This window comes from Ralstonia sp. 110700041-2, from assembly GCF_056280165.1.
In genome coordinates, this window is sequence record NZ_JBSFAI010000013.1 from 1 (window position 1) to 111,591 (window position 111,591).

Below are 111,591 nucleotides of genomic sequence, written 5' to 3' on the forward strand. Positions count from 1 at the left end.
GGCTATCTGTGAATCTCGACTTCTTCATCTGCAGAACTCCCTCTTAACGAGAAAATTCTACTTCTCCCAGCGGTGGATTTCAGGGGGTATTACCGATGCGCTTCATGCGTATCCACTACGTATAGGCACCGACTCGTTACGAGTGTGGATCTATGGTCCGACATCAGAATCCGGCTCCAGTTGTCTGAGGATTCCCGGTAGGGGAGAGAGGGGAGTCGGCCATGGCGACAGCGCCGCCGGACGTCTATACGGCAGATAGTTCTCGCCAAACCAGCCTGCCAGTAACGCCTGATTGGATTCGCTCAATCGCACTTTGGGCAACCACGTTGGCAGTAACTGTACGACGATGTGTCCGACGCACCGATCTTCGACGGTGCGCCTGTCTGCAGCATAGACCGCTCGAATCACGGCGAACTCCGCCGGCGCGGTTTCCCGATAGTGCCGCCCGTAGTCCGGATTCAGAATCTGATCCGCCCACCACCGTGCCTTGTCGCGCAGAATGGCAAGCGCGCGCTGTTGAATACGTTCGGTGCGTGCAAATACTACGACGCGGCGCAACGCAGTGCCGTCCTCAAGCGTTGCACCGATGCGCTCGGCGAGTGCCGATAGCGCTGCGCCACGTTCTTCGCCTCGCCGGCTGCGATCGATCTCAAACCACGTCGTCCCATCGGCCTCTCTGGCAAGAGCATCGGGGCGAAGGACCTGTGTGCGGTTGGAGATTTCCACTTTCAGGAATCCCTGCAACAGCGCCTTGGAGCGACCGCGATTGAGCATCTGGAGCGCTTCGGACTCGCTGTAAGCTGCGAGCCCACGCGCTTCGCAGGCGAGCACGAGCGTGCTCATCCATAAACGGTGCTCCGGATTCGTCATATCGCTCACACGCCGGATGGAGGGCGAGGCATTGAACCCCTGGTCCTGTAACCAGCGCGCACCCGCTGTAGTCAGCCCGTAGACGTGTTGATGTCGATCCGTTCGGTACCGCCGCACTAGCCCGGCTTTACTCATCCCCCGCATGGCACGCTGGGCGGCAGTCAGGGCAGCCTTGTAGGGGCGTTCAGGACAGCAGCCGATCGCAATGTCAATGGCTCGGACTACGCGAAATCGATCCAGGATTAGTAGCGCGCGCACCCAAAAAACACGTTGCAGAAGCGCCGGCCGGATCTTGCTGGTGATGCCTCTGCTGGCAATTTTGCGTTTAGGGGGCGGTGGGGTCGCACCGGTTGGTGCCGAAGGCGGTCTCACTGGTTTGCCCGTTGCGGCATCCACGGATGCAAGCACTGGCAACGGTGGAGCGTATGCGGTGGCCCCACGAGGAGGCGATGCCTGTATCGCCGAGGTACGTTCGCTGGCATCCTGTGATGCGCGAGCCGGTGTCTTTGGGTGTGCTGTCATGATGTCTCTCCGGTGGCTATCGTTTTCAACACCACGCGTACCCCCGGGTGCCGTCCGGCGTGCGTGTGGCGTTTCTTCGTATAGCGACGCAGCGGTTCAGTCTTCCAATAGGGTGAACGCCACGCACGCCGGCAACGCGTTTGGTGCCCGCAAGGTCCGGACGCCCGGCTGGGCGAGGGCAGGGGGCAACTGTGCTTTCCCCTCGTCCAGCCTCGCGCGCTGGGGAGCGCGCGTCGCCCACGTATTCGTCGCGACGTACACCAAGGGGTAACGGGCTCCCGGCCCGGCTGCGCCGGTGCGAAACCCCGCCGCCGTCCACGGATCTCCTCTCAATGCCACCCTGTTACCGTGGACGTCGGCATGCAACCGTTCTGCCGGCGTGCCGTACCGGCCTGGCTGCCCCACGCTGCGAGATCAACTCTGCCGCCGACGCAGCGCGGGGACCCCGCGCCAGACGCTGCGTACGCTGCCGCGCACGCATCTGCTCTCGATGTCGGCACGCGCTGGGCCGGCGGCGGGGTTTCGCCCCGCCTTGCCGAGCCCGGTCGCGAGCAACTCTGCTCCCACAGCTGTTCCCCGATGCCAAACGTGACCCGAAGACGCGGCAATACGTGCAGGCAGTGAACGCGGCTGGACGCCGCGCCGTCCGTCCGCTGCGGCCATCGGGAGCGCGAGTTCGGTTCCGTCGGGCCGGGCCTGCAGAAAGCTGTACGAGGCGAGGGTGAGGGTACTGCCGGGGTACGGTCGGCGTGACCCCAAGATGCGCCTATGGGTATCCCGTTGCTACACACATTGTTACTAACGGTCGGAGACCCGCATGCACGCAAAACGCAGAAACCACCGCATTCAGCTCTATCGCAGCATCTATGTGCGCAAGGGGCAGCAAGGGAATACCCACGGCTATGCTGAGCAGCAATTTGTTGGCAGCCTGCCTGCGAATGCGACCAGGCTCCCCGCCGAGCTTGCTACCAAACTTTCTGATGACGAGAAACAGTACGTCGAGCGGGTCTGCCTGCAGCCAGCGCGCGACCGGCTAAGGGCAGAGCAGGATGCACAGGCAGCCCACGCTCGCGATCCCAACTGGCGACTCGAGCAGGCAGCAGACCTTTTGCGTGCAGCGAGTCAATTGATGACACCGCAGGAAAGCCTGCTAAAGGAGCAGGGGAAGGAAGCTATCGCGCGGATCAACGCACTGATGCAGTCAAATGCGTTGCTTGCCTGCAAAGCGGGTTCGGCAAGCGATCCGCTTCAGGTCGCTCTGCAGGCCGTACAGAGCGCTGCACGCGCGCTACGTGATGGTGCCTATGGCCAGGCGCCGGCGGAGAACGTGCGGGCAACGCAGCCCTATCAGCTGTGGACGCAGATCAAGGTCGCCGTGGACGGAAGCTCTGGCGGCAGCCTGTTGCGAGCTTTGCAGGAGAGAGGGTTTGCGAAGACAAAGCGAGGATAACCGGCCGCTATAGTCAGAGGCAACCCGGCTCCTCCCGAAATTGCCCGACAGGAACTCGCACCCACGTAGGATGAGGTGCTGCCGCCAAGATATGCTCGATTTCGCCCTCACCAGCGCGGCGCCGTCCGCTTGCAAGATCTACTTTAGTAACGCTTAGCCTGCGAAACCAGCGGTCATCCCGGCGATGGCGGCACCGGCGCCAATCCATGCAACGGCATGGTCCCCGGAGCCCGGGCGCCTGGCCGTGCACCAAGCGCGCGAGGCCGGACGGCCGCGTGATTCACCCCTCCTCTTCTGACCACGTCAAAAACGGGCACGATCGAAGGTTAGTCTTCCTGGGCTTGGCAAAACTCGGGGAAACCAGCGTAGTGTAGGGCGAGGGCCGGATCTGGTTGCTCCCCTCGTAGCAAGTAGCCAGTAGGCTTGATGTAGCTATAGATCGAACGCTTGGGATCCTCGTGCCAACCTATATTGAAGGCGCACAACTTGGGGAAGAATTGCAGCTCGCTGTACGGTAGATGGTTGTGGATCCAGTGCGCCAGAGCACGCCAGTCGGCGCCAGCTTCATAGCGGGTGGTGAACCACGGCACGACTACACAGGCCATCGCCCCATGCCTACCCGCTTCGTCCGGCATATCCCATATATGGCCTGCGAAGTTGCTCTTATTCGAGCCGCAGTTGTGCCCCTTCTCATTCCCCAGCGCGTTGACTGTGGGGGACCTGTAGGCCGATCGTATAGCGATGCGGCCGAAGGTAGCCTGCATGGGTTCAAGTAGGTCCTCGCACAGTCGTTTTCCGTTCTTGATGGCGAGGCCTGGATCCTCGGGGATGTTGGGCACGCCGTAGAAGTTGCTGATCTCGCTGTAGAGGAAATCGCGCATGTAGAAGGACCGGGATAGCCGAACGCGACCAAGGTCTTCGAGGGCCTGGACGGACTTAGGTGCTCTCATGCTGACTCCTGGAAGGCGGTAGCCCATAAGTGTGGGGATGGGGTGCTGCGACGTCTTGGGGGGGCTGGCCTTACTCCCTGATCCGGCATTCTCTACTTAGCGACCGCTTGGCGTAAAGGTTCCCTCCACGCAGGTTTTCTGGAGACAGGAACTGCATTGATGCAGCTGAACGCGCACGTCGTTGCCGCAGACGCCGATCCGTTGCTTCAATTGGCCGATATCGCTGCTTACGTATGCAGCCATACAGCGACTCTGGACAGCGAGAACGGATTTTGGCGAGAACAGTTAGCCCGCGTAGTTCACTGGTACAAGGTCGGGTAAGGCGTCTATGCTGATGCGATGGCTGGATGAACAACCATTCGCCGGAAGGCGACTACACGCAGCGCCTGCCTTACTTGAGATCGGGGGACCAGTATGGGCAAAAATCAGGAAGCTATTCAGCGACTGCTTAGCCAAGCTGGATACCAAGTCTCTAAGGGTCGAACCCCCTGGCGCCCGTCAAGCGTGCGAGGCACTGGGCCGGCCAAGGTTTGGCCGGAGATTGATCACGTGTACAGGCTACTCGGCGGCATCCTCACCGAATGTCCTTTGCGAGTCGGGGCTTGGGATGTCGAGGTGGGCGATGTGGTCATCGAGCTGGACGAGGAGCAGCATTTCAATCGGTATCGCTCGATCACCCTTCAGTCAGCCATCTATAGCGAGCTATCGACCTTTCCCCTGGACGAGTACCTGACGTACTGCGAGCGGTATGAGCCCAAATGCTTATCGAAAGCAGACAACCGTAACTACTGGGCCACCTCGTCCACGGATAATCAGTTTGGCCTTTCCTCCGCTCCTGGCGACTTGGATCCACCTGGATCGTCACGCTGGAAGCAGCGCGCGTTTTATGACTTCCTCAAAGATCTCGCGCCCGGGCTCATCGGCACACGAATGGCAAGGGTTTCCGTCTGGGATACGGTGGATGCTAGCGGGGGGAGCGTTCAGTTGCATGAAATACTAGACGCTCCATCTGCGCACAATGCGCTGGCGTCGATCGTAGCCCTTATCGAGGCTAGGGCGGGCGCTCGCTTGGACCGGCGGTGATCGATCTGCCTTTGTGCCGATGGTTACCCTTTCCCTTGCACCTAGAGCATCGACCGAGTTCCCTTACATTGACGGGCGGTGCGTGTAATGTGGCTGCAGCTTATCGTTCAGGATCGCATCTGAGGCATCTAGATTGCGTGGGTCGGGGTTCAGCCACGCATCGATGTGCTCCTGCTTTATAGGGATCGGACAGCGATCGTGGCCGGCTTCGGAGATCTCTGGTGGCGGATCGTCGGTGATGATGGCGAACGACAGCAGGTCCTTTTCGCCAGGCTTGGTCCACCGAGACCACAGGCACGCGACAAGCAAGGTCTGAGGTGGCTCCGGCCGGAATTCGAGCACAACGTTCTTTCCATCTGGTCTGGTCACGTTCTCATAGAATGCGTCGACCAAGACTAGGCCGTGCGTGTGGCCGTATTGGCCTTTCCAGAAGCCGCGCAAATTGCCCCGCCGCGCGTTGTACGTGCCTGGAAATTCGGTGTCATAGAACGCAGGCTTGCCGGCAGGCCGGCATTGATAGCGCATGGGCTTGACGACGCGCCGGCCGTTTTCCATCACCATCACTGGGGCATACCAGCCGGGGAAGATGCGCGCGTCGCGTGGCATGAGCTCGGTGCTCTTCAGCTCTTCGAGCTTGCCTTTGATCGCCGCGATCTTGTTGGTGGCGATGCGCAGATCTTCTGTGGCCTTCTTTGTCGTCCTCACTGCGAGCGCTTGCCGGGCCTTCTCCAAACGCTCGGTTTGCTTCGTCAATTCTTGCAGCAGCTCGATCTCATCGGCGGCCATGCGCGCCCGTATCACCTCGGCAATCTTGCGCTCCTCGTCGGTCTCAGGTGATTCGAGGAAGGGTGCGGTCATAGCCTTGGGGACGCGCATCTTCGGGTTGGCGAAATACTCGACCACCATCCGCGTGAAATCGTCCAACGACATGACCGCGCCGTACTCGTGAACGAACCGCCTGTAGTCGGCCTCGATTTGGGCGGAATAGCACATGGTCGGCTCCCGAGTGTTGGGGCCATGATAGATCAGCGCTGGTAGCGAGACACCCGCATACACGGCATAGAGCAATGCTGGTGTGCCACCGCACGCTCAATTCCAGGCTGGTAACCTCACGTCGTGATGAGAGATGGACTCTCATCTTCTCCTCGTCCGCAGTCAAGATGGCTGCGCTTTTTTTTTCCTTTCATCGATTGAACGTCTGCAATGGCTTGCAGACGCACAAGTGTGCTCGCGCGAGTTTTTTGTGGAAGTGCAGAGGAGTGCCCTCCTCGCACTAGATAACGCAGTCGCTTGATTTGGATACGCGTCTGATGCAATTCCTGCAAGCCACCATTCGACGCGCGACGAAGCGCTCGATTCACCCGCCTGGACGCCGCTGCAATACTGGCGGGCGCAAACTTTCCGAGCGTCTCGCTGGTCTCTGGCTGCCCCTGCGTTGCCTTGCCAATCGCTTCGCTAAATTCAGCCATCAGCTTCTCAGGCCCGATGCCTTCGAAGGTATTCTGGTGCCCAGTGCTCGACGATTGCGATCTCAGGCGTAGCCAGCCGAGAGAGCATCGACAGGGCCTGTGCTTCGGCATGCAAAGGAGATGACGCGAGGGAATTGGCCATCGTCGGTGCCCATGCCCCAATGGGTTACCTCTTCGCGGCACCGCGAGAGGTGCCCAGCGTCGCTGTCAGCTCTTTCACTTGCTCACGCAACGCCTCGGCCTCCCCCTCGAGCTTGCCAATATCCACGGCGCGCAGCATCACTTCATGGCGCGCTGCCTCAAGCTCTACGCGAACTCCGTTGAGTGCTCGGTGTAATTCCGGCAATTGGCGGGCGAGCACGGTCGCCTCCACAAGTTCCTGCTCATTTTTTCGCAATGCAGCGTCTTGATCGGCAAGCTGACGCGCTTGATTGGCTTCGACCGCCTCGAGTCGCTCGACGATCTCCTGTGCCTCGGCTAACTCTGCGGCCATACGGGTAGCTTCCTGCCCCGCTTGCTCCTTGACGCGTCGCACTTCCTCGCGGGCGATCGCTATTGCTTCAATCCACAGCGCACGAATGAATCCTTCCGCCCTGGCGGTGAGCGTTGTGGGGGTATCAGGCGCTGCTGCGGCGTCCCTGGCGCGGGCCTCTTCCCACGTTTTGAGATAGCGGTGGACGGTCGTAAACGAGCCCCCTGTGCGCTCTTGTACTTTGATTGTGGTGGGTGCGGTCCCTGCGCTGTGCAGGGCGTCAGCAGCTTCGTGGACTGCCATTTCGGTAACAATGCGTTTGGACATAGTAGGCTTCTTGTGGTTGTAGGCCACGCCCCATGATTACCGTCATTACGGTAACAACCGTAATCGCGATGCGGGCGTGGAGTACACGTGTAGGTCGACGCTTTAAACAGTCGCAACCACTGGCGCTTCCGGCTCGCGCTACGCCATAAGGGCAGACCGCTCACGCTGAGACGCCAATCGGCTTTGGGTCGGATGCCCGCTTCGTTCAAAGCGTCGCAGTGACGACCAGCGCGGGCCTTAGAGGCAGAACGTGCTGGCGCACAGTCGTGGCCAGGCCGCTCGCACTTTAGGCAATGAAACATACGGGCGGTCTAGCGCCTCGCCGCACTCTGCGTCCTCCACGGACTGTGTGGGCAGGCGCCAGAGGCCGCGATCGAGTTTGACGCGCTCGTAGAGAAGCGCCCATCGACCGCTCAGTGTCTCTGGTGCCTGATTGGCTGTTTGTACGAAGAGGTCGGCAGCGGCGAGAGACCAAGGTGCGAGCGCTGAGAGTCCTTCGTCGAGCATCACGGGATCTTCTGCTAGCGCATAGCCGACCCGCTCCTCAAACCATTCCTGCAGTGTGAGCCCAGCTTGCTGGGCCCCCGATAGCGCGGCCACGCAGACCGCTGGCGAGAGATGCAACACCGTGCGTACACCAAGGGAAATTTCAGGGGAGGTCGTCTGCATGTCGGGTTCTCCTAAGGTTTGCGACCCGCTCAGGTTCCCCCGTACAGATCTAAAACGCACGCACTCCTTGTTACGTAACAGATGACGGGTGGCTATACGTGTCGGGCCCACAACATTACGGGTGCCTAAGGAGGCCATCTTGAGAAACCCTCGCGTCGACGTGATCGACGTAGTTCGGGCATGCGTGGCGCTGCAACAGCAGCGGCGTCGATTGAGTGTGCGAAACGTCCGGCTGGAGCTCGACGCTGGCAGCTACAGCACAATCGACCGACACCTGCGCTGGCTCGCGTTACGTGATCCGCACGGGAGATCGGAGCAGCACTGATTCACACGGCCCAAGCGCGAGCTTCGGGCCGTTTTTCTGCGCAAAGACCATTCCGCCAGGGGGCGTATAAAACGCGGTGCTATTCGTCTATGAGCTCCGCTGATAGCGGGGCTCTTGGACGGGGGAGAGGGGTAGACCACCGCGACCGTTCCAATCGCGCCAAGCGGGCAGTTATGGGCGCACCCTGGGTGCTACAGCTAGAGGGGAACTGGCACGTGACGAATGCGTGTTAATAGTCTGGCTGTGCGTGAGCGGATCGTCCCGACTCACGTGCTCGATGGTGCGACGCTGGCTCCGGCATGGCATAGACACTCGGGCGAAGCACGAATCGCAGCGACGCTGCGGCTTGGGGATGCTTCGCCCTTCAAGCGCTCTGCTTCACCAACAAAGCATAAGAACTTCTTTCTGAAGAGAGTTTTGAACTGAGCTCGCTAGCTGATATGGTCCCGCGCCACGTGCGAGATGCGGGTGGGCTCTCACGCGCGCGCGACTGCATAGCCCAAATCTGCGGGGTTCTTGAGCTAGTCGAGGGTGTACAACGACGGCGGCTAAGACGCGTTGAAGGGATCTGGCAAAAGTGATGGTATTGCGACCTCAAGTTTGCATTGCCTTGTCATGGTGGCGTGCGGTTGCCACGCTTCGAGGGTAGCGCCTTCGCCGCGCGGCTAACCTGGGAGAAGTCGGCTTTGCGTTGTTGATACTCAGTCCAGGTCGGGAAGGTCGGCGGCAGACGATGCAGGCCATCGAGTTGGGTAACCGCCTCCAGTAAAGGCGTGGCTGGGTACCAGCGCGCACCATAGTAGGTTTCACCGGCGTTTTTGGCTCGATGGTCTCCTTCTGTGTGGCCGACCAGATTGTCTCGCACCTCTTTTTGGATACCGGCTTCCCGGGCCTCGTCAATCACGGTATGCCGGAAGGAATAGGTCACCAGTTGCTGGTCCATGATGCCGAGCGTCGTCCGCAGGTAGTCGCCGAGCGCGGTCAGCGCATAACGCGCTCGGTTTTCCGGAGTTCTCGACGAGACCTGCATCGGCAGCAGCCACTGTCCTCGGGGAACGCTGTGCACGTATTCCGCAAAACCGAGATCGAGCAGGATCTTCGGTATCGGGAAGCGTCGCATGCTGACGCCGGTTTTGAGCGGGCGTATGACACCGTCAACGCCGTGCACGTCGGAAAAGATGTAAATCCAGCTGGCTCCGTTGTGTCCGGCCAGTTGCGCAGCAACTTCGTCATCGGCGAGGACAATGTCATCCGGCATCAGGTGGGCGATCTCGAGCGGGCGCGCCCCCGTGAATCGCAGCAACAGCGGAAACCAGTAGGCCACGGCGGGGGCAAGCCGCTTATCAAAACCGGGCCCATCGAACAAGGGTCCCGTGAAGTATCGATCAAGGTCCGCTTGCGTGAACGGGGCCCGCTTATCTTTGTTGCTCTTTGTCTGCTCGGCCTTGGTGCCGCGCAACTGTAAGCCGCCGAGTCGGAAGGCGAACGGATTCGTACTCACCCAGCCGTGGTCCGTGGCAACACCGAACAAGGTGCCCAGCGCGCTGCGATATTTCTTCAACGTGGTACGTTGAACGCCGCGTTCCTTGGCGATGTGTTCCAACCAGGCCCTTCCAACGCCTTTCCGGGCGGCGACCGCCGCAAGCGATGCCTGTGCTAACGGGACCTGCAGGGCGAACTGAGCGAAGCTCTCAGCGTAGGCGCGATACTCGTTGACGGTTTTTTCGCCGCCGCTACGCGTGCGCTGGTTGGCCCATGTGTCGAACGCCTTCAACAGGGTGTGAGTTTTGTCCTGGGCGGCCTCGTCCTCAATCGGCTCGCTTGGCTTAGGCGGGGTCGGGATATACGCGGTCCCGGCGAGGCGGTCGAGGCTCGCCCGGAGGGCTTTTAGTTCTGCGCCAAGCAGGCGCAAGAAAAAATCCTTACGTTCCGGGCAATCCGGGTGTAGCCGGACTGCCATCGCCTCTTCCAAGTTGCCTTCCATTTCCTCAATCCACCAGTCGGGTGGACTGAGTCGCCGCAGGCTTGCCTGCAGGGCGGCTTGGCGCTCTTTCAGGTCGTTCTCATGCGCGTCCAGTTCATCGTCGTCCAGGTCGCGCGCTGCGTCGTCATGCGCATCGAGCGCGCAGTGCTCCCAACTGGCGACGAAATGGTCCAACAACTTCCGCTCACGCAAGGTGAGGGTCTTGTAGGTGACCGGCGGTTGATAGTTTGCGTCCAGTGGGGCGCCGCTCTGAAGCGCCTGGTCTTCAAGCTGCGTGCGCAGCGTCGCCCATTCGTGGAGCATGGCGGGGTAGCGTTGCAGCGCTTCCTGGTATGTCGGACCAAGCGCGCGCTTGAATTCCCTCTGCTTGGCGAAGGGGCGCAGCCGCTTGGGAATGGAGACTCGGAGCAGCCAGCCGTTGCGGTCTTTGGTCTGGTGCAGATAGGGGAGTTTGGCCACGTCTTTTTCCATCGGAAGATGGTAAAAGCGCGGGGGGTCTTTGTACCAGCGCTTTGTACCAGATTGAACCGTTGAACAAAGCGGGAAACCCAGCCTATTTCCGGAAACGCCTTGCGAATCAAGGGTTTGCTGGTGCTCTGGGCAAACAAAAAGCCGCTGAACCTTGCGGAACAGCGGCTTCTGTTGCAACTGGTGGCGAATCAGGGACTCGAACCCCGGACCTGCGGATTATGATTCCGTCGCTCTAACCGACTGAGCTAATTCGCCGAAGAAGCGGGATTCTACCGTCTTCGGCGAATATGTCAACCCCCTGCGTCAGTCGTTGCGATAAATATCCACATCCTTGGTCTCGCGCACGAACAGCACACCGATCACAAAGGTGATGGCCGCGATCCAGATCGGGTACCACAAACCGTGATAGATATTGCCGTTCTGGGCCACGAGGGCGAACGAGATGGTCGGCAGCAGGCCGCCGAACCAGCCGTTGCCGATGTGATACGGCAGCGACATCGACGAGTACCGGATGCGCGTCGGGAACATCTCCACCAGCATCGCCGCGATCGGGCCGTAGACCATGGTCACGTAGATCACCAGGATCACCAGGATCACCAGCACCATGATCGTGTTCATCTGGGCGGGATCGGCCTTGGCCGGGTAGTTGGCCGCCTTGAGCGACTCGCTCACCTGCTTCTTGAAGTCGGCGATCTTGGCCTTGCTGTCGGCGTCGAAGTTCTGGCCGTCTGCCGTGCGCGTGGCGTTGAGCGAGCTGATCTGCTTACCCGCGATCGACACCGAGGCCACCGTGCCGGCCGGGCCTTCGACCGTCTCGTAGCTGGCCGACGCCTGCGCCAGCGTGCGCTTGGCAATGTCACACGACGAGCGGAAGTCCACCTCGCGGGCGATCGGGCTGCCCTGGAACGAGCACTCCTTCGGATCGACCGTGATGGTGATCTGCGCGGTCTGCTGGGCGCGCTCCAGCGCCGGGTTGGCGTAGTGCGTGAGCGCCTTGAACAGCGGGAAGTAGGTCAGCACCGCCAGCAGGCAGCCGGCCATGATGATCTTCTTGCGACCGATGCGGTCCGAGAGCGAGCCGAAGAACACGAAGAACGGCGTACCGATGGCAAGCGCTACCGCAATCAGCACGTTGGCCGTGAATGCGTCGACCTTCAGCACCTGCGTGAGGAAGAACAGTGCGTAGAACTGGCCCGTGTACCACACCACAGCCTGGCCGGCGGTCAGGCCGAGCAGCGCCAGGATGACGATCTTCAGGTTGCGCCATTGGCCGAATGCTTCTGTCAACGGGGCCTTGGAGGTCTTGCCTTCGGCCTTCATCTTCTGGAATGCGGGCGATTCGCTCATCGACAGGCGGATGTACACCGACGTGGCGAGCAGCAGGATCGAGACCAGGAACGGGATGCGCCAGCCCCAGTCGTCGAACGCCTTGCCGGTCAGTTCGCGCACGGCCAGGATGACGACCAGCGAGAGGAACAGGCCCAACGTAGCCGTCGTCTGGATCCACGATGTGTAGGCACCGCGGCGGCCGTGCGGGGCGTGCTCGGCGACATACGTGGCGGCGCCGCCGTACTCACCGCCCAGTGCCAGACCTTGCAGCATGCGCAGCGCGATCAGGATGACCGGCGCAGCAACGCCAATCGTGCCGTACGACGGAAGCAGGCCGACGATGAACGTCGACGTACCCATGATGACGATGGTGACCAGGAACGTGTACTTGCGCCCGATCATGTCGCCCAGACGGCCGAACACCAGCGCGCCGAACGGGCGCACCAGGAAGCCGGCGGCAAAGGCCAGCAGGGCAAAGATGAAACCCGCCGTGGGGTCCAGGCCCGAGAAGAACTGCTTGGCGATGATGGCCGCCAACGAGCCGTAAAGATAAAAGTCGTACCACTCGAACACCGTCCCCAGCGACGAGGCAAAGATGACCTTCTTCTCCTCCCTCGTCATGGGCGCGGGCTGCACACGCCCGACGGGCGCGTTCGGTGCACTCTGCACGGTTGCCATGTTGTCTCCTGTTTTTTTTCGTAGGTCGTCCCGCTGGGCACCGACATGACAACGCAAACGCTTTTCGCCCGCGGAAGTGTCACCGATTGTGGAAGCCGAAACTTACGGCGTTCTGACGGGCATGTGCCTTCCGATGCACGCGATTGGCGGTGACGATTTCAACGAAATCAAGCCCTTGGGTGCGCGCGGCGCATTGATCCGGCCGTTGCCGGCTGCGTGCGCTGCATCATCCAACCGCCCGTTTGTATATGCAGTGCCAGACGGCATGCGCACCTTCTGCGAATGTGCATACGCACAAGAGGCAGGCGGTTACCGACGTCGTTTTGGGCGATGGCTGTCGCTTCACGGCCGATTTGCCGCTGGATGTCGCGCACCGTTTCTTACGTTGTTGTGCGGCGCTAGGGAAAACCACTATCGCAGTAAACCGCCGCGGACCGCCTGAGTAAGAGTTCAGTCAGTTTCGCTATCCAGAATCGCCGCACACATTCCAAGAGCAAACCAGGAGACAGGCGATGCAGGATGGATTGGTAGGAAAAATCGAAGCGCATCCGAAATATGCGCAGCTCAAACAGAGACGCAACAGGCTCGGCCTCGTTCTGACAGTGCTGATGCTGGCCGTGTACTACGGCTACATCGCGCTGATCGCCTTCGATAAGGCATTTCTCGCCAAGCCCGTGGGTACAGGCGTGATGAGCGTGGGCATGCCCGTCGGTATGGCGGTCATCATCTTCACCGTCGTCATTACCGGCATCTACGTGCGCCGCGCCAACAGCGAATACGATCAACTGACGCAGGACATCCTGAAGGACGTCGCCAAATGAAGAAGATGCTTTCGATCCTGCTGGTGGCGCTACTGGCCGCTGGCGCCTGCGGGGCGGCTCTGGCTGCCGGCGGCGATGTCGGACAGACCGCCAAGCAGGAAACCAACACCACGGCCATCGTTCTGTTTGCTCTGTTCGTGGCCGGCACGCTGTGGATCACGAAGTGGGCGGCCAAGCGTACGCGCTCCGCGGCCGATTTCTACACGGCGGGCGGCGGCATCACGGGCTTCCAGAATGGCCTGGCCATTTCGGGCGACTACATGTCGGCAGCGTCCTTCCTCGGTATTTCCGCGGCCGTGATGACCTCCGGCTACGACGGCCTGATCTACTCCATCGGCTTTCTGGTCGGCTGGCCGATCATCACGTTCCTGATGGCCGAGCGGCTGCGCAACCTTGGCAAGTTCACCTTTGCAGACGTGGCAGGCTACCGGTTCGAGCAAGGCCCGATCCGCAGCTTTGCCGCGGTTGGCACACTGGTGGTGGTGGCGTTCTATCTGATCGCTCAGATGGTGGGTGCAGGCCAGCTCATCAAACTGCTGTTCGGGCTGGATTACTGGATCGCGGTGGTCATTGTCGGCGCGTTGATGATGGTCTACGTGCTGTTCGGCGGCATGACCGCAACCACCTGGGTGCAGATCATCAAGGCGTGCATGCTGCTGGCCGGCGTGACGTTCATGGCCATCATGGTGCTGGCGCAGTACGGTTTCAGTCTGGAGGCGTTGTTCGCCAAGGCTGTGCAGGTCAAGACCGCCATTGCAGCCAATGCCGGCAAATCGCCCGATGAGGCCGCCAAGATCGGTCTGTCGGTGATGGCGCCGGGTGGCTTCATCAAGGACCCGATCTCGGCCATCTCGTTCGGCATGGCGCTGATGTTCGGCACCGCCGGTCTGCCGCACATCCTGATGCGTTTCTTCACGGTCCCGGATGCCAAGGAGGCGCGCAAATCGGTCTTCTGGGCGACCACCTGGATCGGCTACTTCTACATCCTGATCTTCATCATCGGCTTTGGTGCGATCACGCTGGTGTTGACGAACCCCGAACTGTCCGACGTGGCCAAGGGTGTCATCAAGGGCGGCGCGGGCACGGCCAACATGGCTGCGGTGCTGGTGGCCAAGACGGTGGGCGGCGATGTGTTCTACGGCTTCATCTCGGCCGTGGCGTTTGCCACGATTCTGGCGGTGGTGGCAGGGCTCACGCTGTCGGGTGCATCGGCGGTGTCGCATGATCTTTACGCCACGGTCTTCAAGCACGGCAAGGCCAACAGCGCCGACGAGCTGAAGGTCTCGCGCATCACCACGCTGGTGCTGGGCGTGATCGCTGTGCTGCTGGGCATCGCTTTCGAGAAGCAGAACATCGCGTTCATGGTGTCGCTGGCGTTTGCGGTGGCGGCATCGGCCAACTTTCCGGTGTTGTTCCTCTCGATGCTGTGGAAGGGCTGTACCACGCGTGGTGCGGTTATCGGCGGGTTCCTGGGGCTGATCTCGTCGGTGGGTCTGACGATCGTTTCGCCGTCGGTGTGGGAGGCCACGCTCGGCTATCCGAAGGGCTCGGCGTGGTTCCCGTACACGTCGCCCGCGCTGTTCTCGATGACGATCGGCTTCGTGGGCGTGTGGCTGTTCTCGGTGCTGGACAGCAGCGTTCGCGCCAAGAACGAGAAGGCGTCGTTCGCCGCGCAGCAGGTTCGCTCGGAAACGGGCCTCGGTGCGGCTGGCGCATCGGGCCACTGATCGGCCACTGGCCACGCTGACTGGAGGCGGGTGACGCATTGCATCGCCCGCCTTCAAGGCAACCATGCCCAGCGCTTTCAACTTCGCCGTCTGGCCATTCGATTGCCTCAACCAGGACGAACAGCGCCTGGTGCGCGATGCCGTCGACATCGGCTATTACCCGCAAGGGCAGAGCATCCTCGATACGGGTGCCGCTCCGCAGCACCTGTTCTTGATCATCAAGGGCCACGTCGCCCAGTACGACGGCGAGGAGCTGATCGCCAGCTATGGCCCCGATGACTGTTTTGACGGCCGGGCGCTGGTGGCCGGCAAAGCCAGCAGCCGCTTCGTCGCTGCTGAAGAAGTGGTGGCTTATCAGGTGGCACGTCAGGCGGTGCGCGACCTTATTGCCGCCAACGCCACCTTCGGTGCGCTGCTTTTTTCCGATCTCGGCAGCAAGCTCAGCGCCATTGCTCAGCGGCAGAGCATGGAGACGATGCAGTCGCTGGCTGTCTCGCACGTGAGCGATGCCTTCATCCGGCCTGCCCATTTCGTTGATGCCGGCACAGACGTAGTCTCCGTGGTGAAGCTGTTTCAGGCACAGAACACCTCGAATGTGCTCGTGCGCGATGGCACCGCCAGCCCGCCGCGCGTGGGCATCTTCACACGCAGTTCGTTGCAGCGCGCCGTCCTGCAAGGCACTCCGCTGGATCGTCTGCCGGTTGGGCAGATGAGCCAATTCTCGCTCATCACCGTACCAGCCTCTGCGCAGATCGGCGACGCATTGACGCTGATGCTGCGCCATCGCGTTCATCGGCTGGTCGTCACGCGCGGAGATGAGATTCTCGGTTTGCTCGAATCACTGGATGTGTTCAGCTTTCTGGCCAACCACTCGTATCTGCTGACAGTGCAGATCAACCTGGCGCAGGACTTGGACGCGCTCGCCCAGGTGGCAGCGCAGATTACGCGGATGGTCGCGTTGCTCACGCGTGGCGGCTCGCGCATTGACCACGTCGCCAGTCTCGTGCGCGAAATCAACGCGTGCCTGTTTGAACGCGCCTGGCAGATGATTGCGCCCCCCGAACTCGTTGAAAACAGTTGCCTGTTCGTCATGGGCAGCGAAGGGCGCGGCGAGCAACTGCTCAAGACCGATCAGGACAACGCGCTGGTACTGCGCGATGGTTACGTGCCACCCCCCGACCTGCAGCGCATCGTCACGCGCTTCTCCGATGCGCTCGCCGCATTCGGCTACCCGCCTTGCCCCGGCGGCATCATGCTCAGCCGGCCCGAGTGGTGCATGACCGCGAGCGACTTCGCGCGGCGCATTCGCGAATGGCTGATCCTGCCGAGCCCCGAGGGCTTGATGCATCTGGCCATCTTCTTCGATGCCCATGCGGTGTGCGGCGATGCCGCCTTGCTCAAGCAACTGCGGCGGACGTTGCTGGAGCTGACGATCGACAATGACGCCGTACTCGGCCGCTTCGCCGCAGCCGTTGAAGCCTTCAGTGCCGCGCCGGGCTGGCGCGATCGCCTGCTCGGGTTTGGCGATCCCGACCCGGTGCTCGACGTGAAGAAGGAGGGCATCTTCCCGATTGTCCACGGCGTGCGCAGCCTCGCGCTCGCCCACCACATACTCGACGAGACCGGCACCGTGCCGCGCCTTAATGCACTGGTGCGCGCCGAGGCTCTGGACGCCCACATGGCTGCCGAGTTGAGCGAGAGCCTGCACTTCCTGATGACGCTGCGGCTCAAGGCCGGGTTGGCGGAGATCGATGCGCATCAACCGGTGTCGTGTGACGTGCATCTGTCGCGCTTGTCGTCGCTGGAGCGAGATCTGCTCAAGGATGCACTGAGCGCGGTCAAGCGGTTCAAGGCGTTGCTGCGGCAGCGCTGGCGGACCGAGTGGATGTGATCATGGGCGGGTGGTCATGAGCGGGAGGCTCTCCGACTGGCTGCGGGCACTGCAAAGGCGGCGCCTGCTGCGCAGGTTGCGCGATCCGGCGTTCCGCTTCCTGTTTGAGGTACCGCCCCCGGACGAGTGGGTCGCACTTGATTGCGAGACCACCGGCCTGGACGTACGCACGGACGAGATCATCTCCATCGGTGCCGTCCGTATTGTCGGTAACCGTATCCTGACCAGCCAGCGCCTTGAGTTGCTGATCAGACCGCACGGGGAGATGCGCCCGGAAAGCATCTGCGTGCATCGTCTGCGCAATCGCGACCTGGACAGCGGTGTATCGATCGAGCAGGCGGTTCATACATTGCTGCACTTCATCGGCAGTAGGCCGCTGGTCGGCTATTACCTTGAGTTCGATGTGGCGATGCTCAATCGGGTGGTAGTGCCCATGCTTGGCATCGGCTTGCCGCAGCCCAAGATTGAAGTGTCCGCCTTGTACTACGACCATCAGTTCGCCCTGCTGCCGCCATATCGGCAGCAGGGCGATCCCGATCTGGACCTGCGCTTCGCCACCGTCATGAAGGAACTGGACTTGCCGACGTGGGACGCGCACGACGCGCTCAACGACGCGGTGATGGCCGCGTTGGCCTTTGTGAAGCTGCGCCATCTGGGTGCAGCGTAACGTCCAGGTCAGATGGACGGCGGCAGGTGGGATGACTCCGACGCATCGCGCTGCGCCGCTTCGTCGTGTTGTGCGGCTGCATCTGCAGCACGGTTCGTGCGCCACGCATACAGCACGGTAATCAGCACATAGACGATGGGCGCCCCCTGCGCGCCGACCCAATAGGCGAAGGTCCAGTCCGAGTTGAAGAAGTGCTGCGACAGGTCGCGCGCAAAGAACGCGACCACGAACGTCACCACAAACCACACCGCGAGCAGTGCCGCGATCCAGCGCATATTGGCGATCCACCGCCGGCGCGCGGGCGTTCCGGGCGTGATGCTCATGCGTTGGGTTCCTCGCTCGGCGAGCAGCGGTGCAGCGTGATGCGAAAGCGCGCCCCCGCCAGCCGCGGCGACACTTGATACACGTTGTCGAGCACCTCGATGTCCCCGCCGTGCTGCTGCACGATCTCGCGCACGATGGCCAGGCCCAGCCCGCTGCCCTCGGCCTGCGTGCCGAGGATGCGGTAGAAGCGCTGCATCACGCGTTCGCGCTCGGCCACGGGGATGCCGGGGCCGGTGTCATCCACGTCGATGAAGACGAACGGCTCGAACGGTGCGGTGGTCACGCGCACGGTGACATGTCCGCCGTCGGGTGTGTAGCTGATCGCGTTGTCGAGCAGGTTGTTGAGCATCTCGGCGAGCATCGTCGCATTGCCCGAAATCGTGACGGGCGGCCCCGGCTCCTCGAAGCCGAGGTCGATCTGCTTGGCCCACGCCTTGGGCAGCCAGTCGGCCACCACTCGGCGCGACAGCGCGCAGATATCCAGCGGCACCATACCGTCGGTGGCGCCCATGTTTTCCATGCGTGCCAGCGAAAGCAACTGCTTGACGAGGTGCGCGGTGCGATCCGAGCTGTCGGCGATATGTGCGAGCGTGCGGCGCAGCTTGTCGGGCGACTGCTCGCGCTGTGCCAGCTCTGCCTGCATGCGCAGGCCGGCCAGCGGCGTCTTCATCTGATGCGCGGCATCCGCGATGAAGCGCTTTTGCGTGTGCACCGATTGCTCCAGCCGCCCGAGCAGATCATTGAACGATGCCACCAGCGGCGTCAGCTCCTGCGGCGCCGCGCCTTCGTCGATGGGGCTGGTGTCGCCCGGGTTGCGAGCGCGGATGCGTTCCTGAATCGCATTGAGCGGCGCCAGCCCGCGCGTGAGGCCAAACCACACCAGGATCACCGCCAACGGCAGGATCACAAACTGCGGCAGGATCACGCCCTTGATGATTTCGTTGGCGAGTTGTGCGCGCTTGTCGAGCGTCTCCGCCACTTGCACCAGCGCGGGTTTGCCGCCGGAGCCCGGCCGCTGCACGAAGGTATACGCAACACGGATCTCCGCGCCATGGATGTGGTCGTCGCGCAGTTGCACGAGGCCGCCGGCGTTGGCGTCTTCTTCGGGCGGCAGCGGGAGGTCGCGGTCCCCGGAGACAAACTCGCCGTTGGTGCCGAGCACCTGGTAGTAGATGTTGTCGGTTTCGTCCGCACGCAGGATTTCGCGCGCCGAGATCGGCAGTTGCAGCGTCACGCGCCCATTCACCTCGCGCAGTTGCTGGCTGAGCACGATCGCGCTCGATTCCAGTGCGCGGTCATATGGCGCATTCGCAATCGACTTGGCGACCAGGTACGTCACCGCAATGCTCATCGGCCACAGCAACAGCAGCGGCGCAAGCATCCAGTCCAGAATTTCGCCGAAGAGGGATCGGGCGGCGGGCCGCGTGGCGTCGTCTTCGAGGTGGGGGAGGGTGTCGGCGAGGTCGCCGCCGCCATCGCGGCCATCGCGGCCGTCGGCTCCGGGCACCGCGTCGGTGCGTTCGCGCAGCGATGCGCGATGCCGACGCCACGGCCAGGCCAGCCGATCACCCATGGGCAGCGGTGGCGGTGGTGGTTGGGGTGGCCGTGCGTTCCAGGCAATAGCCCAGCCCGCGCACGGTGGCGATGCGGATGCCTTCCACTTCGATCTTCTTGCGCAGGCGGTGGATGTAGACCTCGATGGCGTTGTTGCTGACTTCTTCGCCCCAGCCGCACAGATGGTCGACCAGTTGCTCTTTCGACACCAGGCGGCCCACGCGCGCCAGCAGAATCTCCAGCAGCCCGATCTCGCGTGCCGACAGTTCCACCACCTGATCGTGGATATAGGCAATGCGCCCGACCTGGTCGAATGCCAGCGGCCCATGGCGCACGAGCGTGGCGCCGCCGCCCGTGCCGCGCCGCACCAGCGCACGCACGCGCGCTTCCAGCTCGGACAGCGCGAACGGTTTGGCCATGTAATCGTCGGCGCCAAGATCCAGGCCCTTGACGCGTTCTTCCACGCTGTCGGCGGCGGTCAGGATCAGCACCGGCAGCATGGCCCCGCGCGAGCGCAGGCGCTTGAGGACCTCCAGCCCCGACATACGCGGCAGTCCCACGTCGAGGATCAGCAGGTCATAGGTCTGGGCCGTTTGCGCGGACAGCGCCGCGTCGGCAGTCGCCCCATCGGAGGCTTGGTCGACGGCGTAGCCCGCCTGGCGCAGCGAGCGTGTGAGCCCGTCAGCCAGCGTGGCGTCGTCTTCGGCAATCAGGATGCGCATGCGTGTCTCCCCGCGATGCCGGGCAAGATATCTTGCCCATCCCGCCCGCTACATTGTTTTCGCGCGACATCTGTTCTGGAGACTTGTCAAAACCACTGGTTTTTTATACAGTACTCCGAATTCGCGGTGCTGTAGTCTTGGCGGCGCTAAAGTCATGGAATGGGTCGCGTCGGGGCAATCACCCATCGGCCCGTTGTTGCAGGCAACCGCTGGAATCGCAAGCCCTTGCGGCCCATTTATACACCAATTTGCACGAAGGACGACCATGGAAGACGGTAAGAAGGCAGCCACGATGAGCGCAGAAAAGCAGAAGGCGCTGGCTGCCGCGCTCGCGCAGATCGAAAAGCAGTTCGGCAAGGGCTCCATCATGAAGATGGGCGACGCCGAGGTCGAGCCGGTCCAGGTCGTGTCGACGGGTTCGCTGGGGCTGGATGTGGCGCTGGGCGTTGGTGGCCTGCCGCGCGGCCGTGTGATTGAAATCTACGGTCCGGAATCGTCGGGCAAGACCACGCTGACACTGCAAGTGGTTGCCGAGATGCAGAAGCTGGGCGGCACTTGCGCCTTCATCGACGCAGAACATGCGCTTGACGTCACTTATGCCGATAAGATTGGCGTAAGTGTCCCGGACCTGCTGATCTCCCAGCCGGACACGGGTGAACAGGCTTTGGAAATTGCCGACGCGCTGGTGCGCTCGGGCTCGGTTGATCTGATCGTCATCGACTCGGTGGCCGCTCTGGTACCGAAGGCTGAAATTGAAGGCGAAATGGGCGATGCGTTGCCCGGCCTGCAGGCCCGTCTGATGAGCCAGGCGCTGCGCAAGCTGACCGGCACCATCAAGAAGACCAATTGCATGGTCATCTTCATCAACCAGATCCGCATGAAGATCGGCGTGATGTTTGGTTCGCCGGAAACCACCACGGGCGGTAACGCGCTCAAGTTCTACGCTTCGGTGCGTCTGGACATCCGCCGTATCGGCTCAATCAAGCGGGGCGACGACGTGGTCGGCAACGAAACCAAGGTCAAGGTCGTCAAGAACAAGGTGGCGCCGCCGTTCCGCGAAGCCATCTTCGACATCCTCTACGGTCAGGGCGTATCGCGCGAGGGCGAGATCATCGACCTGGGCGTGGAAGCCAAGGTGGTCGAGAAGTCTGGCGCCTGGTACAGCTACGGCGGCGAACGCATCGGCCAGGGCCGCGACAACTGCCGCGAATACCTGCGCGAGAACCCCGACCTTGCCCGTGAGATCGAGAACAAGGTCCGCGAGCAACTGGGCGTGACGCCGATGGGCGCCGTCGCAGTGGCCGAGGAAGTCGGAGAAGAGTAATTGGGTTGGCCGTCGGCGCAGATCGATGGCTCTATCGAGCTTCATACGCCTGCCGTTCCCCAACGGTGGGCGTTTTTCTTTGGAACCGGCTTCTTGAACGTCAAATCCGCATGCCGTTGCCACGTCAACCGTTATCGCTGAAGGCACGTGCGCTGGGCTATCTGTCTCGGCGCGAGCACAGCCGCGTCGAATTGCGCCGTAAGTTGGTCCCGCACGCCGAGTCCGCCGAGGAGGTCGACGCGCTGCTGGATTGGCTGGAGGGCGAAAACTGGCTCTCCAACACGCGTTTTGCCGAAAGCATGGTGCACCGCCGCGCGGGCCGCTACGGTACAGCGCGCTTGATGCAGGAGTTGAAAACGCATCAGCTCGGCGAAGAGACGCTGGGCGAGGTCAAGGCGCAACTGCAAAGCACGGAAGCAGTCCGGGCGAAAGCCCTGTGGGAAAAACGCTTCGGCCGCCCACCGGCCGACCTGGCCGAACGGGCCAAGCAGGTGCGATACATGATGGCGCGCGGATTCTCCCGTTCCGTAGTGTCGCGCATCATCGCAGGGGCGGATGAGCTGCTGGAAGATGGCGACATGTCGGACTGAACATCGACGATCTCGCAACAATTCAGGCGGACAATCCTCTTGTGTGCAGATTACGTGGGTTGCACCTCATGCGATCGTTGCAACCACTTTCACACTGCATTGCAGCACGCGACCAGTCCGGTCGTGACGACGTGTTAAAATCCTGGCCTTTGATATCGCCCTCAATTTCGGTTGCAGGGCGGTAGTGTTCGTGTGTGGCGGCTGATGCGCTGCCGCATACGTCCCGTAGGCGATGCACGCGATCTGCGTGCGCCGCCTCCATCGGTCCTATCGGTCTGTCTGGTCCATGCCTCTGTCTGCTCCCCTCCCGCGCGCCATGCGCCACCGCCGTGCCATCACGGTCGAGGCCTATTTGCGGGAAGACGGCCTGTGGGACATTGAAGCGCGCCTGACCGACATCAAACCTCGCGATATCCCCCTGGCCAGCGGTGGCGTGCGCCCTGAAGGCGAGCCGCTGCATGACCTGTGGCTGCGCGTGACCATCGATACCCGCATGAACGTCGTGGATGCCGAAGCGTGTTCCGACTGGGTGCCGTATCCCACCCATTGCGACACGATTGGCCCGGCCTACCGAAAGCTCATCGGCCTGAACCTGATGAAGGGTTTTCGAAAGGCCTCGCGTGAGAGACTTGGCGGCGTGGCGGGCTGTACGCACCTGACCGAGCTCTGTGGTGTGCTGCCGACCGCTGCCATCCAGGCCTTCGCGGGCGACGTCTTCCCGGTGCGCGATAACTCCAATGACTTGCGACCGATCGAGCCCGGCGAAAAGCCGCCGTACCAACTCCACGGCTGCCATGCCTTGCATCTTGAGGGCGAGGTGGTCCGCAAGCATTACCCGCGCTGGTTTGCATACCAGCCCGAAGCCAAGATCCAACCGCCACCCACCGAGCTGTCGCCTGAGCCCTCGTCCTGAAGGGCACCGCGCTGTTCGCGTTTTCAATACTCATCACACTCACTCTGCCTAGCAAAGGAAACACGCATGAATATCCATGAGTACCAAGGCAAGGAAATCCTGCGCAAATACAATGTGCCGGTTCCGCGCGGCATTCCGGCCTTCTCGGTCGACGAGGCCATCAAGGCTGCTGAAACCCTGGGCGGCCCGGTGTGGGTCGTGAAGGCGCAGATTCATGCGGGTGGCCGTGGCAAGGGCGGCGGCGTGAAGGTTGCCAAGAGCATCGAGCAGGTCAAGGAATACGCCAGCAGCATCCTGGGCATGACGCTGGTGACGCACCAGACCGGTCCGGAAGGCAAGCTGGTCAAGCGCCTGCTGATTGAAGAAGGCGCGGACATCAAGAAGGAACTGTACGTGTCGCTGGTGGTGGACCGTGTGTCGCAGCAAGTGGCGCTGATGGCCTCGAGCGAAGGCGGCATGGACATCGAAGAAGTCGCCGAATCGCACCCGGAAAAGATCCACACGCTGCTGATCGATCCGCAAGCCGGTCTGCAAGACGCCCAGGCTGACGATATCGCCCGCAAGATCGGCGTGCCGGATGCTTCGATCGCGCAAGCCCGCCAAGCCCTGCAGGGCCTGTACAAGGCGTTCTGGGAAACCGACGCTTCGCAAGCTGAAATCAACCCGCTGATCCTGACCGGCGACGGCAAGGTCATCGCGCTGGACGCCAAGTTCAACTTCGACTCGAACGCACTGTTCCGTCACCCGGAAATCGTCGCCTACCGCGATCTGGATGAAGAAGATCCGGCGGAAATCGAAGCCTCGAAGTTCGACCTGGCCTACATCTCGCTTGACGGCAACATCGGCTGCCTCGTGAACGGCGCCGGCCTGGCCATGGCGACGATGGACACCATCAAGCTGTTCGGCGGCGAGCCGGCCAACTTCCTCGACGTGGGCGGCGGTGCCACCACCGAGAAGGTGACCGAAGCCTTCAAGCTGATGCTGAAGAACCCGGACGTGAAGGCCATCCTGGTTAACATCTTCGGCGGCATCATGCGTTGCGACGTGATCGCCGAAGGCGTGATCGCGGCGGCGAAGGCTGTGTCGCTGTCGGTACCGCTGGTCGTGCGCATGAAGGGCACCAACGAGGACCTCGGCAAGAAGATGCTGGCTGACTCGGGTCTGCCCATCATCGCCGCAGACACGATGGCAGAGGCCGCCGAGAAGGTCGTGGCCGCAGCCGCCGGCAAGTAAGCCGCCCGCTGACCCAACCATACGCGAACGCGGGCGGCGCCTCGAAGTACCCAACCGTACGACGGCGCGGCTCGCTGCAACCAAGGATTACAGCATGTCGATTCTGATCAACAAAGATACCAAGGTCATTACCCAGGGGATCACCGGCAAGACCGGCCAGTTCCACACCCGCGGCTGCCGCGACTACGCCAACGGCAAGAACTGCTTCGTCGCCGGCGTGAACCCGAAGAAGGCCGGCGAAGATTTCGAAGGCATTCCCATCTACGCGACCGTCAAGGACGCCAAGGCGCAGACCGGCGCGACCGTGTCGGTGATCTACGTGCCGCCCGCAGGCGCCGCTGACGCCATCTGGGAAGCTGTCGAAGCCGAACTGGACCTGGTGGTTTGCATCACTGAAGGCATCCCCGTGCGCGACATGATGATGGTCAAGGACAAGATGCGTAAGGCCGGCAGCAAGACGCTGCTGCTGGGCCCGAACTGCCCGGGCCTGATCACGCCGGACGAAATCAAGATCGGCATCATGCCGGGCCACATCCACCGCAAGGGCCGCATCGGCGTGGTGTCGCGCTCGGGCACGCTGACGTACGAAGCCGTGGGTCAGCTCACCGCGCTGGGCTTGGGCCAATCGTCGGCAGTCGGCATCGGCGGCGACCCGATCAACGGCCTCAAGCACATCGACGTGATGAAGATGTTCAACGACGATCCGGAAACGGACGCCGTGGTCATGATCGGTGAGATCGGCGGTCCGGACGAAGCCAACGCGGCTTACTGGATCAAGGACAACATGAAGAAGCCGGTGGTCGGCTTCATCGCTGGCGTGACCGCGCCTCCGGGCAAGCGCATGGGCCACGCCGGCGCGCTGATCTCGGGCGGTGCCGACACCGCGCAAGCGAAGCTGGACATCATGGAAGAGTGCGGCATCAAGACCACCAAGAACCCGTCGGAAATGGCAGCGCTGCTCAAGGCGATGCTGTAATCGACAAGGTTTGAGATTGTGCGAGAACGGGGGCTTCGGCTCCCGTTTTTGTTTGATCGCGATGCAGCATGCGATCCAGGCACGACATGTGTATAAGCGGGCGAGAGGCTGCAAACCGAATCACCTTCCGCCAACCCCCAAGGACATCCTCGACAACACTATGGCGCTCACCTCAAGCGCATTCTGGTTCGCACTCGGCTCCATCATCCTGACCAACATCGTGCTGTCGGGCGATAACGCGGTCGTCATCGCGCTGGCCGCACGCAACCTGCCGAAGCGCCAGCAGAAGCAGGCCATTTTCTGGGGCAGCGCCGGCGCCATTGTGCTGCGCGTGGTGTTGACCGTGCTGGCCGTCAAGCTCCTCGCGTTGCCGTACCTGAAAACGATTGGCGCGGTGCTGCTGGTCTACATCGGCGTGAAGCTGCTCGCGGAAGCCGAAGAGGAAGCCGCCGATCGCCATCAGCGCGACGGCCTGTGGCCTGCCATCCAAACGATTCTCATCGCCGACTTTGTGATGTCGCTCGATAACGTCGTTGCCGTGGCCGCCGCGGCCGAGAAGGGGCCGCCGGGCACGACGTTTCTGCTGCTGGTGCTGGGGCTTGGGTTGTCAGTGCCGCTGATCGTGTTCGGCAGCACGCTGCTGGTCGGCGTCATGGCGCGCTTCCCCGTCATCATCACGCTCGGGGCGGCGCTCCTTGGCTATCTTGCCGGCGACATGCTCGTCACCGATCCGATTGACGCGGCGTGGTTTGAGCGCGCGGTGCCGTATGCGGATGTAGTGGTGGGGTGCGTGGGGGCGCTGCTGGTCGTAGGCGTAGGCCGGTGGCTTGGCCGGCGAACGTTGCGCCAGGCCTAATCTGAACGATTCCCCCCGAAAGTAGGTGATGACGGGTTCTGTCCGGAATTCTGTCAAGAACGGTCAGACTTGCGTTCGGATTCGGCCAAAGTGCGCCAGTTTTTGCGCAGATACACAGTGTGTGCTTTGGCATAGTCCCTGCGAGTGGCCTCCCCACAACAAAATGCCTTTTGGGGAGAGGTCATGGGCTTTAAGCACAGCAAGGGAACAACGCGTCGAGCAGGCGGATTTACGCTGATCGAGTTGATGATCGTTGTGGCGATTGTTGGGATTCTGGCGGCGATTGCGCTGCCGGCTTACAACAACTACATGGTCAAGTCGAAGTTGACCGAGGCAACAACGACGTTGGACGCGGCACGGGTTGCAGTCAACGAGGCTTACTCATCAAACAGCGGCACCTTTCCGAGTGCAAGTTCGCCGCCCATCATTACGCAGGCTGTGGCGAGCAACGCCCAGTACGTGACCGGAATCAAGTACAACAACCCCGGAACGACTTCTGGCGTCGGCGTCGTCGTGACGCTTGGCAACACGGGTAACGCCCAAATCGATGGCCACTACCTGGGGATGTTCGGTACTGGCAAGGCTGATGGGACGGTTGTGTGGACTTGCGCGACCGCGCAAACAGCGAATGACTCGGCTTCCGGGGCGGCCGTGCAATCCATGTATCCATATTTGCCGGCGGCGTGCCAGAACTGACGGCATCTGAGAGGCAAGGCCCGCACGGGCTCACACGTGTGTTGAGGCGGGCAACGGGTATGTAACTCGTTGCCCGCATCGCTTTTTTGAGTCGAAGGACATCGCGACGCTACCGGCAGGAGCCCGTTCAGCAACGTATCAAGGCGCGGGTGATTATTGTGCATCATAAATCACAAAACTAACGACTTCTGTCACGAGGTGTCAATAATTGTCAATCGATATTGCCCACAGTTGTCCATCGTGGGTGTGTTTTCGGGGGTGCAACGTAGGTTTTGGACTGGCACGATCCCTGCTCCACCTCCTCCGCTTCACCTTTAACCAAACATCCGGGGGAATTTATGAAGTCGCTGCGTCTGAACAAGCGTGTCCAAAAGGGTTTCACGCTGATCGAACTGATGATCGTGGTTGCGATCGTCGGTATTCTGGCTGCCATCGCGCTGCCGGCTTACAACAACTACATGATCAAGTCGAAGCTGACGGAAGCGACGACGCTGCTGGATTCGACTCGCTCGGCAGTCTCTGAAGCGTACGCCACTAATGGACTGTCGTTCCCGACCAGCGCACCGTTTAGCACGTCAACTCCTACGAACACCAAATACATCAATAGCTCGGGGATTGTGTACTACCAGAATGCGTCTCTGGTGTCGGTGATTTTGACGATTGCTAGCACGGGCAATACGAACGCTGACACCCACATGCTGGGCCTGTTTGGCAAGGGTGGCGCTGACGGTACCGTTGCGTGGACATGCGGCACGGCCAAGACTGCAACCGACACTGCCCCGCAAAAAGATACGGTGCTGTACCCGTATCTGCCGGCGTCCTGCCAGAACTAATCGCAGCTCGGTATTCCCGCTCGTTGTGTACACATGACGGGTTGAGGTACCGGAAAGCAAGGGCGCCTTCGGGCGCCTTTTTACTTTGGGTGTGCAGGCGAGTTGTAACTCATGCACCCCAGTAGAAGGGCGTCCATATCGTGTGTTCAGCTAAATTCGCTCGCATCATGAGCGGTGCTGTTGAGCCTTTCGTCTTTCCGTTCAGTCCTGCTTCTTTTCGCGAATGCTTCGATCTCGTGTTTTGTTTCTTCCGCTCTGGCTTTCCATTGCTGCGTGTGGCGCGGTTCCCTATCTGATCGCGTTACATACGCTTCCAATGCCGACGTTTTATTCCGAGTTCGCGACAGGCGTTTGCTGGGCTGCCACGGCGGTCGTCGTACTTGCTTTGACCTGGGGCAGCAAGACGGGACTTCCCAAGGTTGCACTTGCGCCGCTTGCGTTGATTGCGGTCTTGTTTGTGCAGCTCGCAGTTGCGCCGCCATTGAATCCGTTCATGTCGCTGGCCGCAACGGTTTTCCTGTTGGGGGCGGTCGCGGCTTGCGTCTTAGGGACGCGCTGTCGCAGCTTTCCCGGAGTGCTGGAGGCGTTGGCCCTGGGTTTGATTCTGGGCGGGTTATTGACAGTGGCGATAGAGTTGCTGCAGTTGTTTCGTGTGCCGAATTCCTGTCCGACATTACTCGCACTGGAGCCGGGTGACGCTGAGCGTCGCATGTGGGGCAACATGAATCAGCCAAATCATGTGGCGTCGTATCTCGCCTTTGGTTTGGCAGCTTGTGCATTCTTTGCATCTAAGTTCCGGCGCACCTGGATCCTGTTCGCGGTCATTGCTTTCGCTCTGATGCTGGGGATGTCCCTTACCGTCTCGCGGGTAACGTGGCTTTACATCGCCGTGATTGGCGGTCTCGGCGGCTTGCAGTGGACGACTGGTCAGCGTGGACCGCAACGATGGCTGAAGGCATGTGTGCCACTCGTAACGCTGGTGCTGGGTTACCAAATCTGCAACTGGCTGGTCTCATATGCCAACATCCTCTGGCATTTAGACTTGCCGATGTCACTCGGCGAGCGCATGCAGCAAGGTGTTGGGCTGCGGCCGTTGCTTTGGAAGCACGCGTGGCATATGTTTCTGGCGCATCCGTGGCTCGGCGGCGGCTGGGGTGACTACGCTTGGAATCAGTACGTGCAAACCGACACACTCGGCCACGTCGAGATGTCGCTCAACGCGCACAACATTGTTCTGGACCAATTGGCGAAGGTCGGTTTGCTCGGTTTGCTCGCCATCGCGCTGCCATTGCTAAGTTTCGCGTGGAGCCTGCGAAAGCGAAAGCTGACGCCTGCATTGGCATTTCTGCTCACCATCGTTCTCGTGATAGGTGCGCACTCGATGGTCGAGTACCCACTGCACTACGCATTCTTTCTGCTCCCATGCGCGTTTGCGTTGGGTTATGTGGACGAACGGAACTTGCGCGTGCCGTCTGCGAGCATGACCTGGACAGCAACCGCTGCTATTACTGTTGTTAGCGCTGCGCTGATGTCGCATCTCTGGGGTGACTATAAGGCGGTGGAACGCCTTCACTATGCCCCCGATGGTATGCAAAAAGAGCTCGCCCTTTACAGTCAGCATGGGCCGACGCTCCTGCTGCCCTATGAGCACTTGGCGATGGCGTTCCACTTTAATGTCGTGCCGGATATGGCATCGTCGCTCGCGAAGCTAGAACTCCAAGCTATGCAGTTCTACCCTGGTTCGGCGACCGTCCAGCGTTATGCGCTTGCGCTAGCGTATCTTGGCAAGACCGATGAAGCCATGGTGCATGTCCGCCGGATGCGCAACCATTATTGGACCAACTATGCCGAGCAGTCCTGGCTCTTCACGCAGGCTTGTGACAAGCATGGTGAGGACAAGCTAAAGACATTTTGCACTCGGCTCCGAGCCGAAAATCTGCTTGTGCCGGCGGCAAAACCATCGGTTGAAAAAGCGCCCTCCGCGTCGCAATAGTTGAAGCGCCCTTTGGGCGCTTTCTTATTGGGAAAATCAAAAATCGTTGCGCTTTGTATGAGGCCGCATCTGTTCGCTTAGTCTTCTTCCTCTCAAGTGCCAAAAGAGGTTGGCAGTTGAATGTCCGAATTAACGACAAAGGAGAAGTAGATGCGTTTGAAGTGCCGTGCCGGTAAGCAAGCTCAAGAGGGTTTTACCTTGATTGAACTGATGATCGTCGTTGCCATCGTCGGCATTCTGGCGTCATTCGCAGTACCGGCCTATCAGGACTACATGAGTCGTTCACGCGTGACAGAAGGTTTGGCTCTGGCAGCGGGCGCCAAGACGATCGTGGCGGAGAATGCCGTGATGGGCAACTTGGGACTAGCACATGGCTATACGCCCGCTTCGGTACCGACGGCCAATGTGAAAGCAAAAGGAGTCACGATCGACAACGATAATGGGGAGATCAGCATTGAATATGGGGCGCGTGTTGCAAAAGACGGTGCCAACGTTCTGGTGTTGAAGCCCACATCGGGTGGCACTGCTTTGGCGAGTGGGATCCGTCCTAATGGTCCAATTCATTGGGACTGCTACGCGGCTGGGAAGATAGCAGTAGATGTAGCGGGCCCAATTGATGGGAAAGCGACACTCCCTAATAATATTGCCCCGGCGAATTGCGGTTAATTTCCCGCATTAAAAAAGAGCGTCTCCGTCACGCTCTTCTTGTTGGGGCAAGGGGTTGGTTAAACGGGCCTGTCAGTAATTTCGTGTTCAAGGCATAACATGCTCTCAAGGAGACGTTATGCCCCGCAAACCGAAAGCCAAGCCGGCGGACCTGCCAGCAATCCCAACTGAACTGCTCGAGCAATTTGGCAGCGGCCCGATGACGGCCGAAGCCATCAACGCCGCGACGCTGGCCCTCAAGAAGGCCTTGATCGAGCGGGCGTTGGGTGGCGAGATGAACCACCATCTCGGCTATCCCCCTGGTGCGGCCAAACCGGCCACCGTCACCAACCAACGCAACGGCACGGGAGCCAGGACGGTGCTGACCGAAGACGGTCCGATCCGCATCGAAGTGCCGCGCGACCGCAACGGCAGCTTCGAGCCGCTGCTCATTCCCAAACACGAGCGACGCTTCAAGGGCTTCGACCACAAGATCGTCGCCATGTATGCCCGGGGCATGACGGTGCGCGAGATCCAGGTCTTCCTGCTGGAGCAATATGCGACGGACGTCTCGCCCGAGTTCATCAGCTCGGTCACAGATGAGGTGATGGCCGAAGTCACCGCCTGGCAGGCCCGACCACTCGATCCCATGTATCCGGTCGTGTTCTTCGACGCGCTACGGGTCAAGATCCGGGAGGACGCCGTGGTGCGCAACAAGGCCGTCTATCTGGCGCTGGGCGTGCTGCCCGACGGCACGCGTGACATTCTGGGCCTGTGGACCGAGAACACCCAAGGCGCCAAGTTCTGGATGAAGGTGTTCAACGACCTCAAGACGCGCGGGGTGGGTGACATCCTGATCGCCGTGACAGATGGCCTCAAGGGCATGCCCGAGGCGCTGGCGGCCGTGTTCCCCGCGACCACGCTGCAGACCTGCATCGTCCACCTGATCCGCAACAGCCTGGATTACGCGAGCTGGAAGGACCGTCGTGAGTTGGCTGCAGCGATTCGACCGATCTACACCGCACCGAGCGAAGAGGCCGCGCAGGCGGAGCTCGAGGCGTTTGCCGACGGCCCGTGGGGGCAGCGATACCCGACGGTCAGTGCCGCTTGGCGCAACGCCTGTGACCGCGTGATTCCGTTCTTTGCGTTTCCACCGGCCGTACGCAAGGTGATCTACACGACGAACGCCATTGAGAACATCAACGCGCAACCACGCAAGATCATCAAGACCCGAGGCCACTTCCCAACCGATGAGGTTGCGACGAAGCTCATCTGGCTGGCACTGCGCAACATCACGGCCGGTTGGAGCTGTGCCGCTCACGACTGGAAACAGGCCATGAACCAATTCGCTATCCTCTACGCGGACCGATTCGTTCGACCGTCCGTGTGAATCTCAACCTCGCCTTGATCACGGAAATCCTGACACCCCCGGTTAAACCGCCACCCAATCCCCCGACTTCCCCCCATGCTTTTCCAATAGCCGCACATCCCCAATCACCATCCCCCGATCCACCGCCTTACACATGTCGTAGATGGTGAGCAGGCCAACCTGCACGGCAGTCAGCGCTTCCATTTCTACGCCGGTCTGCCCACGCGTCTCCGCCCGAACCGTACAGCGGACGGTGTGTGATGCCTCATCCAAGGAAAACTCCACCGCCACCTTCGTCAACGCCAACGGATGGCACAACGGAATCAAATCCGAAGTCCGCTTGGAGCCTTGAATCGCCGCAACGCGCGCAATCCCCAGCACATCGCCTTTCTTGGCGTTGCCATCGCGCACCAGCGCAAACGTCTCGGGCAGCATGCGGATCGTGCCGGTGGCGACGGCCACGCGGTGTGTGACGGCCTTGTCGCCGACATCGACCATATGGGCTTGTCCGGCGGAATCGAAGTGGGTGAGTTGCGACATGAGTGACAGCGCGTTTTGCGGGGCGGGGTACGAAGCGTTTTATGATAGCAAGCACCCGGCTTGCGGCGATGTTGCCGCGCTGATTCCGCTCTCCGTGCTTTCCGTATGACGCTTTCCCTTTTTCGGCCGCGCGTCCGCAAGCTGACGGCCGCTGTGTTGTTGTCGACGTGGCTGGCGCCCTTGCCGTTGCCTGTGCTGGCGCAGGCGGTGGCGTCTTCCCCGCCGGCCTCCGTCAACCCGGGGTTGGGTTCCGCCGCGGCAGCGGATCAGGTGCAGAGCAACCTGAATCGCAGCGTGCAGATCGGCCGGCAGTCGCCGTATTTGCCGAAGGAGCCGACCGTCATCGACGCGCCGACATACGAGTTGCCCGATATGGGCGATCCGTCGACGGCGTCGCTGTCGCCCGAGATGGAGCGCCGCCTGGGCGACCGCGTGATGCGCCAGATCCGCCGCGATCCGGATTTCGTGCCCGACCCGCTGATCACCGATTACCTCAACACCATCGGCTACAAGCTGATCGAAGCCGCGCGCCGTCAGCACGTGGCGGGTAGCACGTCGGCGTCGAGCTTCGAGCTGTTTGCCGTGCGTGACCCCGGCATCAACGCGTTTGCGTTGCCGGGCGGCTACATCGGCGTGAACACGGGTACGTTGGTCGCGACCGACAGTGAGTCGGAGCTGGCCTCCGTGCTCGGCCACGAAATCGGCCACGTGCTGCAGCGGCATATTGCGCGCGGCATCGATAAATCCGGTGAGTCGATGTGGATTGCGCTGGCGTCGATCCTGCTGGCGGGTCTGGCTGCCACCAAGAGCGGTGACGCCGCGCAGGCGCTCGCGATGGGCGGGCAGGCGGCGGCGGTGTCGAACCAGCTCGCGTTCTCGCGCGGCGCGGAACGCGAGGCCGACCGCGTCGGTTTCACGCTGCTCACCGGCGCAGGCTACAACCCGGACGGCATGCCGGACTTCTTCCGTCGCCTGCAGCGCGTCACGAACATTGCCGATACGGGCGTGATTCCCGGCTATGCGCGCACCCACCCGCTGACCGGCGAGCGCATCGCCGACATGGAAGACCGCGCGCGTGGCCTGCCACATCCGCGCCAACCGCGTCGCCCGGAATTTGGTTTTGCGAAGGTGCGTGCGCGCGTGCTGCAGGAAACGTCGACGAGCGCGTACATTGATGTGCGCAATGCGATGCGCTCGCAATTGTCGTCAACGCCGGATGCGCCGGTCGAGAAGCGCGCGGCGCTGTGGTACGGCGTGGCGGTTGCCAATCAGATGGCGGGACGGCTGGACGATGCTGAACAGGCGCTGCAGGAGGCGCGACGCCTGTACGGCAACATTCCCGGCATCACGTCCGGCAGCGTCGAGCTGGACGTCACGGCCATCGAACTGGCACGCGCGCGTAACCGTGCGCCCGAGGCGCTGACGTTGGCACGCGCGGCGCTGGCTGCGTATCCGCTGTCGCGCGCGGTGGGCATCACTTATGCGCAAACGCTGCTATCTGCCGGCCGGACCGATGACGCGATTCCGTACCTGAAAGACAAGACCCGCGAAGACACTGCCCAGCCGATCTGGTGGGACATGCTCGCCAGGGCCTACGCCGACAAGGGCAGGCGCGTTGAGCAGCATCGCGCGCTGGCAGAGAAATACGCGCGGGATGGGGCGTGGGGATCAGCGGTGGAGCAGCTCAAGCTCGCCCGCGATGCGGGGGATGCGGATTTCTACACGCTGTCCGAAGTCGATGCGCGCTTGCACCAGATGGAGCGGCAATACCGGGAAGAGAAGGCGGAAGACAAGGCGCTGCCGAAGTAGGGCCGGTGGGCCGATCGGCGCTATTCCGCTGGCCGCGCCACGAAGCCATAGCGCTTTGCGACTTCTGCGCGCGCAATCGGCTCGATGTCGAACGCCTGATCGCCCAGCGTCAGCGTTCCCAGCGCGGCTCCGCAGGCGTCTGCGTGCCATTGGGCCAACGACGAGAACGGCTCCAGGTCATGATCGTGCAGCACGGCAATGGTCTCTTCCGCCTCACATCCGCCAACGCGGCCCGAGAGCAGCACGCTGCCGTGTTCGTCGACAAAGCAGCCGCTCGGCGAGAACGCAGCGCCGGTGGTTGTCGTGAATGCCGCCGGCGCGCAGTCGGCTGACAACCGCGCCACCCACGGCGTGTAATCGAGTTCGACAAACACCCGCTGCGGCCCGTTTTGAAAGAACCAGCGCCCCGTATCGTCATGCGCGTAGTTGCGCACGATGAAATCGATGAGCGCGGTGTGGCGGATCGGCTCGCCGGAGAGTTTGTTGGCCTGCGCATATTCGTTGCGCATGCGCCATTGGCCGCGGCGATCCAGCGCCAGCCAGCCAAAGCAATTCGGCACGTTCGGCCACTTGGCCATGGCTTGGCGGACGATGTCATCCATGAGCGTCCTCCGCGTTGGCTTGGTGGCCCAGTACATCATCGAAAAAGCGCAGGACCCGTGCGGGCATCCAATCGACGCGGCCCGTCTTGCCATGACGCAGCAGGAAGCCGACATGGCCGCCGTGCAACGGTTGGTCCAGCGTGATGTCGGGGGACACGTCGGCCATGCCGGGCAGATGCTGTCCGGGCAGGAACGGATCGTTGCGCGCGTTCAGCACCAGCACCGGCACGCGAACCTCGCGAAGCACGGGTTTGGACGAGGCGCGCGTCCAGTAGTCGAGCACGTCACGAAAACCGTGCAGCGGCGCGGTGACAAGGTTGTCGAATTGCCCCAGCGTGCGCGTGGCCATCATGGCGGCGCGGTCGTACAGGCCGGGATGCTGGTCGAGCTTGGCGTTGGCCTTGTCTTTGAGCGTGCGCAGGAACATGCGCGTGTAGACCATGTTGAAGCCCTTGGACAACGCTGCGCCGCCGGCCCGCATGTCCAGTGGCGCGGAGACCGTCGCCGCGGCGCTCACGTAGCGGGCATCGGTGCCGTGCTCGCCCAGGTAGCGCAGCAGCGCGTTGCCGCCCAGCGAGATGCCGACAACCAGCAGCTTGCGGCTCTGCGGCTGGCAAACCGTCCGGTAAAGGCGTTCGAGGATCCACGCGATCTCGGCGCCATCGCCGCAGTGGTACATGCGCGGCGCGAGGTTCATCTCGCCCGAACACCCGCGAAAGTGCGGAATGACGCCTTGCCAGCGGCGCGCGCGCAGCGCGTCCATCAGCAGCCGCGCGTAATGGCTGCGCGAATCGCCCTCCAAGCCATGAAACATGACGACGAGCGGTGCGTGCGCGTCGGTCTCGTGCGTGGTCCAGTCGAGGTCGATGAAGTCGTGGTCGGGCGTGTCCCAGCGTTCGCGCCGATACGCAATGCGCGGAAAGCGCCATAGGCGCGCGGGCACGATCGTCTGTGCATTGCCGCCGATCAGCCACCACGGCGAACGGAACGCGTGCGGCTCGAACGGCCCTGCGAGCAGGGCGCCCAGATTCAGTTCAAAGGGAGTGGCGTGGCGAGACGGGTGGGTCATCGATCGAGACGGCTGCCACGCCCAGCGCGGCAGCTTAGTGCAGAGAGTGCGTAACGCTGGCGATGGAGGCGGCCACGCGTTCTTCAGCGGCCTGGCTGGAATGGACGTGGGCGATGCGCCAGCCTTCGTGGTTCTGCATCAGCACGTAGGTCGTATGCACGTACAGATCGGCCTCGGTGGCGGTGGCCGAAAAGCGCAGCGCTTCCGTGGCTTCGAAAATCGACACACCCAGCGACGAATGCACCTGTTGCGAGAGGCATTCGATCCAGACCGGATTCTTCTCGACCAGCGCATCGAGGCAGCCGCGCAGCTGCTCGTGGCCGTGCAGGCGCTGGCCGTCGGGCAGGATGAAGCTCACCGAATCCTCGTCGAGCCACAGCTTGAGCGCGCCATCGGCATCGCGGCGCTTGAGCGCATCGCGATAGGCTTCGAGGATGTCCTCGGCGGCTTCGAACAGGCGGGCAAATCGTGGCATGGCGGTGAACGTTAGGGACAGCGTACTACTGCGGCTGCAGCAGCCGGCGCAATTCATGAAACACCATCTCGGGGCCGATGTCGCGCAGGCAGCGCAAGTGGCCCAGCGGGCATTCGCGTGCAAAGCACGGACTGCACTCCAGATGGAGCCACATGATACTCGCAGCAGGCGACAGCGGAGGCGTGTGGCGGGGGTCGCTGGAGCCGAACACGGCCACCTGCGGGCGCCCCAGGGCAGCCGTCACGTGCATCAGGCCGGAGTCGTTGCAGATGGCGGCTTCGGCGCGGGCGAGCAGTTCGATCGCTTCATCCAGCGAGGTCTCGCCGCACAGGTTGCGCACGAACGGCGCGCGCTCGACGATGGCGTTGGCCATCTCGCGGTCCTTGCCCGAACCGAGCGCGACGATCTGCGCGTACGGGAACGAGCGGCGCAGCATCTGCGCCAGCTCTGCGAAGTGCTCGGCCGGCCAGCGCTTTGCTGGGCCGTATTCTGCGCCGGGGCAGAAGGCAATCAGCCGCGCGTTGCCAGGAATGCCGAACTTGGCGGACGTGGCTGCCACGCGCTGCACATCAACGTCCAGCTTCGGGTCGGGCAGCGTGTCGGGCAGCTTGGCATGGGGCTTGAAAGCCAGCGCCGCGTAGTGCTGCACCATCGGCGGACGCGCATTCTTGGGCGGATTCGGGTAGCGCACGTTCAGCACGCCCAGCCGCGACTCGCCCTTGTAGCCGATACGCAGCGGAATGCCGGCCAGCCACGGGATCAGCGCGCTCTTGAACGAGTTCGGCAGCACATAGGCTGCGTCGAAGGTTTCGCCCTTGAGCTGCTGCGCGAACATCGTGCGGCTGCCGAGCTGCAGCTTGCCGTGGGCAAGTTCGGTGGGCAGTACGCGCGCGATTTCCGGCATGCGCGCGAGCACGGGCGCCACCCATTTCGGGGCGATCGCGTGGATCTGCGCGCGCGGGTGCCGCGCCTTGAGCTGCGCAAACAGCGGCTGCGCCATCAGCGCATCACCGATCCAGTTGGGGGCGACGACGAGGATCTTGCGCATCATCGAATCGCCTGGCGGGCGCGGCGTCCGGTGTACTGCAGGTGAATCGGGCTCAATGGTGGCCCTTCAGTTCAACGCCGGGGGCCAGCTTGTAGACGGTGCCGCAGTACGGGCACTTGGCTTCGCCGGTGTCGGCGATGTCAAGGAACACGCGGGGGTGGTAGTTCCAGGCCGGCGTTTTGGCGGTCGGGCAATGCAGCGGCAGGTCGTCTGCGCCGATTTCGATCGTGGGTGCGGTTTGCGTGGTCATGGTGAGTGAGGAGTGCCGGCGCGGTCTGAGCAGGTCAGCCACGCCCTGATATGGGCCGCAGGTTCAAAAACCGACAAAAGCGAAATTGTAAGGGGTGGGCGCAGGCGCGCCAACGCCGATTGTTGCAGTGCGTGGTGCCCGGCATGAATCCCTCATTAGACGTGGCGCACGCGCTTTGTCGTTAAGCGGATGCTTAACATCAAAAGTATAATCGTGTGTTTCCTACGAGCCACCCATGTCGCCCCCGACGTTCCTGCGCGCCCGCGCTGCCGGCTGCCCCTGCCCGGCTCATCAAAAAAAGTCTTTTTCGCCACTTTTGGGGGCGCCATGGCGCTAGTCCGCTGGGCGGCAGCGTTGCAGCGCCGCTGGGAGGCCATCGATCCGGCTGAACGTGCGGGCTTCTTTGCCGGCGTACGCGCCTATATGCCGTCGATGCCGCCGGTGCTGGCCTGGGGGCTGGTGACTGGCGTGGCGATGAGCAAATCGGTACTGACCATCCCGCAGGCCATCGGCATGACGATCTTCGTGTATGCGGGGTCGTCGCAGCTGGCGGTGCTACCGCTGCTGGCAGCGGGCTTGCCGATCTGGACGGCGCTGCTGACGGCGTTCATCGTCAACGTTCGCTTCATCATCTTCAGCGCCGGGCTGATGCAGCATTTCGGGCATTTGCCGTTCATGCGGCGCGTGGTCCTGGGCGTGTTCAACGGCGATCTGCCGTTCGTGCTGTTCACCCAGCAGTACCCCTCGGCCGCGCCGCAGGCGGGCAAAGAGGGCTATTACTGGGGCATGGTCCTGCTGAGCTTCGTTGGCTGGCAGGTGTCGTCCATCCTGGGCATCGTCGCAGCGAGCCTGTTTCCCGATGCGTGGGGCTTGGCGCTGGCCGGGACGCTTGCGCTGATTCCTGTCATGGTGTCGACCATTCGTAGCCGTGCCACGCTCATGGCGGTGGCTGTGGCGGCGGTGCTGGCGCTGGTTGCCTTCAAGCTGCCGTATCGATTGAGCCTCGTGATTGCCGTCACGGGTGCGATGGCCGCCGGCTTGGCCGCGGACGAAGTCGCCGCGCGTCTGCAGTGGCAGCGCCGACGGGCCGCGCACGTCGCAATTGACGAGGACGATGCATGAGCGCGCTCGAAATCTGGCTGGTCATTGCCGGCATGACGGTCGTGACAATCGTCACACGCTCGTTGTTCCTGATCGTGGGCAACCGCATGACCCTGCCCACCCGCGTGCAGCACGCGCTGCGCTTTGCGCCGGCTGCCGCGCTCGTCGCCATCGTCCTGCCCGACCTGCTCTGGAATCACGGGCACTTCGACGCGAGCTGGACCAACCCGCGCCTGATGGCCGGAATTGCTGCCACCGCGTTCTACGTTGCCACGCGGCGCATGCTCGGCATGATCTTCGTCGGCATGGGCGTTTTTACCGTGCTGCGTCTCTGGGGATGAACATGTCGGCTTCCAATCGCAACGGCGTGATCTTCGCGTTTCTGGCCTACACGATGTGGGGCTTGTTTCCGCTGTACTTCAAGCTGCTCAAGGCGGTGTCGCCGGTCGAGATTCTCTCGCACCGGGTGATCTGGTCATTGGCGGTGATGGTGGTGATCCTGCTCGCGAAGCGGCACGGGGCGTGGTTGTGGGCGCTGCGCACGCAACCGCGTGTGGTGGGGCGCTACGCGGTCAGCACCAGTCTGTTGGCTGCGAACTGGCTGACCTACATCTGGGCCGTCAACCACGACCATGTGCTCGAAGCCAGCCTGGGCTATTTCATCAACCCGCTGGTGGTGGTGATGCTCGCCGCGCTGGTGCTGGGCGAGCGGCTGCGGCCGGTGCAGTGGGTGTCGGTGGCGCTGGCGGCAGCCGGCGTGTCGTGGCTGACCTGGCAGGCCGGCACGCTGCCGTGGATTGCCCTGGCGCTGGCGTTCTCGTTCGGGTTCTACGGCCTGCTGCGCAAGACCTCGCCGCTGGGCGCGCTGGAAGGGCTGACGCTGGAGACGTTGCTGCTGTTCCCGCTGGCGCTGGCCTATCTCGGCTGGCTGGCTTCGCAGCATCAGAACGCCTTCCTGGCCGCGTCGCCGGGCACGCAGTGGCTGCTGGCGCTGGCCGGCCCGCTGACGGCGCTGCCGCTGCTGCTGTTTGGCGCCGGCGCGCGGCGGATTCCGCTGTCGCTGCTGGGTTTGCTGCAATACGTGAGCCCAACGCTGCAACTGCTGCTGGGCGTATGGCTCTACAACGAGCCGTTTGCGGGGCCCAAGGTGGCGGGCTATGTGCTGATCTGGGCGGGTCTTGCGGTGTATTCAGCCGAAAGCTGGATGCAACTGCGCCGCCGCACGCCGCTGCCGGCGTAGTCCCCGCCAATCGGCCTCGGCAAGACGGCCGAGGCCGGAGGACTCCGCCGAGAAACGCACGTTTTGACCAGGCGCATCGGGTAAAATCGCTGTTTTCCGCGATTTCTTCCGAAGCTGCCATGCCTCACGTCCTGCGTCTGTCCGATCTCATCTCCGAAGGAAAGCTTGCCGGTAAGCGCGTGTTCATCCGCGCCGACCTCAACGTGCCGCAAGACGATGCTGGCAACATCACCGAAGACACGCGCATCCGCGCTTCCGTGCCGGCCGTCAAAGCCGCGCTGGACGCCGGTGCCGCCGTCATGGTGACCTCACACCTGGGCCGTCCAACCGAGGGCGAATTCAAGCCGGAAGATTCGCTGGCGCCGGTTGCCAAGCGTCTGTCCGAACTGCTTGGCCGTGACGTCAAACTCGTCCAGAACTGGGTTGACGGCGTGGAGGTCGCACCCGGCCAGGTCGTCCTGCTGGAAAACTGCCGCGTGAACAAGGGCGAGAAGAAGAACAGCGACGAGTTGGCCCAGAAAATGGCCAAGCTGTGCGACGTCTACGTCAACGACGCCTTCGGCACCGCCCACCGCGCGGAAGCCACCACACACGGCATCGCCAAGTTCGCACCCATCGCCTGCGCCGGCCCGCTGCTGGCCGCCGAGCTGGATGCGCTGGGCAAGGCGCTGGGCCAGCCGGCACGTCCGCTGGTGGCCATCGTGGCCGGCTCGAAGGTTTCGACCAAGCTGACCATCCTGAAATCGCTGGCCGACAAGGTGGACAACCTGATCGTCGGCGGCGGAATTGCCAACACCTTCATGCTGGCTGCCGGTCTGAAGATCGGCAAATCGCTGGCGGAAGCCGACCTCGTGGGCGATGCCAAGGCCATCATCGAGATGCTGGCGGCACGCGGCGCGTCGGTGCCCATCCCCGTCGACGTGGTGTGCGCCAAGGAATTCAGCGCCACCGCGGCCGCCACCGTCAAGGACGTGGCCGATGTGGCCGACGACGACATGATCCTCGACATCGGCCCGAAGACGGCTGCGCAACTGGCCGAACAACTGAAGACCGCCGGCACCATCGTCTGGAACGGCCCGGTCGGCGTGTTCGAATTCGACCAGTTCGGCAATGGCACCAAGGTGCTGGCCGAGGCGATTGCTGCCTCGTCGGGTTTCTCGATTGCGGGCGGCGGCGACACGCTGGCTGCCATCGCCAAGTACAACATCGCCGACAAGGTGGGCTATATCTCCACCGGCGGCGGTGCGTTCCTCGAATTCCTGGAAGGCAAGACGCTGCCGGCTGTCGAAATCCTGGAGCAACGCGCTGCCTGAGCGTAAGCGCCGCGAATACCCCCACCACAACAACGAGACACCGCCGCCCATGACCCGCGCTACCAAGATCGTCGCAACGCTCGGCCCCGCGTCCAGCACGCAGGAAGTCCTGACCCGCATGATCGCCGCGGGGGTCGACGTGGTGCGGCTGAACTTCTCGCACGGCGCGGCGCAGGATCACATCGATCGTGCAAAGCTCGTGCGCGAAGTGGCGCGCTCGGTGGGCCGCGAGGTGGCCATCATGGCCGACCTGCAGGGTCCGAAGATCCGCGTTGGCAAGTTCGAGAACGGCAAGATCACGCTTGAGCCGGGCGATCGCTTCACGCTCGACGCCCGCTGCGAGCTGGGCAACCAGGAGCGCGTCGGCCTCGACTACAAGGAACTGCCGCGCGACGTTGGCCCGGGCGATCTGCTGCTGCTCAACGATGGGCTGATCGTGTTGCAAGTCGAGCGCGTGGTGGGTGAAGAGATCGAGACCATCGTCAAGATCGGCGGCGATCTGTCCAACAACAAGGGCATCAACCGCCAGGGCGGCGGCTTGTCGGCGCCGGCGCTGACCGCCAAGGACATGGAAGACATCAAGACCGCGATGGCGCTGGGCGCCGATTACGTCGCGGTCAGCTTCCCCAAGAACGCGACCGACATGGAAATGGCGCGCCAGTTGGCCGCCGTGGCCGGCGCACCGCACAGCCACAAGACCCGCATGATCGCCAAGATCGAGCGCGCCGAGGCCATCCGCCCGGGCGTGCTCGAAGAGATCCTGGCTGCGTCCGACGGCATCATGGTCGCGCGTGGCGACCTGGCGGTGGAAGTCGGCAACGCAGCCGTGCCGGCGCTGCAGAAGCGCATGATCAAGCTGGCCCGCGAAAACAACAAGCTGGCCATCACCGCCACGCAGATGATGGAATCGATGATCGTCAATCCGGTGCCGACGCGCGCCGAGGTGTCGGACGTCGCCAACGCCGTGCTCGACGGTACCGATGCCGTGATGCTGTCGGCGGAAACCGCCGCCGGCCGCTACCCCGTCGAGACCATCGAAGCCATGGCTGCCATCTGCGTCGAAGCCGAGAAGTCGCAAACCGTGCATCTCGATGCAGATTTCCTCGACCAGACCTTCAGCCGCATCGATCAGTCGATTGCCATGGGCGCGCTGTTCACGGCGCACCACCTGCAGGTCAAGGCGATTGCCGCGCTCACCGATTCCGGCGCTACGGCGCTGTGGATGAGCCGCCACGGCATCAACATCCCCATTTATGCGATGACGCCCAACGTGGCGTCGCAGCGCAAGATGGCCCTGTACCGCAACGTGCAGTCGCTGCCGCTGGCCAACAGCGCCGACCGCGACGAAGCCCTGCACCAAGCCGAAGAACTGCTGGTCGCGCGCGGCGTCGTGCAGCGTGGCGACTTCATCGTCCTGACCGTCGGCGAGCCAATGGGCCAGGCCGGCGGCACCAACACGCTCAAGATTGTTCGCGTCGGCATGCACTGACGCCCACGACGGAACGCCGTTTGCTACGTCTACCAGACGTCCACGCGTTCCTGAGACCGAATACAGATCGATCCATAGGAGAAAACCATGCCACTCGTCTCGATGCGCCAACTGCTGGACCACGCCGCTGAAAACGGCTACGGCCTGCCGGCATTCAACGTGAACAACCTGGAGCAAGTCCAGGCTGTGATGGAAGCTGCCAAGGAAGCCGGCGCACCGGTCATCCTGCAGGCCAGCGCAGGCGCCCGCAAATACGCCGGCGAATCGTTCATCAAGCACCTGATCCAGGCTGCTGTCGAGGCTTATCCGGAGATCCCGCTGGTCATGCACCAGGATCACGGCCAAAGCCCCGCGATCTGCCAGGGCGCCATCGACCTGGGCTTCGGCTCGGTCATGATGGACGGCTCGTTGCGCGAAGATGGTAAGACGCCGGCTGATTTCGACTACAACGTCGACGTCACCCGCCGCGTGGTCGAGATGGCGCACAAGGTTGGTGTGACCGTTGAAGGCGAACTCGGCTGCCTGGGCTCGCTGGAAACCGGCATGGCCGGCGAGGAAGATGGGCACGGCGCGGAAGGCAAGCTTGACCACTCGTCGCTGCTGACCGACCCGGAAGAGGCTGCCCAGTTCGTCAAGGCGACCCAACTGGACGCCCTGGCCATCGCCATCGGCACCAGCCACGGCGCCTACAAGTTCACGCGCAAGCCTACCGGCGACATTCTGGCGATCAGCCGCGTGAAGGAAATCCATGCACGCATCCCGAACACCCACTTGGTGATGCATGGCTCGTCGAGCGTGCCGCAAGAACTGCTGGCCATCATCAACCAGTACGGCGGCAAGATGAAGGAAACCTACGGCGTGCCCGTCGAGGAAATCCAGGAAGCCATCAAGTACGGCGTGCGCAAGATCAACATCGATACCGACATCCGGCTGGCCATGACGGGCGCGGTGCGCAAGTTCCTGGCTGAAAACCCGGACAAGTTCGACGCCCGCGAATGGCTTAAGCCGGCGCGCGAAGCCGCCAAGCAAATCTGCAAGGCGCGCTATATCCAGTTCGGCTGCGAAGGTCAGGCGGGCAAGATCAAGCCGATCGGCCTGTCAGTGATGGCGCAGAAGTACCAAAGCGGCGATCTGGCGCAAGTGGTGCAATAAGCATTTTGCGTCACATTTAGCAAACGGCTGGCACTGCGCCAGCCGTTTTGCATTGCATGGGCCATATTATGGGCCACCCATGGGCCACGTATAATGCTGGCCTTCCACGTTTTCTTATCTCCTCCCGGGTTCCGCCGTGTCCGCCACCCCTGCATCCTCCGCCCTTTACGAATCGTCGATCACCAGCCTGCCGTTGCTCGGCCGTGGCAAGGTGCGCGAGAACTACGCTGTCGGCGACGACAAGCTGCTGATGGTCACCACCGACCGCCTCTCGGCGTTTGACGTGATTCTTGGCCAGCCGATTCCGGACAAGGGCCGTGTGCTCGCGCAGATGTCGGATTTCTGGTTCAACAAGCTGCGCCACATCGTGCCGACGCACGAGACGGGCATCGCCCCGGAAACCGTGGTGGCCCCGGACGAAGTCGACCAGGTGCGCGGCCGCGCCATTGTGGTCAAGCGTCTGAAGCCGATCCTGGTGGAAGCCGTGGTGCGCGGTTACCTGGCCGGCAGCGGCTGGAAGGATTACCAGGCCACCGGCGCCGTGTGCGGTGTGCATCTGGCCCCCGGCCTGCAGAACGCGCAGAAGCTGCCCGAGCCGATCTTCACCCCCGCCGCCAAGGCCGAGATGGGCGAGCACGACGAGAACATCTCGTTCGATGAAGTCGAGCGCCGCATCGGCCCGGACCTCGCCGCGCAGATCCGCGACGTGAGCATCCGCCTGTACAAGGAAGCCTCGGACTTTGCCGCCACGCGCGGCATCATCATTGCCGACACCAAGTTCGAGTTTGGCCTGGACGAAAACGGCACGCTTACGCTGATGGACGAGGCGCTCACCGCAGACTCGTCGCGCTTCTGGCCGGCCGATTCGTACCAGGTCGGTACGAACCCGCCGTCGTTCGACAAGCAGTTCGTGCGCGACTGGCTCGAAGCCGTGCGCATCGATGGCAAGCCGTGGCCGAAGACCGCGCCGGCGCCGCAACTGCCTGCCGACGTGATCGAAAAGACCGCTGACAAATACCGCGAGGCGCTGACCCGCCTGACCGGCGAGTCCCTGCGATAAACCGGAGCGATGACAATGACCGCACAGCAATCTGCTCCGCTCGTTGGCGTGGTGATGGGCTCCAGCTCCGACTGGGAAGTGATGCGCCACGCCGTCGATATGCTCACGCAGTTCGGCATTCCCTTCGAGGCGCAGGTTGTCTCGGCGCACCGCATGCCGGACGACATGTTTCGGTACGCCGAAGCCGCACGCAGCCGTGGTTTGCGCGCCATCATCGCCGGCGCGGGCGGGGCGGCGCATCTGCCGGGCATGATCGCCGCCAAGACGATCGTGCCGGTGTTCGGCGTGCCGGTGCCGTCCAAGTACCTGCGCGGCGAAGACTCGCTGCTTTCCATCGTGCAGATGCCCAAGGGCATTCCGGTGTCGACGTTCGCCATTGGTGAAGCCGGTGCCGCCAACGCAGCGCTGGCTGCCATTGCCACCATCGCCACCACCGACTCGGCCCTTGCCGACAAGCTCGAAGCTTTCCGCGCCCAGCAGACCGAAGTCGCACGCGGCATGACGCTCCCTGTGCACGGCGCCTAAGTAACCTACGACCCGATTCATGGCCGACGACCTGAACCCGCGCCTGGCGCAAGCCCACACCGCGGAATCCCGCGCGCTGAACGTTCCCAACGCGATCCTGCCCGATGCGTGGCTTGGCATGCTCGGCGGCGGCCAGCTCGGCCGCATGTTCACGCACGCCGCACAGGCGATGGGCTACAAGGTCTGCGTGCTCGATCCGGACCCGAACAGCCCCGCCGGCACCATCGCCGAGCGCCATCTGTGCGCTGGCTATACCGATGAAGCCGCTTTGGCCGAGATGGCTGCGCTGTGCCTCGCGGTGACCACCGAATTCGAGAACGTGCCGGCGCAAGCGCTGGACAAGCTTGAGCAACTCGGCGCGTTCGTGGCGCCGCGTGCCAATTGTGTGTCGATCGCGCAGAACCGCATCGCCGAGAAAAAATTCTTCGCGCTGTGCGCCGCACGCACGGGCATCCACCCCGCACCGAGCTGGGTGATCGAGCATGAAGCCGATATCGAGCAACTCCCCGCCGACCTGCTGCCCGGCATCCTGAAAATTGCCCGCATGGGGTACGACGGCAAGGGCCAGGCGCGTGTCTCGACGATTGAGGAGTTGCGCGCCGCCTGGGGCGCCATGCAGCACGTGCCGTGCGTGCTGGAGAAGATGCTGCCGCTGGCCTACGAGGTGTCCGTGCTGGCCGCGCGCGGTGCCGATGGCAGCACGGCCACCTGGCCGCTGGCCGAGAACGTGCACCGTGACGGCATCCTGTTCTCAACGATCATGCCGTCGCGCAGCGTGTCAGATGACATTGCCACGCGCACACGCGCCGCTGCCGCGATGATCGCCGAAGAGATGGGCTACGTCGGCGTGCTGTGCATCGAGTTCTTCGTGCTGCAGGACGGCTCGCTGGTGGCCAATGAAATGGCGCCGCGTCCGCACAACTCCGGTCACATCACCATGGATGTGTGCGAGACGAGCCAGTTCGAGCAACAGGTGCGCGCCATGGCCCGCCTGCCGCTGGGCAGCACGCGGCAGCACTCGCCGGGGCGCATGCTGAATGTGCTGGGCGACGTGTGGTTTGAGTACGGGCTGGAACGTACGCCCGCGTGGCACGAAGTGATGGGCCACAGCGGTGCGAAGGTCCACCTGTATGGCAAGGCCGATGCGCGGCCGGGCCGCAAGATGGGCCACGTGAACTGCGTCGGCACCTCGCCAGAAGTGGTGGACGAGGCGTTCCGCCACGCCGCGCACGTGCTCGGCCTGCAGTCCGACTAAAGACGAGCCGCCCATGCCGCATCGGACCACATCGCCCTACACCATGCCTTCCGCTGAGCGCCTCGATGAGGCCGCGCGCAGGCTGGAGGCAGGCGAGCTGGTCGCCTTTCCGACCGAGACCGTGTACGGCCTCGGCGCCGATGCCGAAAGCCCGTCGGCCATCGCCAAGATCTATGCGGCCAAGGGCCGGCCCTCCAATCACCCCGTCATCGTGCACGTGGTGGATGGCGCCGATATTTCCTATTGGGCCGACGATGTGCCCGGCATCGCACTGCAACTCATCGAAGCCTTCTGGCCGGGACCGCTTACGCTGATCCTGAAACGTGCGCCGCACATTCCGGCCGCCGTAGCAGGCGGGCAGGACAGCATCGGGCTGCGTTGCCCGTCGCACCCTGTGGCGCAGGCGTTGCTCTCGCGCTTCAAGCGCGGACGCGGCGGCATTGCGGCGCCGTCGGCCAACAAGTTCGGCCAGGTCAGTCCGACCACCGCGCAGCACGTGCGGGACGAATTCGGTGATGCCGTCTTCGTGCTCGAAGGTGACGGCGTGGACGTGGGCATCGAATCGACCATCATCGATCTCTCGCGGCTGGATCAGGGCATTGGCCCCGTGCTGCTGCGCCCGGGCGCTATCACGCCCGAGGACATCGAGCGCGTGACCGGCGAACTGCCGGCGGCTCCCGATGCCGCTGCGCCGCGCGCTTCGGGCACGTTAAAGGCGCATTACGCGCCGCGCACGCCGTTGTATCTGCTGTCGGCCGCCGATGTGTCTGCACGCCTGGCTGCACTGCCTGCGGACAAACGCATCGTGTGGCTCGGTGCCCCCGTGGCACTGCGTGATGGCTGCGACCAGCGCGTCGCCCCCGCCACGCCCGCCGCTTATGCCAACGCGCTCTACGCGCTATTGCGTGAGCTCGATCGCGGCGGTTACGACGCCATCTGGGTGGAAACCCTAGCCGATACGCCCGCCTGGGCGGCTGTCAACGACCGTCTGCGTCGCGCGGCCGCCGCGTTCGAGACGGACCTCTAATTCTTACGGGCCGCGCGTTCGCCGTGTGCCCGGCAACCTCGCTACACTTGGGCGTTGTGTCGTTCCGCGTGCTTCAAACACGCACGGCGAGGTTACGCACCGCGGCACCACAGACCATAAAAATTCCACACGGGAGACAGACATCATGAAGTTCCGTCAATGGATGGGCGTCGTCGCATCGGCGACCCTGGCCTTGAGCCTGGCCGCTTGCGGCGGCGAAAGCGATCAGAGCGGCAATCCCAACGTCGCCAAAGTGCAGCGCATGGTGGTGTTCGGCGACAGCCTGAGCGATGCCGGCACCTACACGCCGGCAGCGGCTGCCGTGGGCGGCGGCAAGTTCACTACCAACCCTGGCCCGGTCTGGGCGGAAACGGTGGCGGCGCAACTCGGTGTGGCTCTTACGCCGGCCGTGATGGGTTATGCCAACTCGGTGCAGAACTGCCCGAAACCTGGTTGCTTCGACTACGCGCAAGGCGGTTCGCGCGTGACCGACCCGAACGGTATCGGCCACAACGGTGGCGCCGGGGCGCTCACGTATCCGGTCAAGCAGCAACTCGCCAACTTCTACGCGGCCAGCAACAACACGTTCAACGGCAACAACGACGTGGTGTTCGTCTTTGGCGGCAACAACGACATCTTCTATTGGGCAGCCGCCGTGGCGACCCCCAATTCGGGTGTGACGCCCGCCATCGCCACCGCTCAAGTTCAGCAGGCGGCGACTGATCTGGTCGGTTACGTCAAGGACATGGTCAGCAAGAACGCAACGCAGCTTTACGTGTTCAACCTGCCCGACAGCAGCCTGACGCCGCAAGGCGTGGCGGGCGGTGCGGCAGGTCAGGCGCTGCTGCATGCGCTGGTGGGCACGTTCAACACCACGCTGCAGGCCGGGCTTGCCGGTACCGGTGCTCGCGTGATCGACTTCAATTCGCAATTGACGGCCGTGATTCAGAACGGTGCGATGTTCGGTTTCAGCAATACCAGCGTGCCGGCTTGCGATGCGACCAAGATCAACGCACTCGTCCCGGGTGCTGGCGGCAGCTCGCTGTTCTGCTCCGCCAACACGTTGGTGACTGCAGGTGCAGACACGGCGTATCTGTTCGCCGACGGCGTCCACCCCACCACAGGTGGCCATCGCCTGATCTCCAGCAACGTGCTGCAACGCCTGCTGGCCGACGGTGTAACGCACTGACCAAGCACCACTGAGCAAAATAACGCCCGCGCGAAGCGGGCGTTCTTGTTTGCGGCGATGGTTTCTATTTGGCGTCGGCCGCTGGCAAGGTCACGCCAAGTGCGCTGGCGTGGCCTGACCACATCGCTCTGCGGCACGATGGCGAGGCGCAAAAAAAAAAAACCGCGCCAAGCGGCGCGGCCGATAGACGGGACAGCATGTTGTTGGGAGGGGGCTGGCGAAAAACTGGATCACCCCATCATAGCCAATCCGCCTTGCCCACATGTTAAGAGTGCTTCATATGGCCGACTTGGCCAGTTGCTGTACGGCAAACCGGTACACCGCATCGACGTCGTTCAGATCCAGCACGGCCACGCCTTCGGGTGGTTGCACGGCGGCAGGCGAATCGGTGGCCACCGCCACTACGCCGCCGATCTCCGGCCAAAGCGGCTGGCGGCCGAGCGAAGGGCGGAAGACTTCAATCTTCGGAAACGTGCTGCGCTTGTAGCCTTCAACGATAACGAGGTCGGTGGCGGGCGAGAGCAGCGCCAGCACGTCGTCGAGTTCGGGCTCCAGCGCGTTGGCGTATTCGCGCATCAGCACAAGTCGTTCACCGCCTACGAGCACGACTTCGGCACTGCCGGCTTCGCGCATGCGGTGCGAATCCTTGCCGGGCGAATCGAGATCAAAGCCGTGATGCGTGTGCTTGATGGCCGCCACGCGGCGCCCGTCGTGCACGAAACGGGCGATGAGTTGCTCGACGAGCGTAGTCTTGCCGCTGCCCGACGTGCCGGTGATGCCCAGCAGTGACTTGCGTGAACTCATCGCGGCGCGCCCTGGTAGATCCATTGCAGCAGTGCATCGTGCGCGGCTTGGCCGCCGCTGGCGTTCGGGTGGTTGATCATGCTGACCACCACGAAGCGCTGGCCGTCTTCGCCTTCCACATACCCGGCGATGGCGCGCACGCCGTTGAGTGTGCCGGTCTTGATCTCGGCATTGCCGGCCACCCCGGCCCGTGTCAGGCGATTGCGCATGGTGCCGTCCACGCCGACAACGGGTAGCGCATCGCGCAGCACGCCGCCGTTCGGGTTGGCGTCGGCCTGCTGCAGCAGGCGCCCCATGTTGCGTGCGCTGATGCGCTCGGTGCGTGACAGGCCCGAACCGTTCTCCAGCACCAGCTCCGGCATCGTGAGGTTCTGTTTGGCGAGCCAGCGGTTGATGACCTCGGTCGATTGCCGCACCGATGCGGGCTTGCGCCCGATTTCCGCGCCGATGGTGAGGAAGAGCTGGCGCGCCATCACGTTGTTCGAATATTTGTCGATGTCGTGCACGACTTCCGACAGCGGCGGGCCGTAGTGCGTGGCCAGCAGAACGGCCTGACGCGGTACCTTGCCTTCGCGCAAGCCCGGCGTGAAACGCGTCGTGCCACCGGCCTGCTGCCATAGCGCCAGGAAGCCACCCCAGATGAAGTCGGCATGCGTGAGCGCGGCGATATTGAAGACGCGTTCGCCGCACGCGGCGGCATAGCGGCCGTCGAAGCTGGCTATGACGTGGCCGTCGGTCTGCGTGGAGATGTTGGCGCCGGAGGTCGTCTTCCAGTCGCCGCAGCCGCCGCGCGTGGTGCGCAACTGGTTATCGATCTGCAACTGCGCCAGCGGCGGTGATACATCGATGTTGACCGCGCCGTTGCCGGCATCCGGCGAGAGCGTGAACGTGAGCGTCTTGAATGAATACAGCAGCGCGTCGGGCGCGACGTTGTAGGCACGCGCGCTATCGCCGTCCAGCGGCGGTGCTTCCGACAGATCGCCCTCGAAGTAGGTGCGATCCAGCACGATGTTGCCCGCCAGTTCATCCACGCCGGCGCGGCGCACGTCGGTCACCAGCTTGACGAGCTCTTCGGGAATCAGCTTCGGATCGCCCTGGCCACGCAGGTACAGGTTGCCGTTGAGCGTGCCGTTGACCGGAGCGCTGTCGGCATAGGCCGTGGTCTTCCAGCGAAAATCCGGGCCAAGCAGGTCTAGCCCCGCGAAGGTGGTCAGCAGCTTCATGGTCGACGCCGGGTTCATTCCGGCGTCGGCATTCCATTGCAGGATGGGCGTGGCGGTGCCGGTGCGGATCACGAACACGCTCACCGCGTCCAGCGGGATACGCGCGCGCGCAAAAGCCAGCGCCACGTTGGCGGGCAACCCGGCGGGGTTATGCGCAGCCTGGCGTGTCTGCGCGGCGGTAGCGCGCGGTGCCGCCTGGGCCTTGGCTTTCTTGGCGTGCGCCAGCGGCGAGGCCGCAATGGTCAAGAGCACGGCGCAGGCAAGCGCGCTGCGCGACAGGGTCAGCAAACGGGTCGGACGAATTCGGGCCATCGGCGGGGGGCAGAGTGGGGCGCGCACACATGCGCCAAGTGCAGACGCAGGCATGTTAACGCAGTGGCCCCGCACTTCGGCCGACAAGCAATGGGGCGTTCACCGCCCAATTCTTTGAGAACCGCCGGTGTGTGACGGCTCAGTCATCGGCGCCAACGCGTTTGCGCATGTCGGCCGTGACCGATTGACGCGTACCGGCATAGGCGGCCCAGGGATCGCCCTTGAGCTTGGCGAGCCGTTCGGGCAGCGTGCGCAGCGTCCACTGGGCAGACGACTGCAGCCCTTCCAGCTCGTCATGGCGGATCGGCACGGACACTGGCAACCCCGTCCGCGCGCGCAACGAATAGGCGGCCACCGTGCTCGCACCGCGGTTGTTGCGCAGATAGTCGATGAAGATTTTTCCCACGCGGTTCTGCGGCCCCATCTTGGCGACAAAGCGGTCAGGGAAGGTCGCGGCCATGTGTTGCACCACGGCTTGCGCGAACGTTTTGAGCGTGTCCCAGCCAGCGGCTTCGCGGCGCGTGAGCGGCACCACCACGTGCATGCCATGCCCACCGCTGGTTTTCAGGAAGGCCTTCAGGCCGAGTTCATCAAGCATGGCCAGCATGAGCTGCGTGGCCTCGATCACGCGCGCGAAAGGCAGCGCCGGGTCCGGGTCGATATCGAAGACGATGCGGTCGGGTTGTTCGATGCGGTCGGCCAGCGCATTCCACGTGTGGAACTCCACCGTGCCCATCTGCACCGCGCCGACCAGGGCCTCGGCCGAGTTGATCGCAAGCAGCGACGGATGCCCCGGGTCGAGCGATGGGTCCAGCTGCGTGATGCCCTGCAGCTTGAGCGCGGCGGAATGCTTCTGGAAGAAGCGCTCGCCGTCGATGCCGTCGGGCGCGCGTACGAGCGATGTCGGGCGGTTGCGAAGATGCGGCAGCATCCATTCGGCCACACCGGCGTAATAGCGCGCCAGGTCCGCCTTGGTGGTGCCACTGGCTTTCTCGATCACGCGATCCGGATGCGTGACGTCCACATCGGCGATGCGTTCGGCACCGGGGCGCACCTTGCGTTCGGCAGCATTCACGGCGCGGGTCTCCTTGCGTGCGGCAGCGCTGGGCGGCTTGGCTTGTTCACGCACGATGTTGCGCGCGAGTTTGTCGTCACGCAAACCTTGGAACACGGCTTGCCGCACGATGCCTTCGCGCGTCCATTCGGCAAAGGCGATTTCCGCCACGCGTTCGGGCTTCACCCATTGCACGTCGCGCGCATCGCTGCCGGTGGGCGGGTTGGCGAAGGGCGGCGTGTCGACGGTCAGACCCGTCAGCTCGTGGTGCAAAGCGTGCAGACTCGTCTCGTTGAAGCCCGTGCCGACACGGCCCGCATAGCGCAGCTTGCCCGCGTCGTCATACACGCCGAGCAGCAGGGCACCGAAGCCGCTGCGGCTACCCTTGGGCGCACTGTACCCGCCGATCACGAATTCCTGCCGCTGCCCGCATTTGAGCTTGATCCAGGCAGGGCTGCGGCCGGCCCGGTACGGCGCATCGGCGCGCTTGCCGATCACCCCTTCGAGCGACATGCTGCACGCGGAAGACAGCAAGTCTTCGGGTGCCGCGTGAAATGTCCCTGAGAAGAGCACCGCTTCGCGGTCCAGGTCACCCGGGGCGGCATCGAGAATGCGCTCAAGCAGCGCTCGCCGCTCCCGCAACGGCACACCGCGCAAGTCCATGCCGTTGCAGAACGGGATGTCGAACAGGTAGTAGGCAATGTGTTCGGCATGCGCGGTTTCAAAGGCGTTCTGCAGCGCCTGGAAGTCGGGCACGCCGCGCTCGCCCATCACCACGACTTCGCCGTCGAGCCACGCCTCGCGCAGGCCCAGCGCCTGCAGCGTGCGCGCCTGACGCGGCAGCTTGGCCGTCCAGTCGCGGCCGTTGCGGCTGAACAGGCGCACGGTGTTGCCGTCGATGCGCGCCAGGATGCGGTAGCCGTCGAACTTCACTTCGTAATTCCACTCGCCTTGCCTTGGCGGCGCATCGACGAGCGTGGCAAGCTGCGGCTCCAGCGTTTTCGGCAACGTGCCGGGCACGGCACCGGCGGGCGGCTGGACTTGTGCCGGATCGGCACGCTGGGCCTTGCGGCCATCGGCCTTGGCCTTCGGTTTTGCGCCGACGTTCTCTCCGGTGATCACGCTGGCGGGCAGCGCCTGTGTCACGTCGTAGTCGCTCGATGCGCGCACCTGGTCGTCGCGTTCCTTGATCAGCAGCCACTGTTCTTTCGGATGTCTGCCCGTGCCGTGCAAATGCGTGCGTACCAGCGCCCATGCACCATGCAGCTTCTCGCCATGGAGGTCGAATTTGAGCTTGCCGTCGCGATACGCCGTGCGCGGATCGCCGTGCGGGTGCCAGGTGCCCCGATCCCACACGATCACGTCGCCGCCGCCGTATTGTCCTTCGGGGATATGGCCTTCGAAATCCGCGTAGTCCAGCGGGTGGTCTTCAACATGTACCGCGAGGCGCTTGTCGGCGGGGTCCAGGCTCGGGCCCTTGGGGACGGCCCAGCTCTTGAGCGTGCCGTCGAGTTCCAGCCGGAAGTCGTAGTGCAGTCGCGTTGCGTCGTGCTTCTGGATCACGAAGTGCAGGGCGCCATGGTCACGCTGCTGGTCGGCTTTGCGGCGCGCGCCGGCGGGTTCCTGGGTCTGCGTGAAATCGCGCTTGCTGCGGTAGTCGGCGAGATGGCGTGGCATGGCGTCGGCTCCGTCGTGTTAGGCGCGCTTGCGCGTGGTGGTCTTGCGCGCCGTCTTGGATGCGGCTTTGCGGGGTGCCCGCTTGCGCGGGGCAGGCTCTTCCTGCGCTTTGTCGTTGGAGGCATCTTTGCCCTCGCCACGCTTGGCGAGGCTCTGGCGCAGGAGGTCGGTCAGGTCGATCACGTTGCCGGTGCGTGGGGCAGCGGTTTCGGCTTCCATCGGTTCGACGGATTCCGTGCGGCCTTCGCGCACTTTGCGATCGACCAGCCCGAGGATGTCGTCGCGGAACGTGTCGTGGTACTCGGCAGGGTCCCACGTGCCGCTCATGTCGTCGATCAGCTTTTCGGCCATGTCGATTTCCTTGGCCGTGAGCTTGGCCGCCTTGGCACCTTCTTCCGGCAAGTCGAGTTCGGACCAGTCGCGCACCTCGTTGGACCAGCGCAGCGTATGCAGCACAAGCACGGGCCCCATGGGAATCAAAGCCGCCAGATGCTGCTTGGTGTGCAGCACCACGTTGGCGACGCCAATCTTCTGCGAGCGCGTCAATGCCTCGCGCAGCAGCGCGTAGACTTTTTCGCCGCGCCGGTCGGGCGCAAGAAAGTACGGCGTATCGAGATACAGAAACGGAATCTCCGCCGCATCCACGAAGGTCAGCAAATCGACCGTTTGGGTCGAGGCCGGGTTAGCGGCCCGGATGTCCTCGTCGGTCAGGATCACGTAGCGGTCTTTCTCATAGGCGTAGCCGCGCACGATCTGCTCGCGCGGCACTTCTTTGCCGGTGGTCTTGTTGATGCGCTTATAGCCGACGCGGTCCATGGTGCGGCGGTCGAGCCAGTCGAAGTCGAGGTCGTCGCTGCGGGTGGCCGGATACAGCGCAACGGGAATATGGACGAGGCCGAAGCTCACGGCGCCCTTCCAGATCACACGGGGCATGGCAGGTCTCCCGATGCGGTGGTTGCGAGCGTGGTGACGCAAGCCGCATACCTGCCTGGCGCAGGGCGGCGTCATACGTTCATCAGCCGGGCGCGGTAGCATGGTGGCTTTTCGGCGCGACGCCTGCGCCCGCGTTTTTCTCAGTTGTCCTTCATGACTTCCGAATACGTCCAATCCGCCGGCGCCTTGCAGCCCCGCCGTCTTCCTCTGTCGGCGCGCGCAGCGACGATGGCGCTCTTTTTCGCCAACGGTGCAACGTTTGCGACGTGGGGCATCCACATTCCAACGGTGAAGGCGCGGTTCGGGCTGTCCGAGGCGTCGCTGTCGTTGGCGATGTTCATGGTGGCCGCGGGCGCCATCGTTGCGATGAAGTTTGCAGGCCAGTGGGCGGCGCGCGTCGGCACGCGGCGCGCAAGCGTCCAGGGCGGCGTGGCATTTGGTGTCATGACCGGGCTCCTCATGTTGATGCCGAGCTACCCGGCGCTGCTGGCCGTGCTGCTGCTGTTTGGCATCACCAATGCCGGTTTTGACGTGGCCATCAATGCGCAGGCCGCCACGGTAGAGGCGAATCACCACAAGCCGATCATCTCTTCGCTACACGGCATGTTCAGCCTGGGCGGAATGGCGGGCGCAGCGGTGGGCGGCGTGCTGCTGGAACTGGGCGTGCCGCCGGCCGTGCATTGCGGCGGCATGGCGCTCGTCACCATGGCGGCCGCCTTGTGTGCCGGCCCGTTCATGCTGCCGGACCACGTGCATGCTGAAGGCGAATCCGCACATCCGACCACGGGCCGCACACTGTTCCTGCTCGGCGTGCTGGCCTTCCTGGGGCTGGTCGGCGAAGGCGCGATGTACGACTGGACGACCGTGTACATGCGCGAGATCGCGCAATCGCCCGAAGCCATTGCCAGCGCCGGGTACGCCGCGTTTTCGGGCGGGATGGCGCTCGCGCGCTTCAGCGGCGATCTCGCACGCGGGCGCTGGGGCAACAAGCATGTGCTTGGCGCCAGTGGCGTGCTGGCAACGGGCGGGATTTTGCTTGCACTGTTGTGGCCAGCACCGATGGCTGTCCTGACAGGCTTTGCGCTGATGGGCGTGGGCGCCGCCAACATGGTGCCGATCTTCTTCATCACCGCGTCCCGCTTGCCCGGCGTGCCGGCCGCCGAAGGCATTGCCGCCGTGGCGCGCTTTGCCTACGTGGGCTTGCTGATCGGTCCGGTCATCATCGGGTTGATTGCGCATCGCTCCGACCTGCGCTGGGGGCTGTCGGTGGTGGCGCTCACCATGGCGTTGATTGCCGTGATGGGCCCGCGTGCGATCCGCCAGCCGGAACGTCGCTGACTGAGCCGCACTTCAGCACGTATCTGCCCAAAAAATATGCAGTTCCTGCGCGTTGACTTTCCTGTGCGCTTGCCATAGCGTACGACGAGGAGAGGGGGTTTCCCGGCGCCGTCGCCAACGTGCCAGTTGCGCAATGACATCGGGATGCGTTCAAAACGAGGCTGCGCTATCAGCCAGCCCAAACGACCCATAGGAAAGGAGCTTCAGATGCCGTACAAACGTCTTACCCTCGTGGCAGCGGTAGCTGTCGTGGCAGCCATCGGCACCGTAGCCCACGCGCAGACCGACCAGAAGAAGTTCGACCCCTACAGCCAAGGCGCAAAAGTCGGCGACAAGTTTGACCCGTACCAACAGGGTGCGAAGGCCGGCGACAAGTTCGACCCGTATTCGCAAGGCGCCAACAAGAACGACAGCACCGCCAGCGCGCTCAACCCCGGCGCCCAGCCGGCCAATGTCGAGAAGGGCAAGTACGACACGTACACCCAGGGCGCCAAGGCCGGTGAGAAGTTCGATCCATATAGCCAGGGTGCGAAGGCCGGTGGCAAGTTTGACCCGTACAGCGAGGGCGCCAACAAGAAGGACGCGCCCAAGCAGTAAGCCCATGCTCAATGGGTTCATGAAGACGCTGATGCATCACCCGATGCATCGGCGTTTTTCTTTATGGAACGCCGCCGCAGCCGTGGCGGCGATTGCATTGGCGTGGCCTGTGCATGCAGCGGGGCTGTGCTCCGCGCCATGGGTGCACGACGGTAGCCGCGTGCGCCTGGACGGCAACGGCGAGACGCCGATGATCGTCGAGTTCACGCTCCACGATGTCAGCCGCGACATGCAGGACGGCTGCGAGATCGGCCTGCACATCTACGCCAAATCGGGCCTCGTAGCGCTGGGCGGCCGGCCGATCGAGACGGTGCAGGAGCACCAGCTGCTGGTGGACGAAGCCGGCGTGGTCACACGCATCGTCAGCATCAATGGCCGCGTGTTTGCGCAAAGCGAACATGCCGATCTGGTCGGCACCGTGAGCACGGCCATCTCGGGCATGTTCCTGTACGGCGCCGGCTTGGCGCCCGAAGCCCAGATGCTGCCGGGCGATACGTATGAATCGAGCTTCGACTTCGATGTGGTGTCGCCGCGGCTGGGGATCTCTGTGGGGCGCATGCGGGCCGAGCGCGCCAAGGTGGAGGTGTCGGAGCGGGAGGTCGGGCCACCGCAGTCGATGAACACCGTGGTCGGCCAGTTGCAGTGCCGGCCGATCCGCTACACGCGCACCGCGCGCCTCGGGGTGCTGCGGCTGGGCAATGAAACGCTCGAGCCTGACCCCACTGTTGCCCACATCACTGATTGGTATTGCCCCGAAGCGGCCGTCGTGATGCGCCAGGAGGTTGAGCAGCACGGCCAGACGCAGGTGATCGACGTGGTCGAACTCAAGCGCTAAGCGCGCTCTGCGCAGCGTCGAAGTCTTCGGTGCTGCCATCAAACCGGTACACACGTGCCACCGTGAACGGTGCTTCCGGGGCAGCTTGCGAGAACAAGGCAATGTGGTCGATGGGCATGGCGGCTGGCAGCACCATGCGCGTGGCTTCCAGTGCGCGATAGCACGCGAGCTGCTCGGCATGGTCGAGCCGGCCGGTCAGCGTGACGTGGAACGTGAACGTATCAAACACATACGGATAACCCCAGCGCTGAAGATGGCGCTCCTGCGCATCTGACAGGCCGGTGCGGCGGCGGCGCGCGAGTTCAGTGGGGGGTGGGGGTGCGCGGAAGGCGTCGAACTCGCCGACGCACGCGTCGGCGAACTGGTGGAGCGTGTCGCGGGCGGGATCGCCATGACGCAGCCGCCAGGCCAAGAAGCCGCGCAGCGTCTGCAAGGCGGGCTCGATCGCAAAGGCTTGCTGCTGCTGTGCAAAGCGGCGCAGCACGGCATCCAGCTCATCGACGGTGCGATCGGTTGCCAGGCGGAACGGCGGCTTGAACGTGGCGTGCAGGCCGTACTGACGCGGCGCTTCGGTCCAGCGGTCGAGCGTGGCGAGATCGATGCCGGCTTCACAGGCAAACGCTTCGCGCTGATCTGCGGAGATGGCGGTGTTGGTGCGCGCGCAGCGGCCGAGCCACCGTGTGCCCAGCCCGTACCACGGCTCGGGCGGCAGCAGGTAGAGCGCGTATCGCCAGGCCGCCGGTATCGATGACGATAAGGGTGCCCGCGCCTGCTCCATGGTGTTGTTCAGCCGATCAGCGGCAATTGGCCCGCGGCATGGCGCAGCCGTCCGCCCACCACGGCCGCCACCACGCGCGGCAGGCCGGGGCGGCGGTCATCCACCACGATGGCATCGGCGCGCAGCCCAGGCGCGAGTACGCCGCGATCCGTCAGTCCTGCGGCTTCTGCCGGGTTGGCCGCCACCAGCGCCCAGGCCTCGGCCAGTGGCACCACGCCGCGCTCGGCGAGCTTGAACGGAGCTGCCAGCAGGGCCGGGTAGTAATAGTCGGAAGCCAGCACGGTGCCCAGGCCCGCCGCCACCATGGCCGACGCATTCGGTGCGCCATGGTGGCTGCCGCCGCGTACCACGTTGGGCGCACCGAAGACGATATGTCCGCCATGCGCGCGCGCTGCCTGCGCAACATCCGCGGTCAACGGGAATTCAGTGACGGTGCAGCCGTGCGCGTGGAACGTGTTGCGCGTGGCAATGTCGGGTTCGTCGTGTGAAGCCATGCAGATGCCGCGTTGCTGCGCCGCCCGCGCGAGCGTGCCCGTCACCTCGGCGAGCCTCGTGGCGTTGACTGCGGCGGCATGCAGACGCGAGAGGAACGTGTCGATGTCGCACTCGGCGCGATCGGCGTACTGTGCGAGCTTGCGTGCGTCGCCCAGCTTGTCGCGCATCATCGGCAGGTGATCGTTGAACGACAGGAAGTGCACGCGCCCGGCATCCATCCAGGCGAGCGCATCGGCAACGCCATCGGCGTGATGCAATTCGAAGCGCAAGTGCATCAAATGCTGTGCCCCCAGGTGCGGGCGCATGGCATCGAGCGTGTCGAGCATGCGCACGGCGTAGGCGCGGCCACGCAGGCCGCCCTCCCAGGAATACGTGACGCCGTGGAATTCGGTGGTGATGCCGCAGGCCAGCAATTGGCCGTCAACGTCGGCCAGCGCGGTCTCGTAGGGAAAGGCCACACCGGGGCGCGGCATGACGGCGCGTTCGAAGGCATCGCCGTGCAGGTCGACGATGCCGGGCAGGACGAGCAGGTCGCCGCAGTCGATCATCCCGCGCGTCGGGTTCCCGTCACACGCAGCGATCTGCCCGTCGCGAAATTGCACAGCAGCTTCCGCCAGCCCCTCGGCGAGCAGGGTGCGTCGCGAAATCAGGCCGGCCACGTGGCCGACGGAAGACGAAAACGATTGCATAACGCCAAGGTGCGAACAGTTGTGCAGGAACGTCGTGCGGGCATTGTGCCGCAACTGACGTGCCGCTTGACCGCATATCGGCCATTTGCCCCACCCTGAAGGGGGGAGAGGTAGCCAAACGCCTTAACTTTCCCGACACGATGGTCGATATCTTGAAAAAGAACCCAGATATGGACGCCACCTCTGCTGAGCGGCCTGACCGTCCTGGACCGGATGTGATCGACCAGGACACCCGCAGGCCGCTGCCGCTCGCTGATGACCGCTACGAGGCGCTCGTCCGGCAAATGCCGGATGCGCTGTACATCGTGGCGGACGACATTATCGTTTTCGTCAACGAGGCGGGCGTTCGCCTGTTTGGCGCGCAGACGGCACGCGACATCGTGGGCCACGAGCTGGACGAGTTCGTGCACGACAACTCGATGCACCTCGCCCGCCAGCGCCGGGAGTGGATGGTCTCGCACGGTGCAGGCTTGCCCCCGGTCGAGCAGACCTTGCTGCGCTGCGATGGCACACCGGTGGAGGTCGAGGTGCTTTCCGCGCCGGTACAGCTTGGCTGGCGCACTGCCATCCAGGTGGTGGCACGCGACATCACCCAGCGCAAGCAGGCCGAACAGGCCCTGCGCGAATCCGAAGCCAATTACCGTGCACTGGCCGCCGAAACCGCACGCGCCAAGGAATTGCTGCGCTGCGAAAAGACCGTGCTCGAACTCAGCACGCGCAATGTGCCGTTGCCCGACCTGCTGGCCGAGGTGTGCCGGCTGGTGGAGGCCCTGCTCGACGATGGCGCCATGTGCTCGGTCCTGCTCAGTGCTGATGGCGAGCACATCACGCAAGCCGTGGCACCGTCGCTGCCTTGCACGCTCTCCCAGGTGCTGGTTGGGATCGCGATCGGCCCTTCGGTCGGTTCATGCGGCACGGCCATGTTCCTGAACAAGACCGTGGTGGTGGAAGACATCGACGCCGACCCGCTCTGGGACGGCTACCGTGACATCGTTGCGCCGCTCGGCCTGCGCGCGTGCTGGTCGACGCCCATCCGCGGCGACAACGCGCAGATGATCGGCGCGATGGGCATCTACTACGACACCCCGCGTGCGCCCACGCGCGACGCCATGGGGCTGCTCGACGGTATTACCGACATCATCGGTGTGGCCGTGCAGAAGGCGCATATCGCGCGCGATCTGAGGGAGAGCGAAGAACGCTATCGCCTCGCCGTCGACAACCTGACCGAAGGCATCGTCGTGCAGACGGCCGACGGCACCATCCTCGCCTGCAACCCGAGCGCGCGGCGCATTCTCCGGGCGGGCAGCGTGTCGCCGGTGGGCACCAGCCACCTGGCGCTGATGCGGCGCTCGTTGCGCGAAGACGGCAGCGAGATCCCGGTCAACGAGCGCCCCACGCGCGTGGTGCTGGCCACCGGCCGGCCGCTGCTGGGCTTGACTGTTGGCCTGGAACTGGTTGACGGCGATGTGGTGTGGGTGCACGAAAACGTGCTGCCCATCGTGCGCCCTGGCGACAATACCCCCTCAGCCGTGCTGATCTCGTTCAACGATATCGGGCCGGCGCGCGCAGCCCAGCAGCAGCTCACTTTCCTCGCGCAGCGTGATGCGCTCACCGGCTTGTACAACCGCGCGTACTTCTCGCAGCGCATGCAGGCGGTGATGGAGCAGGCCGCCAGCCAGGCCAACGAGGGGCACCAGGTCGCCGTGCTGTTCCTCGATCTGGATGGCTTCAAGAAGGTGAACGACACGGCTGGCCACGAAGCGGGCGACCACCTGCTGCGCATCGTCGCGCAACGGCTGTCGGCCTGCGTGCGCCAGAGCGATACGCTGGCGCGCCTCGGCGGCGATGAGTTCGTCGTGCTGCTCGACAACGTGCGCTCGTTGGGTGAAGCGGAACGCTTGGCCAAGCGCATCGTCCATTCCATCGCGCAGCCGTTCTCGACCAGCGGCACGGAGTACTACCTGGGCGCGTCGATCGGCATCGCGCTGTACCCGGAGCACGGCAACGACGCCGCCACGCTGCTGCGCTGTGCGGATGCCGCCATGTACAACGCCAAGCAGAACGGCCGCAACCAGCATCGCGTGTACACCGCGCGCCTGTCGCAGCGGGCGCAGCGGCGCTTCCAGCTGGAATACCACCTGCGCCGCGCGCTGACGGCGGGCGAGCTGTCGTTGCGCTTCCAGCCCATCGTCGACGCCACATCGATGGACATCGTTGGCGCTGAAGTGCTGCTGCGGTGGCACAGCACCGAACTGGGCGAGGTGTCCCCCGCCGAGTTCATTCCCGTGGCGGAAGACGCCGGGCTTATCGGCGACATCGGCGAATGGGTGCTGGCGCAGGCGTGCCGCCAGGCTGCGCATTGGCGCGCCACCTGCATGCCGGAGTTCTTCGTGGCCGTGAACCTGTCGCCGCGCCAGTTTGGCGAGGGACTGGTGCCGACCATCTCGCGCTGCCTGACCGAAGCTGGATTGCCCGCCAGCGCGCTGGAAATGGAGATCACCGAAGGCTTGCTCATGCGCGACACGGCTGCTGTGATGCCGATGCTCGACGCGCTCACGGCCCTGGGCATTCGCATCTCGATCGATGATTTCGGCACGGGCTATTCGTCACTGTCGTATCTGCAACGCTTCCCGATCGACAACCTGAAGGTGGATCGCTCGTTCGTCTCGGGCATTCCGCGCCATCGCGATTCGGTGGTGATCTCGCGTGCCGTGGTCGCGATGGCCGCGTCGCTGGACATGACCGTCACGGCAGAGGGTGTCGAGACGCTGGAGCAGGCCGAGTTCCTGCAAGCCGCAGGGTGCGACAAGTTGCAGGGCTTCCTGTTCGGCCCCCCGATGACGGCTGCCGCCTACGAGTCACGGCTGCGCCGCGACCGTTCCGCGCGGGCCTAGTGCAGCGCAAGGTGCATGTAATGCCCGCGTAAGTCAGGGCGGGTAGCGTCGCTCAAGCGCGCTTCGCACGTGCCGATACCCCCTTAGAGGGCCGCTTCGCCATCAGCGCGAGGGCGCACACAACAACGACAATTGGAGACAACCGCACGTGAAGCCATTCGCCTGGGGCCGCGGCCCGAAAGCTTCTCCCGACCTTGTTGCCCGTATTGCGGAAGAGGCCGGCCGCGTTGGCATGGGCATCTGCGAGGTCTCCGGCAACGTGGAAGACGTGGCCGTGCGCCTGCGCCGGCAGGCCGACGTGTTCGATCAGTTGCGCAACGCGGCCGATGTCACCATGCGCGGCAATCACGATATCGCCGTAGCGGCGCAGCACGCGCGCAAAGTCGCATCGCATGCCAGCGAAGAGGTGAGCGGCTCGCGCGAAACGGTCGATGCATCGCTGCGCGACATTCGCGAGCTGGCCGTTGGTGTGGCGAGCATGGAACAGCAGATTGCTGCACTGCGTGAAGCGCTGATCCAGGTGGCGCAGGCGTCCGAGCAGATTTCGCAGATTGCCAGGCAGACCAATCTGCTGGCAATCAACGCCGCCATTGAAGCGGCGCGCGCGGGGGAATCGGGCCGTAGCTTTGCAGTGGTTGCGGGTGCGGTGAAGCAGCTTGCCGGGCAGACCGCCGAAGCGACGCAGCGTATCGAAACCACCTTGGCGGATTTGTCTGGCCAGACCGACAAGCTGATCGGCGACAGCAGTGCAAACGTTGCGCGCGCCCAGCGTGTGGATGCCGGCACGCAGGCCATTGGCGCGGTGATTGGCGTGGCGGGCGAGGCCATTGCGCGCTTCGACGTCGAGGCGACCAGCATTGCGGAATCCACTGCGGCCATCGAAGACGAATGCGCGTCGCTCGCGCGTGAGGTGGAGGCGATGGCTGAGGGTGTGAAGCAATCGAGCCACAACATCGACAACGCGCAACGGCAGCTTTCGGGGTTGCTGGGGGCGTCGGAAACGCTGATCCGGTTGACGGCCTCAACGGGTGTGCAGAGTGCCGATACGCCGTTCACCGAAGCGGTGCAGACCGCCGCCGGCAAGATCAGCGCATTGTTTGAATCGGCGCTGGCGCGCGGCGATATCAATGAGGGCGATTTGTTCGACCGCACCTATGCGCCTGTGCCGAATACCGACCCGCCGCAGCATATGACGCGGTTTACGACGTTCACGGACCGTGTGTTGCCTGCGGTACAGGAGCCGTTGCTCCAGTTGGATCCGCGCGTGGTGTTTTGTGCGGCGGTCGACACCAACGGCTACCTTCCGACGCACAACCTGAAGTTCTCGCAGCCGCAGGGGAGTGATCCGGTCTTGAATGCGGCCAACAGCCGCAACCGCCGGCTGTTCACCGATCGCACGGGGCTGGGGGCGGCGCGCAATACCGAGGCGTTCCTGTTGCAGACCTATCGTCGCGATATGGGGAATGGGACGTTCGCGATGATGAAGGATGTGTCGGCGCCGATTTACGTCAGGGGCCGTCACTGGGGTGGGTTCCGGATGGGCTACAAGGTGGCCGGTTGAGGTCCGTAACGCCGGGGGTGGGCTTTGGAACCTCGCGCGTTGGTTTTTGCTGTTACTGGTGCGTCCCTTGTTTCGTCCCCTGCCGGGGCCGACTTACTTTCTTTGTCTTGCCAAAGAAAGGTCAGCAAAGAAAGGCGCGCCCGAGATGGCGAACCACTCCTTGAATTTCTGTAACCGGGCGGAGAAGGAGGCAAACTCGCTGCGCTCAGACAGTTCCCCGTCTTTTTTCCGCCCGCTTACAGAAATTCAAGGCGCCATCTAGGGCAGGAACGTCAACGGCCAAACCATCGCGGCGCGGGAGTTGGCGCCGCGATGGTTCGTCTGCGTGCTTAGTGTTTGCGCGTGCCTAGGATGACCAGCACGGCGGCGCCCAGCTCCAGCGCGGCTACGAAGTAGAGGCCGGCGGAGAGGTGGCCGGTGCTGGTCTTCAGCCAGCCGATCATGTACGGCGCGACGAAGCCGGCGAGGTTGCCGATGGAGTTGATGAGGGCGATGCCGCCTGCGGCTGCGGTGCCGGCAAGGAACACGGCCGGGATCGACCAGAACACCGGGAACGCGGCGAGGATGCCGATGGCGGCGACCGTCAGCGAGACCAGCGCCAGAAACGGCGAGCCCAGCGTAGCGCCTGTCGCCACCAGGCCGGCGCTGGCGATGAGGGCGGCGATGGCGCAGTGCATGCGGCGTTCGCCCGTGCGGTCGGAATGCGCGCCGTTCCACACCATCGCAATCGTGCCGGCGATGAACGGAATGGCCGAGATCAGCCCGATCTGGAAATTGCCCTGCACGCCCAGCTCCTTGATGATCGACGGCGTCCAGAACGCGATGGTGGCGTTGCCGCTGACCACGCAGAAGTAGATGGCTGCACAGACCCACACGCGGGCGTTGGCGAGTGCCGCACCAAACGAGGCGTGCTTGGCGGGGTCGCGGTTCTCCGCTTCAACGGCGCGGACGACGGCGTCTTGCTCGGCAGCGGAAAGCCACTTGGCCTGGCGAGGCGTTTCGGGCAGCCATGCAAGCACGGCAAAGCCGGCCAGCACGGAAGGAATGCCTTCGAGCAGGAACAGCCATTGCCAGTTGGCGAGGTGGCCCACGCCTTCCATGCGGCTCATGATGAAACCCGCAACTGGGCCGCCCACCACGCCCGCAATCGCAAACGAAGTCATGAACAGGCCGTTGATGCGCGCGCGGTGTGCGGAGGGAAACCAGTACGTCAGGTACAGCACCACGCCGGGGAAGAAGCCGGCTTCAAAGATGCCCAGCAGAAAGCGCATCACGTAGAACGAGGTCGGCGTCTTCACGTAGATCATCGCCATCGAGGCCAGGCCCCACAGGATGGTGATGCGTGCCAGCGTCTTGCGTGCGCCGATCTTTTCCAGCAGCAGGTTGCTCGGCACCTCAAACAGAAAGTAGCCGATGAAGAAGATGCCCGCGCCCAGGCCGTACACCGCTTCGCTGAACTGCAGATCCTGCAGCATCGACAGCTTGGCAAAGCCGACATTGACGCGGTCGATCCACGCGAGGATGAACAGCACCACCAGGAACGGCACCAGCCGATACGCAATGCGCCGGTAGGTGACATCCAGCTCGGTGCTGGGGATGGACTGGCTGGTCGGGTCTGTTGGGTTGGCCGGAAGGGCTTGGGTTTGCGACATGGTTTCCTCCAATAGCGTGTGCGGGCGCCGGCGTTTCGTTGTGCTGCCTTGTTGTCCGAAACGCAGGCATGAGTTGGGCCTGGCGCGTCTGCAGCGCGCCTTTTTGGCTTGGCTTGGGGAACCGCCTGCGTGGCCCGGACGCAGGCGGAGAATGTTCTGGCTAGTCGATCAACGCAGGGCAGCCTCCACCGCCCGGCCGACGCGCAGGATGCGCGCGTCGTCGTTGGCGAGACCGCAGAGCGACAGGCCGACCGGCAGTTCGCCGGCAACGTGTACCGGCAGCGTCAGCGCGCAGCCGTCCAGGAAATTGATCACGCTCGGATTGCGCAGCGTGAGCGCATTGATGCGGAAGAACTGCGCGTCATCGACCTCGAGCGGAGCGACCTCGGGCGGCACGATGGCAACCGTCGGCATCAGCCATGCATCGAAGTTGCCCAGGCGCTTGCGTGCGGCGGCAATCATGCGTGCGCGTGCGTTGATCACGTCGATGTATGCGGCCGCGCTCATCTGTTCGCCACGGCGGATGCGCGTGGCCACGCGCGGGTCGTACTGGACTTCGGCACGCGCGAGCAGCGAGCGATGCCATGCCCAGGATTCCGCTGCCGAGAAGCCGCCGCCGCTGTTGATCTCCGGCAGTTGCAGCAATTCGGGAAATTCGAAACGCACGATGTGCGCGCCGGCACGCTCCAGCCGTTCAACAGCGCGTTCGAATGCAACGGCGACCGTGTTGTCGAGGTCCGCGCCGACAAAGTCCTGCGTGATACCGAAACGCAATCCGGCCAGCGGCACGGCGGTGGTGTCGAATGCGTCGTTGCCGGACTCGCCGCTCAACACGGCGTCGACGATCGCGCAGCAGTCGACCGAGTTGGCGAGCGGGCCGCCGGAATCGAGCGACGTGGACAACGGCACGCCGCCCGTCATCGGCACGCGGCGGGCGGTGGGCTTGAAACCCGTCAGATTGCAGAACGCCGACGGAATGCGGATCGAGCCGCCGGTGTCGGTACCCAGTGCCGCCACGGCCATGCCGCCCGCAACGGTGACGGCGCCGCCCGAGGTGGAGCCGCCCGCCGCGCGCGCGCCATCCGCCGGCGTGCGCGGTGTGCCGTAATGCGGGTTCAGGCCCAGACCCGAGAACGCAAATTCGCTCATGTTGGTGCGGCCGAGCAGCACGGCGCCGGCTGCGCGCAGGCGTGCCACGGCGGCGGCATCGGTGGTGGCGCGCGGCTGGTCGGCCAGGGCGCGCGAACCCGCAGCCGTCACCTGGCCGGCCACGTCAAACAGATCCTTGATCGACACCGGCAGCCCGGCCAGCAGCGAGGGCACGTTGCCCGCCGCACGCGCGGCATCGGCGGCGCGCGCCATCGCCAGCGCGGCCTGCACGTCAATGCTCACATAGGCGGCACCGCCCGCGGCGCGGTGCGATTCGGCGCGCTCCAGTGCGGCTTCGGTCAGCGCGATGCTGGTGGTGCGACCGGCTGCCAGTTCAGCGGCCAGCGCGCGGATCATGTTCGGGCGGGGCGTCATCATGCGGTGGTCTCCGTGAGGTGGGGCGCTTCAGCCTTCAACAGGCAGCGTGTCGACAGCATAGCGATGGCGCAGCTCGGTGCCCGACACGGGGTCGATCAGGGCCATGTCGAAGGCCTCGCCAAAACCGAGTTCGCCGATGATGGGCTGCGTGCCGCAGAACATGGCGGTGCCCACCTGGAGCGTGTCGTTGCCGGTGTAGCGGCGGATGAGGTCGCGCGGGTCGAGCATGCGGGTGACGCCGCCTTCCTGGTACAGCGCGGTCTGGCCGTCGCGGGTGCGCCAGGTCTTCATCTGCAGGCTGTCCCAATGGTCGGCCAGCGCTTCGAAGCGCCACACGTCGCGGCTCACGGGCTTGGCGCACATCTGCTTGGACACCGTCACGCCATAGGCTTCGACCTTGCGGTCGGTGTGGTCCGAGCCGATGCCGACCAGCAGGCCCATCGGCGTGGAATACAGCACGAACTCCGCTTCGCCGGACGAATCGGCGCCGGGAATCTCCACGGTGGCGTCGGTCGTCAGCAGCGAGGCCGACACGCGGTAGAAGCACGGCACGCGCGCCGGACGCGCCACGCCAATCGCTTCAAGCTCGGCAATGTGGTGTTCGACGGCTTCGGCATCGCGGCCGGTCCAGCCGGCAATGACAAGGTGGTCCACGGTCACGTCGATGGGGCCGTGGCCGATCAGGTTCAGGTGCAGCGTGGTCATGCGGAATCCGGAAGAGGCGGGAACAACAAACGGGGGGAATCGGGGTCAGAGCGTGCGGATGATCGTGCGGCGGAACTCGTCGATGTGCTCGCGAATGGCTTCGCGCGCTGCGGGCACATCGCGGCGCTCCAGCGCATCGAGCACGGCAAGGTGCTCGTCGTACACGTTCTGCAGGTGTTGCGGCTCTGAAAGCGAGAGGAACCAGAAGCGCGCCTGCTTCTCGTGCAGGCCGCGCAGCAGTTCGGCCAGCACGCGGTTGCGCGAGGCAGCGGAAATGGCGAGATGGAACTTGAGGTCCAGCGCGGCCAGCGCGGCAATGTCCCGGTGCTCGATCAGCGCGGGCGATGCTTCGACGATGGCGCGCATGGCCTCGAAATCGGCCGGGTGGGCACGCTCGGCGGCCAGCGTTACGCACAGGATCTCGTTGGTGGCGCGCACCTCGATCATGTCGAGCACGTCGTTGAGCGACAGCGGCGTCACCAGCACGCCCTTGCGCGGCAGGATCTGCACCAGCCCTTCCACCTCCAGACGATGCAGCGCCTGGTGGATGGGCGTGCGGCCCAGCCCGAGAAGCGCGCCGAGCTGTGCTTCGTTGAGCGGCTCGCCGGGGCGGAATTCGCACGCCATGATGCGGCGCTTGATCTCGTTGTAGGCGAGTTCACGCATGGCGGCGCCCTTGGGCGCATGGGCTGCCGGCTCAACGGCAAACGGTGCGGGCGCGGGTTTGGCGGCGCCTGAAACCAGCTTGATGGGACGCGACATGGGGCGGCCTTGAATCTAGTAAAAGTCGAGTGATGGTATTGTGATATCTCACAGAGCGTCAAGCGGCCAACACGCCGCATTCAGCTGTCTTCATCTAAGTATTTGCCCTGATATGCCTCCGGCTGGCTGCCGTTGATATTCGTTATAGACTGCAACAAATTTCAGGGAGACAGCCATGAAGATCGCCGTCATCGGGGCGGGCATCGGCGGCCTGACGCTCGCGTTGATGGCCGAGCGCCAAGGTTTCGAGGTCGAAGTGTGGGAGGCTGTGCAGACGCTGCGGCCGCTGGGCGTTGGCATCAACCTGCTGCCGCACGCCGCGCGCCAGTTGTGCGAACTGGGGCTGGAAGACACGCTGAGTGCGCTGGCGATTCGCACATCCGCGCTGGCTTACTACAACCGTTTCGGCCAGCCGATCTGGCACGAGCCGCGCGGGCTGGCCGCCGGGTACGACTGGCCGCAGTTCTCCATCCATCGCGGCGAATTCCAGATGACCCTGGCCGATGCCGTGATTGAGCGGCTCGGTGCTGGTTGCATCCGTCTTGGTCACAGCTTCGAGGCGGTCCAATCGACGGGTGAGAAGGGCGGCCCCGTGCGCTTCACCCTGCGCGATCGCGCCAACGACACCGTGGTTGAATCCTCGGCAGACGTGCTGATCGGCGCGGATGGCATCCACTCTGCCGTGCGCCGGCACTTTTACCCGACGGGCGATGCCCCACGTTTTGCGGGCCGCATGCTGTGGCGCGCCGTCACCGACGCAGCGCCGTATCTCGATGGCCGCACCATGTTCATGGCGGGCCACCAGGACCAGAAGTTCGTTGCCTATCCGATCTCGGAACCACTGCGCCAGCAGGGCCGCTCACGCATCAACTGGATTGCCGAACTGCGCGTGCCCGACGAGGCGCCGCCACGCAGCGACTGGAACCGCGAGGTCGATCGCGCGATCTTCCGCAGCGCCTTCGCCGACTGGAAATGGGATTGGATCGACATCCCGGCCTTGATCGACGGTGCGCAAGCCGTGTACGAATTCCCGCTCGTCGACAAAGACCCGTTGCCACGCTGGACCTTCGGTCGCGTCACGCTGCTGGGCGATGCGGCGCACCCGATGTATCCGATCGGCTCGAACGGTAGCGCGCAGGCGATTCTCGATGCACGCGCGTTGGTCGATTGCCTGCTCGCCACGCGCGACACTGGCGTGGCGCTGCGTGAGTACGAGGCCGACCGCCTGCCGCGCACGGCCGGCATCGTGCTGCGCAATCGCCTCAATGGCCCGGAGCAGGTCATGCAACTCGCGCATGAACGCGCACCCCAAGGCTTTGCGCGCATCGACGACGTGATCCCGCGCTCCGAGCTGGAAGGGATTGCGATGCGCTATAAAAAGCTGGCCGGCTTCGATCCGCAATCGCTGCGCGATCAGCTGCCCATGCCCCGCCGCGCCTGAAAAACCCGTAACGCATTCACACGCCAGAAGAGAAAAGGGGACCCCATGACCATCCGCCGCACCCTCTGCGCCGCCGCTGCGCTGTTGCTTGCCACCGCAGCCCATGCCGAAATCGTCGTTGGTGTGAGCCTGTCGACCACAGGTCCGTCGGCGTCGCTCGGCATCACGCAGAAGAACTCGCTGGCGTTCTATCCGGACACCATCGGCGGGGAAAAGCTGCGCCTCGTGGTGGTGGATGACGCCTCCGACCCGAGCACCGGCACGCGCCTGGCGCGCAAGCTCGTGACGGAAGACCACGTCGACATCATCGTTGGCTCATCGGCGGTGGCACCGTCGATTGCGATTGCCGAAGTCGCCACTGAATCGCACACGCCGCAACTGGCGTTGGCGCCGGTCGAGCTGAAACCGGGCAAGGGCGATTGGACCTACCGGCTTGCGCAGCCGATCTCGCTGATGGCCGAGGCGATTGCCACGCGCATGGAGGCGTCCGGCGTCAAGAACGTCGGCTTCATCGGCTTTGCCGATGCGTACGGCGAAAGCTGGCTGAAGGACTTCACCGCCGCCGCCACGCCGCGCGGCATCAAGATCGTCGACGTGGAACGCTATGCCCGCGCGGATACCAGCGTGACGGGGCAGGTCGCCAAGCTGGTCAGCATCAAGCCGGATGCGATCCTGGTGGCCGGCGCGGGCACGGGCGCTGCGCTGCCGCACACCGCGTTGCGCGATCGGGGTTATGCGGGGCCGATCTACCAGACGCACGGCGCGGCGACGAAAGACCTGATCCGCATCGGCGGCAAGGCGGTCGATGGAGCCATCCTGCCGGCAGGCCCGGTGATCGTGGCGGAGCAATTGCCCGACAGCCACCCGAGCAAAAAGACGGCGCTTGAATACGTGACGCGGTATGAGAAGGCCAACGGCCCCGACACGCGCACGCAGTTCGGCGCCCACACGTGGGATGCGCTGCAGGTGCTCCAGCGCATCGTGCCGGTGGCGCTCAAGAAGGCCAAGCCCGGCACGTCTGAGTTCCGCCAGGCGCTGAAGAACGCGCTGGAATCGGAGCACGACATTGTCGTTTCGCACGGGGTGCTCAACTACACGGCCACGGATCACTTCGGCTTTGACGCACGTGGCCGTGTGCTGCTGACCATCGACCACGGCAAGTGGAAATTGCTGAACTGACGTGTATGCGCCCGCATGGCCGGCGGGCGCATCGCCGACGATAATCGAGGGGTCCTTCACCATCAACACCGCCATGCCGCGCACGCCCAAAGCCGACGACCTGTATCCCGCCGTGGCCCCTTCGGGGCATTTCAACCCGCATCTGGCAGACGTGGAGTATGGCGCGCTCGATGGGCTGGTCGGCTATGCCGTGCGCCGCGCGCAGCTGCACATCTACGAAGATTTCGTGCGCTCCCTGCAGACGTGGCACATCACGCCGCCGCGCTTCTCGGCCATGACCGTGATCGCGCACAACCCGAACCTCAAGCTGACCGAGCTGGCCAACATCCTGGGCGTGGCACGCTCCGGTGCGGTGCTGCTGGTCGATACGCTGGAAGACATGGGCATGGTCGAGCGCCAGCCCTCGCCCAAGGACAAGCGCGCGTTCCGGCTCGTGCTGACCGCCAAGGGCGCGACTACCCTCGACGACATCACCCGGGCCGTCACCGCGCACGATGCCCGCGTGACCGCGCATCTTTCGACCGACGAGCGATACACGCTGCTGGCGCTGCTCAACAAGCTGGCCTCGGGGCCGGATTCTGTTTCCTGATCTGCAAGCCGGCGCGTACAAATGGCAAGCGGCCCGAAGGTGGGCCGCTTTGCTTTGGTGCGAACTGCGAGCCGCGAACGCTTCAGCGCTTGTTCGCGTCGATGGCCTTCTGCCAGAGGTCCTTGTCCGGCGGATACAGCGAATCGAAGTACTCGCGCAGCGCGCAGATTTCCTGGACGATCTCGAACGGAAATCCCTGGCGGCCACCGCGCTCGTCAATCTGCAGGCTGTTCAGATAGCGCCGGCAGCCAATGAAATCGGCCCACTTGACGGCAATCGTGTTGATGATGCGCGGAAACTTCCGGCCGAGTTCGATCGGCCGCACCGGGTCGGGCAGCGACGCGAGCCACCGGATGGCGTCGCGGGTGAGCGCGAAGTCATCGTCGTTCTGCTGCTTGCGTTGAGAGGTGCGATCTTGAGTCATATCGGATGCGAATCCTTGAAGGCTAGTGTACCCCTCCCACGCCGGGCCGCCAGCCCGACAGGCGAGGGTCTTGACGCATCACCTGTTTGATTCGACCGCCGCCACAGCCACTGTTCCGCCGTTTGCTTGCCAAGGCTGGGGTGTGCCGCAAGTCGCCCAATCCACATTCGCCTCAAGTTTTGCGCAGGCTTGCCGATAAGCCAAGCGCGGTTTGGCGCGCTGATGGACCAGAGCATCCACCAACGTAAAACGCCTAGACTGCGAAACACGAGCCAGTGTCGGCTGGCACGCCGCTCCCCTAATTCAATCAAAAAACCGGACTTCGAGCCGAGGTAGGCAGGGTATGAAGCGAATCGATGCGAGCCAATTGCGTGTCGGCATGTTTGTGATGAAGCTGGGCGGGTCCTGGCTCAAGCATCCGTTCTGGCGTGCGCAATTCCAGTTGTCCCACCAGGGTCAGATCGACGACATCCGCCGCGCGGGTATCACCGAGATCTGGATCGACCCCGAGCGCGGCGAAGACGTCATGTCGGAGACGCTGATGCCCGCCCCGGCTCCGGCCCCGGCACCCGCGCCCGAGCCGCTCACGCGCGAAACCCTGGCCGCGCGGCCGCCGCTTACGCCGACGTCGCTCAAGGAAGAGTGGAAGCACGCCCAGCAGCTGATGCAAAGCGGCAAGGCGACGCTTGGCCACATGTTTGCCGAAGCGCGCATGGGCCGTGCGCTGGAAACCGAAAAGGCGCTGCTGCTGGTGGATGACGTGTCGAACTCGCTGGCACGCAACTCCTACGCGCTGATTGCGCTGGCGCGGCTGAAGAACAAGGACGACTACACCTACCTGCATTCGTTTGCCGTGTGTGCGTTGATGGTGGCGCTGGCCAAGACGCTGGGGCTGCCTGAAGACGAGATTCGCGAATGCGGGCTGGGCGGGCTGGTGCACGACATCGGCAAATCCGCCATGCCGCGCACGCTGCTCGACAAGAGCACCGCGCTCACCAAGGACGAGCTGGCGCTGCTGCAGACGCACGCCGTGGGCGGCCATCACCTGCTGCAGGGTACAGGCCAGTTCAGCGAGATTGCGCGCGAGATCTGCCTGCACCACCATGAGCGCATTGACGGCAGCGGCTATCCCGACGCCCAGAAGGCCGACGGCATCAGCCTGTGGGCCAAGATGGGCGCCATTTGCGATGTGTACGACACGCTCACGTCGAGCAGCCCGTACCACCATGCGTGGTCTCCCGCGCAGGCGCTGAAATACATGATGGCGCGCACAGACACGCAGTTCGACCGGACCGTGTTCCAGGCCTTCACGCGCAGCGTGGGCATTTACCCGGTGGGCACGCTGGTCAAACTGCGCACTAACCGGCTGGGTGTGGTAGTCCACCAGAACGACGCGTCTGCGCTCAAGCCGGATGTGGTCGTTTTCTATTCGGGCAACACCAAGACGCGCGTGCGCCCCGAGCGCATCAGTTTGGGCAAGTCCGACGATTCGATCGTCACCGTGGAAGACGCCACCACCTGGGGTTTGTCGGACGAGGAAGTCTCCGACATGTGCCTGGTCTGAGGCGTCGGCTCACGGCGTCAGAAGTCTTCCACGGGAGGCTCTTTCTGCTCCGCTGGATTCGGGCGGGTGTCGCGTGGTACCAGCGGCTCGCCCGGCTTGTGCTTGGCCGGCTCGGGCTGCGCTTTGGGGCTTGCGGGCTGTGTCGTATCGGTTTCGGAACGGCGTGGCTGGGTGGGCATCGCGGTCTCCTGATCTGCGGATGCCTGTCTTCCAGCATGTCGCGCGCCTGGCAAGCCCCTACGACTTATGTGTATTTTTCTTAACACGGACTTCAACAAACTTCATGGCGTACCCCTCTAAAGTGGGGTACGTTTGAGTCGTTGGTTTTTACATTGCTGAACAATCGCCACACATTCAGGGCGACGTCGGCAATCCGCAAACAAACGATTCAGTCTTCCGGGGGGTGACATGAACGTTTCCAATCTGCTGCATGCGGCGTCGAACTGGGTTGTCCAGTCGCGCGCCTTCAATGTCACGCAATCGGTTGCACACCATCGCACGCCTAGCGATGCGCTGTCGCACTGGAAACTCGATATCTGGCACAAGAGCGTGCCGTTCCTGTTCGAGGGCGGCCTTGCCGAACCCGCGCATCAACTGTTTCCCAAGCATCTTGCGCATGCCGAATGGGTGGACGAGCTGCACCACCACCTGGCTCAGCTTGTGGGCGTGCGCCGCGAGCATCGCAAGATCGATATCCGCGCGGTGACGGGGCTGGCGCAGTCGCCGTGCTCGGTGCATTCGTTCCCGAGCATGCTGGTGTTTGCGCATCAGCATTGCCGTCGCATTCCGCACAGCACGGACGCCGACTTTGCCGCCAACCGGCGCCATGTCTTCCGCTACGCCGATCAGGCCAACGTGTTCCGTGCCTACGACTTTGCCGGCGGCGAGCTGTTCTACATGAACGAGTGGGGCGCGCACCATTTCGCCGCCCTGGCGTTGCAGGCGCGAACGCAGAATCGTGAACTGCTGATCGATGCCGAAGTGCGTCACGCGCGGTCTGCGCTGGGGCTGCGTCGGTTGCTCGACGGCTTCTATGTGATCGGCGCGCGGCGGCAAGGGCAGCAGCGTTACGGCACGCGTTTGTCGGAAGCGCTGGCCAGCCACCAGGTGCCGCATCGCTGGATGCATGGGCGCCGCGAGGCCGAAGGCTTCGAGTTGTGCTTCCTGCCCAAGTCCGACCGCTTTGCCAATTGCGTGGGCGAGCAACTCGTGCGCGACGGCTGGTTCGACTATGGCGCCTGGCTGGCCAGCCTGCACGATGCCACCGAGGTGGGCGCCCCCGCGCAACGCGCCGAGGCCGCCCGCAAGACGCGCTCCAACTGGAAGCGCGTGCCGGTGCCGAGCCTGGGCGTGCCGACGGGTCTCATGCCGGGTTTTGCGCACACGCGCTTGTAATACAAGGGCGCTACGGTCGGGGGTTGTTCTGCCCCTCCACCTGACGGATTGCTGAATCAGGCGGCTGGTGTCAGAATTCGCAACTTAGTTGCATTGGGGCGCACAATGTCGGGTGACATTGTGCGCCGGCACCTGCGCCCGACCTTGCGTTCCTTCCGCTCCTCCTTCCTCCATCCGCGTTGGCTGGCTTGCCTGCTGGCCGTGTTCCTGCTGTTTGGTCAGCAGGGCGCGCTGCGGCATGCGCTCTCGCATTGGAGTGAATTCGGCGAAGCGGCCGGCGTCGAGTTCAACGCCGCCGCCACGGCCAAGCCGGCCAGCGCCGAGCGCAGCCAGCCCGCGCAGGAGCACGCCGCGTGCTTGCAGTGCGCTGCCTATGCTGCGCTGGCGGCTGCCTTGCCGATGCTGGTGGCGCTGCGCCTGGCGCATACGCGGCGCTGGCACTTTCCGCGCATCGGCTTTCATGCGGGCGCGCCGGTCTTTCCGGTGGCCGTGTGTTCGCGCGATCCTCCATTCCGCCTTTGATTCCTGCCCTGCCCGTCGGCGCGCGCGTTGTGTTGACCCATGCGCGGGCCGCTGTTTAACGCATCCGCTCGATTCAAAGGTCTTTCATGATTCCGTTCCAGCCCAGCAAGCTGGTGATGGCGCTTGCCGCCGTCCTGCCGTCCGTCGCCTCGGTTTCCGCCCTGGCTCAGGAGGCCACGCCGCCGGCCGCCGCTCCTTCCACGCCCACCACGACGGCACCCGCCACCAACGTGCGCGACCTCAGCGAAACCCGCGTCACGGCCAAGCGCTTGGACGCCGCACGCAATGCGCTGTCGCCGGACACCGGCAGCTCCGTCTACAAGTTCGACACCGATGACATCGCCCGCCTGCCGCTGGGCGATGCCACGCCGCTCAACCAAGTGCTGCTGCAGGCGCCGGGCGTGGTGCAGGATTCGTACGGTCAACTGCACGTGCGCGGGGACCACTCCAACCTGCAGTACCGCATCAATGGCGTGATCGTGCCTGAGCCGATCAGCGGTTTCGGGCAGATGCTCGATACACGCTTCGCCAACCAGATCAACGTGTTGACCGGCGCACTGCCCGCGCAGTACGGTTACCGCACCGCCGGCATCGTCGACATCACCACCAAAGGCGCATCGACCGATGAGGATGGCGAGCCGAAGGCCTTTGGCGGCGAGATCGGCACGGTGCTCGGCAGCAATGCCACGCACGAGGTCAATGCGCAGATCCAGGGCACGAAAGACCGCTTCAGCTATTACCTGTCGGGCGTGTTTGCCGAGAACAACCTCGGCATTGAAAACCCCACCGGCAACCGCAACGCCACGCACGACCACACCACGCAAAACAAGTCGTTCGGCATGCTGTCGTACCTGCTCGACAACGACAGCCGCGTGAGCTTCATGTTCGGCACATCGAACGGCCGTTTCCAGATTCCGACGCGACCGGGCCTGACGCCGAAATTCACGCTCGATGGCGCGGTGCCGCCGGCGTCGGAAGCCCTCAACGCCAATCAGCGTGAGAAGACCGACTTCCAGATTCTGACGTATCAGCAGAAGGTGTCGCCCAAGCTCGACTACCAGGTGTCGGTCTTCCGCCGTGTCAGCCGCATCGATTACATGCCCGATCCGATCGGTGATCTCGTCTACAACGGCGTGGCCGCCGACATTACCCGCCGCAACGAGGCTTACGGCGTGCAGGGCGATGCGAGCTACAAGCTGACCGACAAGCACACGCTGCGTGCCGGTGTGTTCGTTCAGCGCGAGCGCTACGTGGCCAACAACACCGCCAGCGTGTTTGCCGCCGACGACTCCGGTGCGCAGACCAGCACCACGCCGTTCACCATCGTCGACAACCACAGCGGCAGCGGCACGACCCTGGGCGTCTACCTGCAGGATGAGTGGAAGCCCACCGACAAGCTCACCGTCAACTACGGCGCGCGCTACGACCGCGTCAACACCATCGTCAGCGAGCAGCAACTGAGCCCGCGCCTTGGCCTGACGTACGACCTGACGCCGCGTACCCGCGTGCATGCCGGCTACGCGCGCTACTTCACGCCGCCGCCCACGGAGAAGTTCGACACCACGTCGGTGCAGGCCTTTGCAGGCACGACCAACGCGCTGCCGTCGGACGCCAACACGGCCGTCAAGTCGGAGCGTTCGAACTACTTTGATCTGGGGATTTCGCACCAGCTCACGCCGCATCTGACGCTGGGTCTGGATGCGTATTACCGCGACGTGCGCCATCTGCAGGACGAAGGGCAGTTCGGCAACGCGCTGCTGTACTCGGCGTTCAATTACGAGCGTGGCCGGATCTACGGGCTGGAAGGCAGTGCGAACTATCGCAACGGCAACTTCGGGGCATACCTGAATCTGGCCGTGTCGCGCGCGCAGGGCAAGGGCATCGAGACCGGCCAGTTCAACTTTGGTGCCAACGAGCTGGCCTATATCAACAGCCATTGGGTCAACCTCGATCACGACCAGCGCCTGACCGCGTCGGCTGGCGTGTCGTACCGGTATTCCGGCACGACGTATACGAGCGATGTGCTGTTCGGAACGGGCTTGCGTAACGGCTTTGTCAACACCGACCACCTGCCGGCCTACTGGCAGATGAACGTGGGCGCCGCCCGCGACTTCAACCTGCCGACGCTGGGCAAGTTCAAGACGCGCCTGACCGTGCTGAACATCTTCGACCGCAGCTACCAGTTGCGCGACGGCACGGGCATCGGCGTGGGGGCGCCGCAGTTTGCACCGCGCCGTACGTTCCTGTTGTCGGTCAGCAAGCCGTTCTAAGCAAATCGGGCCAGCACATGTCGCTGGCCCGATGTTGCATCCATTACATCGTCATCACATCGGCGGGACCATCCCGTCCTTGCCGACCAGCACCCGTTGTGCAACCAGCGTGCCCTGCGCATCAGCGCGCACGAACATGACGACGTGCGCACCGGCTTTCAGGTCATCGCGCCGACCCGGCTCGAAGGTGACGATCGGCACCTGCGGCGGCACCACGATGCGCTGCTCCCCATCCTTGTATTTGACCGACAGCGTGCGGCCCTGCGCGCCGGTGACGGCGCCTGCCTGTTCGACCGTGCCGTTGGTCATGCTGCTGTTCGGCCCCAGGTCGTATGGGCGGTGGCCGTCTCCGGTGCCGCGCATGGCTTCCGGAAACACGTGCACTTCCAGCGCGCGCAGCGTGCCGTCCGGTTCCTTGACGGCGGCCGTGCCGATATAGCTGCCCGCGCGAATGGCCGACGGCTCGATCGGCGCAACTTGCGTGACGTTGAGGTCCACCGGCAGCGTCACGGTAGCCTTGTTGCCGGAGGTGTCGGTCACGTCGACAGCCGTGCTGTGGACCGCATTGATGGTGGCCCGCACACGCGTGGGCGCGGCGGTATTTTGTGCGGATGCGGCGAGTGGAAGGACAGCAGTCACAAGGGCGACAACTGCAGCAGTACGGGCAGAAAAGCGTAGAGGGGTCATTGGGCAGGCGCGTGTGGTTCACCCAAACGTGGGCGCGGCGGGCCAGCGTGCGCGCGTATCCGCGAAGAGCTGGTCCGCCGCCAGTCTAGACCGGACCGCGTTCGCGTGCAGGGCGGCCCGCATTCATCGGCCAACTCAACTGCGATGCTGGCCCGGCACGCGCTTGCCCTTGTACGTCGGGCGGCTGCGGCGCATGTTGTCGGACCAATCCGTGCCGCCGCCCGTGGGCGATTGCACCGGCACGTCGCGGCTGCCGGGTTGCGGGTCGATCGGCGCGTCGGGGGCATCTGCGTCATCGTTTTCACCGGCCAGGCCTGTGGCGTGTTCGAAGTTCTCGTCGTCGATGGGGGTGTCGACTTCGGGGTCATGCACGTCGCGTATGGCGTCGGGCATCAGGTCGCCGCCTTCGCGTATGACGGGTTCGTGCCCAGCGGCGCGGCGCTCGCCGGTACCGGTGGAATCGGTGTCGCTGTCGAGGTTGACGTCGCCAAGGTCCGCGCCGGCTGTGCGGTTGGCGGCGTTGCCGTGCGGATGGACCGCGGGATCGTCGTCAAAGCGGTCTTCAACGTCACTGCCCAGGCCCGGCCCGCCGACCACGTCGCTGCCCGAGTCCGAACTGTCGGAGGGCCCCAGGGCATCGGTGCCGTGGCCCTTGCCGGTTTGTGCGGGTGCTTCGCCGGTGCGATACAGGTTGCTCGTTGCCATGTGGATTCTCCATGCGTGCTTGTGCGCCAAGGCGCGACACAGCCAATGCAGCAAGGCAGATACCTGCGTGCGGCGCAGGCCGCGTACGCCAGCGCATTGTTTTGGCGGCACGCTCGTTGCGACCCATTCGGCGCGGACGGGCCGTCCGTAACCGAAACCAGGAGGCTGACGATGAAGCAACACGCACAGCAACCGCACAAGCCCGCTGCACAGGCGGGAGAAAAAGCGGGGCAACGAAAGAGCGAAAGCAAGAAGGGCGAGCACAACGCGCAAGCGCAGCAAGGGCGCGGGGTTGCCAAGGAGCGCACTTCAATGCAGCACGGCACCGACCAATCGGCGAAACGCCCGATGCGGGCCCCCGCGGAGGACGGCCGTGCTGCCGCGCAAGAGGGGCAATTGCCACAAAACCAGCAGCGTCTGGGGCAGCACCAGAACAGCCGGAAACAGCCATGAGCGCCACCAGGAAACCTCGTGGCGACGACCAAGCCGAGGCGCCTTCGGGTGACGCCATCAGGCCCGTCGTGCCGGCCATCCCCAGCGAAAGCGGCGTCGGCGAGGAAGACCCGGGCGACTTCGAGAACGCGTCGATTCGCTCGGACGACGGGAAGCGCCCCAGCGTGCCGCCGCGTAAGCCAGGGGAGCGGGGCTGACAGCGTTCGCACCTTTCTTCAGCCGCGCAATGTCCCGCGCGGCTGAGCCCAGTTTGCCACCCAGCGCCACATCGCCGGCCATGCGGGTCGCTGCGTGCGAAGCGCCGGCGCGACCACGCCCAGGTGTGCCCCACTGCGCGTATCGGCGTGCAGGTGCCACCATCCGGACATTTCCACCACATGCGCGTGGCCCGCGCCCAGCGCGTAGTGCTCGGTCGTGCCCCGCGATGGCGGTTCGAGGTGCAAGCTCCCTTCCAATGCCACGAGTGTGGTTCCGGCCGCCAGCCAGTGCAGGCCCGTCTGGCCAGCGCCAAGCGCCAGCCATTCGGGGTCCGGTGTGGGTGCCGCTGTAGTCATGTCGACCTCCTGAACATGGCTCCAGCGTAGGCACGCGGCTCAATGCGCAACAGACACAGAACTGGCAATGTGCGGCGCAACAGGCGTGCTCTTTTGACAATCTGTTGCGGTACAGTTTGACGTCGTCTGTATCTGTTGCGGTCACGGTCTTGCCGGCATGATGTGCTGGACACCTCTCCTTGCCGCTTGCTGCCGCCCGCCGCTCCTTGCCGCCATGTCCGTCACCGAGTTGACTCCCCCGCCCGCGCAGCCGCTGTACCGGACGCTTGCCGATCATTACCTCGGCGCGATCCGCAGTGGGCTGTTGGCGCCGGGGGAGCGCATGCCGTCGGTACGCATGCTGATGCGCACGCACGCCGTCAGTCTGTCGACTGCGCTGCAGGTATGCCGGCATCTGGAGGCGGAAGGCTGGCTCGAAGCGCGTGAACGCTCGGGTTACTTTGTGCGCCAGCCGCGCCGGGCGCTGCTCGCGCCGGTGAAGGAACCCGAGGTGTCGACGCCGGATCCGGCGGCCTACGTGGGCGTGCATGCGCGCGTGTCGGCCATCGTGGCGCGCGGGCAGCAAGCCACAGTGCATGTCGATCTATCCGGCGCGAGCGGGGCGGCCGCGTTGTATCCGGCAGCGGCGCTCAACCGGATTGCGTCGCAGGTGCTGCGGCGGTATCCGCTGCTGCTGACACAGGCCGTCATCCCGAACGGCCATCCTGAATTGCAGACTGCCGTGGCGCGCCGCGCGCTCGACATGGGCGTGCAGGTCGCGCCGGACGACGTCATCGTCACCCACGGCTGTATCGAGGCGGTCAACCTGGCATTGCGCGCGGTGGCCCAGCCGGGCGATACGGTGGCGGTGGAATCGCCGACCTACTACGGGCTGCTGCAGGTGCTGGAAAGCCTCGGCATGCGCGCGGTGGAAATTCCTACCAGCCCGCGCACCGGCATGTCGCTGGAAGCGCTGGAGATGGCGGTGCAGGCCTACGGCAACATTCGCGCCGTGGTGGTGGTGCCCAATCTGCAGAATCCGCTCGGCAGCATCATGCCCGACGCCGCCAAGCGCCGGATGGCGGCCTTTTGCGATGCCAACCGCATCGCGCTTATTGAAGACGATACCTACAGCGCGCTCGGCGACAGCCCCACGCCGCTCAAGGCGCTCAAGGCATGGGACCGCACGGGCAACGTCATCTACTGCGCGTCGTTGAGCAAGGTGTTGGCACCCGGCCTGCGCCTGGGCTGGATGGCGGCCGGCCGCTGGCAGGGGCGCGTACAGATGCTGAAGTTTGCGCAATCGCGGCCGAACGATTCTTGGTCGCAGGTGCTGGCGGGGCGTTTTATCGCCTCGGGTGCGTACGACCGTCACCTGCGTACGCTGCGCCAGACGTTGCGCGAACAGCGCGAGCGCATGGCTGAATCGATCGCGGGATGCTTCCCCGCAGGCACGCGGTTGTCAGTGCCGTCAGGCGGGTTGGCGATGTGGGTGGAGCTGCCAGCCAACGTGTCGTCGATGGAACTGTTCGATGCGGCGCTGGCACAGGGCATCCGGATTGCGCCGGGCACGATGTTCTCGAACCTGAACCGCTTCGATCATTTCTTCCGCATCTGCTTCGGGCTGGCACCTTCGGCCAACCTGGAAGCTGCGCTTGCCACGCTGGGCCGGCTCACGCAGGAACTGGCCGAGCGCTGACGAATCGCCTTACCGGCACCACGCCGGCACAGCAGAGGGTGTTTCCAGACCCTGCACGCTCTGCGCAATCTGTTGCGACCACTGTTGCACGAGGCGTTGCGTGGATGACACCACCGCATTCACGCCAGCGTCTGTATCCGTGCCGGCAGGTTGCCCATTCACGGACAGCGCTAGCGTCGACTGGCAGGTGAGCGCGACAGGGCTTGCGCTCTGGGCGGCCGCATCGCGCGATACGCGCCACGTCACCAGCGCCGTCACGCCTTGGCCGGGCCGCGCGTCATAGCTGCGCATTTCGGCACCGATGCGGTAGAGCGGCACGCCCGCAGGCGCTGCGGCACTTCCCACGTCCACGGCAGACAGCGTCGTCGCCAGGTTCGCAGACAGCGCATCGCGCAGTTCCGAACCGAACGGCGCGGCCCAACGTTGCTGCTCAAGCGCCACCACTTCGCTGTCGGACGTACGCAGCACGATCTGCGGCTTGTCCAGGCGATCGGGCACCCGCACGCCCGAGAGGCGGAATGCACGCTGAAAGCGGCTGGTGTCGGTTGCTTCAGGGCGCGCCGACAGCGTATGCAAGGTCGGCTCGGGCGAGGCGCACGCGCCAACCAGCAAGGCCAAGGCAGCGCCGCCGGCCACGCGAAGAGAAAAAGACAGCATCGTCGTTTGCATCGGCATCATTGCGCGTCCTTTGCCTTGCCGCGGATCAGCGCTTCCGGGTGGCGGTCCAGATAATCGGTCAGCACGCGCACGGACGCGGCGGCCTTGGCCACCTGTTCCAGCGTGTCGCGCGCGTTGCGTTGCAGCGGGGCATCGTCGGAGAAGACCTGGCGCGCAGAATCCAGCGTGCGGCGCGCCTCGGCCAGCGTTTCCTTCATCTGCGGGGCGAGGTCGCTGTTGACGGTCTTGGCCAGTTGCTCGGTCTGCTTGAGCGTGGCATCGAGCGTGGTCAGCGTGCGATGGACGTCCTGTCCGATCTGCTCGAACGGCACCTTGTTCAGCTTCTTGGCGATGCCGGCAATCTGCGCTTCGATATCGTCCGTCGGGTTGTCGGCAGTCGGGAACACATACGCACCGTCGCGATCGCGCATGCCGAAGCGCGGCGCGGTCTTCTCGCGCTCGGCCGTGTCGATGAAGTCGAGGTTCACGAACTGCTGGCCCGTCAGCAGGCTCGCGCTCTTCAGCTGCGCGCGCATGCCGTTCTTCACCAGCGCGTCGAACTGCGTGCGGACATCTTCGGCGGCGTGCTGCGGGTTGTCGTCGCGGATGTCCATGCCGAAGCGGGTGGGGTACAGCGTGGCCGTGACCGGCAGCACGAACTCGTGGCGCTTCTTGCTGTAGTGGATGCCGATCGACTTGATCTCGCCCACGTTGATGCCCTTGAACTCCACCGGCGCGCCTACGTTGAGCCCGCGCAGCGAGCGGTGGAAGTACATCACCACGGTCTGCGACAGGTGTTCCGGGTCCTTCAGCGCCGCGGTTTCGTTGCGCACGAGCTGGAACTGCGCATCGGAGGCAGCCGGCTCGTGATCGGCTTCTTCGGGTGTCTGGAACGCGATGCCGCCGAGCGCCACGGTCAGCAGCGATTGTGTATCGACCTTCAGCCCGTTGGCGTCGAGCTTGAGGTCGATACCGCTGGCGTTCCAGAACCGCGTGCCGCGCGCCACGAACTTGTCGAACGGCGCGTTGACGAAGATGTGCAACGTCACGCCCTTGCCGTCGGTGTCGATGTCATAGGCGGTGACCTGGCCCACACGCACGCGGCGGAAATACACCGGCGCGCCGATATCGAGCGAGCCCAGGTCGGGCGCATGCAGCGTGAACTGTTTGCCCGGCGCATCCGCGGAGATGGCCGGCGGTGTGTCGAGGCCCTTGAAGGTGGATTTCTTCTCCTGCGAGCTGCCGCCGTCCACGCCGATGTATGCGCCGGAGAGCAGCGTGCCGAGCCCCGAGATGCTGCCGGCCGCCACGCGCGGGCGCACCACCCAGAACCGCGTGTCGGACGCGGCAAACGCCTTGCCGTCATGCGTGAGTTCGATCAGCACCACGGCGCCAGAGCGGTCGTCGGTGAGCCCCACTGCCTTGACCACGCCGATATCGACGCTCTTGTATTTCACGCGCGTCTTGCCTGCCTCAATGCCCTCGGCCGAGCTGAACGTGACAGTCACTTGCGCGCCGCGCGCCAGGATCACGCGCGCCATGAGCGTGGCGCCCACCGTAAGCGCCACGATCGGCACCAGCCAGATCAGAGAGGGCAGCCAGCGCTTGCGCTTCATGCGGCGCGGCGCGGGAATGTTTTCGTTATCGACGGGGTCGGTCATACATCGGTCTCTTCGGGATCGGGCTCGTCGATGACGTCCCAGATCAGGCGGGGATCAAAACAGCGGGCGGCGAACATGGTCAGTACCACCACGGCGGCAAACGGGCCGACACCAGGGCCGGGTTTGATGATGGCCAGCGTCGACAGATGCACAAGGCCTGCGAGCAGCGTCACCACAAATACATCGAGCATCGACCAACGGCCGATGATTTCGACCAGCGCATACAGGCGCGTGCGCAGTCGCGGGTTCCAGCGCCAGCGTTGCTGCACCGAAAGGCACAGCACCGCCAGGATGCCGAGCTTGGCCAGCGGCACCAGAAAGCTTGCGATGAACACGATGATGGCCAGGTGCCATGACCCCGACGTCCAGAGGTAGACGATCCCGCTCATGATCGTGTCCTGCTGTGTGCCGAGCAGGGTGTCGGTAATCATCACGGGCAGCAGGTTGGCGGGCAGGTACATGGCGGCGGCCGCAATCAGCAGCGCCCAGCAGCGCGCCAGGCTGTCGGGCTTGCGTACGTGCATGGGCGACATGCAGCGCGGGCAGACCGGCGCTGCGGCGGTGTCGTCCGGCGCGTATTCGCGCGTGAGCACCGCTTGCGTGGCGGCCCTGGAGTCGGGCATGCGCGCCAGCAGGCCGCAGCGTTCGCATGTCACCAGGCCATGTGCGGCGGCCCGCAGCGGGCGGCCCTCTTGACCGGGTTGCGCCGGTGCAGGCGTGGTGGCGCTTTTCATGGGCGATCCTCGCCGGGGCGGGCCGCGGCGTCCATGCCGGTCGGCGCGTCGACGTGCGAGCCCGGCGGCAGCGTCAGGCCGATCTCGCGCCAGAACGGTCGCAGGTCGATCGACAACGCCACCGTCAGGAACACGGTGAGCGCGGCAAACGCCCACAGGCCCGCATCGGCTTCCAGCGACACCATGCGCGCCACTTTGATGAGCGCCACCACCACGCCCAGCATGAAGATCTCGACCATTGCCCACGGGCGGATCAGCGCTGCCGCGCGCAGCACCAGCGCTGCGGCCGGATGCTGCCGCCCACGCACTCGCGCAATAAGCAGCGGCGCCAGCACCGACATGTACATCAGCGGGAAGAACACCGTGGTGAGCGCCACCAGCACGGCAGCGAACAGCATGTCGTAGTCGTACAGCGCCACGATGGCGCCCCACAGCGTGGTGGCGTGCCGGTTGCCGCCGCCGTTCATCTCGGCAATCGGGAAGATGTTCGCGACGACGTAGACGATGATGCCCGTCAACACCAGCGGCAGCAGCACCGAGAGCCGCTCGCTCTGGTTGCGGTACAGCTTGACGCCGCAGCGCGTGCAGTGCGCCTCTTCATCCAGCGCAATGACTTCGTGGCGATGGAGGGTGTCGCAGTGCTCGCACGCGATCCAGGCATCGGGATCGCCCGGCAGCGGCAGGGCGACCGGGGCGGCCTTGGCGTCGGGGGTGTCGCCCGCTGCACGCCATGACTGGGGCAGCGGGAAGGGAAATTTCACGTTTGACGGCTCCATCGTCGGGCTGAGGGCGCGGTGGCAGCGTTGGACAGGCATGCGACGGCGCACCGACAGTCGGGCAGGCGATTGTACATACACAGTTGAATGTATAGCTGAGTGCGGCCCGCCGCATGTTGACGCACGGTCTCAAGCAAATATCCAGCCAATCGGTTCGCTCGATACTGCGCGGCGTGACGGCGGAACGGGCCTTGCTGCAGCGGAGGGGGCACGTCCTCAACCTCAAAGGAGCAATTCATGACGTATCTCAGAGCCTCTTCTCTTGTCGTCGCACTGGCGCTGGCCGGCGGCACCGCGGCGGCGTATGCCCAGACGGGGGGCGCCCCATCCAACAGTACGGCGGGGGGGGGCAGCATGTCTGCGGCGGGTGGTGCCGGCACCGACGCAACTGCAAGTGGCATGGGCGACAGCACCGCCAACGGCAGTTCAGCCAACAGCGGCCGGGACACTTCGCGCAACCGCAACGCCACCGGTAAGCAAGGGCGCTCTGGCAATACGCGCTCGGGTTCGAGTGGCAGCTATGGCGGCAGTGCCAACGATTCAACGGGCAGTACGACCGGCGGCGGCTCGGGCGGAGTGGGCGTAGGCGCCCCTGGCGCCGGCGCGGCGATGGGCGGACCGGGTGGCGGTGGTGGCGGTGCTGCCGGTTCAGGCGGTGCGGGTGCCGGTGCGGGTGGCGCAGGCGCCGGTGGGGCGGCGGGCGGCAGTGCCGGCGGAGGCAGCCGCTAGCCCCGCACTGACCTGCTGCTAACGCAGTTGTGCCGCGTGGTGCAGCAGGTGGTTTTCGATGAAGGTCTCGATGAAGTAGTAGCCGTGGTCGTACCCGGGGTGGCGGCGCAGTTGCAGCGGTTGCCCGGCTGCGGCGCACGCGGCCGCGAAGTCATCCGGGTACAACTGTTCTGCCAGGAATTTGTCGGCCTCGCCCTGATCGATCAGGATGCCGCGCGGGAAGGGGCACGACGCCTGCCGCATCAACTGCGTGGCATCGTGCGCTGCCCAGGCGGTGCGATCGTCCCCGAGATACCCGGTGAATGCCTTGATGCCCCACGGGCACACAGACGGATGCGCAATGGGCGCAAACGCAGACACCGAAGCAAAGCGTTCCCGATGGCGTAGCGCCAGCGTCAACGCGCCGTGGCCGCCCATCGAGTGCCCAAAGATGCCAATGCGCCCGGCCGCCACCGGAAAGACCACGCGCGCGATGTGGTGCAGTTCGTCGGCGATATAGCTTTCCATGCGGTAGTGCTCGCGCCATGGCGCCTGCGTGGCGTCCAGATAGAAGCCGGCGGCAATGCCGAAATCCCAGCTGTCGGTTTCGCCGGGGGCGTTCGCGTCGCGCGGGCTGGTGTCGGGCGCGATGAGGATGAGCCCCTCGCGTGCTGCCACGCGCTGCGCACCGGCCTTGATGGCGAACGTCTCTTCCGTGCACGTCAGGCCCGCCAGATAGAACAGCGCGGGGCAGCTCGTGCCTGCCAGCGCCTGGGGCGGCAGGTAGACCGAGAAGCGCATCGGCAGCCCGATCGCCGTCGAGGCATGCCGATAGAAGCGCTGCACGCCACCAAAGCAGGCGTGTTCGGAAAGCAGTTCAAGTGCCGGTACCGGGATCGTCATCGCGTGGCTCCATCACCAAGGATCAATACAACACGACCGAACGGATCGATTCACCGCGCTTCATCAGCTCGAAGCCTTCGTTGATGCGCTCCAGCGGCAGCGTGTGCGTGATGAGGTCGTCGATGTTGAGCTTGCCTTCCATGTACCAGTCGACGATCTTGGGCACGTCGGTGCGGCCGCGGGCGCCGCCGAATGCGGAGCCCTTCCACTCGCGGCCGGTCACGAGCTGGAACGGGCGCGTGCTGATCTCCGCGCCGGCTTCGGCCACGCCGATGATGATCGATTGGCCCCAGCCCTTGTGGCAGCACTCAAGCGCCTGGCGCATGACCTTCGTGTTGCCGATGCATTCGAACGAGTAATCCGCGCCGCCATCGGTGAGCTGGATGATGTGATCGACCACGTTCTCCACATCGCTCGGGTTGATGAAATGCGTCATGCCGAATTTGCGTGCCATCGCCTCGCGTGCGGGGTTCAGGTCCACGCCGATGATCTTGTCTGCGCCCACCATCTTCGCGCCCTGGATCACGTTCAAGCCGATGCCGCCCAGACCGAACACGACCACGTTGGCGCCCGGTTCCACCTTGGCCGTGTAGACCACCGCGCCCACGCCTGTGGTGACGCCACAGCCGATGTAGCAGACCTTGTCGAACGGCGCGTCGGGGCGGATCTTTGCCAGCGCAATCTCCGGCACCACGATGTGATTGGCAAACGTGGACGTGCCCATGTAGTGAAACAGCGGCTTGCCATCGAGCGAGAAGCGCGACGTGCCGTCCGGCATCAGGCCCTTGCCCTGCGTGGCACGAATGGCCTGGCACAGGTTCGTCTTGCGCGACAGGCAAAACTTGCACTGGCGGCATTCCGGCGTGTAAAGCGGGATCACGTGGTCGCCGGCTTTCAACGATGTGACTCCTGCTCCCACCTCAAGGACCACCCCTGCGCCCTCATGCCCGAGGATCGCCGGGAAGATGCCTTCCGGGTCTGCGCCCGAGAGCGTGTAGTAGTCGGTATGGCAGATGCCGGTCGCCTTGATCTCGACGAGCACCTCGCCGGCACGCGGGCCTTGCAGGTCCACTTCTTCCACAGTGAGCGGAGCACCGGCTTTCCAGGCGATGGCGGCTTTGGTTTTCATGCGCATTCCTTTTTTTGAAGTGGAGCCTGCCCGACGTGGGCAGTGTAGGGAGGGCGATTGTAGAACGTTGCCTGCCCCGGCAACGTGACAACAACGTCATGTTCGACAAATCAGACTTCAGATTCTCTTACAACGGCCGTTTCTTGTGCGACGGCAGGCCGACAGGGCCGCGTGCCGCATGCCTTACATGGTGGAACCCCTGCCATGGGCGTCGTAGTAGGAAACCATACCGTGCTTGCATCCATCCGTACTCGCATTTTGCTGACCTGCGTTGCCATCGTGGTCGGCGCATTGACCTTTGCCGGCGGTCTCAACTATCTCGTGACGCGCTCGTACAACGACGAGTCCATCCGCCAGAACCTGCAGTCCGTCGCGCGGGGCCACATCGCTGGCATCGACGACTGGGTGGCGTCCAAGACGCAGATGATGGTGTCGCTGCAAGACGTGGCGGTGTCTGCCGATCCGATTCCGGTCTTCAAGGCCGTGCACAAGGCTGGCGGCTTCATTAACGTCTATGTTGGCTATCCCGACAAGTCGTACAAATTCTCGAACCCCGAAGGCATTCCGCCGACGTATGACCCGACCGCGCGCCCCTGGTACAAGCAGGCGGTGGAGGCGGGCAAGCCTGTGGTGACGCCGCCGTACGTGAGCGCCAGCACCGGCCAGCTCGTGGTGACTTTCGCAGTGCCCATTCTGGAAGGCGGCACGCTCAAGGGCGTGATTGGCGGCGACGTGGCAATGGACAGCGTGATCGCCAACGTGAAGGCCATCCATCCGACGCAGGCGAGCTTCGGTTTCCTCGTCAACGCTGCTGGCAAGATCGTTGCGCACCCGAATGACAAACTCACGCTCAAGCCGGCAACTGAGCTGGCGGCAGGGTTGAACGAAGCCACGCTGGCATCGCTGGCACAAGCCGAGAAGCCCGTGGAAGTGCCGGTGGATGGGGCGTCCAAGCTGCTCTACCGCCAGGGCGTGAAGGGCACCGACTGGGGCCTGGTGGTGGCGCTGGACAAGTCTGACGCCACCGCTGGCATGCGCTCGCTCGTGATGACGTCGATTGGCGCGCTGGTGGGCGTGGCCATCGTTGCAGCACTCATCGTCGGTGCAATGACGGCACGCGCGTTCCGCCGCCTGTCGATGATCCGCGATGCAATGGACGACATCGGCTCGGGCAGCGGCGACCTCACCAAGCGTCTGCCGTCGGACGGCGAAGACGAAGTCGCGCAGATCGCCCGTTCGTTCAATGCGTTTGCCGACAAGCTCACGGCGGTGATGCAGCAGATCCGCCTGGGCAGCGATTCGGTGCGCTCGGCAGCGCAGGAAATTGCCGCCGGCAACGCAGACCTGTCGCAGCGCACGGAAGAGCAGGCCAGCTCGCTGGAAGAAACGGCGTCGAGCATGGAAGAACTGACGAGTATCGTGAAGCAGAACGCCGACAACGCGCGTCAGGCCAGCCAGCTTGCCGTCACGGCGTCGGACGTGGCCACGCGCGGCGGCAACGTGGTCGGCCAGGTTGTGCAGACCATGGGCGGCATCAACGAGAGCAGCAAGAAGATTGCCGACATCATCGGCGTGATCGAAAGCATCGCCTTCCAGACCAACATCCTGGCGCTGAACGCGGCGGTGGAAGCCGCGCGTGCCGGCGAGCAGGGCCGCGGCTTTGCCGTGGTGGCCAGCGAAGTGCGCAGCCTGGCGCAGCGTTCGGCCGGTGCGGCCAAGGAAATCAAGGCGCTGATCAGCGATTCGGTGGATCGTGTGAGCAACGGCACGGCGCTGGTGGATCAGGCCGGCGTGACGATGGCCGAGATCGTCGATGCAGTGAAGCGCGTGACCGACATCATGGGCGAGATTTCATCAGCGTCGGAAGAGCAGAGCAGCGGCATCGAGCAGGTCAACCAGGCCGTCAACCAGATGGACCAGGTGACGCAGCAGAACGCCGCGCTGGTCGAGCAGGCGGCTGCCGCTGCGGAATCGCTGGAGGAACAGGCCCACAACCTGAACGAGGCAGTGGGGCAGTTCCGCTTGTCACACTAAGTGCATTAACTGCACCACGTTGTAGCGTTACGGGGCCGGGGCGGCGTTTGTTGCCTCGGCCTTTGCCTTGTCCTGCGCTTCGGCCAGCGCCACGTCGGCAGCTTGCGCGCGCTGCATGGCTGGCCGCGCCATGACGCGGTCAATGTAACCGCGCACCAGCGGTGTTTCCGGGATGAGCTTGAACATCGTCGTCCAGCCCAGCGCCGCACCCCACAGCACATCCGCCGCGGTAAAGCGCTCACCCAGCAGGTAAGGGCCTTTCTCCAGCTGGGCTGTCAGCGTGCCAAGCATGGTGTCGAAGTTGCCATACGGTGACATCGAATACGCTGCCGGTTCGCGTTTCATCGAGCGGTCGACGATGGCCGGCTCGAAGCACGCGCCGTAGAACGCCATCCAGCGCAGGTACGCACCGCGCAGCGGATCACCCACCGCCGGCGACAGCCCGGCCTCCGGATACAGCTCCGCCGCATACAGATACACCGCTACCTGCTCGGTGATGACCGCATCGCCGTGACATAGCGTCGGCACCTTGCCCAGCGGATTGATGGCAAGAAACTCCGGGCTCTTGTGCTGGCCGGTCGTCAGGTCGAAGGCATGCACCTCGTAGTCGGCGCCGAGTTCTTCGAGCAGCATGCGCGCGCCCCGCGAGCGGCTGCGTGGCGAGTGGTACAGAGTCAGGTGGCGGTCTTGCGGCATCGTCGTCTCCGATGTGCGGTGCCATGGGTGGATGACAGCTTGCCACTGTAGGCGGTCGATCCGGCTCCGTCTTGGAAAAATGCGCTGCGGCGGTGCATCATCGCGGCATTGTTTCCGCCGCTGCCGATTCCATGAACGATCTGCGTGACGTTGCCGGCAAGCCAGACACACGCGACTCCCGCCGCCTTGTGGGGAAGGCGCCTGCGGAGTATTGAGTATCGGCGCGCCAACCAGGCCTGGCGCGCCCAGCACATCAATCCGCCGCGAGCGCCACGTCTGGCGACGCAGGCGGGCGGTCCGCCATCACGCAGTTGCGCCCCGCCAGCTTGGCGGCATAGAGCAGATGGTCTGCCCGCCGCAGCAGCGGCTCCAGTTCGGGGCCATCCGCCGCGGGCGCTGCCGCCACGCCAAAGCTGGCCGTCATGCTGCAGGGCAGATCGGTGCCGGTGGGCACTGTCACCTCGGCAATGCGATGGCGCAGATGATCGGCCACCGCGCGCGCCTGCGCGAGGCTGTCCGCCCACACCATCACTGCGAATTCCTCGCCGCCGATGCGCGCCACCATGTCGGCGGACGGGCCTTCAGAGCGGCACAGTCTTGCAACGGTGCGCAGCGCTTCATCGCCCACGGCGTGGCCGTACGTATCGTTGATGCGCTTGAAGTGGTCGATGTCGAACATGATCAGTGCAATGAGCCGCGCCTTCGGCTGCGGCGATTTGCACATCGCGCCGGCGCGGTCTTCAAAGGCGCGACGGTTGAGCAACTGGGTGAGCGGGTCGGTCTCGGCCATGCGCGAGAGTTCCTGCATCAGGTGCGCGCGTTCCACCTCCAGCCGGCGGCGCTCGATGCTATTGATGCGCAGCACGCGGATCGCGTCGAACATCGCTCGGATCTCGCGCCGCGCAAAGTCGGTCGGGATGTGCACACTCAAGTTGCCTCGCGCAATCCCGTCGATCAGCCGCGTGGCGTTGACAAACGGCCTCACCACGTTGCGGCGGAACGAAATCATCATCCATGCCAGCGCGCCCAGCACCGACACCACGGCGCCTGCCGAGCCGATGAGCACCAGCAGCATCGCGCGCCGATGTTGGCGGATGTCGTCATCCGCCAGGCGCAGCACGATGTCGCGGAAATCCGTAGTGGCGCGCATGGTGGGCACGTAGCGCTCGGCAAATGCGGCGGGGGTGATATCGACGCCGCCGGGCTGGCTGGCCTTGGCGCGCACGGCAGCCACATAGCGCAGCCCGTCGCCGAAGTACTGGGCGCCGAGTGTGGCCAAGGCGTGCTGGTTCAGTGCCGAATGCGCACCTACGCGGGTCTCGATCATGCTGCGCAGCTGGTCAATACGGCCTTGCGTGCGTTCGATTGCAAGCTGCTCGTCAAACGTGAGCATGCGGTGCATAGCCAGCGCACCGGTAAAGCGCGAACCGAGCTGGCCCGCGTATTCACGTAGATCGGCCGACAGCCGCGCCAGCGTCAGGCAATTGAGCACGTCGGGATCGCCGCGCGTGATGTTGGCCGTGCGCGCGTTGACGATGGGCAGGAATTCCGGGATGACCGCGATCATGCGGTTCACGCCATCGGCCAGGTCGTCGCTGCTGCGTGAGCGCAGGGGCAGCGCGGTCAGCCGGTCGATGTTGGCGCGCGCGGCGGCCAGATGCGTCTGGGCGCGGCGCGCGGCCTTGATGTCGGTTTCGCAGCCTGGGCAATGTTCAGGGCCCAGCGCGTCGAGCAATTGGGCGACGTGTTCGTCGCTGACGGCGCGCATGCGTTGCAGGGCCGCGCTGCGCTCGGCCGGCACCGGCAAGTCTTCGCCGAGCACGCCGTTGGTCGGGCCGCGTTCGGCTGAAACCTTCTCCATGGCCAGCAACGTCATGCGCAGCACCTGGACGCTGCGGGCGGAATCGTCGGCACGGCCGTAGGCCAACCATGCGTAGCCCAGCAGCCAGCACGATAACGACAACACCGGAACGAGGACGATGGCGACGCTGGCGCCAAAGCGCCTGTCCATCGACGTTTCAGAAGACATGAACGGAGTGGTGGAACGTCTTGGCGGGCGGTTGGGCGGCCCGGAAGGCGGTTGCGAACGGGTTGCACAGGAGGTGCCGGCGCACGTTGCCGCGTGCAGTACACATTTCTGGCTAACGGCAGCATCGGAAGCTTCTTTACCGTGCCATTGGAGCCGCGCCACGAGCGCGGACTGCAAACAAATGCAAAAGGATTTTTTACGGAATATTCAGGCCGGAGCCCTGAAAAAAGGGCTGGGCGGCCGGGTTGTTGCCACGGCATGGCACGAGATGGGGCCGCGCGCATCTCGTGCCTGGATGAGCATCGAACGATTCGGGCGGGCCGACTACTACTTGACCGCCACCTCGGAGTGCACCACTTCCGGCGCCTTTGCGAAGAACGGGCCGACCAGCTTGCGCCATTCCTGGAAATCGTCGGACTCGCGAAAATCGACCATATGGTCTTCCACGGTGTTCCAGCGTACCAGCAGCACGTAGCTGGTGTCGCGCTCGACGATGTGGTGCAGCTCAGCGCCGTGGCAGCCCTTGGCGCGCGCAAACAGCGGCAGGGCTTGCTGGACGGCGGCTTCAAACTCGCGTTGCTTGCCGGCGAGAATTTCGATGTGGGCCATTTCGAATACCACGTTGTGCTCCGTTTGGTTGGATGGGGAGAAGACTATAGCCGGTATAGCTGGCAATCCTCGGTGCCATGGCGGGCCGGCATCGGGGTCGTTCGACAGTGCGGGCGCCAACCTTTGGTTGGCTTCGCAAGCCGTGTCCACTTGTGGGCCGCCCCTATGACAACCGCGACCGCGCGGGCATACTCGGATTCCATTGCCTTGGCCCGGATCCTGCTTGGGCCCTTCAGACGTCACCTCAAGCGAAAGCAATCCATGGATAGCGGAAACGACCACCAGAAATTCTTATACCTCCTGCTGTTCGCCGTCACGCTCGGACTCTGCTGGATCCTCTCGCCGTTCTTTGGCGCGGTGTTCTGGGGTGTCATCCTGGCGATCCTGTTCCAGCCCGTGCAGCGCGCGCTGGTTGCCCGCATGGGCAAGCGGCGCAATCTCGCAGCGCTCGTCACGCTCGCCCTGATCATCCTGATCGTGATCCTGCCCGTCATCTTTGTGGCGGCGACCATCGTGCAGGAGATCGGCGTTGCCTATCAGGAGATTCAGAGCGCGCAGCCGAATTACTCCCGGTACCTTTCGGAAGCGGTTCATGCGCTGCCGACGTGGGTGCAGCAGTTGCTTGCCAAAGCCGGTCTGACCAACATTGCCGGCATCCAGAAGAAGCTGGCCGATGGCGCCGCGCAGATCAGCCAGTTTGCCGCCACGAAGGCCCTGAGCATCGGGCAGAACACGTTCCAGTTCGTGGTGGGTTTTGGCGTGATGCTGTACATGGTGTTCTTCCTGCTGCGCGATGGCACGGAGATCGGCCGCCGCGTGCGCCGCGCGCTGCCGATGGACGAAGAGCACAAGCGCCTGCTGCTGAGCAAGTTCACCACCGTCGTGCGCGCCACCGTCAAAGGCAACATTGCCGTGGCGCTGGTGCAGGGCGCGCTGGGCGGGCTGATCTTCTGGATCCTTGGCATTGACGGCGTGGTGCTGTGGGGCGCGCTGATGGCGTTCCTGTCGCTGCTGCCGGCGATTGGCGCGAGCCTCGTGTGGATTCCGGTCGCGGTCTACTTCCTGATGGTGGGGGCGATCTGGAAATGCGTGATCCTCGTCGCGTTCTGCGGCGGCGTGATCGGCCTCGTCGACAACCTGCTGCGCCCGCTGCTGGTCGGCAAGGACACCAAGATGCCCGACTGGGTCGTGTTGATCTCCACCCTGGGCGGAATGGAGCTGTTCGGCATCACCGGCTTCGTGATCGGCCCGCTGGTCGCCGCATTGTTCATGGCCAGCTGGGACATCTTTGCGCGCGGGCAGAACGAATGATGCTTCGGCCGAATGGGCGGCGCGTCCCGCTCATATGCGCTCGAACCGCAGACCTGCGTGGCGGGTCAGGCGCTCGATAAAGCGTTCATCGAACATCGTGGCCGGCGTCCAGAAACCGCCCGGTCGCCCGATCTTGATGCCGTCTTTCACGTGGTCCAGCGCGAGGCTGGCAGCGGCCTGACCGAGCATCTTGCCGGTCGAGCCGTAGCCCGGGTCGCGATCGCCGCTCACCTTCACGCGCAAGGTGTTGCCTTGATCGGTTCGGCCGAACAGCCGCAGGTCGTAGCGGCCAGCCAGTTGCGCCGCCGGCGTGGGGCCTTCGCCGGGTTTGGGCAACAGAAAGCGCTGCATCACGATGCGAGCGGGCTTGATGACAATGCCCAGCATGAATGCACCCAGGCCGGCCACCATCGTCATGGCTTTCATGCGGCCGCTCAGGCCGTGCCCGGTGATCACAGCTTCGTCATAGAGGAATGGATTGCCATAGGCGTTGCCGGACAAGGCGTTGGAGCGGTGCACCACGCGCTCGTTGATGGCGGCCATGACAAAGGGCGCAATCCACGCATCGAAATCGGCATCGAACGCCGCGCCCCGGACAGAGCGCTGGCGCGCCGTGAAGCCGTGACCCTTGGGGCAGAGCGCATAGGGATCGGCCAGCTCCTTGCGCAAGGCGGGGTCGGCTGCGGCTTCCTGCACGACGTTGATCAGGCTGGCGATCGTGCCGCCCGATGCGCCGCCCTTTAGCGTCTTGACGCGCAACTTCACCTGCGTGGCGGGCGTCCCCCATTGCCGCATGGCGTGTTGCTGCAGGAAGTAGACGCCCATGTCCGACGGCACCGAGTCGAAGCCGCAGCAATGCACGATGCGCGCCCCGGACTGCTGCGCCGTCGCTTCATATGTGCCGATCATGCGCCTGATCCATTGCGTCTCGCCGGTGAGGTCGCAGTAGTCCGTCCCGCTTTCGGCGCAGACCTTGATCAACGGCTCGCCGTATAGGGCATAGGGGCCGACCGTGGACACCACCACCCGCGTCTGTGCGCACAGGGCCTGCAATTGCGCTTCGCTGGCAGCGTCCGCCACGATGATCGGAACGGACGCGCCTGCCGCACCCAGCGAACATTTGACCTCCTGGAGCTTCGCTTCGGATCGTCCGGCGATGGCCCAGCGCAGCGTTTCCGCATCCCCCGAAAAGTGTTCGGCCAGGTAGCGGGTCAGGATCTGGCCGACAAAGCTCGTGGCGCCAAACACGACAACGTCATAGTGAGGAGCGGGCATGGGGTCTTCCTTTTTGTTCCATCGTTCGGCAGCAAGCAATAGTGAAGGCGCCGGACCCGTCGAGCAACTCACGGCGCCGGCATCGCTCGACCTGGGCAGATACGCATCCGCCCGGCGTCAGTCCAGGCGTTCGCCAGCCTCCGGCACCTGAAAGCTTGTTTCACATTATGGAATTCGCCAGGAATTTCTCCTGCGTGGCCTTCCCGTTTGCTGAAAAACCATTCCGCATTGCAAAATAAGTTGTCTATCTCATTGAAAAATAAAGAAAAACTAACTCTTATGTCTTATATAAGACCTTGCTGCGACGCGTCAAAGCCGGCCTACAATAAATCCATGCTGCTCGCTTCGAATTCCGTAGCTGCACACGCAACCGATTCTTCTCAAACGCGCTTTATTTCCAGGAAATTGACATGGCCCAGTATCAAGACGACATCAAGGCAGTTGCCGGTTTGAAAGAGACCCACGGCAGCGCATGGAATGCGATCAACCCCGAGTACGCTGCCCGCATGCGTGCCCAGAACAAGTTCAAGACGGGTCTGGACATCGCCAAGTACACCGCCAAGATCATGCGCGCGGACATGGCTGCCTACGACGCCGATCCGTCCAAGTACACGCAGTCGCTCGGTTGCTGGCACGGCTTCATCGGCCAGCAGAAGATGATCTCCATCAAGAAGCACTTCAACAGCACCGAGCGCCGCTACCTGTATCTGTCGGGCTGGATGGTCGCTGCGCTGCGCTCCGAGTTCGGCCCGCTGCCGGACCAGTCGATGCACGAGAAGACTTCGGTCAGCGCGCTGATTCGCGAGCTGTACACCTTCCTGCGCCAGGCCGATGCACGTGAACTGGGCGGTCTGTTCCGCGAGCTGGATGCTGCCAAGGACGCTAACGCTAAGGCCGCCATCCAGGCAAAGATCGACAACCACGTCACGCACGTCGTGCCCATCATTGCCGACATCGACGCTGGTTTCGGCAACGCAGAAGCCACGTACCTGCTGGCCAAGCAGTTCATCGAAGCGGGCGCCTGCTGTATCCAGATCGAAAATCAGGTGTCGGACGAGAAGCAGTGCGGCCACCAGGATGGCAAGGTCACCGTGCCGCACGAAGACTTCCTCGCCAAGATTCGCGCCATCCGTTATGCGTTCCTGGAGCTGGGTGTGGACGACGGCATCATCGTGGCCCGTACCGACTCGCTGGGCGCAGGCCTCACCAAGCAGATCGCCGTGACCAACACGCCGGGCGACCTGGGCGACCAGTACAACGCGTTCCTCGACTGCGAAGAACTGTCGGCCGACCAACTGGGCAACGGTGACGTCATCATCAAGCGCGACGGCAAGCTGCTGCGCCCGAAGCGCCTGCCGAGCAACCTGTTCCAGTTCCGCGCTGGCACGGGCGAAGCGCGCTGCGTGCTCGACTGCATCACCTCGCTGCAAAACGGTGCCGACCTGCTGTGGATCGAAACCGAAAAGCCGCACATCGCGCAGATCGGCGGCATGGTCAAGGAAATCCGCAAGGTCATCCCGAACGCCAAGTTGGTGTACAACAACAGCCCGTCGTTCAACTGGACGCTGAACTTCCGCCAGCAGGTGTATGACGCGATGAAGGAAGCCGGCAAGGATGTGTCGGCCTACGAGCGCGGCCAACTGATGAGCACGGAGTACGACGACAGCGAACTGGCAAAGCTCGCCGACGAGAAGATCCGCACGTTCCAGGCCGATGCATCGCGTGAAGCCGGCATCTTCCACCACCTGATCACGCTGCCGACGTACCACACTGCCGCGCTGTCGACCGACAACCTGGCCAAGGAATACTTCGGCGACCAGGGCATGCTCGGTTATGTGGCCGGCGTGCAGCGCAAGGAAATCCGCCAAGGCATCGCCTGCGTCAAGCACCAGAACATGTCGGGCTCGGACATCGGTGACGACCACAAGGAATACTTCAGCGGCGAAGCGGCACTGAAGGCTGCGGGTAAGGACAACACCATGAACCAGTTCCACTGATTCACGGATACGGGTCTCGCCCGAAGCAGAACGCCAACCCATTGCGGGTTGGCGTTTTTTTTGGGGTGGGCAATTCCGACGCAATGCATTGCTTGAACCTGCCGTTTCGCGTCCACCCACAGGACGTTGCGCGCAGATGGGATTGATAACCAAAGCACATCAATCCTTCCGAAAATTGCACTTCTCGTTTGTCGGTCTCCCGGCGAACATTGCCAAAACGACAAGCGCCGTCCAACGGCGTATTCTTTTTTTTGGCTTCCAGGAGACACCTCGATGCACCCCCCGTCCAGCCTTTCGACCGGGCAATCCAAGGCCGCTGCGGTCTTCCGCGTCACCGCCGGGAATTTCCTGGAGCAGTTCGATTTCTTCCTGTTCGGCTTTTACGCCACGCAGATCGCCAACGTCTTCTTTCCGACCGAAAGCGAATTCGCCTCGCTGATGATGACGTTCGCTGTTTTTGGGGCTGGGTTCCTCATGCGCCCGCTGGGCGCAGTCGTGCTCGGCGCCTACATTGACGATGTCGGTCGCCGAAAGGGCCTGATCGTCACGCTGTCCATCATGGCAAGCGGGACCGTGCTGATTGCGTTTGTTCCCGGCTACGCCACGATCGGCCTGCTGGCACCGGCGCTCGTGTTGCTGGGGCGTCTCTTGCAGGGTTTCTCGGCGGGCGCGGAACTGGGCGGCGTATCGGTGTATCTGGCCGAGATGGCCACGCCCGGTCGCAAGGGTTTTTTCACGAGCTGGCAGTCCGCCAGCCAGCAGGTCGCAATCGTCGTAGCGGCGGGCCTGGGCTTCGCGCTCAACCAATGGCTGAGCGCACCGGCCATCGCCGCATGGGGATGGCGTGTGCCGTTTTTCGTCGGTTGCATGATCGTGCCGTTCATCTTCGTGCTGCGCCGTAATCTTGAAGAAACGCAGGAGTTCAAGGCACGCAAGCATCGTCCGAGCATGAAGGACGTACTCAGCACGCTGGTGCAGAACTGGGGCGTCGTCATCGCCGGCATGATGCTGGTGGCGATGACGACCACGAGCTTCTACCTCATCACGGTGTATGCGCCCACGTTCGGGAAGACGGTCCTGCACCTCAGCACGGCGGACAGCCTGCTCGTCACGCTCTGCGTGGGGGTGTCGAACTTCGTGTGGCTGCCGATTGGCGGTGCGCTCTCCGACAGGATTGGCCGTCGGCCACTGCTCATCGGCATGACGGTGCTGACCATCGCCACTGCGTATCCGGCGCTTTCGTTTCTCGCGCACGCGCCGAGCTTCATGAATATGCTGCTCGTGCTGCTCTGGCTGTCGTTCATGTACGGCATCTACAACGGCGCGATGATCGTTGCGCTCACGGAGGTGATGCCCGTGCAGGTGCGCGTTGCAGGGTTCTCGCTCGCCTACAGCTTGGCGACGGCGGTATTCGGCGGCTTCACCCCCGCCATCTCGACAGCGGCTATTCATATGACCGGCGACAAGGCGGCCCCTGGCTACTGGATGAGTCTTGCCGCCGTGTGCGCTCTCCTGGCGACGTTGACGCTCTATCGCCGCCGCGCGGTGACGTTGGCTCCGGCGCACTGACGCGCAGCACGTTCCGTATATTCACAAGCAACGCACGACTTGGCACGACCCTCACCATGAAGACTCTGTTCCTGAAACTCTGCGCAGCCGCGCTCGTCGCAACCTCGGCAGCTGCAGCTCACGTCCAGGCTGCCGAGCTGCACGTCATGAGCTCCGGTGGCTTTACCGCCGCCTATAAAGTGCTCGGGCCGAAGTTTGCAGCGCAGACGGGCAACACGCTCAACACCGCGCTTGGACCGTCGATGGGCAAGTCGCCCGAAGCGATTCCGAATCGGCTTGCGCGCGGCGAGCCAGCGGACGCCGTCATCATGGTCGGCTACGCACTCGACGATCTGATCAAGCAAGGCAAGGTCATCCCGGAATCGCGCGTGGAACTTGCCGATTCGCGCATCGGCATGGTGGTTCGCGATGGCGCAGCAAAGCCCGACATCAGCTCGCCTGAGGCCCTCATGCAAGTGCTGCTGCATGCCAAGTCGATTGCCTACTCGGACAGCGCAAGCGGCGTGTATATCGAGCGCGAGTTGTTCAAGAAGCTCGGCATTGAAGAGCAGGTCAAGGCGAAGGCGAAGATGATTCCGCGCATTCCGGTGGCGTCGGTGGTGGCCACGGGCGACTACGAGATCGGTTTCCAGCAAGTCAGTGAGCTGCTGCCGGTGCAGGGCGCCACCTTTGTCGGAAAGATTCCGGAGTCGCTGCAGTCGGTCACACGCTTTGCGGCGGGCATTCCCGTTGGGGCACCGCATCCGAAGGAAGCCAAGGCGCTTCTCGACTATCTTGCTTCGCCCGGCGCTCAGGCAGACGTGAAATCGACTGGCCTCGATTCGGTACTTGCGCGTTGAGGCACGGCGCCCGCGTGGCATGGCAAGCGCTGCTGGCTATGCATCGCTTGCCATCATGCCGCTGCGCTTCGCTTCAATGATCATCCGGTGAAATTCCTCCGCGGCTGGTGTAAGCGCCCGGCCGCGCCGCTTCACGATGCCCACGCGCCGGTTCACCACCGGCTCCACCAGCGGCACGCTCGTGAGAATCGGGTGCTCATGCCCAGGCATGGCCATCGATGGCACCGCAGCGACACCCAGCCCCGCTTCCACCAACCCCAGCATGGTCGTGACGTGCCGCGTCTCGCAGACGCTTGGTGCACGCGGGGCGACGGCCGACAGCGCCTGATCGAGCAGCAGGCGGTTACCGGAGGTCTTGTCCACCGACACGTATTCGTGCGCGTAAAGCTCCTTCCATGTCACGCGCTTCTTGCGGGCGAGCGGATGATCGCGCCGGCATGCTGCAACAAACCGCTCCTGCAGCAGCATCTTGAACTCGATCTCGGGCTCTTGGCTGCCCATGAAGCTCACGCCAAAATCTGCCTCGCCGCTGATGACGGCCCCCAGCACTTCGTTTGCGCTCGCATCGAGCAGCTTGACCCGGATGCGTGGAAAGCGGCGGTGATAGTTCGCAATCAGGTTCGGCAGAAAGTAATAGGCCACCGACGGCACGCATGCGATGGTCACCTGCCCGAGGCGGCTCGATGAAACGTCGCGGATACCGAGCAGGGCGACGTCGAGATCGTCGAGCAGTTGTTCAGCGCTGCGGGCAAACACGCGGCCGACGGTGGTGAGTGTGACGCTGCGGGTGGTGCGCTCAAACAGGGGCACGCCGAGCGCGCTTTCGAGCTTGTCGATCCGGCGGCTCAACGCGGGCTGGGAAATGCTGATCGCCTCGGCGGCCTTCCGGAAGTTGCCCAACTCCACCACCGCGCGGAATGCCTGCAAGTCCGTCAAATCGAAATTGATGCCCACAGGCCAGCCTCCACATCCCAGATACGCAGCATTTTGCGCGATTTATCACGGGGTGACACGTCTCCAGCGGCCCGCGGCGTGGCCCGCCCAGTTAGATGCTGTGCACCGACTCGGCAGGCCGCGGCGGTACGTTCTACTGGGACGAGAACAACGTCAACACGCCCAATTTCCATCAGTCGCAAACGAGCTACCTGGACTACCGGACGGCGTTGGGCAATGGACTGCCCATTCTGTGGTGGCAGACGCCGCTGGGTATGCCGTCCAGCACGCCGGGCGGCACCAACCAGCACTACCGCGATAACCGTGTCGATTACATGCTGCGCAATACGCAGGAATACGGCAACGGCCATACCTTTGCCAATTGTCTTTGGCTCGGGCGGCACGTACCAGACGACGATCAACACCGACGGTGGCCAGTTCGCGCGCCTGCTCGGTCTGTATGTCGGCGGGGCCGGGGCCACGCTGCAATAGTCCGGTATGTGACGCTCATGCGAGGCTAGGCAACCGTGGCGTAGTCAACGCGATTCCGCCCTTTGCGCTTGGCTTCGTAGAGCGCATCGTCCGCCGCTTTGGTCAATGCGTTCGGCGATGCGAAGCTCGAGCGCCGCGCGGTAGCGCAACCGATGCTCACGGTGAAAGGGGCCAAGTCTGCGTTGCCGGTGCCGGCGTGGGCTCCTTCCACTTCGGCACGAATTGCTTCGGCGATCCGCGTGGCACCCGCTTCGCCCGTATCGGGCAACAACACCACGAATTCCTCTCCGCCGTATCGGGCCGCCAGGTCGCCGCGTCGTCGCGCATGCTTGGAAATGCACTGGGCGAGGTACTGAAGCGCGACGTCGCCCTGAGCATGGCCGTGCTCGTCGTTATAGCGTTTGAAGTGATCGGCATCGACAAAAAGCACGGATAGCCGACTGTCATTCCGTTGCAGGCGATCCCACTCATTCTCCAGTGCGACATCCAGGGCGCGCCTGTTCTTCAGCCCGGTGAGCGGGTCGGTTTGCGTCAGCTCACGCAGGTGGTTTTCCGCCATCACGCGGCCCCGCAGCGCAAAAGCCAGGAGCCAGACACCTGCGCAGAACGCAAGACTCACCGACAGCGACGACAACCCTACGATCCATGACAGCCGCTGCCAGGCTGCAAGGGCATCGCTCATTGCCGGGGCCACCACGGCGATGAAGGGGGTGCCCGGCACACGTTGAAACGTATAGAGGCGCACCACACCATCGCTGGCCGACGGTGCTACATAGAAGCCGGACTCCTGATTCACCATGCGCGGGAACGTCAACGATTTGTTGAGATCGGGTGCCCGAGCCGCGCTGGGCGGCGGATTTCTCGCCAGCAGCGTGCCGTCGGTGCGCACGATGGCCGTAACGCCGCGTGGCCCCACATCGAGCTTTTCAAGAAGCTGCTTGAAGTAATCGAGGTCGATTGCCACCAGTGCGGTGCCCGCAAACGTCCCATCCCGCCGGTCCATCCTTCGGCTCAGCGCGATGGCCTCCACGCCTGCGCGTGACCGGGCCTTATAGAAGCCGGACACATAAAGGCCAAGGTTTGCGTGCTCGCGATGGACGATAAAGTAGTCGCGGTCGCTGAAATCCCAGCGGTGGGTCAAGGAGCAGCATCCGTCAACGAGTTGGCCCTTGTCGTCGGTCACGCCCATGCCGGTGACATACCGGGCAGAGGCCGTCGGGCTGAACAGCAGATCGTGCCGGACCTCCGGATCGAGGTTTCGGATGCCGGGCTTGTCGAGTGCGGCGATCAGCGTCTGCAGCGACTGATCTGCCGATTCAACGGTGCGCGAAATGTGGCTGGCCAGAACGGCAGCGACATTCTTCGAGGTGTCGTGTGCGTGCTCGATGGCCGTTTCGCGGTTTGCCCAAAGGGTCAGCACGCTGATTGCCAGGACAATGAATGTGAGCAGCGTCCCCAGCGCACCAACAACAAAGGGATGGTGGCCTGCCGATGTGGCCAGCCGTCGGGCGAGGGGGCGAAGGTGCATGTCGTGGTCTTGGGCGACGACAAACCGCACCTCAGCCTGGTCGACGAGGCATCGGGCGATCGATCTTTGGGACGGTTTGGATGCGTGTGGGGCACGCCGTCACCGCTGGTTATCGGCACAAGACACCCAAACTGCAGCCCAGCGAGCGGTTAACGTGGCTCCCGCTCAGCGCAAGGGCGCGGAAGAGGGCAGGCGGGCGTCAGTGCCCCCGCCTGTCGCCTGCCCCGCCCCGCGCGCGGCTCACTGCGCAAGCGCCGCAGCGAAATCGCGATACGTGCCCAGCGGCCGCCCCAGAATGCTGGTCAGGCGCTCGACATCGCCGCCCTGCGGCACCATGCCGTCGCTGACATAGCGTTCGGCCATCAGGCGCATCTCATAAGCCATCCATTTGGGCAGGAAGTTCGTCAGGTTGCTCTCGAATGCGGTCGGGTCGTCGCCGCCGTAGGCCACGGGGCGGCGGAGCGTTTCTGACCAGATCGAGGCCAGTTCGGGGCCCGTCAGCGTATCGGGGCCCACGAGGTTGATGGTCTCGATCGGCAACTTGCCAGGTGCCGCGTCCCGGCGGATCAGCTCGATGGCCGCGACTTCTGCGATGTCGCGCGTGTCGACCATCGCGACCCCCTTGCTGCCGATCGGCATCGGGTAGACACCATGGTTGACGATGACGTCCTTGACCATGTGCTCGTTGTCCATGAAGTAGGCCGGACGCAGGATGGTGGCGCTGAAGCCTATCTGCTCGATCATGCGTTCCGCGCCGGACTTTACCGCAAAGTGCGGCACGTTCACGAAGCGCTCGGCATGCATGACCGACAGGTAGACGACGCGCTCAACGCCGGATTCGCGGGCAACGTTCAGCGCAATGAGCGCCTGGGTGAATTCGTCCCCCGCGACAGCGTTGAGCAGGAAAAGCGTCCTGACGCCGACGAAGGCGCGCCGAAGCGAGTCGAGATCCAGCATGTCGCCTTGCACGACGTTCACGCTTGCGGGGAAGTCGGCTTTGGACGGGTCGCGGACCAGCGCGCGTACGTCCGCACCGCGGTTGACGAGTTGGTTGACGACTTGGCGGCCAACGCGGCCGGTAGCACCAGTAACGAGGATGGTCATGATGTTCACTCCTTGAGTGGGTTGGGTTCCCAGTCAAGGTAGATGATCCATGTGTGGTCCGGAAGATGCTATAAATGGACAGGGTATCTCACTGGTGGGACACATGGATTTGCTTGCGCTTGCCGATTTCAACCTCGTCGCCCGACATGGAAGCTTTGGCGAGGCCGCCCGCGCGACGGGGCGTCCGAAGGCCACGTTGTCTCGCAGGGTCTCGGAGCTGGAGGGCAGTCTCGAACTTCGATTGTTCGAGCGCGGATCGCGCGGGCTCAAGCTCACCCAGGAAGGGCAGGCGCTGTACGAGCGCACGGGCACGCTGCTCGCCGAGATTGCGGAGACGGCCGCCGCAATTGCATCAGGTAGCGAACGGCCACGAGGGCGTTTGCGCATCAGCGCGCCCATGCTGTTTTCGCAGGTGGCCATGGGCAAGCTGGTGGCCACGTTCGCGTTGAAATATCCCGAGGTGCAGTTGGAGGTGACCACAGAAGACCGTGGCGTCGACATGATCGAAGAAGGATATGACCTGGTGATCCGAGTCAACCCGGACCCGGACGAAAGCCTGATCGGACGAGTGTTCTTGCGTGATCGCCTTGTCGTTGTGGCAACGCCGGAACTGGAGCGGCCCTCCGGCAAGGCTGTCGTGCCGGCCGTCCTTCGCGGCGCGGGCACAGGAAGCGCCGCCTGGGACGTCACCGGGCCCTACGGAAAGTCCCGCATCGCGATCCGGCCGGTCGCGCAGTTGTCGTCGCTGATCATGGTGCGCGACACGGTGCGGCTTGGTGTGGGGGCCGCTTGCCTGCCGGTGTCGCTCGTGGCCCACGATCTGGAGGCCGGCACGTTGGTGCATTGGGGCGATGTGGACGGCCCCGATATCGCGCTATGGGCGCTTTACCCTTCCAGGCGGTTGCTGAGCGCCCGCGTTTCCGCTTTTCTCGAGCACCTCAAAGATGCGTTCCCGACCGGCACGCCCCAAGAGCTGGCGGCCTATATGCATTCCTCACCATAGGAATATCCGGCGATAGAGCCTCGGAGTTTCCGCGCATTTCCGGCAATGGGCCATGCGCGATATCTTCCGCCTCGGTGTGGTTCAGTCCGAGCATGCGCAGCAGTGCCGATGCCGCCGGCTCCGATTGCGCGTCGATTTGCACGCCTGCCGCCACGGCGGCGAGGACAGTGCTGCCAACCGAGATCAGGCTAACAGGCGCGACTGTGCCTCGCGTTTGCGACGCGGCCCACGCGGCTCTTTTTCTTCAAGGGCGGTGGCCGCCGGCGTTGCCGCTGCAGCGGCTGTGGCGTGTCGTAGGAGTTTGCCAAGAACTGGACGCTGGTCGGCACCGTCGCCTATCTGCCGCGCAAGACCACATCGACCATCACGCTGCGCAGCCAGGAAGGCCAGGTACTGGCCGTCCACAAGACGGAAATCGACGTGAAGCCCGTTGTCTTCAGCCTGAACGTTGGATACCGGTTCTAGCGGATCGAGAAACCTCGGGGTGGCCAGGCACGCCGGCCCATCTCTGCGTGACTACGTCAGGGAATGCAACTACTGGGAATGCATGGAGCGACCAGGCACAAAGCCATCGATGATGTCTTCGGCCATCTTCGCAGCCGCACGTTTTGCCGTCCCGATGTTGTCCCATTGGGTTGCCGGCAGTGGGAAGATTCGGGAGCGCTCCGTGCTCGGCGGCTCCCCTTCCTGACAAATCAGCACAGAAGCGCTGTAAGACCGATCCGGACGCCGTTCATGCCATTCACGAGGCGGATCGAATAGATAGATCAGGGGGTAAACATCGAACCCCTTGTAGCGGCAAGTCGGATAGGCGTCCACAGCAATCTCCGTAGAAAGGGGTGGCTCCACTGTACGCGCATTCCGCTCGCTCCATCGAACTATCCACGAACAACCAAATGTGGACGGGGCGGCTTCAGCGTGCTACGTGATCCAGCAGGTCTGAGCTCGCCCTCCCAGGGTTGCACGCGCATATCCAGGGTATGGTCCCCCTGTGCCGTTTTCGCGTGGAGGCTGTCTCGGATCACTTGCCCGATGGCCAGGCGACACAAGGTTTCAACGCTGGCCATGGCTGCGGACGCCAGATCCGGAGCGCTTGCCAACACCCTGAAGGACCGCCTTCCTTCACCCACGAAACTGGTGAACTGCACGCAGTTCGGCTGCCCATCGCGGATGAAGCCAACCGTGATGGAATACGCCATGCTCTTTGCCGCTCCGGGAAGGGTGCAGAGAAAGCTGGTCTTATCGGATGCATGAGTCATCTTGTTTCCTGGCTGGTCATGCAAGGAACACGCCTCGCCAACTCAGTATCAAAAAGAGCCACGGGCCACAGAAATACGTCGCGCGTATTACAGAGACGCCACCGATTCGCCGGGTATCAAGCCATTGATGACGTCCTCGCCGAACTTCAGCGCGCCCCGCCGTGCGGTCCCGACATTCTCCCAAGCGGTCGGTGTCATTTGAAAAACGCGCGAGTGTTCGGCTCCAGGTTGATGACCTGCGCGGCAGATCACCACGGATGCGTTGAACGTACGGTCGAGGCGCTTGCGCGGCCATGACTGAACCGCCTCAGTCCTGTACACCAATGGATACAGGTCGAAACCCTTGTACGTGGCTGACGGGCTTGCATTCATGAATGGCTCCAACCGATGGTGGGCGTGGTCGACACCCCGGCGGGGCATCGACAGTGATTGTGATCGGCAACCCGCTGATTGGCCTGGTCGGCTATGACGCCACCCCAAGATGATCGACGGTGATCACGAGCATTCGATCTCCACGGTCCGCTTGGGCATGCATGCCCAACTGCGCCCGCAGAAAGCGGTCAAGCATGCACTGCAGCTGACAAAGGTCTTGCTGATCTGCGTGCATCAACTGATTCATGACATCGTGCGTGAATGCGATCGTCAGCGTTCTCACACGCCAGATACGGCTGTCGAACTCAGGCACCTGCCAGTTTGCCGCCAGCACACTCGGCCCGGAGTGCCAGGTTCGCACGTCCTGCCCGGTAATTTCATCCAGCACCGGTTTGGTAAATGCGACAAGGTCGAGCATCACGGATCTCCATGACTTACATCGCGAGTCGCGAGCATCAACAGGCAAGTGTCCGTGTGCGGAACAGGCGAGGATGACAGCGTGCAGGGCTTGGTCCAGGGCAGGAGGCGCTCCCGAGCGCCGTGATCCTAAGTGCGGGTAACTTTGCTTTCGTACTCACGGAAGCAAGAACTGGAGCGCCGCGGTCGGTGCCCCACTGTACTCCCATAAGTACACGGTGGCGTGACGATCTTTCGAAGTGCCGCGTGGCATGCTGCGCGCGCTCAGTGGTGGGGCAAGCTGAGGCGATAGGTAATAGGTCAATCTCCGCGCTCCGGGGCATGTCGTTCAAGACGAGCAGCGATTGCGAGAAGCTGTTACTATGCGCAATCTTTGCCTGTCGTTCGAATGTTCGAATAGATCGGGCTGGGTGCACAGCAAGAAAACAGACAAAACGCTGACCACCCGTCGGGCGTACACCCGAATCACCTTGGGCCATGCGGCCCATCACCTATCTGACCGGCGGTTTATCCGCTCCGTACGCAGCGCGCATGTACTAGGCGTGCCGGCCTACGCAAGTACGGTCACCTCGTTTCCAATCGCTTGCGCCATGCATTTGTATGCATGCACCAAGGCGTTGGCCTTACCCATCGTGGCGTAGCTCATCAGCAGGAACTGGTTTGCCCAGGCGCTCCACGCCTGCATCAGCTCTCGCCCGAACCTAGCACTGTATTGAACAAAGTCGACTCCCCGTACACGGTATCCGTGTACCCAATTGAACAAGAACCCGGCGTCTGGTTTGCCACCTATCTCATCAATGAGTACAGAGATGGCACGGAACGCCTCCTCGCCAACGTCTCGATGCGCCACAACGTACATGGCACCGAAGCACTCGCGAGGAATGCGGCGCGGCTTGCCGGAAGAGCAGCCATCGCACGTCTGACGCACCGTCACAAGAACTGAACCACGCAAGCCGCCTTGGGCGGCTTTTTCGCTTGCGGCAACGGCAGGCGCAACCCCGAAGTCAAAGGGAAGGAAGTCACCATGTTTGCTAGCGAAGAATGGGAAGAACTGCATCTGACGCCCGAGGGCTGGAAAGATGGCAGCTATCGGCACGTACCGGGCGACCCCGTCATGATCGAACCGCCTGCCAATGATGTGTTGACGGTGCGTAGGCATGTGGCTGCAGTCTATGGTGGCCCGTCGCGCGTGACGGAAGACAGAACGCCGCGCACCGATGACATGGGCCAGATCGAGCAGTTGCTGTTGAAGTACGGCGCTCCTGTCTTTGGCGTCTAGTCCAAAGGCGATGCAGCGGAACGCATCGCAGCCCAATGCCTGGGCATTAGCCCTAGCGCTCGCGCCATATTCAGTCCACGTTATTTGAGAAAGGAGTTGGCATGACACTCTGCCGCGCTTGCCTTGCCATTGAAGTCCACCGACTTGGTGCGTCAGGCCATGCTTTCTTAAGGATCACCGACACCCAGCGCATCAAGGCATCCAAGACCGCTGCCGTCACGGTGAGCACGTTCGCATGCCGCACGTGCGGCGCCAGCTGGACCTATCGCGAAGGGAAAAACGTGCCTAATCCGGGATGGTCGCTTGATCACTAGGCGTCTTCATTGCCGGCGCCTTTGCGCCAGGCATCGCCTCGCTCTTCTCCTGCGCGCCAAGGCTCGCGATCAATGAGGCGCATTTGTGCCTCGGTCATGGAAGGCCAAGAGTCGATGTCGAACCCCTGACGGCGGCGCGCGAGCCTCAAACAGTCGTATTCCACCGTCCTCAACGACTTGCAAGCCTTCGTGGCCGTGGCACGGGAGCGCAGTTTCACCCGCGCTGCGGCGCAAATGGGGCTGTCTCGCTCAGCGCTGAGCCATGCGATGCATGCCCTGGAAGCGCGGCTGGGTGTGCGGCTACTGACGCGCACTACCCGCAGCGTTTCCACTACGGAGGCCGGTGCACGGCTACTGGAAGCGGTGGCACCCCGGCTCGATGAGATCGGACTGGAGCTCGGGGCCCTCACTGCACTGCGAGCCAAGCCTGCGGGCACCGTGCGCATCACGGCCCACGACCACACCATCACCACCGTGCTCTAGCCTCGGCTGCTGCCCTTGCTGCGAGACTATCCCGACGTCCATGTCGAGTTCAGCGTGGACTACGCATTCACAGATATCGCTGCGCAGCGCTTCGACGCCGGCGTGCGCGTAGGAGATCGCGTGGACAAGGACATGGTGGCCGTGCGTCTCGCGCCGGGGCAGGGCATGGCTGTGGCGACGTCACCTGGCTAAATGGCGGACAAACGACTTCCCGCCAGGCCGCACGAACTCACCGAGCGATGGGCTTCGCCTTCGTGCCCCTGGACACCATGCAGCCCCATATCGATGCGGGCCTATTGGTACCGGTGCAGCAGGACTGGTGGCTGTCGTTTCCGGGCAACGACCTGTACTACGCCGCAGACACGTCTCGCCGGCGCTGGCTCTGGTGATCGAAGCCCTGCGATGGCGGGAAAGCGAAACTGACGCTACAGGCTAGCTGATCATGCTCGCCTGTTCGCCAGAATCTTCTGTCTGGCTTCGTCCAGCTCGTCGGCAACGCGATGCGTGATCACGTACGTGAGGCAATTCGGCTAACCGGATGCTGTTCATTGCAACGGGTCAAGGGATCTACCCCGCTCATGCATTGGAGGGTGCAGCCGCGCGCACGATGCAAGCAAGGCAAGGCTGATTGCTCGCCGAGGCCACCGGGCATCTGCCCCGCTTTGGCGTGATCTCCTAACTGCACGCCAGCGCTACAACGACGCCCCGCCACACATCACGATCTGCTGACCGGTGATGGCGCCGCCGTATTCGCTTGCCAGGAATGCCGCCATGGCGCCCACTTCTTCGGGCGCGATGAACCGGCCGATGGGCGGCATGCGCGGCGGGGTGTGCGCGCGTGCAGGGTCGTGCAGGAACGGTGTATCCGTCGCGCCGGGCGCAATCACGTTGACGGTGATGCCGCGCGGCGCCAGTTCGGCGGCCCACGAACGCGCCATACCCACGAGGGCCGCCTTGGTGGCGGCGTACTGGCTGCGCGTTGGGGCGCCGTTGGCCGTGCGGCTACCGATCAAAAGAATGCGGCCGCCGGCCGGCATGCGCTGCACGAGTCTGTCTGCGAGGAAGGCGGCGGCATCGACGTGCACGCGCCACATCGCCTCACCATCGGCGGCGGAAAGCTCGCCCAATGGGGCTGTGCGCATGAAGCCGGCAGCATGCACAAGTGCGTCAACTGCGCCCAGGCTGTCGCATACCTTGCCCAACCGCGCGAAGTCCGTCACATCCACCTGTGCGATCTCCAACCCTTCGACCGGCTCGGCGGGCGCGGTCCGGCACAGGCCTGTCACGCGCCAGCCGTCGGCCAGCA

At 63.9% G+C, this 111,591-nt stretch carries 108 protein-coding genes and 1 tRNA gene (1 of these 109 only partly in view); 58 read left to right on the forward strand and 51 right to left on the reverse strand.

Going from position 1 to position 111,591, the window contains the following annotated elements:
- Nucleotides 1–150: 150 nt before the first annotated feature.
- Nucleotides 151–1,392, reverse strand: a complete 1,242-nt coding sequence (locus tag ACUXH0_RS18575) for a replication-relaxation family protein (RefSeq protein ID WP_259393722.1) — start codon at nt 1,390–1,392, stop codon at nt 151–153.
- A gap of 817 nt (nt 1,393–2,209) precedes the next feature.
- Here ACUXH0_RS18575 and ACUXH0_RS18580 point away from each other — a divergent pair.
- Nucleotides 2,210–2,842: a hypothetical protein gene (locus ACUXH0_RS18580; protein WP_182594469.1), complete on the forward strand. Its 633-nt coding sequence runs from the start codon at nt 2,210–2,212 to the stop codon at nt 2,840–2,842.
- A 326-nt stretch (nt 2,843–3,168) separates the two neighbouring features.
- Here the strand turns inward: ACUXH0_RS18580 and ACUXH0_RS18585 are convergent, their stop codons facing one another.
- Entirely contained in the window at nt 3,169–3,723 is a 555-nt protein-coding gene (locus ACUXH0_RS18585) for a hypothetical protein (protein ID WP_214619589.1), read from the reverse strand.
- A gap of 618 nt (nt 3,724–4,341) precedes the next feature.
- Here ACUXH0_RS18585 and ACUXH0_RS18590 point away from each other — a divergent pair.
- Nucleotides 4,342–4,875 (forward strand): DUF7255 family protein, encoded by a 534-nt coding sequence (locus tag ACUXH0_RS18590; protein WP_182594471.1) that lies wholly within the window; start codon nt 4,342–4,344, stop codon nt 4,873–4,875.
- Nucleotides 4,876–4,938: 63 nt separating this feature from the next.
- Here ACUXH0_RS18590 and ACUXH0_RS18595 read toward each other — a convergent pair whose 3' ends face one another.
- The 4 genes from ACUXH0_RS18595 to ACUXH0_RS18610 all read right to left on the reverse strand — a co-directional run bounded on the left by ACUXH0_RS18595 (nt 4,939) and on the right by ACUXH0_RS18610 (nt 7,812).
- Nucleotides 4,939–5,868, reverse strand: a complete 930-nt coding sequence (locus ACUXH0_RS18595; protein ID WP_182594472.1) for an SOS response-associated peptidase family protein — start codon at nt 5,866–5,868, stop codon at nt 4,939–4,941.
- A gap of 116 nt (nt 5,869–5,984) precedes the next feature.
- Nucleotides 5,985–6,344 (reverse strand): CHAD domain-containing protein, encoded by a 360-nt coding sequence (locus ACUXH0_RS18600; RefSeq protein ID WP_250903287.1) that lies wholly within the window; start codon nt 6,342–6,344, stop codon nt 5,985–5,987.
- Nucleotides 6,345–6,510: 166 nt separating this feature from the next.
- The gene (locus tag ACUXH0_RS18605) at nt 6,511–7,143 is read right to left on the reverse strand and encodes a DNA-binding protein (protein WP_182594473.1); all 633 of its coding nucleotides are present in this window, start codon (nt 7,141–7,143) and stop codon (nt 6,511–6,513) included.
- A gap of 237 nt (nt 7,144–7,380) precedes the next feature.
- Entirely contained in the window at nt 7,381–7,812 is a 432-nt protein-coding gene (locus ACUXH0_RS18610) for a hypothetical protein (protein ID WP_182594474.1), read from the reverse strand.
- A gap of 160 nt (nt 7,813–7,972) precedes the next feature.
- Here ACUXH0_RS18610 and ACUXH0_RS18615 point away from each other — a divergent pair, with 160 nt between their 5' ends.
- Nucleotides 7,973–8,137, forward strand: coding sequence for a DNA-binding protein (locus ACUXH0_RS18615; protein WP_404944697.1), 165 nt, complete (start codon nt 7,973–7,975; stop codon nt 8,135–8,137).
- Between the two features lie 613 nt (nt 8,138–8,750).
- Here the strand turns inward: ACUXH0_RS18615 and ACUXH0_RS18620 are convergent.
- From ACUXH0_RS18620 to ACUXH0_RS18630, 3 genes are all read right to left on the reverse strand, one after another.
- The gene (locus ACUXH0_RS18620; protein WP_182594476.1) at nt 8,751–10,592 is read right to left on the reverse strand and encodes a site-specific integrase; all 1,842 of its coding nucleotides are present in this window, start codon (nt 10,590–10,592) and stop codon (nt 8,751–8,753) included.
- 178 nt (nt 10,593–10,770) lie between these two features.
- Nucleotides 10,771–10,847 (reverse strand) — tRNA-Met (locus ACUXH0_RS18625).
- 48 nt (nt 10,848–10,895) lie between these two features.
- Nucleotides 10,896–12,599 carry an MFS transporter gene (locus tag ACUXH0_RS18630; protein ID WP_004635420.1) on the reverse strand — a complete coding sequence of 568 codons (1,704 nt, stop codon included), beginning with the start codon at nt 12,597–12,599 and terminating at the stop codon, nt 10,896–10,898.
- 512 nt (nt 12,600–13,111) lie between these two features.
- Between ACUXH0_RS18630 and ACUXH0_RS18635 the strand changes: the two genes are divergently transcribed.
- The 4 genes from ACUXH0_RS18635 (at nt 13,112) to ACUXH0_RS18650 (ending at nt 17,705) form a co-directional block, all read left to right on the forward strand.
- The gene (locus ACUXH0_RS18635; RefSeq protein WP_004635419.1) at nt 13,112–13,420 is read left to right on the forward strand and encodes a DUF485 domain-containing protein; all 309 of its coding nucleotides are present in this window, start codon (nt 13,112–13,114) and stop codon (nt 13,418–13,420) included.
- Entirely contained in the window at nt 13,417–15,147 is a 1,731-nt protein-coding gene (locus ACUXH0_RS18640; RefSeq protein ID WP_004635416.1) for a cation acetate symporter, read from the forward strand. Before ACUXH0_RS18635 ends, ACUXH0_RS18640 begins: the two co-directional genes overlap by 4 nt.
- Before the next feature lie 64 nt (nt 15,148–15,211).
- Nucleotides 15,212–17,038 (forward strand): DUF294 nucleotidyltransferase-like domain-containing protein, encoded by a 1,827-nt coding sequence (locus ACUXH0_RS18645; protein ID WP_024973500.1) that lies wholly within the window; start codon nt 15,212–15,214, stop codon nt 17,036–17,038.
- 16 nt (nt 17,039–17,054) lie between these two features.
- Nucleotides 17,055–17,705 carry a 3'-5' exonuclease gene (locus ACUXH0_RS18650; protein WP_024973499.1) on the forward strand — a complete coding sequence of 217 codons (651 nt, stop codon included), beginning with the start codon at nt 17,055–17,057 and terminating at the stop codon, nt 17,703–17,705.
- Between the two features lie 8 nt (nt 17,706–17,713).
- Here the strand turns inward: ACUXH0_RS18650 and ACUXH0_RS18655 are convergent, their stop codons facing one another.
- The 3 genes from ACUXH0_RS18655 to ACUXH0_RS18665 are packed head-to-tail and all read right to left on the reverse strand — an operon-like array spanning nt 17,714 to nt 20,305.
- Entirely contained in the window at nt 17,714–18,028 is a 315-nt protein-coding gene (locus ACUXH0_RS18655) for a sodium/substrate symporter small subunit (RefSeq protein ID WP_004635409.1), read from the reverse strand.
- Nucleotides 18,025–19,602, reverse strand: coding sequence for a sensor histidine kinase (locus ACUXH0_RS18660; RefSeq protein ID WP_182594477.1), 1,578 nt, complete (start codon nt 19,600–19,602; stop codon nt 18,025–18,027). The genes ACUXH0_RS18655 and ACUXH0_RS18660 overlap by 4 nt, the downstream gene beginning before the upstream one ends.
- Nucleotides 19,595–20,305, reverse strand: a complete 711-nt coding sequence (locus ACUXH0_RS18665; protein ID WP_004635405.1) for a response regulator — start codon at nt 20,303–20,305, stop codon at nt 19,595–19,597. Before ACUXH0_RS18665 ends, ACUXH0_RS18660 begins: the two co-directional genes overlap by 8 nt.
- A gap of 265 nt (nt 20,306–20,570) precedes the next feature.
- Between ACUXH0_RS18665 and recA the strand changes: the two genes are divergently transcribed.
- The 11 genes from recA to ACUXH0_RS18720 all read left to right on the forward strand — a co-directional run bounded on the left by recA (nt 20,571) and on the right by ACUXH0_RS18720 (nt 31,754).
- The gene (gene recA, locus ACUXH0_RS18670) at nt 20,571–21,629 is read left to right on the forward strand and encodes a recombinase RecA (RefSeq protein WP_004635402.1); all 1,059 of its coding nucleotides are present in this window, start codon (nt 20,571–20,573) and stop codon (nt 21,627–21,629) included.
- Between the two features lie 110 nt (nt 21,630–21,739).
- The gene (gene recX, locus ACUXH0_RS18675; protein WP_004635401.1) at nt 21,740–22,219 is read left to right on the forward strand and encodes a recombination regulator RecX; all 480 of its coding nucleotides are present in this window, start codon (nt 21,740–21,742) and stop codon (nt 22,217–22,219) included.
- A gap of 286 nt (nt 22,220–22,505) precedes the next feature.
- Nucleotides 22,506–23,132 (forward strand): DUF2889 domain-containing protein, encoded by a 627-nt coding sequence (locus tag ACUXH0_RS18680; protein WP_004635399.1) that lies wholly within the window; start codon nt 22,506–22,508, stop codon nt 23,130–23,132.
- A gap of 66 nt (nt 23,133–23,198) precedes the next feature.
- Complete coding sequence (gene sucC, locus ACUXH0_RS18685) at nt 23,199–24,365, forward strand: ADP-forming succinate--CoA ligase subunit beta (RefSeq protein ID WP_004635396.1); 1,167 nt, start codon at nt 23,199–23,201, stop codon at nt 24,363–24,365.
- Between the two features lie 94 nt (nt 24,366–24,459).
- Nucleotides 24,460–25,341, forward strand: coding sequence for a succinate--CoA ligase subunit alpha (sucD, locus tag ACUXH0_RS18690; RefSeq protein ID WP_004635394.1), 882 nt, complete (start codon nt 24,460–24,462; stop codon nt 25,339–25,341).
- A 160-nt stretch (nt 25,342–25,501) separates the two neighbouring features.
- Nucleotides 25,502–26,197 (forward strand): TerC family protein, encoded by a 696-nt coding sequence (locus tag ACUXH0_RS18695; RefSeq protein ID WP_182594478.1) that lies wholly within the window; start codon nt 25,502–25,504, stop codon nt 26,195–26,197.
- Nucleotides 26,198–26,380: 183 nt separating this feature from the next.
- Nucleotides 26,381–26,893, forward strand: a complete 513-nt coding sequence (locus ACUXH0_RS18700) for a pilin (protein ID WP_182594479.1) — start codon at nt 26,381–26,383, stop codon at nt 26,891–26,893.
- Nucleotides 26,894–27,231: 338 nt separating this feature from the next.
- Nucleotides 27,232–27,726 carry a pilin gene (locus ACUXH0_RS18705; protein ID WP_182594480.1) on the forward strand — a complete coding sequence of 165 codons (495 nt, stop codon included), beginning with the start codon at nt 27,232–27,234 and terminating at the stop codon, nt 27,724–27,726.
- Between the two features lie 223 nt (nt 27,727–27,949).
- Entirely contained in the window at nt 27,950–29,719 is a 1,770-nt protein-coding gene (locus ACUXH0_RS18710; protein ID WP_182594481.1) for a PglL family O-oligosaccharyltransferase, read from the forward strand.
- 150 nt (nt 29,720–29,869) lie between these two features.
- Nucleotides 29,870–30,385, forward strand: coding sequence for a pilin (locus tag ACUXH0_RS18715; protein ID WP_182594482.1), 516 nt, complete (start codon nt 29,870–29,872; stop codon nt 30,383–30,385).
- 118 nt (nt 30,386–30,503) lie between these two features.
- The gene (locus ACUXH0_RS18720) at nt 30,504–31,754 is read left to right on the forward strand and encodes an IS256 family transposase (protein WP_182594483.1); all 1,251 of its coding nucleotides are present in this window, start codon (nt 30,504–30,506) and stop codon (nt 31,752–31,754) included.
- A gap of 42 nt (nt 31,755–31,796) precedes the next feature.
- Here the strand turns inward: ACUXH0_RS18720 and moaC are convergent, their stop codons facing one another.
- Nucleotides 31,797–32,273 carry a cyclic pyranopterin monophosphate synthase MoaC gene (gene moaC, locus ACUXH0_RS18725; RefSeq protein ID WP_182594484.1) on the reverse strand — a complete coding sequence of 159 codons (477 nt, stop codon included), beginning with the start codon at nt 32,271–32,273 and terminating at the stop codon, nt 31,797–31,799.
- Between the two features lie 105 nt (nt 32,274–32,378).
- Here moaC and ACUXH0_RS18730 point away from each other — a divergent pair, with 105 nt between their 5' ends.
- Entirely contained in the window at nt 32,379–34,082 is a 1,704-nt protein-coding gene (locus ACUXH0_RS18730) for a beta-barrel assembly-enhancing protease (protein WP_137910887.1), read from the forward strand.
- Between the two features lie 20 nt (nt 34,083–34,102).
- Here ACUXH0_RS18730 and ACUXH0_RS18735 read toward each other — a convergent pair whose 3' ends face one another.
- From ACUXH0_RS18735 to ACUXH0_RS18755, 5 genes are read right to left on the reverse strand one after another with little or no spacing between them, the layout of a single operon-like run.
- The gene (locus ACUXH0_RS18735; RefSeq protein WP_012434942.1) at nt 34,103–34,684 is read right to left on the reverse strand and encodes a DUF2946 family protein; all 582 of its coding nucleotides are present in this window, start codon (nt 34,682–34,684) and stop codon (nt 34,103–34,105) included.
- Nucleotides 34,677–35,753 (reverse strand): YheT family hydrolase, encoded by a 1,077-nt coding sequence (locus ACUXH0_RS18740; RefSeq protein ID WP_012434943.1) that lies wholly within the window; start codon nt 35,751–35,753, stop codon nt 34,677–34,679. Before ACUXH0_RS18740 ends, ACUXH0_RS18735 begins: the two co-directional genes overlap by 8 nt.
- Before the next feature lie 34 nt (nt 35,754–35,787).
- The gene (locus ACUXH0_RS18745) at nt 35,788–36,228 is read right to left on the reverse strand and encodes a YybH family protein (protein WP_009239042.1); all 441 of its coding nucleotides are present in this window, start codon (nt 36,226–36,228) and stop codon (nt 35,788–35,790) included.
- A 25-nt stretch (nt 36,229–36,253) separates the two neighbouring features.
- Entirely contained in the window at nt 36,254–37,279 is a 1,026-nt protein-coding gene (gene waaF, locus ACUXH0_RS18750; protein ID WP_004636133.1) for a lipopolysaccharide heptosyltransferase II, read from the reverse strand.
- 49 nt (nt 37,280–37,328) lie between these two features.
- Nucleotides 37,329–37,526, reverse strand: coding sequence for a zinc-finger domain-containing protein (locus tag ACUXH0_RS18755; RefSeq protein ID WP_004636130.1), 198 nt, complete (start codon nt 37,524–37,526; stop codon nt 37,329–37,331).
- 327 nt (nt 37,527–37,853) lie between these two features.
- Here ACUXH0_RS18755 and ACUXH0_RS18760 point away from each other — a divergent pair, with 327 nt between their 5' ends.
- The 11 genes from ACUXH0_RS18760 (at nt 37,854) to ACUXH0_RS18810 (ending at nt 48,877) form a co-directional block, all read left to right on the forward strand.
- Complete coding sequence (locus tag ACUXH0_RS18760) at nt 37,854–38,648, forward strand: AzlC family ABC transporter permease (protein WP_004636129.1); 795 nt, start codon at nt 37,854–37,856, stop codon at nt 38,646–38,648.
- Nucleotides 38,645–38,968: an AzlD domain-containing protein gene (locus ACUXH0_RS18765; RefSeq protein WP_004636127.1), complete on the forward strand. Its 324-nt coding sequence runs from the start codon at nt 38,645–38,647 to the stop codon at nt 38,966–38,968. Before ACUXH0_RS18760 ends, ACUXH0_RS18765 begins: the two co-directional genes overlap by 4 nt.
- Before the next feature lie 2 nt (nt 38,969–38,970).
- A complete protein-coding gene (rarD, locus tag ACUXH0_RS18770) occupies nt 38,971–39,867 on the forward strand; it encodes an EamA family transporter RarD (protein ID WP_004636125.1) in 897 nt (298 codons plus the stop codon).
- Nucleotides 39,868–39,986: 119 nt separating this feature from the next.
- Entirely contained in the window at nt 39,987–41,180 is a 1,194-nt protein-coding gene (locus ACUXH0_RS18775) for a phosphoglycerate kinase (RefSeq protein ID WP_182594485.1), read from the forward strand.
- 49 nt (nt 41,181–41,229) lie between these two features.
- Nucleotides 41,230–42,669 carry a pyruvate kinase gene (gene pyk / locus ACUXH0_RS18780; protein ID WP_012434946.1) on the forward strand — a complete coding sequence of 480 codons (1,440 nt, stop codon included), beginning with the start codon at nt 41,230–41,232 and terminating at the stop codon, nt 42,667–42,669.
- Nucleotides 42,670–42,756: 87 nt separating this feature from the next.
- Nucleotides 42,757–43,821, forward strand: a complete 1,065-nt coding sequence (fba, locus tag ACUXH0_RS18785) for a class II fructose-bisphosphate aldolase (RefSeq protein WP_004636117.1) — start codon at nt 42,757–42,759, stop codon at nt 43,819–43,821.
- 136 nt (nt 43,822–43,957) lie between these two features.
- On the forward strand, nt 43,958–44,881 hold the full coding sequence (locus ACUXH0_RS18790; protein WP_024973480.1) for a phosphoribosylaminoimidazolesuccinocarboxamide synthase: 924 nt from the start codon (nt 43,958–43,960) through the stop codon (nt 44,879–44,881).
- Nucleotides 44,882–44,896: 15 nt separating this feature from the next.
- Entirely contained in the window at nt 44,897–45,406 is a 510-nt protein-coding gene (gene purE, locus ACUXH0_RS18795) for a 5-(carboxyamino)imidazole ribonucleotide mutase (RefSeq protein WP_012434947.1), read from the forward strand.
- 19 nt (nt 45,407–45,425) lie between these two features.
- The gene (locus tag ACUXH0_RS18800; RefSeq protein ID WP_182594486.1) at nt 45,426–46,661 is read left to right on the forward strand and encodes a 5-(carboxyamino)imidazole ribonucleotide synthase; all 1,236 of its coding nucleotides are present in this window, start codon (nt 45,426–45,428) and stop codon (nt 46,659–46,661) included.
- A gap of 13 nt (nt 46,662–46,674) precedes the next feature.
- Nucleotides 46,675–47,688 carry an L-threonylcarbamoyladenylate synthase gene (locus ACUXH0_RS18805; RefSeq protein WP_004636109.1) on the forward strand — a complete coding sequence of 338 codons (1,014 nt, stop codon included), beginning with the start codon at nt 46,675–46,677 and terminating at the stop codon, nt 47,686–47,688.
- Nucleotides 47,689–47,833: 145 nt separating this feature from the next.
- The gene (locus ACUXH0_RS18810; RefSeq protein ID WP_004636107.1) at nt 47,834–48,877 is read left to right on the forward strand and encodes an SGNH/GDSL hydrolase family protein; all 1,044 of its coding nucleotides are present in this window, start codon (nt 47,834–47,836) and stop codon (nt 48,875–48,877) included.
- 276 nt (nt 48,878–49,153) lie between these two features.
- Here the strand turns inward: ACUXH0_RS18810 and mobB are convergent, their stop codons facing one another.
- The 4 genes from mobB to ku all read right to left on the reverse strand — a co-directional run bounded on the left by mobB (nt 49,154) and on the right by ku (nt 54,880).
- Nucleotides 49,154–49,681 (reverse strand): molybdopterin-guanine dinucleotide biosynthesis protein B, encoded by a 528-nt coding sequence (mobB, locus tag ACUXH0_RS18815; protein ID WP_004636105.1) that lies wholly within the window; start codon nt 49,679–49,681, stop codon nt 49,154–49,156.
- Nucleotides 49,678–51,216, reverse strand: a complete 1,539-nt coding sequence (dacB, locus tag ACUXH0_RS18820) for a D-alanyl-D-alanine carboxypeptidase/D-alanyl-D-alanine endopeptidase (RefSeq protein WP_182594487.1) — start codon at nt 51,214–51,216, stop codon at nt 49,678–49,680. The genes mobB and dacB overlap by 4 nt, the downstream gene beginning before the upstream one ends.
- 139 nt (nt 51,217–51,355) lie before the next feature.
- Nucleotides 51,356–53,947, reverse strand: coding sequence for a DNA ligase D (ligD, locus tag ACUXH0_RS18825; RefSeq protein ID WP_182594488.1), 2,592 nt, complete (start codon nt 53,945–53,947; stop codon nt 51,356–51,358).
- A gap of 18 nt (nt 53,948–53,965) precedes the next feature.
- A complete protein-coding gene (gene ku / locus ACUXH0_RS18830; protein ID WP_182594489.1) occupies nt 53,966–54,880 on the reverse strand; it encodes a non-homologous end joining protein Ku in 915 nt (304 codons plus the stop codon).
- A 153-nt stretch (nt 54,881–55,033) separates the two neighbouring features.
- Here ku and ACUXH0_RS18835 point away from each other — a divergent pair, with 153 nt between their 5' ends.
- From ACUXH0_RS18835 to ACUXH0_RS18845, 3 genes are all read left to right on the forward strand, one after another.
- Complete coding sequence (locus ACUXH0_RS18835; RefSeq protein WP_182594490.1) at nt 55,034–56,218, forward strand: MFS transporter; 1,185 nt, start codon at nt 55,034–55,036, stop codon at nt 56,216–56,218.
- Nucleotides 56,219–56,425: 207 nt separating this feature from the next.
- Nucleotides 56,426–56,815 carry a hypothetical protein gene (locus ACUXH0_RS18840; RefSeq protein ID WP_004636096.1) on the forward strand — a complete coding sequence of 130 codons (390 nt, stop codon included), beginning with the start codon at nt 56,426–56,428 and terminating at the stop codon, nt 56,813–56,815.
- A 4-nt stretch (nt 56,816–56,819) separates the two neighbouring features.
- Entirely contained in the window at nt 56,820–57,650 is an 831-nt protein-coding gene (locus ACUXH0_RS18845) for a hypothetical protein (protein ID WP_259393723.1), read from the forward strand.
- Here ACUXH0_RS18845 and ACUXH0_RS18850 read toward each other — a convergent pair.
- Together ACUXH0_RS18850 and ACUXH0_RS18855 are read right to left on the reverse strand one after the other, a co-directional pair.
- Nucleotides 57,640–58,428, reverse strand: a complete 789-nt coding sequence (locus tag ACUXH0_RS18850; RefSeq protein WP_182594491.1) for a DUF1045 domain-containing protein — start codon at nt 58,426–58,428, stop codon at nt 57,640–57,642. The two genes, ACUXH0_RS18845 and ACUXH0_RS18850, sit on opposite strands and share 11 nt — an antisense overlap.
- An 8-nt stretch (nt 58,429–58,436) precedes the next feature.
- On the reverse strand, nt 58,437–59,612 hold the full coding sequence (locus ACUXH0_RS18855; RefSeq protein WP_182594492.1) for an alpha-D-ribose 1-methylphosphonate 5-triphosphate diphosphatase: 1,176 nt from the start codon (nt 59,610–59,612) through the stop codon (nt 58,437–58,439).
- A gap of 170 nt (nt 59,613–59,782) precedes the next feature.
- Here ACUXH0_RS18855 and ACUXH0_RS18860 point away from each other — a divergent pair, with 170 nt between their 5' ends.
- Together ACUXH0_RS18860 and ACUXH0_RS18865 are read left to right on the forward strand one after the other, a co-directional pair.
- The gene (locus ACUXH0_RS18860) at nt 59,783–62,506 is read left to right on the forward strand and encodes a sensor domain-containing protein (protein WP_182594493.1); all 2,724 of its coding nucleotides are present in this window, start codon (nt 59,783–59,785) and stop codon (nt 62,504–62,506) included.
- Nucleotides 62,507–62,654: 148 nt separating this feature from the next.
- Nucleotides 62,655–64,067 carry a methyl-accepting chemotaxis protein gene (locus tag ACUXH0_RS18865; protein WP_182594494.1) on the forward strand — a complete coding sequence of 471 codons (1,413 nt, stop codon included), beginning with the start codon at nt 62,655–62,657 and terminating at the stop codon, nt 64,065–64,067.
- Nucleotides 64,068–64,396: 329 nt separating this feature from the next.
- On the opposite strand, the gene ACUXH0_RS18870 is transcribed toward ACUXH0_RS18865, so the two are convergent.
- From ACUXH0_RS18870 to ACUXH0_RS18885, 4 genes are all read right to left on the reverse strand, one after another.
- Nucleotides 64,397–65,719, reverse strand: coding sequence for an MFS transporter (locus ACUXH0_RS18870; RefSeq protein WP_012434956.1), 1,323 nt, complete (start codon nt 65,717–65,719; stop codon nt 64,397–64,399).
- Nucleotides 65,720–65,887: 168 nt separating this feature from the next.
- On the reverse strand, nt 65,888–67,246 hold the full coding sequence (locus tag ACUXH0_RS18875) for an amidase (RefSeq protein ID WP_004629874.1): 1,359 nt from the start codon (nt 67,244–67,246) through the stop codon (nt 65,888–65,890).
- Between the two features lie 27 nt (nt 67,247–67,273).
- Complete coding sequence (locus tag ACUXH0_RS18880; RefSeq protein ID WP_004629871.1) at nt 67,274–67,951, reverse strand: DUF2848 domain-containing protein; 678 nt, start codon at nt 67,949–67,951, stop codon at nt 67,274–67,276.
- A 45-nt stretch (nt 67,952–67,996) separates the two neighbouring features.
- A complete protein-coding gene (locus ACUXH0_RS18885) occupies nt 67,997–68,713 on the reverse strand; it encodes a GntR family transcriptional regulator (protein ID WP_004629868.1) in 717 nt (238 codons plus the stop codon).
- A 175-nt stretch (nt 68,714–68,888) separates the two neighbouring features.
- Between ACUXH0_RS18885 and ACUXH0_RS18890 the strand changes: the two genes are divergently transcribed.
- The 3 genes from ACUXH0_RS18890 to ACUXH0_RS18900 all read left to right on the forward strand — a co-directional run bounded on the left by ACUXH0_RS18890 (nt 68,889) and on the right by ACUXH0_RS18900 (nt 71,922).
- Complete coding sequence (locus ACUXH0_RS18890; protein ID WP_024973471.1) at nt 68,889–70,154, forward strand: flavin-dependent oxidoreductase; 1,266 nt, start codon at nt 68,889–68,891, stop codon at nt 70,152–70,154.
- Between the two features lie 45 nt (nt 70,155–70,199).
- A complete protein-coding gene (locus tag ACUXH0_RS18895; RefSeq protein WP_012434958.1) occupies nt 70,200–71,333 on the forward strand; it encodes an ABC transporter substrate-binding protein in 1,134 nt (377 codons plus the stop codon).
- Nucleotides 71,334–71,406: 73 nt separating this feature from the next.
- On the forward strand, nt 71,407–71,922 hold the full coding sequence (locus ACUXH0_RS18900; RefSeq protein WP_182594495.1) for a MarR family winged helix-turn-helix transcriptional regulator: 516 nt from the start codon (nt 71,407–71,409) through the stop codon (nt 71,920–71,922).
- Nucleotides 71,923–72,004: 82 nt separating this feature from the next.
- On the opposite strand, the gene ACUXH0_RS18905 is transcribed toward ACUXH0_RS18900, so the two are convergent.
- On the reverse strand, nt 72,005–72,346 hold the full coding sequence (locus ACUXH0_RS18905) for a hypothetical protein (RefSeq protein ID WP_182594496.1): 342 nt from the start codon (nt 72,344–72,346) through the stop codon (nt 72,005–72,007).
- A gap of 343 nt (nt 72,347–72,689) precedes the next feature.
- Here ACUXH0_RS18905 and ACUXH0_RS18910 point away from each other — a divergent pair, with 343 nt between their 5' ends.
- Entirely contained in the window at nt 72,690–73,910 is a 1,221-nt protein-coding gene (locus ACUXH0_RS18910) for an HD-GYP domain-containing protein (RefSeq protein WP_004629858.1), read from the forward strand.
- Nucleotides 73,911–73,927: 17 nt separating this feature from the next.
- Here ACUXH0_RS18910 and ACUXH0_RS18915 read toward each other — a convergent pair whose 3' ends face one another.
- Nucleotides 73,928–74,089: a hypothetical protein gene (locus tag ACUXH0_RS18915; protein ID WP_004629855.1), complete on the reverse strand. Its 162-nt coding sequence runs from the start codon at nt 74,087–74,089 to the stop codon at nt 73,928–73,930.
- Between the two features lie 229 nt (nt 74,090–74,318).
- On the opposite strand from ACUXH0_RS18915, the gene ACUXH0_RS18920 reads away from it, so the two are divergent.
- From ACUXH0_RS18920 to ACUXH0_RS18930, 3 genes are all read left to right on the forward strand, one after another.
- A complete protein-coding gene (locus ACUXH0_RS18920) occupies nt 74,319–75,305 on the forward strand; it encodes a DUF6685 family protein (RefSeq protein ID WP_004629853.1) in 987 nt (328 codons plus the stop codon).
- 105 nt (nt 75,306–75,410) lie between these two features.
- Entirely contained in the window at nt 75,411–75,827 is a 417-nt protein-coding gene (locus ACUXH0_RS18925) for a hypothetical protein (RefSeq protein ID WP_012434963.1), read from the forward strand.
- Between the two features lie 86 nt (nt 75,828–75,913).
- The gene (locus ACUXH0_RS18930) at nt 75,914–78,097 is read left to right on the forward strand and encodes a TonB-dependent receptor (protein WP_012434964.1); all 2,184 of its coding nucleotides are present in this window, start codon (nt 75,914–75,916) and stop codon (nt 78,095–78,097) included.
- A 54-nt stretch (nt 78,098–78,151) separates the two neighbouring features.
- Here ACUXH0_RS18930 and ACUXH0_RS18935 read toward each other — a convergent pair whose 3' ends face one another.
- Together ACUXH0_RS18935 and ACUXH0_RS18940 are read right to left on the reverse strand one after the other, a co-directional pair.
- The gene (locus ACUXH0_RS18935; protein WP_182594497.1) at nt 78,152–78,784 is read right to left on the reverse strand and encodes a hypothetical protein; all 633 of its coding nucleotides are present in this window, start codon (nt 78,782–78,784) and stop codon (nt 78,152–78,154) included.
- A 135-nt stretch (nt 78,785–78,919) separates the two neighbouring features.
- Nucleotides 78,920–79,489 (reverse strand): hypothetical protein, encoded by a 570-nt coding sequence (locus tag ACUXH0_RS18940; protein ID WP_182594498.1) that lies wholly within the window; start codon nt 79,487–79,489, stop codon nt 78,920–78,922.
- Between the two features lie 171 nt (nt 79,490–79,660).
- Between ACUXH0_RS18940 and ACUXH0_RS18945 the strand changes: the two genes are divergently transcribed.
- Nucleotides 79,661–79,942, forward strand: a complete 282-nt coding sequence (locus tag ACUXH0_RS18945) for a hypothetical protein (protein WP_182594553.1) — start codon at nt 79,661–79,663, stop codon at nt 79,940–79,942.
- Nucleotides 79,939–80,139 (forward strand): hypothetical protein, encoded by a 201-nt coding sequence (locus tag ACUXH0_RS18950; RefSeq protein ID WP_012434967.1) that lies wholly within the window; start codon nt 79,939–79,941, stop codon nt 80,137–80,139. The genes ACUXH0_RS18945 and ACUXH0_RS18950 overlap by 4 nt, the downstream gene beginning before the upstream one ends.
- A gap of 18 nt (nt 80,140–80,157) precedes the next feature.
- On the opposite strand, the gene ACUXH0_RS18955 is transcribed toward ACUXH0_RS18950, so the two are convergent.
- Nucleotides 80,158–80,496 (reverse strand): hypothetical protein, encoded by a 339-nt coding sequence (locus ACUXH0_RS18955; RefSeq protein WP_182594499.1) that lies wholly within the window; start codon nt 80,494–80,496, stop codon nt 80,158–80,160.
- 214 nt (nt 80,497–80,710) lie between these two features.
- Here ACUXH0_RS18955 and ACUXH0_RS18960 point away from each other — a divergent pair, with 214 nt between their 5' ends.
- Nucleotides 80,711–82,174, forward strand: a complete 1,464-nt coding sequence (locus ACUXH0_RS18960; RefSeq protein ID WP_182594500.1) for an aminotransferase-like domain-containing protein — start codon at nt 80,711–80,713, stop codon at nt 82,172–82,174.
- A gap of 9 nt (nt 82,175–82,183) precedes the next feature.
- Here the strand turns inward: ACUXH0_RS18960 and ACUXH0_RS18965 are convergent, their stop codons facing one another.
- The 4 genes from ACUXH0_RS18965 to ACUXH0_RS18980 are packed head-to-tail and all read right to left on the reverse strand — an operon-like array spanning nt 82,184 to nt 86,002.
- Complete coding sequence (locus tag ACUXH0_RS18965; protein ID WP_182594501.1) at nt 82,184–82,852, reverse strand: PqiC family protein; 669 nt, start codon at nt 82,850–82,852, stop codon at nt 82,184–82,186.
- Nucleotides 82,849–84,492 carry a PqiB family protein gene (locus ACUXH0_RS18970; protein WP_182594502.1) on the reverse strand — a complete coding sequence of 548 codons (1,644 nt, stop codon included), beginning with the start codon at nt 84,490–84,492 and terminating at the stop codon, nt 82,849–82,851. Before ACUXH0_RS18970 ends, ACUXH0_RS18965 begins: the two co-directional genes overlap by 4 nt.
- On the reverse strand, nt 84,489–85,226 hold the full coding sequence (locus ACUXH0_RS18975; protein WP_182594503.1) for a paraquat-inducible protein A: 738 nt from the start codon (nt 85,224–85,226) through the stop codon (nt 84,489–84,491). Before ACUXH0_RS18975 ends, ACUXH0_RS18970 begins: the two co-directional genes overlap by 4 nt.
- Complete coding sequence (locus ACUXH0_RS18980) at nt 85,223–86,002, reverse strand: paraquat-inducible protein A (RefSeq protein ID WP_037043940.1); 780 nt, start codon at nt 86,000–86,002, stop codon at nt 85,223–85,225. Before ACUXH0_RS18980 ends, ACUXH0_RS18975 begins: the two co-directional genes overlap by 4 nt.
- 237 nt (nt 86,003–86,239) lie before the next feature.
- Here ACUXH0_RS18980 and ACUXH0_RS18985 point away from each other — a divergent pair, with 237 nt between their 5' ends.
- Nucleotides 86,240–86,731, forward strand: a complete 492-nt coding sequence (locus tag ACUXH0_RS18985; RefSeq protein ID WP_012434973.1) for a hypothetical protein — start codon at nt 86,240–86,242, stop codon at nt 86,729–86,731.
- A gap of 18 nt (nt 86,732–86,749) precedes the next feature.
- On the opposite strand, the gene fghA is transcribed toward ACUXH0_RS18985, so the two are convergent.
- On the reverse strand, nt 86,750–87,613 hold the full coding sequence (gene fghA / locus ACUXH0_RS18990) for an S-formylglutathione hydrolase (RefSeq protein ID WP_182594504.1): 864 nt from the start codon (nt 87,611–87,613) through the stop codon (nt 86,750–86,752).
- Between the two features lie 22 nt (nt 87,614–87,635).
- Nucleotides 87,636–88,742 (reverse strand): S-(hydroxymethyl)glutathione dehydrogenase/class III alcohol dehydrogenase, encoded by a 1,107-nt coding sequence (locus ACUXH0_RS18995; protein ID WP_009238992.1) that lies wholly within the window; start codon nt 88,740–88,742, stop codon nt 87,636–87,638.
- A 231-nt stretch (nt 88,743–88,973) separates the two neighbouring features.
- On the opposite strand from ACUXH0_RS18995, the gene ACUXH0_RS19000 reads away from it, so the two are divergent.
- The gene (locus ACUXH0_RS19000; protein ID WP_024973462.1) at nt 88,974–90,776 is read left to right on the forward strand and encodes a methyl-accepting chemotaxis protein; all 1,803 of its coding nucleotides are present in this window, start codon (nt 88,974–88,976) and stop codon (nt 90,774–90,776) included.
- Between the two features lie 27 nt (nt 90,777–90,803).
- Here the strand turns inward: ACUXH0_RS19000 and ACUXH0_RS19005 are convergent, their stop codons facing one another.
- From ACUXH0_RS19005 to ACUXH0_RS19015, 3 genes are all read right to left on the reverse strand, one after another.
- The gene (locus ACUXH0_RS19005) at nt 90,804–91,472 is read right to left on the reverse strand and encodes a glutathione S-transferase family protein (RefSeq protein ID WP_024973461.1); all 669 of its coding nucleotides are present in this window, start codon (nt 91,470–91,472) and stop codon (nt 90,804–90,806) included.
- A gap of 253 nt (nt 91,473–91,725) precedes the next feature.
- Nucleotides 91,726–93,483, reverse strand: coding sequence for a GGDEF domain-containing protein (locus tag ACUXH0_RS19010; protein ID WP_004629804.1), 1,758 nt, complete (start codon nt 93,481–93,483; stop codon nt 91,726–91,728).
- Nucleotides 93,484–93,828: 345 nt separating this feature from the next.
- Entirely contained in the window at nt 93,829–94,110 is a 282-nt protein-coding gene (locus tag ACUXH0_RS19015; protein WP_004629803.1) for an antibiotic biosynthesis monooxygenase family protein, read from the reverse strand.
- A 261-nt stretch (nt 94,111–94,371) separates the two neighbouring features.
- On the opposite strand from ACUXH0_RS19015, the gene ACUXH0_RS19020 reads away from it, so the two are divergent.
- Nucleotides 94,372–95,421 (forward strand): AI-2E family transporter, encoded by a 1,050-nt coding sequence (locus tag ACUXH0_RS19020; RefSeq protein ID WP_004629802.1) that lies wholly within the window; start codon nt 94,372–94,374, stop codon nt 95,419–95,421.
- Nucleotides 95,422–95,451: 30 nt separating this feature from the next.
- Here ACUXH0_RS19020 and ACUXH0_RS19025 read toward each other — a convergent pair whose 3' ends face one another.
- Nucleotides 95,452–96,696: a saccharopine dehydrogenase family protein gene (locus ACUXH0_RS19025; protein ID WP_182594505.1), complete on the reverse strand. Its 1,245-nt coding sequence runs from the start codon at nt 96,694–96,696 to the stop codon at nt 95,452–95,454.
- Between the two features lie 410 nt (nt 96,697–97,106).
- Here ACUXH0_RS19025 and ACUXH0_RS19030 point away from each other — a divergent pair, with 410 nt between their 5' ends.
- The 3 genes from ACUXH0_RS19030 to ACUXH0_RS19040 all read left to right on the forward strand — a co-directional run bounded on the left by ACUXH0_RS19030 (nt 97,107) and on the right by ACUXH0_RS19040 (nt 101,101).
- Nucleotides 97,107–98,693 carry an isocitrate lyase gene (locus ACUXH0_RS19030; RefSeq protein ID WP_182594506.1) on the forward strand — a complete coding sequence of 529 codons (1,587 nt, stop codon included), beginning with the start codon at nt 97,107–97,109 and terminating at the stop codon, nt 98,691–98,693.
- A 273-nt stretch (nt 98,694–98,966) separates the two neighbouring features.
- Nucleotides 98,967–100,262: an MFS transporter gene (gene tcuC / locus ACUXH0_RS19035; RefSeq protein WP_182594507.1), complete on the forward strand. Its 1,296-nt coding sequence runs from the start codon at nt 98,967–98,969 to the stop codon at nt 100,260–100,262.
- A gap of 56 nt (nt 100,263–100,318) precedes the next feature.
- Nucleotides 100,319–101,101 (forward strand): substrate-binding domain-containing protein, encoded by a 783-nt coding sequence (locus ACUXH0_RS19040; protein WP_012434980.1) that lies wholly within the window; start codon nt 100,319–100,321, stop codon nt 101,099–101,101.
- 36 nt (nt 101,102–101,137) lie between these two features.
- Here the strand turns inward: ACUXH0_RS19040 and ACUXH0_RS19045 are convergent, their stop codons facing one another.
- On the reverse strand, nt 101,138–102,055 hold the full coding sequence (locus ACUXH0_RS19045) for a LysR family transcriptional regulator (RefSeq protein ID WP_182594508.1): 918 nt from the start codon (nt 102,053–102,055) through the stop codon (nt 101,138–101,140).
- A 95-nt stretch (nt 102,056–102,150) separates the two neighbouring features.
- Between ACUXH0_RS19045 and ACUXH0_RS19050 the strand changes: the two genes are divergently transcribed.
- Entirely contained in the window at nt 102,151–102,555 is a 405-nt protein-coding gene (locus ACUXH0_RS19050; protein ID WP_259393725.1) for a hypothetical protein, read from the forward strand.
- Here ACUXH0_RS19050 and ACUXH0_RS19055 read toward each other — a convergent pair.
- Together ACUXH0_RS19055 and ACUXH0_RS19060 are read right to left on the reverse strand one after the other, a co-directional pair.
- Nucleotides 102,552–104,054 carry a GGDEF domain-containing protein gene (locus ACUXH0_RS19055; protein WP_182594509.1) on the reverse strand — a complete coding sequence of 501 codons (1,503 nt, stop codon included), beginning with the start codon at nt 104,052–104,054 and terminating at the stop codon, nt 102,552–102,554. The two genes, ACUXH0_RS19050 and ACUXH0_RS19055, sit on opposite strands and share 4 nt — an antisense overlap.
- A 240-nt stretch (nt 104,055–104,294) precedes the next feature.
- On the reverse strand, nt 104,295–105,158 hold the full coding sequence (locus ACUXH0_RS19060) for an SDR family oxidoreductase (RefSeq protein ID WP_182594510.1): 864 nt from the start codon (nt 105,156–105,158) through the stop codon (nt 104,295–104,297).
- Between the two features lie 103 nt (nt 105,159–105,261).
- Between ACUXH0_RS19060 and ACUXH0_RS19065 the strand changes: the two genes are divergently transcribed.
- On the forward strand, nt 105,262–106,161 hold the full coding sequence (locus ACUXH0_RS19065) for a LysR family transcriptional regulator (protein ID WP_182594511.1): 900 nt from the start codon (nt 105,262–105,264) through the stop codon (nt 106,159–106,161).
- Nucleotides 106,162–106,695: 534 nt separating this feature from the next.
- Here ACUXH0_RS19065 and ACUXH0_RS19070 read toward each other — a convergent pair.
- The 4 genes from ACUXH0_RS19070 to ACUXH0_RS19085 form a co-directional block, all read right to left on the reverse strand.
- Nucleotides 106,696–106,980 carry a hypothetical protein gene (locus ACUXH0_RS19070; RefSeq protein ID WP_004629782.1) on the reverse strand — a complete coding sequence of 95 codons (285 nt, stop codon included), beginning with the start codon at nt 106,978–106,980 and terminating at the stop codon, nt 106,696–106,698.
- A 59-nt stretch (nt 106,981–107,039) separates the two neighbouring features.
- Entirely contained in the window at nt 107,040–107,420 is a 381-nt protein-coding gene (locus ACUXH0_RS19075) for a hypothetical protein (protein ID WP_004629779.1), read from the reverse strand.
- 87 nt (nt 107,421–107,507) lie between these two features.
- Complete coding sequence (locus ACUXH0_RS19080; protein WP_004629776.1) at nt 107,508–107,792, reverse strand: hypothetical protein; 285 nt, start codon at nt 107,790–107,792, stop codon at nt 107,508–107,510.
- 91 nt (nt 107,793–107,883) lie between these two features.
- Nucleotides 107,884–108,210 carry a hypothetical protein gene (locus tag ACUXH0_RS19085; protein WP_004629775.1) on the reverse strand — a complete coding sequence of 109 codons (327 nt, stop codon included), beginning with the start codon at nt 108,208–108,210 and terminating at the stop codon, nt 107,884–107,886.
- 711 nt (nt 108,211–108,921) lie between these two features.
- On the opposite strand from ACUXH0_RS19085, the gene ACUXH0_RS19090 reads away from it, so the two are divergent.
- The 5 genes from ACUXH0_RS19090 (at nt 108,922) to ACUXH0_RS19110 (ending at nt 110,477) form a co-directional block, all read left to right on the forward strand.
- Nucleotides 108,922–109,152, forward strand: a complete 231-nt coding sequence (locus ACUXH0_RS19090) for a hypothetical protein (RefSeq protein ID WP_012434987.1) — start codon at nt 108,922–108,924, stop codon at nt 109,150–109,152.
- 81 nt (nt 109,153–109,233) lie between these two features.
- Nucleotides 109,234–109,488, forward strand: coding sequence for a hypothetical protein (locus ACUXH0_RS19095; RefSeq protein WP_004629771.1), 255 nt, complete (start codon nt 109,234–109,236; stop codon nt 109,486–109,488).
- Between the two features lie 101 nt (nt 109,489–109,589).
- Complete coding sequence (locus ACUXH0_RS19100; protein ID WP_004629768.1) at nt 109,590–109,802, forward strand: hypothetical protein; 213 nt, start codon at nt 109,590–109,592, stop codon at nt 109,800–109,802.
- A gap of 195 nt (nt 109,803–109,997) precedes the next feature.
- Complete coding sequence (locus ACUXH0_RS19105; RefSeq protein ID WP_404944698.1) at nt 109,998–110,285, forward strand: LysR family transcriptional regulator; 288 nt, start codon at nt 109,998–110,000, stop codon at nt 110,283–110,285.
- A gap of 54 nt (nt 110,286–110,339) precedes the next feature.
- The gene (locus ACUXH0_RS19110; protein ID WP_404944696.1) at nt 110,340–110,477 is read left to right on the forward strand and encodes a type 2 periplasmic-binding domain-containing protein; all 138 of its coding nucleotides are present in this window, start codon (nt 110,340–110,342) and stop codon (nt 110,475–110,477) included.
- Between the two features lie 500 nt (nt 110,478–110,977).
- Here the strand turns inward: ACUXH0_RS19110 and ACUXH0_RS19115 are convergent, their stop codons facing one another.
- Nucleotides 110,978–111,591, reverse strand: the 3' portion of a protein-coding gene (locus tag ACUXH0_RS19115; protein WP_182594512.1) for an SDR family NAD(P)-dependent oxidoreductase. The gene runs 94 nt beyond the window's last position; 614 of the gene's 708 nt are visible here — the last part of the coding sequence; its start codon lies beyond the right edge, outside the window — the gene reads right to left on this strand; the stop codon is at nt 110,978–110,980.

Excerpts from the sequence above, each read along its gene's own strand:
- ACUXH0_RS18575 (WP_259393722.1), bottom strand. The coding sequence starts at position 1,392 with ATGACAGCACACCCAAAGACACCGGCTCGCGCATCACAGGATGCCAGC.
- ACUXH0_RS18580 (WP_182594469.1), top strand. The coding sequence starts at position 2,210 with ATGCACGCAAAACGCAGAAACCACCGCATTCAGCTCTATCGCAGCATC.
- ACUXH0_RS18585 (WP_214619589.1), bottom strand. The coding sequence starts at position 3,723 with ATGCGCGATTTCCTCTACAGCGAGATCAGCAACTTCTACGGCGTGCCC.
- ACUXH0_RS18595 (WP_182594472.1), bottom strand. The coding sequence starts at position 5,868 with ATGTGCTATTCCGCCCAAATCGAGGCCGACTACAGGCGGTTCGTTCAC.
- ACUXH0_RS18600 (WP_250903287.1), bottom strand. The coding sequence starts at position 6,344 with ATGGCTGAATTTAGCGAAGCGATTGGCAAGGCAACGCAGGGGCAGCCA.
- ACUXH0_RS18605 (WP_182594473.1), bottom strand. The coding sequence starts at position 7,143 with ATGTCCAAACGCATTGTTACCGAAATGGCAGTCCACGAAGCTGCTGAC.
- ACUXH0_RS18610 (WP_182594474.1), bottom strand. The coding sequence starts at position 7,812 with ATGCAGACGACCTCCCCTGAAATTTCCCTTGGTGTACGCACGGTGTTG.
- ACUXH0_RS18620 (WP_182594476.1), bottom strand. The coding sequence starts at position 10,592 with ATGGAAAAAGACGTGGCCAAACTCCCCTATCTGCACCAGACCAAAGAC.
- ACUXH0_RS18630 (WP_004635420.1), bottom strand. The coding sequence starts at position 12,599 with ATGGCAACCGTGCAGAGTGCACCGAACGCGCCCGTCGGGCGTGTGCAG.
- ACUXH0_RS18635 (WP_004635419.1), top strand. The coding sequence starts at position 13,112 with ATGCAGGATGGATTGGTAGGAAAAATCGAAGCGCATCCGAAATATGCG.
- ACUXH0_RS18640 (WP_004635416.1), top strand. The coding sequence starts at position 13,417 with ATGAAGAAGATGCTTTCGATCCTGCTGGTGGCGCTACTGGCCGCTGGC.
- ACUXH0_RS18645 (WP_024973500.1), top strand. The coding sequence starts at position 15,212 with ATGCCCAGCGCTTTCAACTTCGCCGTCTGGCCATTCGATTGCCTCAAC.
- ACUXH0_RS18650 (WP_024973499.1), top strand. The coding sequence starts at position 17,055 with ATGAGCGGGAGGCTCTCCGACTGGCTGCGGGCACTGCAAAGGCGGCGC.
- ACUXH0_RS18655 (WP_004635409.1), bottom strand. The coding sequence starts at position 18,028 with ATGAGCATCACGCCCGGAACGCCCGCGCGCCGGCGGTGGATCGCCAAT.
- ACUXH0_RS18660 (WP_182594477.1), bottom strand. The coding sequence starts at position 19,602 with ATGGGTGATCGGCTGGCCTGGCCGTGGCGTCGGCATCGCGCATCGCTG.
- ACUXH0_RS18665 (WP_004635405.1), bottom strand. The coding sequence starts at position 20,305 with ATGCGCATCCTGATTGCCGAAGACGACGCCACGCTGGCTGACGGGCTC.
- recA (WP_004635402.1), top strand. The coding sequence starts at position 20,571 with ATGGAAGACGGTAAGAAGGCAGCCACGATGAGCGCAGAAAAGCAGAAG.
- recX (WP_004635401.1), top strand. The coding sequence starts at position 21,740 with ATGCCGTTGCCACGTCAACCGTTATCGCTGAAGGCACGTGCGCTGGGC.
- ACUXH0_RS18680 (WP_004635399.1), top strand. The coding sequence starts at position 22,506 with ATGCCTCTGTCTGCTCCCCTCCCGCGCGCCATGCGCCACCGCCGTGCC.
- sucC (WP_004635396.1), top strand. The coding sequence starts at position 23,199 with ATGAATATCCATGAGTACCAAGGCAAGGAAATCCTGCGCAAATACAAT.
- sucD (WP_004635394.1), top strand. The coding sequence starts at position 24,460 with ATGTCGATTCTGATCAACAAAGATACCAAGGTCATTACCCAGGGGATC.
- ACUXH0_RS18695 (WP_182594478.1), top strand. The coding sequence starts at position 25,502 with ATGGCGCTCACCTCAAGCGCATTCTGGTTCGCACTCGGCTCCATCATC.
- ACUXH0_RS18700 (WP_182594479.1), top strand. The coding sequence starts at position 26,381 with ATGGGCTTTAAGCACAGCAAGGGAACAACGCGTCGAGCAGGCGGATTT.
- ACUXH0_RS18705 (WP_182594480.1), top strand. The coding sequence starts at position 27,232 with ATGAAGTCGCTGCGTCTGAACAAGCGTGTCCAAAAGGGTTTCACGCTG.
- ACUXH0_RS18710 (WP_182594481.1), top strand. The coding sequence starts at position 27,950 with ATGCTTCGATCTCGTGTTTTGTTTCTTCCGCTCTGGCTTTCCATTGCT.
- ACUXH0_RS18715 (WP_182594482.1), top strand. The coding sequence starts at position 29,870 with ATGCGTTTGAAGTGCCGTGCCGGTAAGCAAGCTCAAGAGGGTTTTACC.
- ACUXH0_RS18720 (WP_182594483.1), top strand. The coding sequence starts at position 30,504 with ATGCCCCGCAAACCGAAAGCCAAGCCGGCGGACCTGCCAGCAATCCCA.
- moaC (WP_182594484.1), bottom strand. The coding sequence starts at position 32,273 with ATGTCGCAACTCACCCACTTCGATTCCGCCGGACAAGCCCATATGGTC.
- ACUXH0_RS18730 (WP_137910887.1), top strand. The coding sequence starts at position 32,379 with ATGACGCTTTCCCTTTTTCGGCCGCGCGTCCGCAAGCTGACGGCCGCT.
- ACUXH0_RS18735 (WP_012434942.1), bottom strand. The coding sequence starts at position 34,684 with ATGGATGACATCGTCCGCCAAGCCATGGCCAAGTGGCCGAACGTGCCG.
- ACUXH0_RS18740 (WP_012434943.1), bottom strand. The coding sequence starts at position 35,753 with ATGACCCACCCGTCTCGCCACGCCACTCCCTTTGAACTGAATCTGGGC.
- ACUXH0_RS18745 (WP_009239042.1), bottom strand. The coding sequence starts at position 36,228 with ATGCCACGATTTGCCCGCCTGTTCGAAGCCGCCGAGGACATCCTCGAA.
- waaF (WP_004636133.1), bottom strand. The coding sequence starts at position 37,279 with ATGATGCGCAAGATCCTCGTCGTCGCCCCCAACTGGATCGGTGATGCG.
- ACUXH0_RS18755 (WP_004636130.1), bottom strand. The coding sequence starts at position 37,526 with ATGACCACGCAAACCGCACCCACGATCGAAATCGGCGCAGACGACCTG.
- ACUXH0_RS18760 (WP_004636129.1), top strand. The coding sequence starts at position 37,854 with ATGGCGCTAGTCCGCTGGGCGGCAGCGTTGCAGCGCCGCTGGGAGGCC.
- ACUXH0_RS18765 (WP_004636127.1), top strand. The coding sequence starts at position 38,645 with ATGAGCGCGCTCGAAATCTGGCTGGTCATTGCCGGCATGACGGTCGTG.
- rarD (WP_004636125.1), top strand. The coding sequence starts at position 38,971 with ATGTCGGCTTCCAATCGCAACGGCGTGATCTTCGCGTTTCTGGCCTAC.
- ACUXH0_RS18775 (WP_182594485.1), top strand. The coding sequence starts at position 39,987 with ATGCCTCACGTCCTGCGTCTGTCCGATCTCATCTCCGAAGGAAAGCTT.
- pyk (WP_012434946.1), top strand. The coding sequence starts at position 41,230 with ATGACCCGCGCTACCAAGATCGTCGCAACGCTCGGCCCCGCGTCCAGC.
- fba (WP_004636117.1), top strand. The coding sequence starts at position 42,757 with ATGCCACTCGTCTCGATGCGCCAACTGCTGGACCACGCCGCTGAAAAC.
- purE (WP_012434947.1), top strand. The coding sequence starts at position 44,897 with ATGACCGCACAGCAATCTGCTCCGCTCGTTGGCGTGGTGATGGGCTCC.
- ACUXH0_RS18800 (WP_182594486.1), top strand. The coding sequence starts at position 45,426 with ATGGCCGACGACCTGAACCCGCGCCTGGCGCAAGCCCACACCGCGGAA.
- ACUXH0_RS18805 (WP_004636109.1), top strand. The coding sequence starts at position 46,675 with ATGCCGCATCGGACCACATCGCCCTACACCATGCCTTCCGCTGAGCGC.
- ACUXH0_RS18810 (WP_004636107.1), top strand. The coding sequence starts at position 47,834 with ATGAAGTTCCGTCAATGGATGGGCGTCGTCGCATCGGCGACCCTGGCC.
- mobB (WP_004636105.1), bottom strand. The coding sequence starts at position 49,681 with ATGAGTTCACGCAAGTCACTGCTGGGCATCACCGGCACGTCGGGCAGC.
- dacB (WP_182594487.1), bottom strand. The coding sequence starts at position 51,216 with ATGGCCCGAATTCGTCCGACCCGTTTGCTGACCCTGTCGCGCAGCGCG.
- ligD (WP_182594488.1), bottom strand. The coding sequence starts at position 53,947 with ATGCCACGCCATCTCGCCGACTACCGCAGCAAGCGCGATTTCACGCAG.
- ku (WP_182594489.1), bottom strand. The coding sequence starts at position 54,880 with ATGCCCCGTGTGATCTGGAAGGGCGCCGTGAGCTTCGGCCTCGTCCAT.
- ACUXH0_RS18835 (WP_182594490.1), top strand. The coding sequence starts at position 55,034 with ATGACTTCCGAATACGTCCAATCCGCCGGCGCCTTGCAGCCCCGCCGT.
- ACUXH0_RS18840 (WP_004636096.1), top strand. The coding sequence starts at position 56,426 with ATGCCGTACAAACGTCTTACCCTCGTGGCAGCGGTAGCTGTCGTGGCA.
- ACUXH0_RS18845 (WP_259393723.1), top strand. The coding sequence starts at position 56,820 with ATGCTCAATGGGTTCATGAAGACGCTGATGCATCACCCGATGCATCGG.
- ACUXH0_RS18850 (WP_182594491.1), bottom strand. The coding sequence starts at position 58,428 with ATGGAGCAGGCGCGGGCACCCTTATCGTCATCGATACCGGCGGCCTGG.
- ACUXH0_RS18855 (WP_182594492.1), bottom strand. The coding sequence starts at position 59,612 with ATGCAATCGTTTTCGTCTTCCGTCGGCCACGTGGCCGGCCTGATTTCG.
- ACUXH0_RS18860 (WP_182594493.1), top strand. The coding sequence starts at position 59,783 with ATGGACGCCACCTCTGCTGAGCGGCCTGACCGTCCTGGACCGGATGTG.
- ACUXH0_RS18870 (WP_012434956.1), bottom strand. The coding sequence starts at position 65,719 with ATGTCGCAAACCCAAGCCCTTCCGGCCAACCCAACAGACCCGACCAGC.
- ACUXH0_RS18875 (WP_004629874.1), bottom strand. The coding sequence starts at position 67,246 with ATGATGACGCCCCGCCCGAACATGATCCGCGCGCTGGCCGCTGAACTG.
- ACUXH0_RS18880 (WP_004629871.1), bottom strand. The coding sequence starts at position 67,951 with ATGACCACGCTGCACCTGAACCTGATCGGCCACGGCCCCATCGACGTG.
- ACUXH0_RS18885 (WP_004629868.1), bottom strand. The coding sequence starts at position 68,713 with ATGTCGCGTCCCATCAAGCTGGTTTCAGGCGCCGCCAAACCCGCGCCC.
- ACUXH0_RS18890 (WP_024973471.1), top strand. The coding sequence starts at position 68,889 with ATGAAGATCGCCGTCATCGGGGCGGGCATCGGCGGCCTGACGCTCGCG.
- ACUXH0_RS18895 (WP_012434958.1), top strand. The coding sequence starts at position 70,200 with ATGACCATCCGCCGCACCCTCTGCGCCGCCGCTGCGCTGTTGCTTGCC.
- ACUXH0_RS18900 (WP_182594495.1), top strand. The coding sequence starts at position 71,407 with ATGCCGCGCACGCCCAAAGCCGACGACCTGTATCCCGCCGTGGCCCCT.
- ACUXH0_RS18905 (WP_182594496.1), bottom strand. The coding sequence starts at position 72,346 with ATGACTCAAGATCGCACCTCTCAACGCAAGCAGCAGAACGACGATGAC.
- ACUXH0_RS18910 (WP_004629858.1), top strand. The coding sequence starts at position 72,690 with ATGAAGCGAATCGATGCGAGCCAATTGCGTGTCGGCATGTTTGTGATG.
- ACUXH0_RS18915 (WP_004629855.1), bottom strand. The coding sequence starts at position 74,089 with ATGCCCACCCAGCCACGCCGTTCCGAAACCGATACGACACAGCCCGCA.
- ACUXH0_RS18920 (WP_004629853.1), top strand. The coding sequence starts at position 74,319 with ATGAACGTTTCCAATCTGCTGCATGCGGCGTCGAACTGGGTTGTCCAG.
- ACUXH0_RS18925 (WP_012434963.1), top strand. The coding sequence starts at position 75,411 with ATGTCGGGTGACATTGTGCGCCGGCACCTGCGCCCGACCTTGCGTTCC.
- ACUXH0_RS18930 (WP_012434964.1), top strand. The coding sequence starts at position 75,914 with ATGATTCCGTTCCAGCCCAGCAAGCTGGTGATGGCGCTTGCCGCCGTC.
- ACUXH0_RS18935 (WP_182594497.1), bottom strand. The coding sequence starts at position 78,784 with ATGACCCCTCTACGCTTTTCTGCCCGTACTGCTGCAGTTGTCGCCCTT.
- ACUXH0_RS18940 (WP_182594498.1), bottom strand. The coding sequence starts at position 79,489 with ATGGCAACGAGCAACCTGTATCGCACCGGCGAAGCACCCGCACAAACC.
- ACUXH0_RS18945 (WP_182594553.1), top strand. The coding sequence starts at position 79,661 with ATGAAGCAACACGCACAGCAACCGCACAAGCCCGCTGCACAGGCGGGA.
- ACUXH0_RS18950 (WP_012434967.1), top strand. The coding sequence starts at position 79,939 with ATGAGCGCCACCAGGAAACCTCGTGGCGACGACCAAGCCGAGGCGCCT.
- ACUXH0_RS18955 (WP_182594499.1), bottom strand. The coding sequence starts at position 80,496 with ATGACTACAGCGGCACCCACACCGGACCCCGAATGGCTGGCGCTTGGC.
- ACUXH0_RS18960 (WP_182594500.1), top strand. The coding sequence starts at position 80,711 with ATGTCCGTCACCGAGTTGACTCCCCCGCCCGCGCAGCCGCTGTACCGG.
- ACUXH0_RS18965 (WP_182594501.1), bottom strand. The coding sequence starts at position 82,852 with ATGATGCCGATGCAAACGACGATGCTGTCTTTTTCTCTTCGCGTGGCC.
- ACUXH0_RS18970 (WP_182594502.1), bottom strand. The coding sequence starts at position 84,492 with ATGACCGACCCCGTCGATAACGAAAACATTCCCGCGCCGCGCCGCATG.
- ACUXH0_RS18975 (WP_182594503.1), bottom strand. The coding sequence starts at position 85,226 with ATGAAAAGCGCCACCACGCCTGCACCGGCGCAACCCGGTCAAGAGGGC.
- ACUXH0_RS18980 (WP_037043940.1), bottom strand. The coding sequence starts at position 86,002 with ATGGAGCCGTCAAACGTGAAATTTCCCTTCCCGCTGCCCCAGTCATGG.
- ACUXH0_RS18985 (WP_012434973.1), top strand. The coding sequence starts at position 86,240 with ATGACGTATCTCAGAGCCTCTTCTCTTGTCGTCGCACTGGCGCTGGCC.
- fghA (WP_182594504.1), bottom strand. The coding sequence starts at position 87,613 with ATGACGATCCCGGTACCGGCACTTGAACTGCTTTCCGAACACGCCTGC.
- ACUXH0_RS18995 (WP_009238992.1), bottom strand. The coding sequence starts at position 88,742 with ATGAAAACCAAAGCCGCCATCGCCTGGAAAGCCGGTGCTCCGCTCACT.
- ACUXH0_RS19005 (WP_024973461.1), bottom strand. The coding sequence starts at position 91,472 with ATGCCGCAAGACCGCCACCTGACTCTGTACCACTCGCCACGCAGCCGC.
- ACUXH0_RS19010 (WP_004629804.1), bottom strand. The coding sequence starts at position 93,483 with ATGGACAGGCGCTTTGGCGCCAGCGTCGCCATCGTCCTCGTTCCGGTG.
- ACUXH0_RS19015 (WP_004629803.1), bottom strand. The coding sequence starts at position 94,110 with ATGGCCCACATCGAAATTCTCGCCGGCAAGCAACGCGAGTTTGAAGCC.
- ACUXH0_RS19020 (WP_004629802.1), top strand. The coding sequence starts at position 94,372 with ATGGATAGCGGAAACGACCACCAGAAATTCTTATACCTCCTGCTGTTC.
- ACUXH0_RS19025 (WP_182594505.1), bottom strand. The coding sequence starts at position 96,696 with ATGCCCGCTCCTCACTATGACGTTGTCGTGTTTGGCGCCACGAGCTTT.
- ACUXH0_RS19030 (WP_182594506.1), top strand. The coding sequence starts at position 97,107 with ATGGCCCAGTATCAAGACGACATCAAGGCAGTTGCCGGTTTGAAAGAG.
- tcuC (WP_182594507.1), top strand. The coding sequence starts at position 98,967 with ATGCACCCCCCGTCCAGCCTTTCGACCGGGCAATCCAAGGCCGCTGCG.
- ACUXH0_RS19040 (WP_012434980.1), top strand. The coding sequence starts at position 100,319 with ATGAAGACTCTGTTCCTGAAACTCTGCGCAGCCGCGCTCGTCGCAACC.
- ACUXH0_RS19050 (WP_259393725.1), top strand. The coding sequence starts at position 102,151 with ATGCTGTGCACCGACTCGGCAGGCCGCGGCGGTACGTTCTACTGGGAC.
- ACUXH0_RS19055 (WP_182594509.1), bottom strand. The coding sequence starts at position 104,054 with ATGCACCTTCGCCCCCTCGCCCGACGGCTGGCCACATCGGCAGGCCAC.
- ACUXH0_RS19060 (WP_182594510.1), bottom strand. The coding sequence starts at position 105,158 with ATGACCATCCTCGTTACTGGTGCTACCGGCCGCGTTGGCCGCCAAGTC.
- ACUXH0_RS19065 (WP_182594511.1), top strand. The coding sequence starts at position 105,262 with ATGGATTTGCTTGCGCTTGCCGATTTCAACCTCGTCGCCCGACATGGA.
- ACUXH0_RS19075 (WP_004629779.1), bottom strand. The coding sequence starts at position 107,420 with ATGACTCATGCATCCGATAAGACCAGCTTTCTCTGCACCCTTCCCGGA.
- ACUXH0_RS19080 (WP_004629776.1), bottom strand. The coding sequence starts at position 107,792 with ATGAATGCAAGCCCGTCAGCCACGTACAAGGGTTTCGACCTGTATCCA.
- ACUXH0_RS19085 (WP_004629775.1), bottom strand. The coding sequence starts at position 108,210 with ATGCTCGACCTTGTCGCATTTACCAAACCGGTGCTGGATGAAATTACC.
- ACUXH0_RS19095 (WP_004629771.1), top strand. The coding sequence starts at position 109,234 with ATGTTTGCTAGCGAAGAATGGGAAGAACTGCATCTGACGCCCGAGGGC.
- ACUXH0_RS19100 (WP_004629768.1), top strand. The coding sequence starts at position 109,590 with ATGACACTCTGCCGCGCTTGCCTTGCCATTGAAGTCCACCGACTTGGT.